Annotated in this window: 97 protein-coding genes and 1 riboswitch (1 of these 98 cut by a window edge); of the genes, 47 read left to right on the forward strand and 50 right to left on the reverse strand. The window is 72.5% G+C overall.

The window, feature by feature from the left end:
• A protein-coding gene (locus ABZT74_RS03655; protein ID WP_355880192.1) for an STAS domain-containing protein crosses the window boundary here: on the reverse strand, positions 1 to 154 show its 5' portion. The gene continues 215 nt to the left of window position 1, outside the view; the window shows 154 of its 369 coding nt (coding positions 1-154); the start codon lies at positions 152 to 154; the stop codon falls past the left edge of the window.
• A 574-nt stretch (positions 155 to 728) separates the two neighbouring features.
• Here ABZT74_RS03655 and ABZT74_RS03660 point away from each other — a divergent pair.
• Both ABZT74_RS03660 and ABZT74_RS03665 read left to right on the forward strand, forming a co-directional pair.
• On the forward strand, positions 729 to 1,310 hold the full coding sequence (locus ABZT74_RS03660; RefSeq protein ID WP_356433297.1) for a sigma-70 family RNA polymerase sigma factor: 582 nt from the start codon (positions 729 to 731) through the stop codon (positions 1,308 to 1,310).
• Between the two features lie 134 nt (positions 1,311 to 1,444).
• On the forward strand, positions 1,445 to 2,665 hold the full coding sequence (locus tag ABZT74_RS03665; RefSeq protein WP_356433386.1) for an MDMPI N domain containing protein: 1,221 nt from the start codon (positions 1,445 to 1,447) through the stop codon (positions 2,663 to 2,665).
• Positions 2,666 to 2,695: 30 nt separating this feature from the next.
• Here the strand turns inward: ABZT74_RS03665 and purU are convergent, their stop codons facing one another.
• On the reverse strand, positions 2,696 to 3,580 hold the full coding sequence (gene purU / locus ABZT74_RS03670) for a formyltetrahydrofolate deformylase (RefSeq protein WP_356167111.1): 885 nt from the start codon (positions 3,578 to 3,580) through the stop codon (positions 2,696 to 2,698).
• Positions 3,581 to 3,684: 104 nt separating this feature from the next.
• Positions 3,685 to 4,185, reverse strand: coding sequence for a hypothetical protein (locus ABZT74_RS03675; protein ID WP_355880060.1), 501 nt, complete (start codon positions 4,183 to 4,185; stop codon positions 3,685 to 3,687).
• A 117-nt stretch (positions 4,186 to 4,302) separates the two neighbouring features.
• On the opposite strand from ABZT74_RS03675, the gene ABZT74_RS03680 reads away from it, so the two are divergent.
• On the forward strand, positions 4,303 to 5,604 hold the full coding sequence (locus ABZT74_RS03680; RefSeq protein WP_355880057.1) for an ABC transporter substrate-binding protein: 1,302 nt from the start codon (positions 4,303 to 4,305) through the stop codon (positions 5,602 to 5,604).
• A gap of 91 nt (positions 5,605 to 5,695) precedes the next feature.
• On the opposite strand, the gene ABZT74_RS03685 is transcribed toward ABZT74_RS03680, so the two are convergent.
• Positions 5,696 to 7,402, reverse strand: a complete 1,707-nt coding sequence (locus tag ABZT74_RS03685) for a hypothetical protein (protein WP_356433298.1) — start codon at positions 7,400 to 7,402, stop codon at positions 5,696 to 5,698.
• 368 nt (positions 7,403 to 7,770) lie between these two features.
• Positions 7,771 to 9,156 (reverse strand): transcriptional regulator, encoded by a 1,386-nt coding sequence (locus tag ABZT74_RS03690; RefSeq protein ID WP_356433299.1) that lies wholly within the window; start codon positions 9,154 to 9,156, stop codon positions 7,771 to 7,773.
• Between the two features lie 304 nt (positions 9,157 to 9,460).
• On the opposite strand from ABZT74_RS03690, the gene ABZT74_RS03695 reads away from it, so the two are divergent.
• Genes ABZT74_RS03695 through ABZT74_RS03705 form a run of 3 tightly spaced genes read left to right on the forward strand, consistent with a single transcriptional unit; the run spans position 9,461 to position 12,577 of the window.
• Positions 9,461 to 10,114, forward strand: coding sequence for a bifunctional DNA primase/polymerase (locus ABZT74_RS03695; protein ID WP_355880048.1), 654 nt, complete (start codon positions 9,461 to 9,463; stop codon positions 10,112 to 10,114).
• Positions 10,115 to 10,169: 55 nt separating this feature from the next.
• The gene (locus tag ABZT74_RS03700; RefSeq protein ID WP_355880045.1) at positions 10,170 to 10,967 is read left to right on the forward strand and encodes an ABC transporter ATP-binding protein; all 798 of its coding nucleotides are present in this window, start codon (positions 10,170 to 10,172) and stop codon (positions 10,965 to 10,967) included.
• Positions 10,964 to 12,577, forward strand: coding sequence for a transporter (locus ABZT74_RS03705; protein ID WP_356433300.1), 1,614 nt, complete (start codon positions 10,964 to 10,966; stop codon positions 12,575 to 12,577). The genes ABZT74_RS03700 and ABZT74_RS03705 overlap by 4 nt, the downstream gene beginning before the upstream one ends.
• A gap of 45 nt (positions 12,578 to 12,622) precedes the next feature.
• Here the strand turns inward: ABZT74_RS03705 and ABZT74_RS03710 are convergent, their stop codons facing one another.
• On the reverse strand, positions 12,623 to 13,489 hold the full coding sequence (locus ABZT74_RS03710; RefSeq protein WP_355873859.1) for an alpha/beta hydrolase: 867 nt from the start codon (positions 13,487 to 13,489) through the stop codon (positions 12,623 to 12,625).
• Between the two features lie 767 nt (positions 13,490 to 14,256).
• Positions 14,257 to 14,949 carry a metal-dependent transcriptional regulator gene (locus tag ABZT74_RS03715; protein ID WP_356167123.1) on the reverse strand — a complete coding sequence of 231 codons (693 nt, stop codon included), beginning with the start codon at positions 14,947 to 14,949 and terminating at the stop codon, positions 14,257 to 14,259.
• A gap of 333 nt (positions 14,950 to 15,282) precedes the next feature.
• On the opposite strand from ABZT74_RS03715, the gene ABZT74_RS03720 reads away from it, so the two are divergent.
• Positions 15,283 to 16,038, forward strand: a complete 756-nt coding sequence (locus ABZT74_RS03720; protein ID WP_356433301.1) for an SIS domain-containing protein — start codon at positions 15,283 to 15,285, stop codon at positions 16,036 to 16,038.
• A gap of 27 nt (positions 16,039 to 16,065) precedes the next feature.
• On the opposite strand, the gene ABZT74_RS03725 is transcribed toward ABZT74_RS03720, so the two are convergent.
• A complete protein-coding gene (locus ABZT74_RS03725) occupies positions 16,066 to 17,448 on the reverse strand; it encodes a PAS domain-containing protein (RefSeq protein ID WP_356433302.1) in 1,383 nt (460 codons plus the stop codon).
• Between the two features lie 103 nt (positions 17,449 to 17,551).
• Here ABZT74_RS03725 and ABZT74_RS03730 point away from each other — a divergent pair, with 103 nt between their 5' ends.
• Together ABZT74_RS03730 and ABZT74_RS03735 are read left to right on the forward strand one after the other, a co-directional pair.
• Complete coding sequence (locus ABZT74_RS03730) at positions 17,552 to 17,935, forward strand: nucleotidyltransferase family protein (protein WP_356433303.1); 384 nt, start codon at positions 17,552 to 17,554, stop codon at positions 17,933 to 17,935.
• A gap of 543 nt (positions 17,936 to 18,478) precedes the next feature.
• On the forward strand, positions 18,479 to 19,543 hold the full coding sequence (locus ABZT74_RS03735) for a 2-oxoglutarate and iron-dependent oxygenase domain-containing protein (RefSeq protein ID WP_356433304.1): 1,065 nt from the start codon (positions 18,479 to 18,481) through the stop codon (positions 19,541 to 19,543).
• A 31-nt stretch (positions 19,544 to 19,574) separates the two neighbouring features.
• On the opposite strand, the gene ABZT74_RS03740 is transcribed toward ABZT74_RS03735, so the two are convergent.
• Entirely contained in the window at positions 19,575 to 20,675 is a 1,101-nt protein-coding gene (locus ABZT74_RS03740) for a citrate synthase 2 (protein ID WP_356167137.1), read from the reverse strand.
• 435 nt (positions 20,676 to 21,110) lie between these two features.
• Here ABZT74_RS03740 and pdxH point away from each other — a divergent pair, with 435 nt between their 5' ends.
• Complete coding sequence (gene pdxH / locus ABZT74_RS03745; RefSeq protein ID WP_356433387.1) at positions 21,111 to 21,749, forward strand: pyridoxamine 5'-phosphate oxidase; 639 nt, start codon at positions 21,111 to 21,113, stop codon at positions 21,747 to 21,749.
• A 92-nt stretch (positions 21,750 to 21,841) separates the two neighbouring features.
• On the opposite strand, the gene ABZT74_RS03750 is transcribed toward pdxH, so the two are convergent.
• From ABZT74_RS03750 to ABZT74_RS03800, 11 genes are all read right to left on the reverse strand, one after another.
• Positions 21,842 to 22,459 carry a TetR/AcrR family transcriptional regulator gene (locus tag ABZT74_RS03750; RefSeq protein WP_355873840.1) on the reverse strand — a complete coding sequence of 206 codons (618 nt, stop codon included), beginning with the start codon at positions 22,457 to 22,459 and terminating at the stop codon, positions 21,842 to 21,844.
• Positions 22,447 to 23,181 carry an enoyl-CoA hydratase family protein gene (locus tag ABZT74_RS03755; RefSeq protein ID WP_356433305.1) on the reverse strand — a complete coding sequence of 245 codons (735 nt, stop codon included), beginning with the start codon at positions 23,179 to 23,181 and terminating at the stop codon, positions 22,447 to 22,449. The genes ABZT74_RS03750 and ABZT74_RS03755 overlap by 13 nt, the downstream gene beginning before the upstream one ends.
• Positions 23,178 to 24,743 (reverse strand): 4-coumarate--CoA ligase family protein, encoded by a 1,566-nt coding sequence (locus tag ABZT74_RS03760; protein WP_355873834.1) that lies wholly within the window; start codon positions 24,741 to 24,743, stop codon positions 23,178 to 23,180. Before ABZT74_RS03760 ends, ABZT74_RS03755 begins: the two co-directional genes overlap by 4 nt.
• 17 nt (positions 24,744 to 24,760) lie before the next feature.
• On the reverse strand, positions 24,761 to 25,921 hold the full coding sequence (locus ABZT74_RS03765) for an acyl-CoA dehydrogenase (RefSeq protein ID WP_356433306.1): 1,161 nt from the start codon (positions 25,919 to 25,921) through the stop codon (positions 24,761 to 24,763).
• A gap of 84 nt (positions 25,922 to 26,005) precedes the next feature.
• Positions 26,006 to 27,883 (reverse strand): biotin carboxylase N-terminal domain-containing protein, encoded by a 1,878-nt coding sequence (locus ABZT74_RS03770; RefSeq protein WP_356167540.1) that lies wholly within the window; start codon positions 27,881 to 27,883, stop codon positions 26,006 to 26,008.
• 8 nt (positions 27,884 to 27,891) lie between these two features.
• On the reverse strand, positions 27,892 to 29,490 hold the full coding sequence (locus ABZT74_RS03775; protein ID WP_356433307.1) for a carboxyl transferase domain-containing protein: 1,599 nt from the start codon (positions 29,488 to 29,490) through the stop codon (positions 27,892 to 27,894).
• A complete protein-coding gene (locus tag ABZT74_RS03780) occupies positions 29,487 to 31,196 on the reverse strand; it encodes an acyclic terpene utilization AtuA family protein (protein ID WP_356433308.1) in 1,710 nt (569 codons plus the stop codon). The genes ABZT74_RS03775 and ABZT74_RS03780 overlap by 4 nt, the downstream gene beginning before the upstream one ends.
• Positions 31,193 to 31,996 carry a TIGR03084 family metal-binding protein gene (locus ABZT74_RS03785; RefSeq protein WP_356167151.1) on the reverse strand — a complete coding sequence of 268 codons (804 nt, stop codon included), beginning with the start codon at positions 31,994 to 31,996 and terminating at the stop codon, positions 31,193 to 31,195. Before ABZT74_RS03785 ends, ABZT74_RS03780 begins: the two co-directional genes overlap by 4 nt.
• A 336-nt stretch (positions 31,997 to 32,332) precedes the next feature.
• Complete coding sequence (locus ABZT74_RS03790; RefSeq protein ID WP_356433309.1) at positions 32,333 to 33,298, reverse strand: EamA family transporter; 966 nt, start codon at positions 33,296 to 33,298, stop codon at positions 32,333 to 32,335.
• Positions 33,299 to 33,483: 185 nt separating this feature from the next.
• On the reverse strand, positions 33,484 to 34,608 hold the full coding sequence (locus ABZT74_RS03795; RefSeq protein WP_356167156.1) for a peptidoglycan bridge formation glycyltransferase FemA/FemB family protein: 1,125 nt from the start codon (positions 34,606 to 34,608) through the stop codon (positions 33,484 to 33,486).
• Positions 34,609 to 34,671: 63 nt separating this feature from the next.
• On the reverse strand, positions 34,672 to 37,581 hold the full coding sequence (locus ABZT74_RS03800) for an FAD-binding and (Fe-S)-binding domain-containing protein (RefSeq protein ID WP_356167543.1): 2,910 nt from the start codon (positions 37,579 to 37,581) through the stop codon (positions 34,672 to 34,674).
• Between the two features lie 445 nt (positions 37,582 to 38,026).
• Here ABZT74_RS03800 and ABZT74_RS03805 point away from each other — a divergent pair, with 445 nt between their 5' ends.
• From ABZT74_RS03805 to ABZT74_RS03830, 6 genes are all read left to right on the forward strand, one after another.
• On the forward strand, positions 38,027 to 39,961 hold the full coding sequence (locus tag ABZT74_RS03805; protein WP_356433310.1) for an ATP-binding protein: 1,935 nt from the start codon (positions 38,027 to 38,029) through the stop codon (positions 39,959 to 39,961).
• Positions 39,958 to 40,365, forward strand: a complete 408-nt coding sequence (locus tag ABZT74_RS03810) for a roadblock/LC7 domain-containing protein (RefSeq protein ID WP_081217889.1) — start codon at positions 39,958 to 39,960, stop codon at positions 40,363 to 40,365. The genes ABZT74_RS03805 and ABZT74_RS03810 overlap by 4 nt, the downstream gene beginning before the upstream one ends.
• A complete protein-coding gene (locus ABZT74_RS03815; protein WP_356167162.1) occupies positions 40,362 to 40,718 on the forward strand; it encodes a DUF742 domain-containing protein in 357 nt (118 codons plus the stop codon). The genes ABZT74_RS03810 and ABZT74_RS03815 overlap by 4 nt, the downstream gene beginning before the upstream one ends.
• The gene (locus ABZT74_RS03820; protein WP_355873809.1) at positions 40,699 to 41,337 is read left to right on the forward strand and encodes an ATP/GTP-binding protein; all 639 of its coding nucleotides are present in this window, start codon (positions 40,699 to 40,701) and stop codon (positions 41,335 to 41,337) included. Before ABZT74_RS03815 ends, ABZT74_RS03820 begins: the two co-directional genes overlap by 20 nt.
• Positions 41,334 to 42,548: a cytochrome P450 gene (locus ABZT74_RS03825; RefSeq protein WP_356167165.1), complete on the forward strand. Its 1,215-nt coding sequence runs from the start codon at positions 41,334 to 41,336 to the stop codon at positions 42,546 to 42,548. The genes ABZT74_RS03820 and ABZT74_RS03825 overlap by 4 nt, the downstream gene beginning before the upstream one ends.
• 97 nt (positions 42,549 to 42,645) lie before the next feature.
• A complete protein-coding gene (locus ABZT74_RS03830) occupies positions 42,646 to 43,866 on the forward strand; it encodes a cytochrome P450 (protein ID WP_356433311.1) in 1,221 nt (406 codons plus the stop codon).
• 235 nt (positions 43,867 to 44,101) lie between these two features.
• Here the strand turns inward: ABZT74_RS03830 and ABZT74_RS03835 are convergent, their stop codons facing one another.
• Positions 44,102 to 45,469, reverse strand: coding sequence for an FG-GAP and VCBS repeat-containing protein (locus tag ABZT74_RS03835; protein WP_356433312.1), 1,368 nt, complete (start codon positions 45,467 to 45,469; stop codon positions 44,102 to 44,104).
• Between the two features lie 388 nt (positions 45,470 to 45,857).
• On the opposite strand from ABZT74_RS03835, the gene serC reads away from it, so the two are divergent.
• On the forward strand, positions 45,858 to 46,976 hold the full coding sequence (gene serC, locus ABZT74_RS03840; protein ID WP_356167171.1) for a phosphoserine transaminase: 1,119 nt from the start codon (positions 45,858 to 45,860) through the stop codon (positions 46,974 to 46,976).
• A gap of 129 nt (positions 46,977 to 47,105) precedes the next feature.
• On the opposite strand, the gene ABZT74_RS03845 is transcribed toward serC, so the two are convergent.
• Positions 47,106 to 48,116 (reverse strand): WD40 repeat domain-containing protein, encoded by a 1,011-nt coding sequence (locus ABZT74_RS03845; RefSeq protein ID WP_356433313.1) that lies wholly within the window; start codon positions 48,114 to 48,116, stop codon positions 47,106 to 47,108.
• Positions 48,117 to 48,345: 229 nt separating this feature from the next.
• Here ABZT74_RS03845 and ABZT74_RS03850 point away from each other — a divergent pair, with 229 nt between their 5' ends.
• On the forward strand, positions 48,346 to 49,029 hold the full coding sequence (locus ABZT74_RS03850) for an SGNH/GDSL hydrolase family protein (protein ID WP_356167177.1): 684 nt from the start codon (positions 48,346 to 48,348) through the stop codon (positions 49,027 to 49,029).
• Positions 49,030 to 49,221: 192 nt separating this feature from the next.
• Entirely contained in the window at positions 49,222 to 50,214 is a 993-nt protein-coding gene (locus ABZT74_RS03855; RefSeq protein ID WP_355873772.1) for an aldo/keto reductase, read from the forward strand.
• 139 nt (positions 50,215 to 50,353) lie between these two features.
• Here ABZT74_RS03855 and thpR read toward each other — a convergent pair whose 3' ends face one another.
• From thpR to ABZT74_RS03870, 3 genes are all read right to left on the reverse strand, one after another.
• On the reverse strand, positions 50,354 to 50,944 hold the full coding sequence (gene thpR / locus ABZT74_RS03860) for an RNA 2',3'-cyclic phosphodiesterase (protein ID WP_356167182.1): 591 nt from the start codon (positions 50,942 to 50,944) through the stop codon (positions 50,354 to 50,356).
• Between the two features lie 136 nt (positions 50,945 to 51,080).
• A complete protein-coding gene (locus ABZT74_RS03865; protein WP_356433314.1) occupies positions 51,081 to 52,793 on the reverse strand; it encodes an MFS transporter in 1,713 nt (570 codons plus the stop codon).
• Positions 52,794 to 52,900: 107 nt separating this feature from the next.
• Positions 52,901 to 53,338, reverse strand: a complete 438-nt coding sequence (locus ABZT74_RS03870) for a MarR family transcriptional regulator (protein WP_355873763.1) — start codon at positions 53,336 to 53,338, stop codon at positions 52,901 to 52,903.
• 144 nt (positions 53,339 to 53,482) lie between these two features.
• Here ABZT74_RS03870 and ABZT74_RS03875 point away from each other — a divergent pair, with 144 nt between their 5' ends.
• Positions 53,483 to 53,665: a ribbon-helix-helix protein, CopG family gene (locus tag ABZT74_RS03875; protein WP_355873760.1), complete on the forward strand. Its 183-nt coding sequence runs from the start codon at positions 53,483 to 53,485 to the stop codon at positions 53,663 to 53,665.
• 33 nt (positions 53,666 to 53,698) lie between these two features.
• Here ABZT74_RS03875 and ABZT74_RS03880 read toward each other — a convergent pair whose 3' ends face one another.
• Entirely contained in the window at positions 53,699 to 55,150 is a 1,452-nt protein-coding gene (locus ABZT74_RS03880) for an NCS2 family permease (protein WP_355873758.1), read from the reverse strand.
• A gap of 240 nt (positions 55,151 to 55,390) precedes the next feature.
• Here ABZT74_RS03880 and ABZT74_RS03885 point away from each other — a divergent pair, with 240 nt between their 5' ends.
• Entirely contained in the window at positions 55,391 to 55,663 is a 273-nt protein-coding gene (locus ABZT74_RS03885) for a DUF2530 domain-containing protein (protein ID WP_355873756.1), read from the forward strand.
• Positions 55,664 to 55,786: 123 nt separating this feature from the next.
• Complete coding sequence (locus ABZT74_RS03890; protein WP_355873753.1) at positions 55,787 to 58,186, forward strand: cation-translocating P-type ATPase; 2,400 nt, start codon at positions 55,787 to 55,789, stop codon at positions 58,184 to 58,186.
• 13 nt (positions 58,187 to 58,199) lie between these two features.
• Here the strand turns inward: ABZT74_RS03890 and ABZT74_RS03895 are convergent, their stop codons facing one another.
• From ABZT74_RS03895 to ABZT74_RS03905, 3 genes are all read right to left on the reverse strand, one after another.
• On the reverse strand, positions 58,200 to 59,129 hold the full coding sequence (locus tag ABZT74_RS03895) for a hypothetical protein (RefSeq protein ID WP_356433315.1): 930 nt from the start codon (positions 59,127 to 59,129) through the stop codon (positions 58,200 to 58,202).
• Between the two features lie 222 nt (positions 59,130 to 59,351).
• Complete coding sequence (locus ABZT74_RS03900) at positions 59,352 to 62,597, reverse strand: molecular chaperone Hsp90 (protein ID WP_356167191.1); 3,246 nt, start codon at positions 62,595 to 62,597, stop codon at positions 59,352 to 59,354.
• A gap of 448 nt (positions 62,598 to 63,045) precedes the next feature.
• Positions 63,046 to 63,972, reverse strand: a complete 927-nt coding sequence (locus ABZT74_RS03905) for a DUF3027 domain-containing protein (RefSeq protein WP_355873744.1) — start codon at positions 63,970 to 63,972, stop codon at positions 63,046 to 63,048.
• A gap of 415 nt (positions 63,973 to 64,387) precedes the next feature.
• Between ABZT74_RS03905 and ABZT74_RS03910 the strand changes: the two genes are divergently transcribed.
• The 4 genes from ABZT74_RS03910 (at position 64,388) to ABZT74_RS03925 (ending at position 67,977) form a co-directional block, all read left to right on the forward strand.
• A complete protein-coding gene (locus tag ABZT74_RS03910) occupies positions 64,388 to 65,812 on the forward strand; it encodes an MFS transporter (RefSeq protein ID WP_356433316.1) in 1,425 nt (474 codons plus the stop codon).
• Positions 65,813 to 65,907: 95 nt separating this feature from the next.
• Positions 65,908 to 66,405: a DUF2771 domain-containing protein gene (locus tag ABZT74_RS03915; RefSeq protein WP_355873738.1), complete on the forward strand. Its 498-nt coding sequence runs from the start codon at positions 65,908 to 65,910 to the stop codon at positions 66,403 to 66,405.
• Positions 66,406 to 66,431: 26 nt separating this feature from the next.
• Positions 66,432 to 67,130, forward strand: coding sequence for a futalosine hydrolase (locus ABZT74_RS03920; RefSeq protein WP_356167197.1), 699 nt, complete (start codon positions 66,432 to 66,434; stop codon positions 67,128 to 67,130).
• On the forward strand, positions 67,114 to 67,977 hold the full coding sequence (locus ABZT74_RS03925; protein WP_356433317.1) for a 1,4-dihydroxy-6-naphthoate synthase: 864 nt from the start codon (positions 67,114 to 67,116) through the stop codon (positions 67,975 to 67,977). Before ABZT74_RS03920 ends, ABZT74_RS03925 begins: the two co-directional genes overlap by 17 nt.
• A gap of 26 nt (positions 67,978 to 68,003) precedes the next feature.
• On the opposite strand, the gene ABZT74_RS03930 is transcribed toward ABZT74_RS03925, so the two are convergent.
• Positions 68,004 to 68,387: a cold-shock protein gene (locus ABZT74_RS03930; RefSeq protein WP_355873730.1), complete on the reverse strand. Its 384-nt coding sequence runs from the start codon at positions 68,385 to 68,387 to the stop codon at positions 68,004 to 68,006.
• Positions 68,388 to 68,584: 197 nt separating this feature from the next.
• On the opposite strand from ABZT74_RS03930, the gene ABZT74_RS03935 reads away from it, so the two are divergent.
• On the forward strand, positions 68,585 to 68,836 hold the full coding sequence (locus ABZT74_RS03935) for a hypothetical protein (RefSeq protein ID WP_356433318.1): 252 nt from the start codon (positions 68,585 to 68,587) through the stop codon (positions 68,834 to 68,836).
• Between the two features lie 45 nt (positions 68,837 to 68,881).
• Here ABZT74_RS03935 and ABZT74_RS03940 read toward each other — a convergent pair whose 3' ends face one another.
• A complete protein-coding gene (locus ABZT74_RS03940) occupies positions 68,882 to 69,502 on the reverse strand; it encodes a haloacid dehalogenase-like hydrolase (protein ID WP_355873724.1) in 621 nt (206 codons plus the stop codon).
• Positions 69,503 to 69,588: 86 nt separating this feature from the next.
• Positions 69,589 to 70,710, reverse strand: coding sequence for a hypothetical protein (locus ABZT74_RS03945; protein WP_356433319.1), 1,122 nt, complete (start codon positions 70,708 to 70,710; stop codon positions 69,589 to 69,591).
• Positions 70,711 to 70,874: 164 nt separating this feature from the next.
• Here ABZT74_RS03945 and ABZT74_RS03950 point away from each other — a divergent pair, with 164 nt between their 5' ends.
• Together ABZT74_RS03950 and ABZT74_RS03955 are read left to right on the forward strand one after the other, a co-directional pair.
• Positions 70,875 to 73,430: a helicase C-terminal domain-containing protein gene (locus tag ABZT74_RS03950; RefSeq protein WP_356433320.1), complete on the forward strand. Its 2,556-nt coding sequence runs from the start codon at positions 70,875 to 70,877 to the stop codon at positions 73,428 to 73,430.
• Positions 73,431 to 73,555: 125 nt separating this feature from the next.
• Positions 73,556 to 75,205 (forward strand): DNA repair helicase XPB, encoded by a 1,650-nt coding sequence (locus ABZT74_RS03955; RefSeq protein WP_355873716.1) that lies wholly within the window; start codon positions 73,556 to 73,558, stop codon positions 75,203 to 75,205.
• An 84-nt stretch (positions 75,206 to 75,289) separates the two neighbouring features.
• Here ABZT74_RS03955 and ABZT74_RS03960 read toward each other — a convergent pair whose 3' ends face one another.
• Positions 75,290 to 75,484, reverse strand: a complete 195-nt coding sequence (locus tag ABZT74_RS03960) for a hypothetical protein (RefSeq protein ID WP_355873713.1) — start codon at positions 75,482 to 75,484, stop codon at positions 75,290 to 75,292.
• A 502-nt stretch (positions 75,485 to 75,986) separates the two neighbouring features.
• On the opposite strand from ABZT74_RS03960, the gene ABZT74_RS03965 reads away from it, so the two are divergent.
• Complete coding sequence (locus tag ABZT74_RS03965) at positions 75,987 to 77,984, forward strand: AAA family ATPase (protein ID WP_356433388.1); 1,998 nt, start codon at positions 75,987 to 75,989, stop codon at positions 77,982 to 77,984.
• A gap of 36 nt (positions 77,985 to 78,020) precedes the next feature.
• Here ABZT74_RS03965 and ABZT74_RS03970 read toward each other — a convergent pair whose 3' ends face one another.
• Positions 78,021 to 78,743 carry a copper homeostasis protein CutC gene (locus ABZT74_RS03970; RefSeq protein ID WP_356433321.1) on the reverse strand — a complete coding sequence of 241 codons (723 nt, stop codon included), beginning with the start codon at positions 78,741 to 78,743 and terminating at the stop codon, positions 78,021 to 78,023.
• 156 nt (positions 78,744 to 78,899) lie between these two features.
• Positions 78,900 to 79,577, reverse strand: coding sequence for a maleylpyruvate isomerase family mycothiol-dependent enzyme (locus ABZT74_RS03975; protein ID WP_356167211.1), 678 nt, complete (start codon positions 79,575 to 79,577; stop codon positions 78,900 to 78,902).
• A 48-nt stretch (positions 79,578 to 79,625) separates the two neighbouring features.
• Here ABZT74_RS03975 and ABZT74_RS03980 point away from each other — a divergent pair, with 48 nt between their 5' ends.
• From ABZT74_RS03980 to ABZT74_RS03990, 3 genes are all read left to right on the forward strand, one after another.
• Positions 79,626 to 80,333 (forward strand): hypothetical protein, encoded by a 708-nt coding sequence (locus ABZT74_RS03980; protein WP_356433322.1) that lies wholly within the window; start codon positions 79,626 to 79,628, stop codon positions 80,331 to 80,333.
• Positions 80,334 to 80,578: 245 nt separating this feature from the next.
• Positions 80,579 to 81,787, forward strand: a complete 1,209-nt coding sequence (locus ABZT74_RS03985) for a Cmx/CmrA family chloramphenicol efflux MFS transporter (RefSeq protein ID WP_356167549.1) — start codon at positions 80,579 to 80,581, stop codon at positions 81,785 to 81,787.
• Positions 81,788 to 81,807: 20 nt separating this feature from the next.
• Positions 81,808 to 82,914 (forward strand): GNAT family N-acetyltransferase, encoded by a 1,107-nt coding sequence (locus tag ABZT74_RS03990; RefSeq protein WP_356433323.1) that lies wholly within the window; start codon positions 81,808 to 81,810, stop codon positions 82,912 to 82,914.
• Positions 82,915 to 82,983: 69 nt separating this feature from the next.
• On the opposite strand, the gene ABZT74_RS03995 is transcribed toward ABZT74_RS03990, so the two are convergent.
• Both ABZT74_RS03995 and ABZT74_RS04000 read right to left on the reverse strand, forming a co-directional pair.
• Positions 82,984 to 83,250, reverse strand: a complete 267-nt coding sequence (locus tag ABZT74_RS03995) for a DUF4031 domain-containing protein (protein ID WP_355873697.1) — start codon at positions 83,248 to 83,250, stop codon at positions 82,984 to 82,986.
• Positions 83,247 to 83,642, reverse strand: a complete 396-nt coding sequence (locus ABZT74_RS04000; RefSeq protein WP_355873694.1) for a hypothetical protein — start codon at positions 83,640 to 83,642, stop codon at positions 83,247 to 83,249. Before ABZT74_RS04000 ends, ABZT74_RS03995 begins: the two co-directional genes overlap by 4 nt.
• A gap of 57 nt (positions 83,643 to 83,699) precedes the next feature.
• Between ABZT74_RS04000 and ABZT74_RS04005 the strand changes: the two genes are divergently transcribed.
• The 4 genes from ABZT74_RS04005 to ABZT74_RS04020 all read left to right on the forward strand — a co-directional run bounded on the left by ABZT74_RS04005 (position 83,700) and on the right by ABZT74_RS04020 (position 87,753).
• Positions 83,700 to 84,620, forward strand: a complete 921-nt coding sequence (locus ABZT74_RS04005; RefSeq protein WP_356167219.1) for a MurR/RpiR family transcriptional regulator — start codon at positions 83,700 to 83,702, stop codon at positions 84,618 to 84,620.
• A 158-nt stretch (positions 84,621 to 84,778) separates the two neighbouring features.
• Positions 84,779 to 85,714 carry an N-acetylmuramic acid 6-phosphate etherase gene (gene murQ / locus ABZT74_RS04010; protein WP_356433324.1) on the forward strand — a complete coding sequence of 312 codons (936 nt, stop codon included), beginning with the start codon at positions 84,779 to 84,781 and terminating at the stop codon, positions 85,712 to 85,714.
• A gap of 16 nt (positions 85,715 to 85,730) precedes the next feature.
• Positions 85,731 to 87,131, forward strand: coding sequence for a PTS transporter subunit EIIC (locus ABZT74_RS04015; protein WP_356433325.1), 1,401 nt, complete (start codon positions 85,731 to 85,733; stop codon positions 87,129 to 87,131).
• Between the two features lie 34 nt (positions 87,132 to 87,165).
• Complete coding sequence (locus tag ABZT74_RS04020; RefSeq protein ID WP_355873684.1) at positions 87,166 to 87,753, forward strand: hypothetical protein; 588 nt, start codon at positions 87,166 to 87,168, stop codon at positions 87,751 to 87,753.
• 54 nt (positions 87,754 to 87,807) lie between these two features.
• Here ABZT74_RS04020 and ABZT74_RS04025 read toward each other — a convergent pair whose 3' ends face one another.
• Entirely contained in the window at positions 87,808 to 88,209 is a 402-nt protein-coding gene (locus ABZT74_RS04025) for a hypothetical protein (RefSeq protein WP_356433326.1), read from the reverse strand.
• Between the two features lie 114 nt (positions 88,210 to 88,323).
• Between ABZT74_RS04025 and ABZT74_RS04030 the strand changes: the two genes are divergently transcribed.
• Positions 88,324 to 89,163: a helix-turn-helix transcriptional regulator gene (locus ABZT74_RS04030; RefSeq protein ID WP_356433327.1), complete on the forward strand. Its 840-nt coding sequence runs from the start codon at positions 88,324 to 88,326 to the stop codon at positions 89,161 to 89,163.
• Entirely contained in the window at positions 89,147 to 89,353 is a 207-nt protein-coding gene (locus ABZT74_RS04035) for a DUF397 domain-containing protein (RefSeq protein WP_356433328.1), read from the forward strand. The genes ABZT74_RS04030 and ABZT74_RS04035 overlap by 17 nt, the downstream gene beginning before the upstream one ends.
• Positions 89,354 to 89,422: 69 nt before the next feature.
• Here the strand turns inward: ABZT74_RS04035 and ABZT74_RS04040 are convergent, their stop codons facing one another.
• A complete protein-coding gene (locus ABZT74_RS04040) occupies positions 89,423 to 90,544 on the reverse strand; it encodes an NADH:flavin oxidoreductase (RefSeq protein WP_356433329.1) in 1,122 nt (373 codons plus the stop codon).
• A 301-nt stretch (positions 90,545 to 90,845) separates the two neighbouring features.
• Here ABZT74_RS04040 and ABZT74_RS04045 point away from each other — a divergent pair, with 301 nt between their 5' ends.
• Positions 90,846 to 93,344, forward strand: coding sequence for a phospholipase D-like domain-containing protein (locus tag ABZT74_RS04045; RefSeq protein WP_356433330.1), 2,499 nt, complete (start codon positions 90,846 to 90,848; stop codon positions 93,342 to 93,344).
• 96 nt (positions 93,345 to 93,440) lie between these two features.
• Here the strand turns inward: ABZT74_RS04045 and groL are convergent, their stop codons facing one another.
• From groL to thrC, 4 genes are all read right to left on the reverse strand, one after another.
• Positions 93,441 to 95,066 (reverse strand): chaperonin GroEL, encoded by a 1,626-nt coding sequence (gene groL / locus ABZT74_RS04050; protein WP_266760010.1) that lies wholly within the window; start codon positions 95,064 to 95,066, stop codon positions 93,441 to 93,443.
• Between the two features lie 426 nt (positions 95,067 to 95,492).
• The gene (locus ABZT74_RS04055; protein WP_005315736.1) at positions 95,493 to 95,696 is read right to left on the reverse strand and encodes a cold-shock protein; all 204 of its coding nucleotides are present in this window, start codon (positions 95,694 to 95,696) and stop codon (positions 95,493 to 95,495) included.
• 443 nt (positions 95,697 to 96,139) lie between these two features.
• Positions 96,140 to 96,415, reverse strand: coding sequence for a MoaD/ThiS family protein (locus ABZT74_RS04060; protein WP_355873669.1), 276 nt, complete (start codon positions 96,413 to 96,415; stop codon positions 96,140 to 96,142).
• Positions 96,412 to 97,710, reverse strand: a complete 1,299-nt coding sequence (gene thrC, locus ABZT74_RS04065) for a threonine synthase (protein WP_356167235.1) — start codon at positions 97,708 to 97,710, stop codon at positions 96,412 to 96,414. The genes ABZT74_RS04060 and thrC overlap by 4 nt, the downstream gene beginning before the upstream one ends.
• A 17-nt stretch (positions 97,711 to 97,727) precedes the next feature.
• Positions 97,728 to 97,884, reverse strand: a riboswitch (SAM riboswitch).
• Positions 97,885 to 98,089: 205 nt separating this feature from the next.
• Between thrC and ABZT74_RS04070 the strand changes: the two genes are divergently transcribed.
• A complete protein-coding gene (locus ABZT74_RS04070; RefSeq protein ID WP_356433331.1) occupies positions 98,090 to 99,034 on the forward strand; it encodes a glucosyl-3-phosphoglycerate synthase in 945 nt (314 codons plus the stop codon).
• Positions 99,035 to 99,111: 77 nt separating this feature from the next.
• Positions 99,112 to 100,563 carry a trehalose-6-phosphate synthase gene (locus tag ABZT74_RS04075; RefSeq protein WP_356433332.1) on the forward strand — a complete coding sequence of 484 codons (1,452 nt, stop codon included), beginning with the start codon at positions 99,112 to 99,114 and terminating at the stop codon, positions 100,561 to 100,563.
• An 80-nt stretch (positions 100,564 to 100,643) separates the two neighbouring features.
• Here the strand turns inward: ABZT74_RS04075 and otsB are convergent, their stop codons facing one another.
• The 3 genes from otsB to ABZT74_RS04090 all read right to left on the reverse strand — a co-directional run bounded on the left by otsB (position 100,644) and on the right by ABZT74_RS04090 (position 103,121).
• On the reverse strand, positions 100,644 to 101,498 hold the full coding sequence (gene otsB / locus ABZT74_RS04080) for a trehalose-phosphatase (protein ID WP_356167240.1): 855 nt from the start codon (positions 101,496 to 101,498) through the stop codon (positions 100,644 to 100,646).
• Between the two features lie 89 nt (positions 101,499 to 101,587).
• On the reverse strand, positions 101,588 to 101,815 hold the full coding sequence (locus tag ABZT74_RS04085; protein WP_355873656.1) for a DUF3263 domain-containing protein: 228 nt from the start codon (positions 101,813 to 101,815) through the stop codon (positions 101,588 to 101,590).
• A 55-nt stretch (positions 101,816 to 101,870) separates the two neighbouring features.
• Positions 101,871 to 103,121, reverse strand: coding sequence for an extracellular solute-binding protein (locus ABZT74_RS04090; protein ID WP_356167552.1), 1,251 nt, complete (start codon positions 103,119 to 103,121; stop codon positions 101,871 to 101,873).
• A gap of 165 nt (positions 103,122 to 103,286) precedes the next feature.
• On the opposite strand from ABZT74_RS04090, the gene ABZT74_RS04095 reads away from it, so the two are divergent.
• The 3 genes from ABZT74_RS04095 (at position 103,287) to ABZT74_RS04105 (ending at position 106,509) form a co-directional block, all read left to right on the forward strand.
• Positions 103,287 to 104,282 carry an ROK family protein gene (locus ABZT74_RS04095; RefSeq protein ID WP_356433333.1) on the forward strand — a complete coding sequence of 332 codons (996 nt, stop codon included), beginning with the start codon at positions 103,287 to 103,289 and terminating at the stop codon, positions 104,280 to 104,282.
• Positions 104,283 to 104,289: 7 nt separating this feature from the next.
• A complete protein-coding gene (gene nagA, locus ABZT74_RS04100) occupies positions 104,290 to 105,435 on the forward strand; it encodes an N-acetylglucosamine-6-phosphate deacetylase (RefSeq protein WP_356167242.1) in 1,146 nt (381 codons plus the stop codon).
• A gap of 144 nt (positions 105,436 to 105,579) precedes the next feature.
• Positions 105,580 to 106,509, forward strand: a complete 930-nt coding sequence (locus ABZT74_RS04105) for a 1-phosphofructokinase family hexose kinase (RefSeq protein WP_356167245.1) — start codon at positions 105,580 to 105,582, stop codon at positions 106,507 to 106,509.
• A gap of 63 nt (positions 106,510 to 106,572) precedes the next feature.
• Here ABZT74_RS04105 and ABZT74_RS04110 read toward each other — a convergent pair whose 3' ends face one another.
• Both ABZT74_RS04110 and cdgB read right to left on the reverse strand, forming a co-directional pair.
• A complete protein-coding gene (locus ABZT74_RS04110) occupies positions 106,573 to 107,553 on the reverse strand; it encodes a carbohydrate-binding protein (RefSeq protein WP_356433334.1) in 981 nt (326 codons plus the stop codon).
• A gap of 115 nt (positions 107,554 to 107,668) precedes the next feature.
• Positions 107,669 to 109,366, reverse strand: a complete 1,698-nt coding sequence (cdgB, locus tag ABZT74_RS04115) for a diguanylate cyclase CdgB (protein WP_355873641.1) — start codon at positions 109,364 to 109,366, stop codon at positions 107,669 to 107,671.
• Positions 109,367 to 109,916: 550 nt separating this feature from the next.
• Here cdgB and ABZT74_RS04120 point away from each other — a divergent pair.
• Positions 109,917 to 110,399, forward strand: a complete 483-nt coding sequence (locus tag ABZT74_RS04120) for a flavin reductase family protein (RefSeq protein ID WP_356433389.1) — start codon at positions 109,917 to 109,919, stop codon at positions 110,397 to 110,399.
• A 32-nt stretch (positions 110,400 to 110,431) separates the two neighbouring features.
• On the opposite strand, the gene arfB is transcribed toward ABZT74_RS04120, so the two are convergent.
• Complete coding sequence (gene arfB, locus ABZT74_RS04125) at positions 110,432 to 110,860, reverse strand: alternative ribosome rescue aminoacyl-tRNA hydrolase ArfB (RefSeq protein WP_081217943.1); 429 nt, start codon at positions 110,858 to 110,860, stop codon at positions 110,432 to 110,434.
• A gap of 192 nt (positions 110,861 to 111,052) precedes the next feature.
• Between arfB and ABZT74_RS04130 the strand changes: the two genes are divergently transcribed.
• Positions 111,053 to 111,628, forward strand: coding sequence for a TerD family protein (locus ABZT74_RS04130; RefSeq protein ID WP_355873635.1), 576 nt, complete (start codon positions 111,053 to 111,055; stop codon positions 111,626 to 111,628).
• 66 nt (positions 111,629 to 111,694) lie between these two features.
• On the opposite strand, the gene ABZT74_RS04135 is transcribed toward ABZT74_RS04130, so the two are convergent.
• On the reverse strand, positions 111,695 to 113,071 hold the full coding sequence (locus ABZT74_RS04135) for a M1 family metallopeptidase (protein ID WP_356433390.1): 1,377 nt from the start codon (positions 113,069 to 113,071) through the stop codon (positions 111,695 to 111,697).
• Positions 113,072 to 113,341: the final 270 nt, after the last annotated feature.

Consider the following 113,341-nt stretch of genomic DNA (forward strand, 5'->3'; position numbering starts at 1 on the left):
ACAGAACCTCGGAGAGGTCCAGGACGACGCTGTGCCGCCCCTCCGCCACCACGTCGTGCACGCCCTGGCGCAGTACGGGCGCCGTCACGAGGTCGAGTTCGCCCGACACCCGCAGCACGGCCCACTCGCCCTCGTCGCGGCTCACCGCGTTCAGGCCGTCCGCGCGGCCCGTACCCGCTCTGCCGCCCGCGCCGCCCTCGCTGTCGGTCACGTCGGTCACCTCGGTCACCTTGAGCGTCACCGCCACGCCTCTCGCTCGCCTCGTCCCGCAGAACCGGAAGCCCTTCGTACGCTTCCTTCCAGCGCGGCTGCCCAGCCGTCATGACGCGAAACACCGATCCGCGGTTCCGTGATTCGGGCTTCCATGAAACACGGATCGGCCCCGGAAGAAACGCCGGTCTACGGTCGAAAATGCTCGATGAGGGGCCTGTTTCGGTCGTGTACGGACTCATGCGGTCACGTCCGGGGGTGGAAGCGGCGAGCTTCTACCATCCGTGGCTGGTTCGGGGGCGCACATTGACGCAAAGGGGCGTGCGCTGTCGGACGTGCCGACTACATTCAGGACAGCAGGAGCGCACAGGCTGGACAGCGAACCCGCATGCCTGCCCGGCGAATGGGGACACGTCGGTACACAGGCCGGACACGCGGACCGGACACACAGGCCGGACACAGGGACACACGGACAGGCGCCGGACACGGCAGCGCACGACGAGGGGTCGGGGGGACGCATGGCGCAGCAGGACGCACCGCCCCGCTGGGACCGCAAGATGCAGCAGCGGCTCGCACGCGGGGAGGCGGCGGCGCTCGGCGAGTTCTACGACCGGTTCGCCTCGCTCGTGCACGGGCTCGCCCACCGCGTGCTGGGGGACGAGCGGGCCGCCGACGGCATCACCCGCGAGGTCTTCACGCACGTCTGGGAGAACCCCGACGCGTACGACCCCAAGCAGGGGCCGCTGCGCTCCTGGGTGGCCGGTCTGACCCACCGCCTGGCCGTGCAGCGGCTGCGCGCCACCGAGACCGCCGCCCTCGCGCAGGGCGGCCACGGCACGGCCGAGGAGCTGGAGCGCAAGATCCGCAGCGCCTCCGTCGCGGCCCGCGCGGACTACATCGTCACGTCCATGCCGGCCCCGCTGCGGGCCGCGCTGGACCTCGCCTACTTCCAGCGCCGGGACTACCGCCAGGCGGCGGCCGACCTCGGCGTCACCGAGGACGAGGCCCGCCGCCGGCTCCGCCTCGGCCTCCAGCTCCTGTCCACGGCCCACGACGCGGGACCCACCGGCCCGCCGTCGCCGTACGGGGGTGCGCGGTGAGCGGAGAAGCGGACCGCTCCGGGCCGCCCGGCCCCGGCGACGATCCCCACGACGGCCACGACGGCCACGGACATCACCGGGAGCAGCGGGATCCGGAGAAACCGGAGGAGTACCCGGGGCACCCGGAGGCGGGGATACCTCTGCCGCGTTCCTCCGTGGAGGACACCGGACTGCCGCTGCCCGAACCCGCCGCGGCGTCCCCCGCCGTGCCGGCGCCGCTCGTCCTCGAACACCACGTCCTGAAGTCACTGCTCGGCGCGTGGGCGCTGGCCGCCTGCTCGGCGCACGAGACGGACGCCGTCGAGGAACACCTCGGGGAGTGCGGCGCGTGCGCGGACGAGGCGCTGCGGCTGCGCGGAGCGGTCGGCCTGCTGCACCCGGCGGAGAGCCTCGACCTGGACCCGACGCTGCGCACCCGGGTCCTGGCGGGCTGCCTCGACCGGCGGCCGCCGCGCATCCCGGTCCCCGGGTGGGCGGCTCCGTACGACGCGGAGAGCGCGCGGCTCGACGCGCTGCTGCAGGACATCGGCGGCGCCGAGTGGCATGCCCCGGTGCGGCTGCGCTGGTTCGACGGCGACGCTCCCACCAGCCGCCGTACGACGGTGGCGGGGGTGATCGCCCACCTGCTGAGCGTCGACGGCCTGGTGGCCGTCGCGCTGGGCCTGGACGATCCGCTCGGCGACGCGGGCTCGGCGGGACAGACCCCGCAGGGGCGCACCGAGACGTACTGGCGCGCCTCGCACTTCCCGCCCACCCGGTCCGTGCGCGGGCCCTGGCGCGCGCAGAGCCACGACATCGTGCGGACGGTGTCGTTCGTGGACGGCGCCGGCACCTCCCGCTCGGGCGGCGAGGGCTCCGGCGGTCTGACCGTTCCGTACGGCGGCTTCGAACTGCCGCTGAGCGACTCGCTGCTGGACCGGGCCTTCGAGTGCTGGGTGCACGCCTGGGACATCGCGGACGCGGTGGACTACCCGTACGAGCCGCCCGCCGGCCGGCATCTCCACAAGATGATCGACCTGGCCGCGCGGATGCTGCCGGGTTCACTGGCGGAGCGGCGCAGGGCGGGCCTCTCGGCCCCGCCGGTGCGGCACCTGGTCGCCGCGGGCGCCGGGGGACGCTCGCTGCGCCTGGAGATCGAGGGGGCCGGGGGCGGCGAGTGGCTGATCCCGCTGGACTCCCCGGGCGCCGTCGGGTCCGCGGAGCACGAGGTGGCCCATGTCGCGCTGGACGGCGTGGAGTTCTGCCGGCTCGCGGCCGGCCACGTCTCCCCGGAGGAGGCGGCGGCCGGGCAGGACGGCGACCGGGAGGCCATCCGGGACGTCCTCTTCGCGGCGGCGTCACTGAGCCGGATGTGACGGACGGCGCGGACCGGCCGCCCCGCCGCGCTACGCGAAGATGACCGTGCGGCGGCCGTTGAGCAGGATGCGGCGTTCCGCGTGCCACTTCACCGCGCGGGCCAGTGCCTGGCACTCGACGTCCCGGCCGATGGCGACGAGCTGGTCGGGGGTGACGTCGTGGCCGACGCGTTCGACCTCCTGCTCGATGATCGGGCCCTCGTCGAGGTCGGCGGTCACGTAGTGCGCGGTGGCGCCGATCAGCTTCACGCCCCGGGCGTGCGCCTGGTGGTACGGCTTCGCGCCCTTGAAGCTCGGCAGGAACGAGTGGTGGATGTTGATGATGCGGCCGCTGAGCTGCTTGCACAGGTCGTCCGAGAGGACCTGCATGTAGCGGGCGAGGACGACCAGTTCGACGCCCTTCTCGCGCACCAGCTCCAGCACCTGCGCCTCGGCCTCCGCCTTGGTGTCCTTCGTCACCGCGATGTGGTGGAAGGGGACGTCGTAGGAGCCGACCAGCTCGGCGAAGTCCGTGTGGTTGGACACGACGGCCGCGATGTCGACGGGCAGGGCGCCGATCCGGGCACGGAAGAGCAGGTCGTTCAGGCAGTGTCCGAACTTGCTGACCATGAGGACGATCCGCATCCGGTCCTCGGCCCGGTGGATCTGCCAGTCCATGTGGAACGCGTCGCCGATCGCCGCGAAACTCGCCCGCAGCTTCTCCACCGTCACCGGGGACTCCGCCGAGAAGTGCACGCGCATGAAGAACAGGCCGGTGTCGTGATCGCCGAACTGCTGGCTGTCCTCGATGTTGCAGCCGGTCATGAACAGATAGCTCGACACGGCGTGCACGATGCCCTGCTTGTCGGGGCAGGACAGGGTCAGGACGTACTGCTCGGCGGCGGGCGCGCTCCCGCGGACGGACGGCTCATTCATGCGGGACAGGTTCCCATACCGGGCCCCCGCGGGGGACTCCCGTCCCGCACCGCGGACGTCCCGCGGCGCGAGGGCACCGCCACCGGACCGGCCGGCCGGCCGCGCTAGGCGGAACGCGTCAGGATGCGCAGCACTTCCAGGGTCCGCGGCGGCACGTCGGGGTCCTCGGCGTCGCTGGTCGCGAGCCGGACGTGGGCGGCGCGCGCGGCGTGCACGGCGTCCGGCCACGCCTGGTGGTCGACGTAGGCGGAGACCGGGGCGTCGGGGCCGACCTGGTGCATGATCCGCAGGACGCGCAGGACGGCGGTGTCCACGAGGACCGCCTCCTCGGAGTCCCGGAAGATCGTGCCGACGTACTTCTCGGCGGACCAGTTGTCGAGCCAGGTGTCCTCGACCAGGCGGTACACGGCGTCGGTGACGTCCCCGTACCCGTCGACGCCGGCGAGCCAGACGTCGCGCTGGAAGGCGGGGTCGGAGAGCATGTGCAGCGCGGAACGCACATTGCTGCGCCAGCGCCACCACGGCATGTCGTTCAGTGGCATGCCGCCCATGGTGGATGAGTGACGGCCGCGACGGGAAGAGTTCTCCGAACCTTGCACGGTCACCGATCGTACGTTCCCTGTGAAAAACACATCACCGACCCCCTTCCTTCACCTCTGCGTCATCTCCCCTTGACCCCGAGTCACACAGCGGTTCGCGGTGTGAGGGAATCGTGCATGTGCATGACCGGTAGGCGACGTACGCGCACCACCTCCCCCGCTCCGCGCCGTCGGCCTCTCAAGGCCGCACTGCTGTCCGCCTGCGCGCTGGGGGTGTGCGCGTCGATCGCCGCCGGGTGCGGGGTCGTCCCCGGCGTCACGGGGGGCTCCGGGGACGGCTCGATCAAGGTGATGACCTGGGCGCCGGAGAAGACGGCCGCCACCAACCAGCCCGGCATGCCCGCGCTGGCCCGGGCCTACGCCCGCTGGGTCAACGCGCACGGCGGCATCAACGGCCACCGGCTGGACGTCATCACCTGCAACGACCACAACGACTCCATCGACGCCGCGCACTGCGCCGAGCGGGCCGTGGACGAGGGCGTCGTCGCGGTGGTCGGCTCCTACAGCCAGCACAGCACCTCCTTCTTCTCCCCGCTGGAGAGCGCGGGCATCCCGTACATCGGCGGCTACGGCGTCACCGACGACGAGTTCACCAGTCCGCTCTCCTATCCGGTCAACGGCGGCCAGCCCGCGCTGCTGGCCGGCCTCGGCGAGCAGCTCGCCAAGAACTGCGGTCCCGTGTCGCTGATCCGCCCCGACACCACGGCCGGTGACCAGCTCCCGGTGCTGCTCGACTCGGGCCTGAAGGCGCTGGGCCACCCGCGGGCCGCCGACCAGCGGGCCGCCGAGGACGCCACCGAGTACTCCCGTCCGACGCAGCAGGCGCTCCAGCACGCGACCTCCGACCAGGCCAGGCGCGGCTGCGTGGTGCCGGCCCTCGGCGACCGCACCGACACCTTCATGGACTCCTTCCGGCGTGACAGCACGAAGTACCCGAAGGTCCGCACCGGCACGGTCGTCGGCAGCGTCGACCAGTCGCGGATCGACGCCACCGGCGGCAAGTCGGGTCCCTACGAGGGGTCGTACGTCACCGGCTGGTACCCGGCCGCGGACGACGCGCGGTGGAACGAGATGCGCTCGGTGATCAAGGAGCAGGCGTTCGGCGACAACCGGATCGACCCGGCCGACGTCGGCGTGCAGACCACCTGGATCGCCTACACCGTGCTGAAGAAGGCCGTCGAGTCGCTCGGTTCGGGCGAGGTCACCCCGCTGGCCATCCGGCGGGCGCTCGACAACGGCCTCAAGGTCAGCACGGACGGGCTCACGCCGACGCTGCGCTGGCGCTTCGAGGACCTGATCGGCGCCATCGACTTCCCGCGTCTGATCAACGGGGACGTCACCTTCCAGGTCGTCCGCGACGGCCGGCTGACGCCCGCGCGCCGCGGGTTCGTGAACATGTCGAGGACGCTGGAGAACGCCGAGTAGGACCCACCGGTCCCGTCACGACGAACGCCGGCCCGGCCCCCTGTCGAGGGGGCCGGGCCGGCGTCTGGGTCGCGGTGCCGGGTGCGGGCCCTCAGAGCTGGGTGCGGGTCCGCTGGGTGAGTCCGTACTTCGAGGCGATGGAGTTCCAGAGCCGCGCGGCCTTCTCCTTCTGGGCGGAGGCCGTGCCGCTGGCCTGGTTGCCCGCGGCAGTCTGCCCGGTGGTGCGGGCGTGGCCCTTGTGACAGCCCTTGCCGCTCTTGGCCTGGTCGGCCCAGGCCGCGTAGTGGTTGTCGGCCGACGCGGAGGCCTTCCAGCCGCTGGTGAGCGCGGCGGTCAGCTCGGCGTTGTTCGGCAGCTGGTCGACCTTCAGGGCGGTGAGCCGGGTGACCAGCTCGCCGCGCTGCTTGGCGGCGTCGCGCAGACTGCCCGCCGCCTGGTCGAGGTTCTGGCACGCCTTCACGTCCCCGACGGCCTTGATCACGGCGTCGCGGCTGCTGGTGCTGTCGGCGAGGAGCTTGTCCAGCTCGACGGCCTGCGCCTTCACCGGGTCGGCGGCGGCGGCCGAGGAGCCCTCCGTCGCCGGCGCCGTCGCGGACACCGTCTTGCTGGTGTCGCCCTTCGCGTCGTCGTCCCCGCCGCCACTGAGCAGGGCGCCCGCGCCGATCCCGAGGACGACGATGCCGATGCCGATGCCGGCGATCAGCGGGACGCGCGAACGGCTCCTGCCGCCGGCGCCCTGGCCGTCGTGGTCGGAGGGGCCGCCGCGACGGGCGGCGGCACGGCCCGCGGGGGCGTACGCGCCGGGCGCGTCCGGCGCGGACCGGGTGCCGTACGGGTCGTGCGCGCCGTGCGGGGCCGGTGCGGCCGGGTCGAAGCGCGGCAGCTGCTGTGTCGAGGGGGGCGCGTCCGGTTCGCTGCGGAAGAGGTTGTCGAACTCCGCGGGGGGCTGCCGCTCCTCCGGTGCGCCGGGGCGCAGCCCGTAGGAGGCGTCGGGCTGGGCCGGCACGGGGGCCATGAACTGGGTGGGGTCGGCGTCGGAGCCGCCGGCGGGCAGCGATCCGGGCCCGCCCTGCGGGCCGTGCCCGAGGTAGTGCGTCGCGTCCGCGCCCTGGACCTCGGGCGGCAGCGCGCCCGGTCCGACGGGCGGTATGTACTGCGTGGCGCCCTCGTCCGGCGCCGCGGGGACGGGCGGGATGAACTGGGTCGCCCCCTCGTCACCACCGGGTGCGGCCGGTATGTACGGAATGTACTGGGTGGCGCCCTCGTCCGGCGTCACGGCGGACGGCAGGGGCGCGGGCTGCGCGTCGGACCGGCCGTGCCGGGCGTGCGAGCCCTGCTGCTGGTCCGAGGCCCCGTACCCGTCGTACGCGCCGTAGCCCCCGGCCGCCTGGGCGCCGTGCGCACCGTGGCCGTAGCCGCTCCGCTCGCCGTACGAGGACTGCGCGCCCTCGGGCGGCAGCGGGCCCGCGCCGGACGGCTGCTGCCAGCTCTGCGCCCCGTGGGCGTCGCCGGAGGTGGCGGTGCCCCACTCCTGGGCGGAGGGTGCGGGGCCGGACTGCTCGGGGGTGGCCCAGGTCCGGCCGTCGCCGCCCTGCGCTCCCCAGCCGTCGCCGGACTGCGGGGCCGGGCCGGCCGGCTGGTCGGGGCCCCACGGGCGGCCCCATGCCTGGCCGCCCGCCGGGACGGCACGGTCACCCGTGGTGCCCGGCAGCAGCGGTTCGCCACCGTCCGAGGGCAGCACGATGCCTTCGCGCGCGGGCCGCGCCGAGGGCTCCTCGCCCTGTCCACTCTGCGTCACCGGGACTCCTACGAATGGGGGACCTTCGGAATCGTCGGCTCACGCTACCGGGTCCCAACAGGCCGGTGCCACGCAGCACGGGGCACGACCGGGGCACCCTGTGACACGGGTAACGAAACCGCCCCCGAATGCGCTGTATCTCACGCCCTTCTCTTACGAGGCCCGCGTTCGCCCGCCGTTCACGCGCCCACGGCCCGAAAGTTCACCGTGGGGCCCGCGTACCCGACGGCGTGACCCACACCGCACCGGACCGGGGCGTCACCGGTGCGCCGCACCGGGGGCGCACACGCCGTGCGCCCCCACCGCATCGCGCGCGGCACCGGCCCTTCGGGGCGCGCTCCGCCAACCCACGCGCCCCACCCGTCCGTTCAGGCCGCCGACTGCAACTCCATGCGCGCCCCGAACTCCCGCACCACCGCCTCGTCCCGGAACGGCTCCAGGCGCTGCTGGAGGTCGTCCAGGTACTCGGCACCGCGGTTGGAGCGGAGGGTGCCGAGGAGTTCGACGGCGCGCAGTCCGGTGGCGCAGGCCTGCTCGATCTCACGCTGCTGGACCTGTGCCGTCGCCAGCAGGACGTAGCCGATGGCACGGCGGCGGGCGCGCGACTCGGGGTGCCCGGCGAGGGACTGCTCGGCGCACCGCGCGGCGGCCTCGGCCTGGCCGAGGTCGCGGTGGCAGTGGGCCAACTCGTCGGCCAGGTAGGCCTCGTCGAAGTGCGCGATCCACGTCGGGTCGTCCCCGGAGGCAGCGTCGGCGCCCTCCAGCGCGGTGACGGCCCGTCCGGACGCCGCCTGCGCTGCCCGCGCGTCGCCCATCAGCGCGTGCCCGCGCGCCTCGGCCGCGAGGAACATCGCCTCGGCGCGCGGCGTCACCCGCCCCCGCGCGCCCTCCTGGGCCGCGCGCGCCAACTGGGCGATCTCGCGCGGGTTCCCGAGCTGGGCGGCCAGGTGGCTCATGGACGCGGCCAGGACGTAACCGCCGTAACCGCGGTCACCGGCCGCCTGCGCGAGCCGCAGTGCCTGGATGTAGTACCGCTGGGCCAGACCGGGTTGGCCGGTGTCGACGGCCATGTAGCCGGCGAGCTCCGTCAGCCGGGAGACGGCGGCGAACAGTTCGCGGCCGACCGCCTCGCGGTAGGAGCCGGCCAGCAGACCGGAGACGACGCTGTTCAGGTAGTGCACGACGACCGGGCGCACGTGCCCGCTGCCGTACTGGTGGTCGAGTTCGACGAGGGCCTGGGTCATCGCGCGGACCGCTGCCACGTCGGAGTGCCCGACGCGCGGGCCCGCCGAGCGCGCGACCTGCGCGTCCGGTCCGGAGATCAGCCAGTCGCGGCTCGGCTCGACGAGCGCGGACGCGGCGACGGACGACCCGGACAGGAAGTCGCGCCGCCCGACGTCACTGCGCCACAGCTCGCAGACCTGCTCGATGGCGCCCAGCACGGTCGGCGAGAACTGGAGGCCGACACCGGACGCCAGGTTCTTGCCGTTGGCCATGCCGATCTCGTCGATGGTGACCGTCCGGCCGAGCTTGCGGCCGAGGGCCTCGGCGATGATCGCCGGCGCCCGCCCCCGCGGCTGCTGGCCGCGCAGCCAGCGCGCGACCGACGTCTTGTCGTACCGCAGGTCCAGCCCGTGTTCGGCACCGCACATGTTGACGCGGCGGGCCAGTCCGGCGTTCGAACAGCCCGCCTCCTGGATGAGCGCCTGGAGCCGTTCGTTCGGCTGCCTGGCGATGAGCGGCCTTGCGGCCATGGCGTACCCCCTGTGGCTGCGGTGCCTGCCCACGCACCGAGTTGACGTGTCCCGCCGGCCCACCCACCGAAAGAAGTCGGCCAGGAAGATCAATGCCCCGCAGACATACCGAAGATGCGTGACATGTGAGGATTGCCGGGGTAAGGGCGGTTGCCCGACCCCACCCCTGGTTACCCACTCCCGGCTGCCGTTCCTCCCGCGCGCCCCCGCACGTGCATCCATGCGCCCCGGCCGGGGAATCGATGCCCCGCCCCCGCGCGCGTGTCCCCCGTAACCCGAGGTGGGCCGGGGAGTTGAGTTCCACGTGGAAGAGACCATCGCAGGCACCGAGACCGCGCAGATCCCCCAGCAGCGTGGCGAGTCGCTGCAGGAAACCGCCGTGCGCTATGCCGAGGAGCGCCACTGGGACGTGTTCCCCGGCACTTGGCTGGAAGCAGTCGACGGGGTGCAGCGCTGCTCGTGCGGCGAGCCGGCCTGTGCCGTGCCCGGGGCGCACCCGGCACGCGAGGACTGGGCGACCCAGGCGACGGGCAGCGCGACCGTGGCGCGGCGGCTGTGGTCGAAGCAGCCGACGGCGTCGATCCTGCTGCCCACCGGGCGGACGTTCGACGCGATCGACGTGCCCGAGTCGGCCGGGTTCCTGGCGCTCGCCCGGATGGAGCGGATGGAACTCACCCTCGGACCCGTGACGTGCACCCCGGACCGGCGGATGCACTTCTTCGTCCTTCCCGGTGCCACGGCCAAGGTCCCCGACCTGGTCCGCCGGCTGGGCTGGCCGCCCGCCTCCCTGGACCTGGTCGCGCTCGGCGAGGGCGCGTACGTGGCGGCGCCGCCCACCCGGTTCGGCTCCCGGGGCGCCGTGCAGTGGGCGTGCCGCCCGACACCGGCGAACCGGTGGCTGCCGGACGCGGAGGAACTGATCTCCCCCCTCGCCTACGCCTGCGGCCGGGACCGCTAGGGCCGTCCCGGCGCCCGTAGCACCGGCTGGGGCGGATGGGCCCTAGGGTGCGTGTATGAGCGAGGCAGCGAAGGACGACGGGGTGCCCGCCGTGCGGGTGCGAGGGCTCTGGAAGCGGTTCGGGGAGCAGATCGCCGTCGCCGGCATCGATCTGGACCTGCCCGCCGGGCAGTTCATCGGGCTCGTCGGACCGAACGGGGCGGGCAAGACGACCACCCTGTCCATGGTGACCGGGCTGCTCAGGCCCGATCAGGGCGCCGTCGAGGTCGTCGGCCACGACGTGTGGCGCGACCCGGTCGCGGTGAAGGCGCGGATCGGTGTGCTGCCGGAGGGGCTGAGGCTCTTCGAGCGGCTCTCCGGAAGCGAACTCCTCGCGTACACGGGCCGGTTGAGGGGACTGCCGGGCGCCGAGGTCGACAAGCGCGCGGGCCAGCTCCTCGACGTCCTCGACCTGGCGGGCGCCCGGCACAAACTCGTCGTCGACTACTCGACCGGCATGCGCAAGAAGATCGGCCTCGCCTGCGCCCTCCTGCACAATCCCGAAGTCCTCTTCCTGGACGAACCGTTCGAGGGCGTGGACCCGGTCTCCGCGCAGACCATCCGGGGCGTCCTGGAGCGGTACACCGCCTCCGGAGCGACCGTCGTCTTCTCGTCCCACGTGATGGAACTCGTCGAGTCGCTGTGCGACTGGGTCGCCGTCATGGCCGCCGGACGCATCCGCGCGCACGGACCCCTCGCGCAGGTGCGCGGCGACGCGCCCTCGCTCCAGCAGGCGTTCCTGGAGCTGGTCGGCGCCCACGGCCGCGGCACGGTCGCCGACCTGGACTGGCTGGGCGGCGGGGCCGCGCGATGAGCACCGCCCCGGGCCCCTCCGCCGCGTCGATCACCCCGGTCGTCGTCCGTCTCAAGCTCTCCCTGCTGCGCAACGGACTGCGCCAGTCGGGCGGCCGGCGGGCCGCGTACATCGCCTCCGTCGTCGTCGCCCTGCTCTTCGGCGCGCTCCAGCTGATCGGCCTGATCGCGCTGCGCGGCAACACGCACGCGATCGCCGTCTGCCTGCTGCTGGTCGCGGTGCTGGCCCTCGGCTGGACGGTGATGCCGCTGTTCTTCCCCAGCGGCGACGAGACCCTCGACCCGACGCGCCTGGTGATGCTGCCGCTGCGCCCGCAGCCGCTGGTCCGCGCGCTGCTGGCCGCGTCCCTGGTCGGCGTCGGACCGCTCTTCACCCTGTGCCTGCTGGCCGGTTCGGTGATCTCGGTGGCGCACGGCGCCACGGCCTGGGTGACGGCGGTCGTCGCCGTCACCCTCGCGCTGCTGGTCTGCGTGGCCCTAGCGCGGGCGGTCGCCGCCGCCAACATCCGGCTGCTGTCGAGCCGCAAGGGCCGCGACCTGGCGGTGCTCAGCGGCCTGGTCGTCGCGGTCGGCGCGCAGCTGGTCAACTTCGGCGCGCAGCGCCTCGGTTCGTCGGGCGGCCTGTCGGCCCTCGATCCGGCGGCGGACGTGCTGCGCTGGGTGCCGCCCGCCTCGGCGATCGGCGCGGTGGACTCGGCGAGCGACGGTTCGTACGGGACCGCGGTCGTGCAGCTGGCGCTGTGCGGGGCCGCCCTGGCCGCGCTGGTGGCCCTGTGGTCCCGCCATCTGACACGGCTGATGACCTCGCCGGACGGGTCGACGCTCCAGGCCGCGGAGCCCGCCGCGGGGGAGCGGGGGGCGTCGCGGCTCGGGCGGCTGCTGCCGGCCGGCCGGACCGGCACGGTCATGGACCGCAGCCTCCGCTACGTGTGGCGCGACCCGAAGACCAAGGCGGCCTGGGTGACGTCGCTGGCCATCGGGCTGATCGTGCCCGTGTTCAACGCCCTTCAGGGCACCGGCTCCGCCTACTTCGCGTGCTTCGCGGCGGGCATGCTCGGCATCCAGATGTACAACCAGTTCGGCCAGGACACGTCCGCGTTCTGGATCGTCGCGATGACGATCTCCTCGACCCGGGACGCCTACGTCGAACTGCGCGGGCGGGCGCTGGCCCTGCTGGTGATCACCCTGCCGTACGCGACGCTGGTGGCCGTCCTGACGACCGCGCTGCTCGGCGCCTGGCGGCAGCTGCCGGAGGTGCTGGGCCTGTCCTTCGCGCTGCTCGGGGCGATGCTGGCGACGGGGGCCTGGTCCTCGGCCCGTTTCCCGTACTCCATCCCGCAGGAGGGCTACAAGAACGTGGCTCCCGGGCAGGCCGGTCTCGCCTGGATCGCCATCTTCGGCGGGATGGTCTCGGCCGCCCTGTTGTCCGCCCCCGTCATCGCCCTGACGATCTGGCTGAACGTGAGCGCCGACGGCGACCGGTGGAGCTGGCTGCTGCTGCCCCTGGGGGCCCTGTACGGCGCCCTGATCACCCTGCTGGGGCTGCGCCTTGCGGCGCCCCGGACGGCCCGCCGGCTGCCGGAGATCCTGGCGGCGGTCAGCAAGGGATAGCCCGCGGTCCGCACGGGCGGGCCCCGGCCGGTCCGGACGTGGGGGCTAGCGGGTGAGGACGCCGTCCAGGAACGGCTCGATCGCGGCGCGCCACGCCTCGGGCCGGTCGTAGTGCACGAGGTGGCCGGCGTCGGCGACCTCCGCGTACTGGCCGCGGGGCAGCACGCGGACCATCTCCTGGGCCTCGGCCCGGCCCAGCTCGCCGTCGAGGCCGCGCACGACCAGCGTGGGGCACTGGACCTGGGCGAGTTCCTCCCAGTGCGCGTCCAGCACCCAGGTCTGGCGGGACTTGAGCATCTGGCGGGGTTCGAAGACGGGGCGCCAGCCGTCCGGGGACTCCTGCATCACCTCGGCGTAGAACTCGCCGCGGGAGGGGGTGCGGCGCTCCACCCAGGGGTCGTCCTCGCCGAACCACTTCCGTACGTCGGCGAGGGTGGCGAAGGGGGCGGGCCAGGCTCTGAACCAGTCCTCCCACTCGCGCTGCGAGGCGGCACCCAGTGCCGAGGCCCGCATGTCGCAGATGATCAGGGCGCGGACGAGGTCGGGACGCTTGGCGGCGAGCTGCCAGCCGGTCAGGGCGCCCATCGCGTGGCCGATGACGACCGCCGGTCCCAGACCGAGCTGGTCGAGGGCCGCCTCGGCGTCCTCCACGTAGGCCTCGCGGGTGTACTCGGCCTCCGGGGCCTTGTCGCTCTGGCCGTGTCCGCGCTGGTCGAGCGCGACGGCGCGATGCCGCTCGGAGAGCCAGCGGGCGGTGGGTGCCCAGTGCGAGGCGCGGCCCATCAGGCCGTGCAGTAACAGCACGCCGGGCGCCTCGGAGGCCCTCGGCTGGTCGGTCTTGGGAGGATCGGCGAACTCCCAGGCAGCGAGGCGTACACCGCCCGCTCCCGTCACGTCGATGCGCCGCACCATCGGTAAGGGCACCCCCCTAGCTCGCTCGGACCCGCCCGCTCCCGCTCGGACCGGCCGGTCCACTCGTACGGCTTCCTGCCGCCGCTCCTGCTGGTGTGCTGCTCGGTGTGTCCCTGGGGTCTCTCCCGGTCCTCCCGCCACGACGCCACGTTATCGAATGGGGTTTCGAAACTGGCCTTTCCGGCCACAACACCCCTCGTTCGAGTGACCACCCCGGGGGATTGGCCGCCGCCCTCGCGGGGAGATCTTCAGCGGGGGGCGGACCGCTCGGGGAAACCGGTCCGAAGGGAATGACCCTGGGAGCTCGGGGCTCCGGGTCAGTACGGGGGAGGACAGGCCCCGGCGCCATGCGGCGCCGGGGCCCTCTCCACGTCTGCGGCACATCCTTGCGCCCCCTCCCCGACCGCACGCCGTCGCTCTCGGACACGGTCAAGAGCCCTCAGGTCATATGCCTCACGCGACAGCCTTGCACGCAAACGGTCCCGGCGCTGCGATTCCGCACACTGAATCTTGGTTTCGGCCAGCACACCCATACGCCACAACTGCCCCTACCGTCCCAGCAGTTGACATGTCGGGTGACGGTCCCGGAGGCGGCGTGCCCGGTGCCGCGGCGGGCACCCGGGTGCCGGCGTCGAGGCCGGCGCACGCCGGCCCGTCGGCCCGCACCCGGGACCTGCCCCTCGCGGGTCCGGAAGCCCGGGAGCGCCGAAGGAGCGGCGCGGCCGGGAGGTCGATGGGCCGGCCCGGGGGCCGGCGCCTGCCGGGTGTCAGCGCTTGGCGACGAACACGTGGGAGGCGACCTCGGCCTCCAGCTCCGCGGCCTCGCCGCCGCTGCCCACCAGCACACCGCCCGCCGACTCGGTCACGCTGACCACGGAACCGGGCTGCACGCCCGCCCGCCGCAGCGTGTACATCAGCTGCGCGTCCGTCTGGATCGGCTCACCGATCCGCCGGACCACGACGGTCTTGCCGTCCACACCCGGGTCCAGCTCGGCCAGGGAGACCATGCCGGCGTCCAGGAACGGGTCCGCGCCGTCCTTCTCGCCAAGCTCCTCCAGGCCCGGGATCGGGTTCCCGTACGGCGACTCGGTCGGGTGGCGCAGCAGCTCCAGGACGCGGCGCTCCACCGCCTCGCTCATCACGTGCTCCCAGCGGCAGGCCTCGGCGTGGACCTGCTCCCACTCCAGACCGATGACGTCGACCAGGAGGCACTCGGCGAGCCGGTGCTTGCGCATGACGCGTGTGGCCAGCCGCCGGCCCTCGTCGGTGAACTCCAGATGCCGGTCGCTGGCGACCGCGACCAGACCGTCGCGCTCCATGCGCGCCACCGTCTGGCTCACCGTCGGGCCGCTCTGGTCGAGCCGCTCGGCGATGCGGGCGCGCATGGGGACCACACCTTCCTCCTCCAGCTCGAGGATGGTGCGGAGATACATCTCCGTGGTGTCGATCAGTCCGGACATTCGTGCCCCTCGTTTAGCTCTGCCGGAGACTCGACATCCACCGGCGTGTGCGCTGGCCCTGAACTCAATTCTGACGCATAGCACTGACAAGCGTGCCTCGTCGTCGCAACCGCACGCCGCCGGGTGCCCCGCGACGGCCCGCGCGCAGCCCGGCCACAGCTCCCCGGGAGCCCCCGGGCCGTATTGACAGGGCACTGGTCCAGACCGCAACGTGATCCGCGACACGACGGGAGCACGGCCCGCACCGGCGCACCGGTTAGGCCGCGCGCCCGCCCGGTCCCGGCGGGACGTCCGGGACCTCCGGGCCGACGAGACTTCTAAGGGGCTTCGCCGATGAGCGACAGCAAGCTGGCCGGGCAGTTCTTCGACGCCGCGATCGGTCTGCTGCAGCGGGTGCGCGACGAGGGCGCCGCGGACATCGAGGCGGCCGGGACGCTCGTCGCCGACACCGTCACCGAAGGCGGCCGGCTCTTCGCGTTCGGCGCGGGCCACTCCTCGCTCGCCGCGCAGGACGTCGTCTACCGGGCCGGCGGACTCGCCCTGATGAACCTGCTGACCGTGCCGGGTGTCGTCGGCGTCGACGTCATGCCCGCGACGCTGGGCTCCGCCCTGGAGCGGGTCGACGGTCTGGCGAGCGCCGTCCTCGACTCCAGCCCGCTGCGCTCCGGCGACCTGCTGGTGATCATCTCGCTGTCCGGCCGCAACGCGCTGCCCGTGGAGATGGCCATGAACGCCCGCGCCCTCGGTGTGAAGGTCATCGGCGTCACCTCCGTCGCGTACGCCACCGAGACGAAGTCACGGCACGTCTCGGGCACCTACCTCAAGGACCACTGCGACATCGTCCTCGACTCGCGGATCCCCGTCGGTGACGCGGAGCTGACCCTCGACACCATCGAGGCGCCCTTCGCGCCCGCCTCCACCGTCGTCACCACCGCCCTCCTCCAGGCCGTCATGGCCACCGCCGCCGGCTCCCTCGCCGACCGCGGCGTCGAGCCGCCGCTGCTGCGCTCGGGCAACGTCGACGGCGGCCACGAGTGGAACGGCCGCGTCATGACCGAGTACGGCGACCGGATCTTCTACCGCCGCTGACCCGGCGGCCCCGACGCCACGCGGGGTTCAGGGCCGTTCGAGCCGGTCCGCCAGGTCCAGGGCGGCCGCGATCCGTACGGCCACGTCCTCCGCGTACCGCGCGTCGGCGCGCTCGAAGCGGCCGCGGCCCGCGCTGCGCAGGAACGTCACGACACCCAGCGTCCGCCCGCGGCTGCGCAGCACCGTGCACAGGGAGTGGACCGCGTCCGGCGGCCACTGCCGGGCGAGCGCCCAGCCGCGCGCCTGCTCGGCGTCGGCGGTGCCCGCGCTGGCCCGCACCGAGCCGGAGCGCTCCGCGCACTGCAGCGCCGGATGCCCGTCCGCGTACCGCACCGGCAGTCCGGCCTTGCCGGTCGGCAGGCTCGGCCCGGGCGCCCCGGCGGGGGTGGCGGCGGCGCGGACCAGCCGCACCGGCACGTCGTCGTCCCGGAGGAACCCGCCGGCCACCCGGTCGACCAGGGCGTGGTCGGCGAAGCCCGCGAGGGAGAAGTCGAGATGGACGGTGGCGGCCTCGGCGGGGTCCTCGCACTCGGCGGCGGCGCGCGCGGCGCGGTGCAGCTGGTTGGCGCGGAACCGCAGCAGCGCCGCCTCCTGCTCGGTCTGCTTGGCCTCCGTCACGTCCTGGAAGAGCCAGCCGACGCCGAGCGGCACGGGTTCCTCGGCCAGCGGCGAGGAGAGCCGCAGGAAGCCGCTGCGCCAGCAGCGCCGGGTGTCGCCCTCCGGGGTCCGCACGCTCACCCACATCTCCGCGGGGGCCGGGGGCGCGCCCTCGGCCAGGACGTGCGTGAGGGCGCTCTCCAGCTCCTCCACGCCCTGGGAGAGCAGCTCCCCGAGGGGGCGGCCGAGGACGGAGGTGCGTCCGGTGCCCAGGGCCTGCGCGGCGTGCGCGTTGACCACGGCGGGCCGCAGGTCGGCGTCGACGAGGACGACGCCCCAGCTGGCGTTCTCGAACAGGGCCTCGCTCAGGGCTATGGACCGTTCGAGGTCGATCTGCGCGTGGACCTCGCTGAAGGCGCAGTACACCCCGGCGGGCTTGCCGTCCGGGCCGCGCACGGCGGCGGACTGGGTGCGCACGAGGACCCGGCCGCCGTCCTTGGTGAGCAGCGCGAACTCGTGGACCTGCCGGCCCGGGGCCTCCATCGCGGACAGCAGCCGGGCCTCGACCTCCTCGGCGTCCGCGGTCCGCACGGCCCAGCCCGCGAACCCGTGCCGCCCCACCGCCTCGGCGGCGGTCCAGCCGAGGATGCGTTCGGCCTCGCGGTTCCAGTGCGTCAGGACCCCGTCGGCGTCGAACGCGCACAGTGCCGCGTCCATGCCGTCCAGCAGCGCGGCCAGGAGATCCGAACCGTCCCGCTCGGGCTCGTCGGGCCCCAGCTCGTCGGTGGTCCCACTACGCCGGGAAGCACTCACCTGGACCCCCTGCAGGCTGCGTCCGCGTGTACGGCTCGACAGTTCGCTCGCCGGCTCACATTCAACTCGAACGTGACCCAGCCCACATCGACTTCCCCGAAGATTGGACGAAATCGTTGCACCCCGGATTCCCGTCCCGTCCGCCCCAACAGCCCCCGGCCCACCCCTCCGGGCGACCCGTGGAAGCCCAGCTCACGACCCTGGACACGACGCTCCGCCACAACCCGGTCCTCCTGGGGTCCTCACCGGCACCGCGACCCTGCACCTTCCCGTCGGGTACCCGACCGCGGGCTGCCTCCTCCAGACCGTCTGGAACGTGACCACCGGCAGAGCCCCTACCCACGGCGCCGAGGACTACGACGTCTTCTCCTCGCGCCGCGTGAGGTCCACGAGGACCCGACCCGCCCCCTCCTCGGGCCCCGCCCGTCCCGCTCCGATAAATGGGTTGAGCCTCCCGCCGTGTGTTCCTAGAGTGGACGGCACGTAGGAGAGGAGGTGGTTCGGCTCATGACGGAAACCCGGACAGACGAGGTGGCTGCGGGCTAGCGGCCCGTTGTCGGACTCGGTTCGGCGCCGGACCCGCATGTGTGTCATGCATGCAGCCGGCCCAATCCAACGCAGTCACCCGACCCGCGAACTCGCCGGTATGTCCGGCCCGGCTCCCCCGCCGTCAGGCGCAGGGAACCAGAGTTCGCGGGTCGTTCGCGTTCACGGGATGCCGCCTTCCGCCGGCTGAGGCACACGCTGCGGCGCCCGCCCACCGGCGAAGTGACGCGGGCCACTGGTGGATCCGAAGGGGCGCAGTACGCTGTGCCCATGCTTCCGATGCTCGTCCGACGCCGCCACGTGGACTACGTGCGCGTCACGAGCACGGGCTGTCGGCCTTCCGCCTGACCCAGCCCCCGCATCTCCCGCGCCGCTCGCGAGTCGCGCGTCGCACGCACCGCCTCTTCCTCCACCTGGCACCCGTGGCCCCCGCCCCACCCCCGGCGGCCCGCCCGGGCACCCGTACACCCCGCGGACGCATCCCATGACGACGAACACGTCTCTGCACCATCCGGCACCCCGCCCCGGCCGGCCGGTGTCCCCCTCCTACCAGCAGCTCCCCATCATCGACCTGTCCGCTGCCGACCGCGGTCCGCAGGCCCGCGCCCTGCTGCACGCCCAACTCCACAGCGCCGCCCACGACGTGGGCTTCTTCCAGCTCACCGGGCACGGCGTCACCGACACCGAGACCCGTGCGCTGCTCGACGCCACGCACCGGTTCTTCGCCCTGCCCGAAGCCGACCGGCTCGCCCTGGACAACACCGGCTCCCCGCACTTCCGCGGCTACACCCGCACCGGCGACGAACGCACCGGCGGCAGCCGCGACTGGCGCGACCAGCTCGACATCGGCGCGGAGCGGCCCGCCCGCGCACCCCGCCCCGGCGAGCCCGCCTACTGGTGGCTGGAGGGCCCCAACCAGTGGCCCGCCGCCCTGCCCGCGCTGCGTACCGCGGCCCTCGCCTGGATCGACCGGCTCAGCGACGTCGCCGAGCGGCTGCTGCGCGAACTGCTCGCCGCGATCGGCGCCCCCGCCGGCTTCTACGATCCGGTCTTCGGCGACCACGCCCACCCGCACCTCAAACTCGTCCGCTACCCCGGCAGCGCCTCCGACGGCGCCGACCAGGGGGTGGGCGCCCACAAGGACTACGGATTCCTGACCCTGCTCCTCCAGGACCGGATCGGCGGCCTCCAGGTGCAGCGCGCGGACGGCCTCTTCCACGACGTGCCGCCCCTGCCGGGCGCCTTCGTCGTCAACCTCGGCGAACTCCTCGAAGTCGCCACCGACGGCTACCTGCTCGCCACCAACCACCGCGTGGTCAGCCCGCCCGGCGCCACCGAACGGTTCTCCGTGCCGTTCTTCTACAACCCGCGCCTCGACGCCCGCGTCGAACCGCTGCCCTTCCCGCACGCCTCCACCGCACCCGGCATCACCGACGACCCCGCGAACCCGCTCTTCGCCGAGTACGGCTTCAACGAACTCAAGGGCAAGCTGCGCGCGCACCCGCTGGCCGCCGCCCGCCATCACGCGGAGCTGCTCGCTCCCGCGTGACGGCAGGCGGACCGGCGCCCGTGACCGCGGGTCAGCGCGCGATGTCCCCGTACCCCTCGATCGCCTGGGGACCGCGCGTGCCCGGGCCCACATAGGTGGCCGAGGGCCGCACCAGGCGGCCGGTGCGCTTCTGCTCCAGGATGTGCGCCGACCAGCCCGCGGTACGGGCGCACGTGAACATCGACGTGAACATGTGCGCCGGAACCTCCGCGAAGTCCAGGACGATGGCCGCCCAGAACTCCACGTTCGTCGCCAGGACCCGGTCCGGACGGCGGGCGTGCAGCTCGGCCAGGGCCGCCTTCTCCAGCGCCTCGGCCACCTCGTAGCGGGGCGCGCCCAGCTCACGGGCCGTACGGCGCAGGACGCGGGCCCGCGGGTCCTCCGCCCGGTACACCCGGTGCCCGAAGCCCATCAGGCGCTCCCCCTTGTCGAGGGCGTGCCGGACATAGGCGTCGGCGTCACCGGTGCGCTCGATCTCCTCGATCATGCCGAGGACCCGGGAGGGCGCGCCGCCGTGCAGCGGACCCGACATGGCCCCCACCGCACCGGACAGCGCCGCCGCCACGTCCGCACCCGTCGAGGCGATCACCCGCGCGGTGAACGTCGACGCGTTCATGCCGTGCTCGGCGGCCGACGTCCAGTACGCGTCGACCGCGGCGACGTGCTTCGGGTCGGGCTCCCCGCGCCAGCGGATCATGAACCGCTCGACGACGGACTGCGCCTTGTCGATCTCGCTCTGCGGAACCATCGCGTGACCCTGCCCGCGGGCCGACTGGGCCACGTACGACAGCGCCATCACGGCGGCACGCGCGAGATCCTCGCGGGCCTGCCGCTCGTCGATGTCCAGGAGCGGTTTGAGGCCCCAGACGGGCGCGAGCATCGCCAGCGCGGACTGCACGTCGACACGGATGTCGCCGGAGTGGACGGGGATCGGGAACGGCTCGGCGGGCGGCAGGCCCGGGTTGAAGGCGCCGTCGACGAGGAGCCCCCACACGTTCCCGAAGGAGACGTGGCCGACCAGGTCCTCGATGTCGACGCCCCGGTACCGGAGTGCGCCGCCCTCCTTGTCCGGTTCGGCGATCTCCGTCTCGAACGCGACGACTCCTTCGAGTCCGGGTACGAAGTCGGACATCAGGCGGCTCCTCGTGACGTGTTCGGCAGATGGTGTTGTCGGGGCGCGCACGCCCCGGTCCCACCGGGTGGGTGCCGGTCGGCGGTCGTGCGGTCCGCGCAACGGATCCACGGTCGTCCCCGAAGACTCTCGAATGCTCTTCGAAGAGTCCTCACCGACTCGCGGTCCGAAGCGGACACCCCGGTCATGCCCCGTGCGGCCGGTCATCCAACCGGAACGGCCCCAGCACGATATCCCCGGGTACCGGCTTTGGGGAGAGCACACGGCACTCAGTGCCACCACGTGACGAAGCACACCCACCGCCGGGGGAGACACCGCATACGGCAGGATGGCCGCGTGAACGATCGTTTCCCGGACGAATCCGCAGCCGAACCCCTCACCCGCCACGCCGCCGAGACGGCCGAGGAGGACCTCGCCGCCCCCGACCCCGCCGCGATGCGCGCCCACTACCGCGCCGAGGGCCTCGACGAGAGCGACCTCGCCCCGCACCCCATGGAACAGTTCGCCCGCTGGTTCCGGCAGGCCGCCCAGGCCTCCCTGCACGGCTTCGTCCACGAACCCAACGCGATGATCGTCTCCACCGCCGACGCCGAGGGCCACCCCAGCTCCCGCACCGTCCTGCTCAAGCAGTACGACGAAAACGGCTTCGTCTTCTACACCAACTACGGCTCCCGCAAGGCCCGCGAGCTGGCCCAGAACCCCTACATCTCGCTGCTGTTCCCCTGGCACCCGCTCGCCCGGCAGGTCATCGTCACCGGCACCGCCCGCCGCACCGGACGCGACGAGACCGCCGCCTACTTCCGCACCCGCCCGCACGGCTCCCAGCTCGGCGCCTGGGCCAGCACCCAGTCCACCGTCATCACCTCACGCACCGAACTCGACGCCACCTACGAGGAGTTGAGCGCCCGCTACCCCGAGGGCGAACAGGTGCCGGTGCCCCCGCACTGGGGCGGATTCCGGATCGCCCCGCAGAGCGTCGAGTTCTGGCAGGGCCGCGAGAACCGCCTCCACGACCGGCTCCGCTACGTCGCCGAAACCGACGGCGGCTGGCGCCGCGAACGCCTCAGCCCCTGAACCCGTACGACCCGACGGACCGCACGACCCGACAAACCCCTACGGCCGGGCGACCGCCCGGGCCGGCCCCGGCCGCCCCGCCACCCCGGCGCTCAGCCCAGCGCCTCGTCCACGATCACACCCCACTGCGCCACCACCCGCTCCCGGCGCACCCCGTCGTCCGTCAACAGGTTCGCCAGACCCAGACCCCGCGCCATGTCCAACAGGCCCTGCACCGTCTCCCGCACCCCCGGCCGCGACTCGTCCGCACCCAGCAGATCCACCGCGATCCGGTGACTCTCCCGCCCGACCCGCGCCTCCAGCTCGGTCACCCGCGCCCGCAGCTGCTCCTCGTCGGACGCCGCCACCCACAGATGCAGCGCCGCCCGGAACAACGGCCCCGTGTACAGGCCGACCAACGCGGCGACCACCACCCGCCGATCGGCCGCACCCTCCGGGAACAGCGCACGCAACGCCGTCGACCGCTCCTCCGCCACGTACTCCACCGCCGCCGTGAACAGGTCCTCCCGCGTCGGGAAGTGATGCTGCGCCGCACCCCGCGACACACCGGCCCGCTCCGCGACGACGGACACCGTCGAACCCGCCCAGCCGAACTCGGCCAGACACGCCACCGCGGCGGCCAGCAACCGCTGCCGGGTGGCCCGGCTGCGGTCCTGCTTCGGCTCGTGCGGCACCCGCGCCGCGGACTCCGCCGCACTCACACCACCCATGCGGGATCCCGTCGTTCGAGGAAGGCAGACATTCCCTCGCGCGCCTCGCCCGAGGAGAACAGCCGGGCCGAGAGCGCGGTCAGATCCGCCGCGTCCCGGTCGAAGGCCTCCAGCACCTTAGCCGTGAGCAGCGCCTTCGTCGCGGCGAGACCCTGCGGCGACGACCGGCGCAACCCGTCCAGCAACGGCGCCAGCACCCCATCCACCTCGTCACCGGCCGCCGTCAGCAGCCCCGCACTGACCGCCTCGACCGCGTCGAACCGCTCACCCGTCAGGTAGTAGCGGGCCAGCACCCGCGGATCGCAGCGCGGCAGCAGCGGCAACGAGATGACCGCAGGAGCGAGCCCGATCCGCACCTCCGTGAACGCGAACGTCGCCGCCCCGCCCGCCACCGCCAGATCACACGCCCCGAGCAGCCCCAGACCACCCGCCCGCACATGACCCGCCACCCGCGCCACCACCGGCTTGCGCAACGCCACGATCTGCCGCAGCAGCCCCACCAGAGCGTCCGGATCCGGCGGGTCCCGCAGATCGGCGCCCGCACAGAACGTGTTCCCGGTGTGCGTCAGCACCACCGCACGCACCGCGTCGTCCTTCTCGCACCCCGCCAGCGCCCCCGCCAGCTCACCCACCAGCACCGCCGACAGCGCGTTCCGGTTCGCCGGCGCGTCCAGCGTCACCGTGGCCACCGCCCGCTCGTACCCCACCTCGACCACCGTCACGACCGCCCCCGCAGCTCACGACGCAGGATCTTCCCCGACGCCGCCCGCGGCACCCCGTCGACGAACGTCACCCGACGCACCCGCTTGTACGGCGCCACCTGCTCCGCGACGAACATCATCACCTCGCCCTCCGACAGCTCCGGCGCCGACGGCTGCCGCACCACGAACGCGTGCGGAACCTCGTTGTGATCCTCGTTGTACGCACCCACCACCGCCGCGTCCGCTATCCCCGGATGCGTCAGCAGCAGAGCCTCCAGCTCCGCCGGAGCCACCTGGAAACCCTTGTACTTGATCAGTTCCTTCACCCGGTCCACCACGAACAGCCAGCCGTCCGCGTCCACATGACCGACATCCCCCGTGTGCAGCCACCCGTCCGCGTCGATCATCGCCGCCGTCGCGTCCGGCCGCCCCAGATAACCCTTCATCACCTGCGGACCCCGGATGACGATCTCCCCCGGCTCACCGACCCCCAGATCCCTGCCCGGATCCTCCAGCGACACGATCCGCATCTCCGTACCCGCGATCAGCTTCCCCACCGTCCCCGCCGGAGGATCCACCGCCTCCAGCGGAACCACATGCGTACCCGGCGACAACTCCGTCATCCCGTACGCCTGACCCACCGGCGGCAGCCCCAGCCGCGCCGAACACGCCGCCGCCAGACCGGCGTCCAGCGGAGCCGCCGAACAGATGATGTACCGCAACGACGACAGGTCGTACTCCGCCACCGCCGGATGCTTCGCCAACGCCAGCACGATCGGCGGCGCCACGTACAACGCCGTGATCCGATGCTCCTGGATCGCCCGCAGGAACTGGTCCAGCTCGAAACGCGGCAGCACCACCACCGTCGCACCCTGCCGCAGCGGCGCGTTCATCAACGCCGTCAGACCATAGATGTGGAAGAACGGCAGCACCGCCAGCACCCGCTCCCCCGCCTCCATCGGGATCAACGGCGACAACTGCGCCAGATTCGTCCCGATCGAACGGTGCGTGAGCATCACCCCCTTCGGCACCCCCGTCGTCCCCGACGAGTACGGCAACGCCGCCACATCCACCGCCGTGTCGATCACCACCTCCGGCTCCGGCGCCGAACCACCCAGCAGCTCCGCCAGCGACCGCACCCCCGGCGCCTGATCACACACGAAGATCTCCCGCACACCGCCCGCCAGTTCCGCCGCCCGCCGCGCCACCTCCAGCAACGGCGACACCGTCACCACCCACCGCGCCGAACAGTCCCGCAACTGCTTCGCGAACTCCTCCGGCGTCGCCAGCGGATGCACCGTCGTCACCGACGCGCCCGCCCGCGTCGCACCGTAGAACACCGTCGGGAACGCGATCGTGTTCGGACTGTGCAGAGCCAGCACATCCCCCTTGCGCAGCCCCGCCTCCACCAACGCCGCCGCCAACCTGCGGTGGAACAGATCCAGTTGACCGTACGTGAGCGTGGTGCCGTCGACCCCGTCGACCAGAGCCGGCACCTCACCCCACTCACCGGCACGGCCCAGCACCGCCTCGTGGATCGGCTCCTCGACAGCCGGAACATCTGCGTACTCGCTGCGGAACACAGTTCCTCCTAAGACGCTCAGTACGACTTGGGCAGACCCAGGGTCTGATGGGAGACGTAGTTGAGAATCATCTCCCTGCTGACCGGCGCGATACGAGACACGCGCGCCGCCGTAATCAGCGACGCCAGACCGAACTCCCGCGTCAGACCGTTCCCGCCCAGCGTGTGCACCGCCTGATCCACCGCCCGCACACACGCCTCACCCGCCGCGTACTTCGCCATGTTCGCCGCCTCACCCGCCCCCACGTCGTCCCCCTCGTCGTACAGGAACGCCGCCTTCTGCATCATCAGCCGCGCCAGCTCCAGCTCGATGTGCGCCTGCGCCAACGGATGCGCGATCGCCTGATGCGCCCCGATCGGCGCCTTCCACACCGTCCGCTCCCGCGCGTACTCCACCGCCCGCGCCAACGCGTGACGCCCCATGCCGATCGCGAACGCCGCCGTCATCACCCGCTCCGGATTCAGCCCCGCGAACAACTGCAGCAAGCCCGCGTCCTCATGCCCCACCAACGCGTCCGCCGGCAACCGCACCTCGTCCAGCGTCAGCTCGAACTGCTTCTCCGCACCCTGCAGTTCCATGTCGATCCGCCGCCGCCCGAACCCCTCCGTGTCCCGCGGCACGATGAACAGACACGGCTTCAGACTCCCCGTCCGCGCATCCTCCGTACGGCCCACGATCAACGTCGCGTCCGCGATGTCCACCCCCGAGATGAACACCTTCCGCCCGCTCAGCACCCAGTCCGTACCGTCCCGGCGGGCCGTCGTCGTGATCCGGTGCGAGTTCGACCCCGCGTCCGGCTCCGTGATCCCGAACGCCATCGTCCGCGAACCGTCCGACAACCCCGGCAGCCACTCCCGCTTCTGCTCCTCCGTACCGAACCGCGCGATCACCGTCCCGCAGATCGCCGGCGACACCACCAGCATCAGCAGCGGACACCCCGCCGCACCCAGCTCCTCCAGGACGATCGACAGCTCCGCTATGCCACCACCCCCACCGCCGTACTCCTCCGGCAGGTTCACCCCCAGATAGCCCAGCTTCCCCGCCTCCGACCACAGCTCGTCGGGATGACCCCCCTCCGCGACGACCTTCGCCAGATACTCCCGGCCGTACCGCCTGCCCAGCGCGGCGACCGCCGAGCGCAACGCCTTGTGTTCATCGGTCTCGATGACAGCACTCATGAGAGCCCCTCAGTACGATCGGTACGGAAAACGCAGCCTGTACGTGCCTGAAAAAAGCCTGAACGTGCCTGCCCGGCCCCACACTTACGAGGACGGCCCCGACGAGCCGGCGTCACCCGCCTCCTCCTCCCGCACCACGGCCAGCAGGGCACCCACCTCCACCTGCTGCCCCACCACCACCCGCAACGCGGCCAGCGTCCCCGCGGCAGGCGCAGAGATCCGGTGCTCCATCTTCATCGCCTCCAGCCACAACAACGGCTGCCCCGCCCGCACTTCGGACCCCACCTCAAGACCCTCCGCCACCCGGACCACCGTCCCCGGCATCGGCGCCAGCAACGACCCCGGAACCCGATCCGCCGCCGCGTCCGGGAAACGCGGCACGACCGTCAGCACCACGTCGTTCACGAACACCCGGCCGTCCCCGTAGGCCGACACCGCGAACGCCCGCCGCACACCCCCCACTTCGAGCACCACCCGCCCCGCGTCCACGTGCAGCACCCGCACCCCCTCCGCCACCGGCCCCCCACGCGCATACCGGTACACGGCCTCGTGCTCCACACCCGCCATCAGATACCGCTTCACCAGCGGCTGCGACGACACGTTCCGCCACCCACCGAACCGCGACCGCCCGAACCCGTCCGCCAACGCGGCCGCGAGCGGCGCCCACGGATCCACCACCGGCTCCGTCAACACCCCCAGATGACGGTCGTAGAAACCCGTGTCCATCCGGGCCCCCACGAACTCCTCGTGCCGCAACGACCGCACCAGCAGATCCCGGTTCGTCACCGGCCCGTGCACCACCGCCCGCTCCAGCGCACCCGCCAGCTTCCGCACCGCCTCCGCCCGCGACCCCGCATGCGCCACCACCTTCGCCAGCATCGGGTCGTAGTGCACCCCCACCACGTCACCGTCCACGAACCCCGTGTCCAGCCGCACCCCCTCCGCAACCGCGAACCGGTGCAGCCGCCCCGTCTGCGGCGCCCAACCCGCCGCGGGATCCTCCGCGTACAACCGGGCCTCCACCGCATGACCCCGCGCCACCGGAGGATCACCCTCCAGCCGCTCCCCCTCCGCCACCCGCAACTGCAACGCCACCAGATCCACCCCGGACACCGCCTCCGTCACCGGATGCTCCACCTGAAGCCGCGTGTTCATCTCCAGAAAATGCGCACGCCCGTCCGCGACCAGGAACTCCACCGTCCCCGCACCCACGTAGTCCACCGCACGCGCCGCACGCACCGCCAAGCCGTACAACGACTCGGTCAGACCACCCAGACCCGGCGCCGGCGCCTCCTCGATCACCTTCTGATGCCGCCGCTGCAACGAACAGTCCCGCGTCCCCAACGGCCACACCGTCCCGTGCGCATCCGCCAGGATCTGCACCTCCACATGCCGGCCGCCCTCCACGAACGGCTCGACGAACACCTCACCGTCCCCGAAAGCGCTCAGCGCCTCCGCCCGCGCCGCCTCCAACGCCCCGTCCAGCTCCGCCAGATCACGGACGACCCGCATCCCCCGCCCGCCACCGCCCGACGCGGCCTTCACCAGCACCGGCAGATCCCCCGCCGTCACCCGCTCCAACGGCGCAAGACCCATCAGCTTCTTCGCCCGCGTCTTCGACGCCATCGCCTCGATCGCCTCCGGCGAAGGCCCCACCCACACCAGACCCGCGTCCAGCACCGCCCGCGCGAAGTCCGCGTTCTCCGACAGGAACCCGTACCCCGGATGCACCGCGTCCGCCCCGGACTCCACCGCCGCAGCCACGATCAGATCACCCCGCAGATACGTCTCCGCCGGCGAAGCACCCGGCAACCGCACCGCCACATCCGCCTCCCGCGCATGCAACGCACCCTCATCGGCATCCGAGAACACCCCGACCGTCCGCACCCCCAGCTCACGGCACGTACGGAACACCCGACAGGCGATCTCGCCCCGGTTCGCCACCAACAGACTCGAAATCACGGGAACCCTCACATCCGGAAGACGCCGAAACCACCCCGCGCACCCTCGAAGGGCGCCGTGTGGATCGCGGACAGACACAGACCCAGCACCGTGCGGGTATCCCGCGGATCGATCACCCCGTCGTCGTACAACCGCCCCGACAAGAACATCGGCAACGACTCCGACTCGATCTGCTGCTCCACCATCGCCCGCAACGCCGCATCCGCGTCGTCGTCGTACGGACGCCCCTTCGCCGCCGCCGACTGCCGCGCCACGATCGACAGCACACCCGCCAACTGCTGCGGCCCCATCACCGCCGACTTCGCACTCGGCCACGCGAACAGGAACCGCGGATCATAGGCACGCCCGCACATCCCGTAATGCCCCGCCCCGTACGACGCCCCCATCAGCACCGACAGATGCGGAACCCGCGAATTGCTCACCGCGTTGATCATCATCGCGCCGTGCTTGATGATCCCGCCCTGCTCGTACTCCCGGCCCACCATGTAGCCCGTCGTGTTGTGCAGGAACACCAGCGGAATGTCCCGCTGATTCGCCAACTGGATGAACTGCGCCGCCTTCTGCGACTCGGCGCTGAACAACACCCCCTGGGCGTTCGCCAGCACCCCCACCGGATACCCGTGCAACGACGCCCACCCGGTCACCAGACTCGTCCCGTACAGCGGCTTGAACTCGTCGAAGTCCGAACCGTCCACCACCCGCGCGATCACCTCCCGCGGATCGAACGGATGCCGCAGATCCCCCGGAACGATCCCCAGCAGCTCCTCCACGTCATACTTCGGAGACTCCACCGCACCCGGATCCGCGTACGCCTTACGGTGATTGAGCCGCGCCACCACCCGCCGCGCCTGCCGCAGCGCGTCCAACTCGTCGACGGCGAAATAGTCCGCCAGACCCGACACCCGGGCGTGCATCTCGGCACCGCCCAGCGACTCGTCGTCGCTCTCCTCACCCGTCGCCATCTTCACCAGCGGCGGCCCGCCCAGAAAGACCTTCGCCCGGTCCTTCACCATGATCACGTGGTCCGACATCCCGGGAACGTACGCACCCCCGGCCGTCGAATTCCCGAACACCACCGCCACCGTCGGGATCCCCGCCGCCGACAACCGCGTGATGTCACGGAAGATCGCACCCCCGGGAATGAAGATCTCCTTCTGCGACGGCAGATCCGCACCCCCCGACTCGACCAAACTGATGCAGGGAAGACGATTCGCGAGCGCGATGTCGTTCGCCCGCAACGCCTTCTTCAGACTCCACGGATTGCTCGCCCCGCCCCGCACCGTCGGATCGTTCGCGGTGATCAGGCACTCGACGCCCTCCACCACCCCGATACCGGTGACCAGCGAAGCCCCCACCGCGTACTCGCTGCCCCACGCCGCGAGCGGCGACAACTCCAGGAACGGGGTGTCATCATCGAGAAGCAGCTCGATCCGCTCACGGGCCGGCAACTTCCCCCGCCCCCGATGCCGCTCGACATACTTCTCACCACCCCCCGCCAACGCCTTCGCATGCTCGGCATCCAACTCCGCGAGCTTGCCGAGCATGCCCGCCCGGTACTCCGCGAACTCGGCACTCTTCGGATCGAGCGCGGAGGAAAGCACAGTCACAGCAGGGCCTCCGGAATATCCACATGACGGGAACGAAGCCACTCCCCGAGAGCCTTGGCCTGAGGATCGAAACGGGCCTGTGAGGCGACGCCCTCGCCGAGGATGCCCTCGATGACGAAGTTGAGGGCTCGGAGATTGGGCAGCACATGTCTGACAACTGACAAATGACGGCTTTCAGATATCAGATTCTGAAATCTGTCAGTTGTCAGTTCGTGGACCAGCCATCGCCAGGCGTCGTCCGTGCGAACCCAGACGCCGACGTTCGCGTTCCCGCCCTTGTCCCCGCTGCGTGCCCCCGCGATCCGCCCCAACGGCGCCCGCCGGGTCGGCCCTTCGGGCAGCGGCAAGGGGAGAGACGGTTCTTCCGGCGTCTCCGGTACGAGCGTCTCCCCGGGCGGGGTCACCGGGATGCGGCGTCCGTCGTCGAGGACGGCGACGTGGTCCACCGCGTCCTGCGGGATGTACGCGTCCTCGAAGACACCGTACGGCGAGCCCGGTCCCGGGGGTGCCAGGACGTGGAATCCCGGATAGCTGGCGAGCGCCAGTTCGATGGCGGCGCCGCTGAGGGTGCGGCCGACGGCTGCCTGGTCCGGGTCGCGGACGACGAGGCGGAGCAGGGCGCTGGCGGTTTCCTCGGTGGGGGCGTCGGGGTAGTCGGTGCGGGCGAGGTCCCAGCGGATGTCGGCCGGGCGGGTCTTGGCGGTGTCGAGGACGGTGTCCATCTGGGCGCGGACGAGGTCGGCCTTGCGTTCGATGTCGAGGCCGGTGAGGACGAAGGCGACCTCGTTGCGGAAGCCGCCGAGCTTGTTGAGGCCGACTTTGAGGGTGGGGGGCGGGGGTTCGCCGCGGGCGCCGGTGATGCGGACGCGGTCGGGGCCGTCCTGGGTGAGGGTGACGGTGTCGAGGCGGGCGGTGACGTCGGGTCCTGCGTAGCGGGCGCCCTGGGTCTCGTAGAGGAGTTGGGCGGTGACGGTGCCGAGGTCGATGATGCCGCCGGTGCCGTCGTGCTTGGTGATGACGCTGGTGCCGTCCTCGTGGAGTTCGGCGAGCGGGAAGCCGGGGCGGTGCAGGCGGGCGGGGTCGTGGTCGGTGAAGAAGGCGTAGTTGCCGCCGGTGGCCTGGGTGCCGCATTCGAGGACGTGTCCGGCGACGACGGCTCCGGCGAGGCGGTCGTGGTCGTGGGGTGTCCAGCCGAAGTGGGCGACGGCGGGGCCGGTGACGAGAGCGGCGTCGGTGACGCGTCCGGTGACGACGATGTCGGCGCCTTCGCGGAGGCAGGTGGCGATGCCCGCGCCGCCGAGGTAGGCGTGGGCGGCGAGGCTGCCGGGGTGGTGGTGGGTGCGGTCGTCGCCTTCGACGTGGGCGACGCGGGTGGGGATGCCGAGGCGGTCGGCGAGTTCGCGGACGGCGTCGGCGAGTGCGGCGGGGTTGAGGCCGCCGGCGTTGGTGACGATGCGTACGCCGTGGTCGTGGGCGAGGCCGAGGCATTCCTCGAGTTGGCGCAGGAAGGTCTTGGCGTAGCCGCGGCGGGGGTCTTTGAGGCGGTCGCGGCCGAGGATGAGCATGGTGAGTTCGGCGAGGTAGTCGCCGGTGAGGATGTCGAGGGGGCCGCCGGTGAGCATGTCGCGCAGGGCGTCGAAGCGGTCGCCGTAGAAGCCGGAGGCGTTGCCGATGCGCAGGGGGCTGGGGTGTGCGGTGGGGGTCACCGGTGGGTTTCCTCGGGTCGGCGTCCGGGTCCGGGTGGGCCTGCGAAGGCTTGGGCGATGTCGAGCCAGTGGTCGGCGTCGGGGCCTTGGGCGTGGACGGCGAGGTCGGTGCGGTGGGCTCGTTGGGTGACGAGGAGGCAGAAGTCGAGGGCGGGGCCGGTGACGCGTTGGGGGGCGTCGGTGGGTCCGTGGGTCCAGAGGTCGCCGGTGGGGCTCTGGAGTTCGATGCGGAATTCTTCGGTGGGTGCGGGCAGGCCGTGGACGGCGAAGGCGAAGTCGCGGGCGCGTACGCCGATGCGGACGACGTGGCGGAGCCGGTCGGTGGGCTGCCGTTGTACGCCGAGGGTGTCGGCGATGTCCTGTCCGTGGGCCCAGGTTTCCATGAGGCGGCCGGTGGCCGTGGAGGCGACGGACATGGGGGGTCCGTACCAGGGGAAGCGGCTGCCTGGCGGGGCCGCGCGGAGGGCGGTTTCGAGGGCGGTGCGTCCGGCGCGCCAGGTGGTGAGGAGGCGGGCGGGGGGTTGGGCGGCGCCTTCGTCGGCGCCGTGGTCGACGAAGGTGTCGGGGGCGGCGAGTGCTTTTTTGACCTCGTCGGCGAAGGCGTCGGGGTCGGTGACGGCGAGGAGGGCGGCCCGGTCGGTCCAGGTGAGGTGGGCGATCTGGTGGGCGATCGTCCAGCGGGGGGCGGGGGTGTCGCGGGCCCAGTGGGTGTCGTCGAGCTCGGCGACGAGCTGGTCGAGTTCTTCGCTCTCGTGGTGCAGGTCGTCGATCACTGCGGTCACGGGCGTCGGGTCGGACACGGTGCGCTCCCTCGGGACACGGCGGTGTGTGGCTGGGAGCATGGCAGCGTCCGAAGAAACAAGCAAGCATGCTTGCATTAATTCAGGGCGTTGCCGTGCCGCCGGTCCGTGGCCGGGGGTGTGCGGGGTACTTCGCGGGCGGGCCGGTGGGATGTGCGCGCCGCGCCGTTCGCAGGAGCCGGGCCGTACGTGGGAGCCGCGCCCCTCATCGGGTCCGTGCCGTACACAGGAGCCGTGCTCCCCGTCGGGTCCGTGCCGTGCGTCGTGTCCGTCCCGTCTCACGCGTCGGGCCTGTGCCGTGTTGCGCGTCGGGGGCGTCGGTCCGGGGTGGTGGGGTTACGCGTCCGGGGCGGGCTGGAGGGTCTTGGCTGTTCCTCGGCCGATCTGGGTGCGGACGGCGCCCATGCTCGCGGCGATGACGAGGGCGATGGCGAGGGATTCGATGAGGGAGAGGGCCTGGTCGAGGACGAGGAAGCCGGCGGTGGCGGCGACGGCGGGTTCGAGGCTCATGAGGATGGCGAAGGTGGAGGCGGGGAGGCGGCGCAGGGCGAGGAGTTCGAGGGTGTAGGGGAGGACGGAGGAGAGGACGGCGACGGCCGCGCCGAGGGCGACGGTGGTGGGGACGAGGAGGCGGCTGCCGGATTCGGCGATGCCGAGGGGGAGGAAGGCGACGGCGGCGACGACCATGGCGAGGGCGAGGCCGTCGGCCTGGGGGAAGCGGCGGCCGGTGCGGGCGCTGAAGACGATGTAGGCGGCCCACATGGCGCCGGCGCCGAGGGCGAAGGCGATGCCCGCGGGGTCGAGGCTGGTGAAGCCGCCGCCGCCGAGGAGGAAGACGCCGCCGAGGGCGAGGCCGGCCCAGAGGAGGTTGACGGCGCGGCGGGAGGTGATGACGGAGAGGGCGAGGGGGCCGAGCACTTCGAGGGTGACGGCGGGGCCGAGGGGGATGCGGGCGACGGCTTGGTAGAAGAGGCCGTTCATGGCGGCCATGGTGAGGCCGAAGACGATGACGGTGTTCCAGTCGGCGCGGGAGTGTCCGCGGACGGTGGGGCGGCAGATGGCGATCAGCACGATGGCGGCGACGAGCAGGCGCAGGGTGACGACGCCGAGGGCGCCGACGCGGGGCATGAGGCTGACGGCGAGGGCGCCGCCGAACTGGACGGAGATGCCGCCCGCGAGGACGAGGCCGACGGGTCCGAGGGCGCCGCGCCGGCCGGGTCCGGGGGTGGGTGCGCCGGCCGCGGGTGCGGTGGCCGGGGCGGCCGGGGCCGGGGTGGTGGGGGCGGCGCTGGGGGTGTTCACGGGGCCTTCCAGGGGTTCGACTCAGGTTCGTTCATCGTGCTGTACCTGTCGGTCCAGAGTAGTGGACCGGGTCAGGCGTGTGAACCCGTTATGCAACTGTCGCAGAAGTGTCCTGGGAGTGCTTCCCGGGGGCGGTGTCGCGCGGTGGGGGCGGGCGGTGTCCGCGCGGCACCGTCGGGGGCCGGTCAGCGGCGGGTCATGTAGAGGTCGAGGGCCTTGTGGAGGAGGCGGTTGAGGGGGAAGTCCCACTCGCCGAGGTATTCGGCGGCCTCGCCGCCCGCGCCTGCCTTGAAGCGGAGGAGGCCGACGAGGTGGTCGGTCTCGTCGAGGGTGTCGGTGATGCCGCGGAAGTCGTAGACGGTGGCGCCGAGTTCGTGGGCGTCGGTCATCATGCGCCACTGGATGGCGTTGTTGGGCTGGACCTCGCGGCGGCGGCTGGTGGAGGCGCCGTAGGAGTACCAGACGTGGGTGCCGACGGTGATCATGGTGGCGGCGGCGAGGATGTCGCCGTCGTGGTGGGCGAGGTAGAGGCGCATGCGGTCGGGGTCCTCGGTGGTGAGGGCGGTCCACATGCGCTGGAAGTAGGGCAGGGGGCGGGGGATGAAGCGGTCGCGTTCGGCGGTCTCGGCGTACAGCTCGTAGAAGGCGGGGAGGTCGTCGTAGCCGCCGCGGACGACTTTGACGCCGGCTTTGTCGGCCTTCTTGATGTTGCGCCGCCACTGCTGGTTGAGGCCCTTGTGGAGGTCGTCGAGGGTGCGGCCGGCGAAGGGGACCTGGAAGACGTAGCGGGGCTGGCCCGCGGCGAAGCCGTCCTCGCCGCCGGGTTCGGTCCGCTGCCAGCCCATGGCGCGGAGCCGGTCGGCGATGTCGGCGGCCGCGGGGTCCTCGGAGGTGGGGGGTACGTCGGCGAGGCGTCGTGCGGCGGGGTCGGCGATGGCGGTCTTGACGGTGTCGGCGCTCCAGCGGCGGGCGACGACGGGCGGTCCCATCTTGACGGTGAACGCGCCGCGTGACTTGAGGTGGGTGAGCAGGGGGCGGAGCCAGCGTTCGGCGAGGTCGGGGGCGTGCCAGTCGATGACGGGGCCCTCGGGGAGGTAGGCGAGGTAGCGCTTGAGCCGGGGCAGGGGGCGCAGGAGGACGAGTCCGGCGCCCTGGAGGTGTCCGTGTTCGTCGAACCAGCCGAGGCTCTCGGTCTGCCAGTCGGGTTTCACGTCGCCCCAGGACGGGACCTGCATGTGGCTGGCCGAGGGGCGGGAGCGGACGAACGTGAGGTGTTCGTCGCGGGTGATCGTCTGGAGGCGGAGGGTCATGCGGGGGTGCTCCTCGGGGTCCTCGGTCCGGTGGGGTGTCCGGTGCGGTCGTCAGCGTACTGATCAGGGGGTGCCGGAGCCGGTGTCCTGGGCGCGGGTCCGCAGTGCCTCGGCGAGGACCTCCGCCAGGTGGCGGCCGGTGCGGTCGCCGAGGTGGGCCAGTTGGGTGCGGCAGGAGTAGCCGTCGGTGAGGATCACGGCGTCGGGTGCCGCGGCGCGTACGGCGGGCAGGAGTTGTTCTTCGGCGCAGGCTCTCGACACGTCTTCGTGGCCTTTTTCGAAGCCGAAGTTTCCGGCGAGGCCGCAGCAGCCGCCGGAGAGGGTGCCGGTGAGGCCGGCGGCGGCGTGCAGGCGTCGTTCGGCGTCGTCGCCGAGGACGGCGTGCTGGTGGCAGTGGGTCTGGCCGGCGACGGGGCGGTCGAGGCGGGGTGGTGTCCAGTGGGGGGCGTGGCGTTCGAGGGCTTCGGCGAAGGTGACGACGGCGGTGGCGAGGCGGTGGGCGCGGGGGTCGTCGGGGAGGAGTTCGGGGAGGTCGGTGCGCAGGGTGGCGGCGCAGCTCGGTTCGAGGACGACGACGGGGAGGCCGTCGATGGCGAGGTAGGGCTCGATGAGGTCGAGGGTGTGGCGCAGGACGGTGCGGGCGTGGTCGAGCTGGCCGGTGCTGATGTAGGTGAGGCCGCAGCAGGTGCGTCGGGTGGGGTGGGGCAGGAGGTGGCGGGGGTGGAGGGGTCCTCGGGTGGTGCCGTCGGCGATGGGTCCGTGGCGTTGGGGGGTGCGTGGGGGGAGGAGGACGGTGAGGCCGGCGGCTTCCAGGACGTGGACGGCGGCGCGTCCGACGGAGGGGGTGAGGTGTTCGGTGAAGGTGTCGGGCCACAGGAGGACGGTGGGGCCGGCGGAGCCGGGGAAGAGGCCGTGGGAGGTGGGGCTGCCGGGTCCGGGCCGGGGGGTGGTGGTGCGGCGGTGTTCGTGGGCGCGGGCCCGGTCGCGGAAGCGTTGGGTCCACCACTGGCTGAAGGTCTGGGGTGCGAGGCGGGGGATGGTGCGGTCGGGGGCGATGCCGGCGAGGCGTTTGGCGAGGGTGGCGGCGGGGGGCAGGGAGGCGAGGGTGTTGATGATGCGGGTGGTGCGGGTGCGGGTGACGGCGGCGAGCCAGAGGGGGAGGCGTCCGAGGGTGTAGTGGGTGCGGGGGCGGCGGCGGCCGGCGTAGTGGTGGTGGAGGAATTCGGCTTTGTAGGTGGCCATGTCGACGCCGACGGGGCAGTCGGAGCGGCAGCCCTTGCAGGAGAGGCACAGGTCCAGTGCGTCGCGGACCTCGGTGGATTGCCAGCCGTCGGTGATGATCTCGCCGGCGAGCATTTCGTGGAGGAGGCGGGCGCGGCCTCGGGTGGAGTGGGTGTCGTCGCCGGTGGCGCGGTAGGAGGGGCACATGACGTCGTGGCCGGTCGGGGTGGTGGTGCGGCATTTGGCGATGCCGACGCAGCGGCGGACGGCGGCGGTGAAGTCTCCGTCGTCGTCGGGGTAGCCGAAGGTGACGTCGACGGGGTGGTGCGGGAGGGGGGTGAAGCGGAGGTTCTCGTCGAGGCGGTGGGGGCGGACGAGGATGCCGGGGTTGAGGAGGTTGTGGGGGTCCCAGAGGTCTTTGGCGCGTTCGAAGAGGTGGACGAGGTCGGGTCCGTACATGGCGGGGAGGAGTTCGGCGCGGGCCTGTCCGTCGCCGTGTTCGCCGGAGAGGGAGCCGCCGTGGGAGACGACGAGGTGGGCGGCGTCCTGGGAGAAGCTGCGGAAGCGGGCGATGCCGGGGGTGGTGATGAGGTCGAAGTCGATGCGGACGTGGATGCAGCCGTCGCCGAAGTGTCCGTAGGGGGTGCCGTGGAGGTGGTGGTCGGCGAGGAGGGTGCGGAAGTCGCGGAGGTAGGCGCCGAGGCGGGCGGGGGGTACGGCGCAGTCCTCCCAGCCGGGCCAGGCTTCGCCTGCGGGGCCGGTGGTGGCGGGGATGCGGGTGGCGGTGCCGGAGGCGTCCTCGCGTAGCCGCCACAGGGCGCGTTGGGCGGTGGGGTCGGTGACGACGAGGGCGTCGGTGACGTCGGCGGCGCGGATGATGGTGTCGGCGTGGGCGCGGGCTTCGGCGGGGGTGGTGCCGCCGGTCTCGACGAACAGCCAGGCTCCGCCGCGGGGCAGGGTGGTGTGGTCGGGGACGAGGTCGGCGGCCATGCCTTCGACGGTGAGGGGCCGGTGCGGGAGGAGGCCGGCGGCGGCGTCGGCGGCGGCGCTCTCGTCGGGGTAGGCGAGGACGGCGAGGGCGCGGGCGGGGGGTGTCTCGACGAGGCGGACCTCGGCTTCGGTGAGGATGGCCCAGGTGCCTTCGGTGCCGCAGTAGGCGCGGGCGACGTCGGTGCCGCGTTCGGGCAGGAGGGCGTCGAGGGCGTAGCCGGAGATGCGGCGTGGGAGGTCGGGGTATCCGGTGCGCAGCAGGGCGAGTTCGCCGGCGACGAGGTCGAGGAGGCCGTCGGGTGCGCCGGCTCCGTCGGGGCCGAGGCGGGCGGTGCGGCCGGTGGAGTCGATGACGGTGAGGGTGTCGACGTTGTCGGCGGTGGTGCCCCAGGCGACGGAGTGGGTGCCGCAGGAGTTGTTGCCGATCATGCCGCCGAGGGTGCAGCGGCTGTGGGTGGAGGGGTCGGGGCCGAAGCGCAGGCCGTGGGGGGCGGCGGCTTCCTGGAGGCGGTCGAGGACGGTGCCGGGCTGGATCCGGGCGGTGCGGGTGGTGGGGTCGAGGTCGAGGATGCGGTTCATGTGGCGGGTGAGGTCGAGGACGATGCCGGTGCCGGTGGCCTGTCCGGCGATGGAGGTGCCGCCGCCTCGGGGGACGACGGGGATGCCGTGCTCGCGGCAGACGGCGAGGGTGGCGGCGATGTCGTCGGCGTCGCGGGGGGAGACGACGCCGAGGGGGACGCGGCGGTAGTTGGAGGCGTCCATGGTGGTGAGGGCGCGGGCGGTGGTGTCGAAGGCGATGTCGCCGCGGACGGCGCGGGTGAGGGCGGCGTGCAGGTCGCGGGAGGTTTCGTGCGGCTGGGTCCGGGCGGGCGGGTTGGTGGGCGCGTCCGGGGAGGGGCCGGGCGTGGGGTGTGCCCGGGGTCGTCGTCCGGGTCGTCGTTCCGGCTGTCCGTCGGGCCGTCCACCGAGATCCGTCATGTCACCAGGATGCCGCCGGGGGTCCGTCGGGGCTGCCCGGCAGGCATCCGAAAGGCCCCGTTTTGCCGGGCCGATCATGAGACCGCTTTCCGAACCTTCCCAATCCGATCACGAACTCTCATATAGTGACGGCCAGTTGAGCACCAGGTGTCGCTTCTCGCCCAGGACCCGACCGAGGACACGACCGAGGACACGTTCTTCCCCCAGGAACACGACCGAGGACCGATTGATGACCCCGCCCCTGACCTCCGGCGAACGACCCACCCTGCGCGCCACCGCGCCCCCCGTGCTGACCGCCGCCGCACTGGCCGCGATCGCCGTGGCGGCCGCCGTCCTGCTCGCCCCCGCAGCCGCCCGCACCCCTCTCGCCTGGGGTCTCGGCAGCGCCGCCGTGCTGCTGTGCGCGGCCGTCGCGGTGACCGTCCGAGCCGTCGGGACGGCGAGGCTCCTGCGCCGCCGGCTCGACTCGGTGACCCAGGACGCGGGCCGGCTGCTGCACGAACGCGCCCGGCAGGCCGAGGAGTTCGCCGCCGAGCGGGCCCGGATGGCCGACGAGGCCGCCCGCGACCGCAGGCACGCCGCCGAGACGGCCGACCGCGAACGGGCCCGGCTGACCGAGGACGCCGCGCGTGAACGCGACCGGCTCACCGCGGAGTTCACCGCCGAACGCGAGCGGCTCACCGCGGAGTCCGACGCGGAACGCGACCGGTTCGCCGCCGACCGCGCCCGCCTCACCGCCCGCACCGCCGAACTCGACGCCCGCGCACGGCAGTCCGCGAGTGAGCGTGCCGCCGCGATCTCCGCGACCGCCAACGCGGCCGGACGCATGCAGGCGCTGTCCACCGGCATGCTCGCCGACCTGCGGGCCATGGAGGAGCGGCACTCCGACGAGGACGTCCTCGCCGACCTCCTCCACCTCGACCACCGCACCGCGCAGGCCGGCCGGCTCGCCGACTCCGTCGCCGTCCTGGCGGGCGCCCGCTCCGGACGCCGCTGGGCCCGCCCCATCGTCATGGAGTCGATCCTGCGCGGCGCCATGGGCCGCATCGGCGGCTACCAGCGGGTGCGCGTGCACTCCGCGAGCGAGGCCGCCGTCGCCGGACACGCCGCCGAGGGCGTCATGCACGCCCTCGCCGAACTCCTCGACAACGCTGCCACGTTCTCCCCGCCGACCGCCGAGGTCCACGTGTACGTGGAGGAGGTCCCCGCCGGCGTCATCGTCTCCGTCGAGGACAGCGGCCTGGTGATGGGCGACGTCCAGCTGCGCCGCGCCGAACGCGCCGTCTCCGGCGAGGCCGCGGACACCGGCGGCCTCGGCGGCCTCACCGGCACCCGCCTCGGCCTCGCGGTGGTCGGCCGGCTCGCCCGCAAGCACGGCCTGAAGGTGTCGTTCCGGCCCTCCGCGCGCGGCGGCACCGGCGTCCTCGTCCTCATCCCGCAGGACCTCCTCACCCCGCCGAGCACCGCGGCAGGCGCCACGCCCGGCACGGCCCCCGCGGCCACCGGAACCGGCACACCCGCGCCCGCCGCCGTCGACGGCCACACCTCCGCGCCCGGCACCCGCGACCACCGCGAACCCGAGGCGCGGCACGGCACCGACGGGCCGCGGGAGAAGGCCGGCCCGGCCGAGGACCACGACGCCCCGGCCTCCCGGCCCGCCCAGGACTCCCCCACCGCCACCGCCCCCGCGTCGTACGCGGCGGGCCGCGCGGCCGGGGACCTCGACCCCGACCCCGTACCGGCGCACGACTCGCCCCGGCACGAGCAGGGGCCCGCGGCCACCGGAGGCCTGCCCAAGCGGCGCCGCGGCCGCACGCTCGCCCACGCCGAGCGCAGCCGCTCCCACACGACGCCGCAGGCCGCTCCCGAGGCCCGTGGCGGGGAGGACCCGAGGACCCGGTCCGCGGCCCGCTTCGGCAGCTTCCGGCAGGCGGTGCGCGGCACCGCTCCGGACGCCTCCGACGCCGTACGGGCCGAGGAGCCGCAGGCCGAGGAGTCCGGGCGGGCCCGGTCCGAGGACCACGTCCCCGGACAGCGGACCGCGCCCGGCGCGGACCGCGCCACGGACGGCACCCGCGACGAGGCCGACGCACGGGGCGCCGCCCCCCTCATCACGTCCACCCCCACCCAGCACGCGCTCCCGGAAGGCGACACCACCTCATGACCGGCACCATCACCGCCGACGAGAAGCTCTCCTGGCTCATCGAGGGCCTCCTTGAGCGCACCCCGGGCGCCCGGCACGCGCTCGTGCTCTCCCGCGACGGCCTGAAGCTGTGCCGCACCCCCGAACTGTCCGTCGACCAGGCCGACCAGCTGGCCGCGATCGCGGCCGGTATCCAGTCGCTCTCCCACGGGGCGTCCGTCGAGTTCGGCGACGGCTCCGGAGGCGTGCGCTCGGCGATGGCCGAGTTCTACGGCGGAGTGCTGTTCATCGTGGAGGCGGGTGACGGCGCGCACCTCGCCGTCGTCACCGCCGAGGACGCGGACGCCGGACTCGTCGGGCACAACATGAGCGAACTCGTGGAACAGCTGGGCGAGTACCTGAGTGCGCCGCCGCGGACGTCATGAGCCGTCCCGGCAGGGACGACGCCCCCGACCGGCTGTACACCCTCACGGGAGGCCGCAGCCGGTCCGGGCCCGACACCCCCTTCGACCTGGTGACCCTGGTGGTCGCCGAGTGCGAGCCGGTGACGGGAATGCAGTCCGAGCACACCGCGATCCTGCGGATGTGCGAACGGCCCACCGCTGTCGTGGAGATCGCGGCGGAGCTCGGGCTGCCGGTGTCGATCACCCGCGTCCTGCTGTCCGACCTGCTCTCCGCGGGCCGGGTCAGTGCCCGCCATCCGCACACCACCGTTCCCTCCGGCCTTCCCGATCCCGACATCCTGGAGCAGGTGCTCGTTGGACTCCGTAACCTCTGACGCTCGTGCGCCCCTGTCGGCGTCGGCCGACAACGGCCTGAAGATCGTGGTCGTGGGCGGCTTCGGCGTCGGCAAGACGACCCTGGTCCGCTCGGTCAGCGAGATACGTCCCCTCAACACCGAGGAGACGATGACGCAGGCCGGCGAGGCCGTCGACGACATCAGCGAGGTGCGCGGCAAGTCCGCGACCACCGTCGCGTTCGACTTCGGCCGCATCACCCTCGACGCCCGCAACGTGCTGTACCTGTTCGGGGCGCCCGGCCAGGAACGGTTCTGGTTCCTGTGGGACCGGCTGTTCTCCGGCACGCTCGGCGCCGTCGTCCTCGTCGACACCCGCCGCATCGACGACTCCTGGTACGCCATCGACCGGCTGGAGCACCACGGCACCCCGTTCATCGTGGCGTGCAACGACTTCGGCGGACCCGCGCACACCCCCGCGCAGATCCGTGAGGCCCTCGACCTCGACCCGCACGTGCCGCTCCTCGACTGCGACGCCCGTTCCCGGGAGTCCAGCAAGCGCGTGCTGATCACGCTCGTGGAACACCTCCAGTCCCTGCACGCCCGCCACGGCGCCGCCACCGCGGAAGACGCCCTGACCGCACCGGAGCCCGCGCTGTGAGCCCCACCCCCGCCCCCGTCCCGCTCAGCGGCCCCCGGTTCCAGACCGAACCGGCCGAGCTGTACCGGGAGATGCGGCGCGACCACGGATCGGTCGTGCCCGTCGTCCTCGACGGCGACATCCCCGCCTTCCTCGTCGTCGGCTACCGCGAACTCCACCAGGTGACCGGCGACCCGCAGCTGTTCAGCCGCGACTCGGACCTGTGGAACCAGTGGGAGCGCATCCCCGACGACTGGCCGCTGCTGCCGATGATCGGCCGCAAGCAGCCCTCCATCCTCTACACCGTCGGCGAACGGCACCGCGAACGCGCCGCGATGATCAGCGACGCCCTCGAAGCCGTCGACCCCTTCGAACTGCGTTCGCACGCCGAGAAGTTCGCCGACGAACTGATCGACGCGGTGTGCGCCAAGGGCGAGACGGACATCATCGGCGACTACGCGGCCCTGCTCCCGGTCCGTGTCCTCGCCACGCTCTACGGCTTCTCCGACGAGGAGGGCCCCGGCCTGGTCACCGCGCTCAACGACATGATCAACGGGCGGGAGGGGGCGCTCGACGGACAGCGTCATCTCGCGTCCTCCATGGCGCGGTTGCTCGCCGACCGCAAGGAGACGCCGGCGAACGACGTCGTGTCCCGGATGCTCGCCGACCCCTCCGGGTTCACCGACGAGGAGATCGCCCAGGACCTGATGGTCATGATGGCCGCCGGGCACCAGCCCACCGCCGACTGGATCGGCAACTCGCTGCGCCTGATGCTCACCGACGACCGCTTCGCGGCCTCCCTGTTCGGCGGCCGGCACAGTGTCGCCGAGGCCATGAACGAGGTTCTGTGGGAGGACGCCCCCACCCAGAACGTCGCCGGACGGTGGGCGTCGCGCGACACCCAGCTCGGCGGACGCCGCATCCGCACCGGCGACCTCGTCCTCCTCGGCCTGCAGGGCGCCAACTCCGACCCGCAGGTCCGTACCGACAGCTCCGCCCTCACCGGCGGGAACAGCGCCCACTTCGCCTTCGGACACGGCGAGCACCGCTGCCCGTTCCCCGCGCAGGAGGTCGCCGAGGTGATCGCGCGAACCGGTATCGAGGTCGTCCTGGACCGGCTGCCCGACATCGACCTGGCCGTGCCCGCCGAGGCACTGGCCCGGCGCCCCTCCCCCTGGCTGCGGGGCCTGAGCGAACTGCCCGTCACGTTCACGCCCGTGCCCGTCCTCTGAGACCCCGACGCACCCGGCCGGCCACCCGCCGGCCGGGGTCCGGGGGCTGCCCCGGGAAGACGCCGTACTCCTACCCCGCCCCTGGAGGGACCCCCGCATGACCACCGGTACCGAAGAGACCCGCATCGCCCTGGACCCCTTCGTCACCGACCTGGACGGCGAGAGCGAGGCGCTGCGCGCCGCGGGTCCCCTCGCCGCCGTCGAACTGCCCGGCGGCGTCCCCGTCTGGGCGGTCACGCACCACGCCGAGGCGCGCGCCCTGCTCACCGATCCCCGCCTGGTCAAGGACATCAACGTGTGGGGTGCCTGGCAGCGCGGGGAGATCGCCCCCGACTGGCCGCTGATCGGGCTCGCCAACCCGGGCCGCTCCATGCTCACCGTGGACGGCGCCGACCACCGCAGGATGCGCACCCTGGTCGCGCAGGCCCTCACCCCGCGGCGGGTGGAGCAGATGCGGGAGCGGATAGCGAAGCTGACCGAGGGCCTGCTCGACGGCCTCGACGGCGACGTCGTCGACCTGAAGGCCGACTTCGCGTACCCGCTGCCCATGTACGTCGTCGCCGACCTCATGGGCATCGAGGAGGCGCGGCTGCCGCGCCTCAAGGAGCTGTTCGAGAAGTTCTTCTCCACGCAGACCCCGCCCGCCGAGGTCATCGCGACCCTGACCGAGCTGGCCGGGATCATGGCGGACACGGTCGCGGCGAAGCGGGCGGCGCCGGGCGACGACCTGACCAGCGCGCTCATTCTCGCCTCCGAGGACGGTGACCACCTCACCGACGAGGAGATCGTCTCCACCCTGCAGTTGATGGTCGCCGCCGGTCACGAGACGACGATCTCCCTGATCGTCAACGCGGTCGTCAACCTGTCCGCCCACCCCGAGCAGCGCGCCCGCGTCCTGTCCGGCGAGGCCGACTGGTCCGCGGTCGTCGAGGAGACCCTGCGCCACTCCACCCCGACCTCGCACGTCCTGATCCGCTTCGCGACCGAGGACGTCCCGGTCGGCGACAAGGTGATCCCGGCCGGCGACGCGCTGATCGTGTCGTACGGGGCGATCGGCCGGGACGAGAACGCGCACGGCCCGACGGCGGCCGACTTCGACATCAGCCGCTCGGACGGCCCCCGGCACATCTCCTTCGGGCACGGCCCGCACGTCTGCCCCGGCGCGGCGCTGTCCCGCCTGGAGGCGGGCGTCGCGCTGCCCGCCCTGTACGGGCGCTTCCCCGGCCTGGACCTCGCGGTCCCGGCGTCGGAGCTGCGCAACAAGCCGGTGGTGACACAGAACGACCTGTTCGAACTGCCGGTCCGGCTGACCGACTGACGAGGTGACGGGGCGCCCTCCTCGCGGGGGCGCCCTCTCCGGAGGGCGTCGACCGGGAGATGACCGCCCGCGAGGTCCCCATGCCCATCGGCGCTGGACTGACCACGCGAGCGGGGCCCGGGCACACCGGCCCGGGCCCCGCTCGCCCATCCGCCGGCAGGAGATCGCGGGTGGACCGAACCACCATGGAGGCGCACCCCGCCGCCCAGAACAGGCTCCTGTTCGGCTGCGGAAACTACTGCAGGAAGCCGTCGATCGGCATCGCGTCGTAGTCGGCCGCACCCGTCGTGGTGATGCCGCCGGCGGAGCCGAGCAGCCGCACGGATCCGGCGGCGCCGACCTGCAGGTCGGCCTTGCCGTCGCCGTTCGTGTCGCGCAGTCGGACCAGACCACCGAACTGGTCGTCCGCCGTCAACGCGCCGGGCACACCGGAGGTGTTGCGGGCGAACCACTGCGAGCCGGTACCGGACAGGCCGCTCGCCCGCCCCTTGAAGACGTGCACGCCGCCCGCGTACTCCTGGCCGTCGATCTCCTCGCCCCGCACGCCGACCGCGAGATCGGCGTAACCGTCGCCGTTGACGTCGCCCGCCGAGACGGTATCGCCGAACTCGTCGTAGTTCTCCGGGGTTCCGGCGACGCCACTGGTCGACTGGGTGATGCGGGTACTGCGGGACGGGCCGGTGGACGAGCCGTACCAGACGCTGACGCGGCCCTTGTACGTGGAGTAGAGGGCGGTGCCGACGGCGATGTCGCCGTAGCCGTCCTTGTCGAAGTCGGCGATGACACCGTCGCCGCCGCGCTCGGCGCTGCCGCCGTCGCCGGACTGGGACTCCAGGCGAAGGCTGTTGCCCGGGGTGAGCGAGCTGGTGCCACCCTTGATGAACCAGACGTCGGACGCGACGTAGTCAAGGGTGGCCACGTCACCGATGATCGCGAGGTCGGTCTTGCTGTCGCCGTTGACCTTGCCCGAGATCAGGGCCGTGGAGTAGAAGGACGACGTCTTGTCGAGCATGGTCACGGTGCCGGTGGTGCCGGAGCGTTTGAACGGGCCGCGGTAGACGTAGGTCTTGGATTCGTTGATGACGGCCAAGTCCTGCTTGCCGTCCCCGTTGAAGTCGCCGGTCGCCAGATCCTTGCCCATGGAGTTGTAGCGGCCCGGGTTCTTGTTCGGCAGGGTCGTGCCGGTGGACAGGCCGGAGGCGGAGCCCCAGAGAAGGGTCACGGCGCCCTGGTCGGTGCCGTGGGAGCCGTTTTCGCCGGTCGCCGCCACCGCGAGGTCGCCGTATCCGTCGCCGTCGAAGTCCGCGGCGGCACGTACCCCGCCGAACATGTCGTCGGCCTCGTCGGTACCGGGAACGCCGGCGCTCGACTGGGTGATGCGCTTCTGTGTGGTGCCGGGCCCGGTGGCGGTCCCGTAGACCACGCTGACGCCGCCGCCGTTCTTGGCGCTGAAGCTCGCGTACGCGTAGTCGCGGTAGCCGTCGCCGTTGAAGTCGTCACCGTACTTCGCAGGCGTGGCGCTCGCTGCCGCGGCAGGCAGGGACAGGGGAATGAGGCCCGCCACCAGAAATGTGGCGAGCGTGGCCATGGTGCGGTTGGGCATCGAGGTAGGGGTTCCTTGTGAGTCGCGAAGGGGGCCCCACATCGTTCACCGAGAGGTGTCCCAGGTGATGCGTGGGGTGTGCGGACAAGAGACCGATGACGGGGTCGAACGGTTGTACGTCGGGGGCGGGGAGATGTCCCAGGACCTTCGCCGCACCGGCCTGGCGCCCCTCCCCGGCAGCGCGCTCGGCTCAGTCGCCGGAAGTCCTCCGGCGTTGTCAGCCCACCGGACGTGGACCGGCACCCGGGTTGACGTGGAGCGGCTGACCAGGCAGCACTCGGAGGACCCACCCGTGCAAGGGGAAGGAATCCAAGGGGGCCCTCTTCCTCCCGTCTCAGCCGCCGGACGACGTTTCGACCAGGTTTCCCCGACCGGCTAGGCTCCCCGCGTGGCTGATATCCAGATCCCCGCTGACATCAAGCCCGCCGACGGACGATTCGGCGCTGGCCCCTCCAAGGTGCGGACGGAGGCGCTCGACGCGCTGGCCGCGACCGGCAGTTCCCTGCTCGGCACCTCTCACCGCCAGGCCCCGGTCAAGAACCTGGTCGGCACGGTCCGCGAGGGCGTGCGCGATCTGTTCTCGCTGCCCGACGGATACGAGGTGGTCCTCGGCAACGGCGGCTCCACCGCGTTCTGGGACGTCGCGACGCACGGACTGATCGACAACAAGTCGCAGCACCTCACGTTCGGCGAGTTCTCCTCGAAGTTCGCGAAGGCCGCCAAGCTCGCGCCGTGGCTCGCCGACCCTACCGTCGTCTCCTCCGACCCGGGCACCCACCCCGAGCCGGCCGCCGAGGCGGGCGTCGACGTGTACGCCTTCACCCACAACGAGACCTCCACCGGTGTCGCCGCCCCGATCAAGCGGGTCGCGGGCGCCGACGAGGGCTCCCTCGTCCTGGTGGACGCCACCTCCGGCGCCGGCGGCCTGCCCGTCGACATCGCCGAGACCGACGTCTACTACTTCGCCCCGCAGAAGTCCTTCGCCTCCGACGGCGGCCTGTGGATCGGCGTGTTCTCCCCGGCCGCCATCGAGCGCGCCGAGCGGATCCACGCCTCGGGCCGGCACGTCCCGGAGTTCTTCTCGCTGCCCACCGCGATCGACAACTCGCGCAAGAACCAGACGTACAACACCCCGGCCCTCGCGACCCTCTTCCTGCTCAACGAGCAGCTGGAGTGGATCAACGGCCAGGGCGGTCTCGCCTGGTCGACGGCCCGCACGAAGGACTCCTCCTCGCGCCTGTACCGCTGGGCCGAGGACAGCAAGTACGCGACCCCGTTCGTCACCGACGCCGCCAAGCGCTCGCAGGTCATCGGCACGATCGACTTCGCCGACGAGGTCGACGCGGCGGCCGTCGCCAAGGCCCTGCGCGCGAACGGCATCGTCGACACGGAGCCCTACCGCAAGCTCGGCCGCAACCAGCTGCGCGTCGCGATGTTCCCGGCGATCGACCCGGCGGACGTCGAGGCGCTCACGCAGTGCATCGACTATGTGATCGAGAAGCTGTAACCACCGCTTCCCCGCGGGGAGTTCGGGCGGTACGGGCGAGGGGCGCCGGGCACGGGAACGTGCCGGGCGCCCCTCGCGCCGTTGTCGGCGCCCTCGCTCGTACGGGTCCGGCGGGCCGCTCCGCCCGGGTCAGTTCCGGCGCAGCAGGCGCCGGAAGCCGAAGACCACGGCGAGCAGCGCGGCGACCGCGACGGCGCCGACCTTGAGGCTGCCGCTCATCGGGCCGCCGTCGTCGCCGGAGGCGGAACCGCCGCCCTGCGAGGGCGACTTGCCGTCGGAAGCGGACGCGCCGGGTGCGTCCTGCGGCTGCACGGGACTGTTCGCGCCCTCGCTGCCGTACATGAGTTTCGTTCCGTCGGTGGTGTACGTGACGGACTCGCCCTGTCCTTGGAGGGGCACGTTCAGGCGGCCCTCGCGTTTGATGCCGCCGCCGTTCCAGTCGTAGAGGATGCCGCCGAAGTAGCCGCGTACGGCGAGGTGCCGGCCGTCGGGCGAGAACGCGCCGTCGGTGACCCACAGGTCGATGGGGGCGACGGGCTTGAACGTGTTCGTGCCGGTCGCGGAGAGGTGGGCGGGGCCTTCGTAGAGGTGGCCGCCGTCCTCGTCCTTGTCGGCGATGTACACGCGGCCCGTCTTGGGGTGGACCATCAGCGCCTCGGCGTTGCGGGGGCCGTCGGAGTACTTCACGACGTACTGGGTGGCGCGGATCGTCTGGTCCTTGAGGACCTTCGGCTCGGGCAGCTTGTAGATCCACACGTGGTCCCACTTGCCGCCGAGGTTGTCGCCGATGTCGCCGACGTACAGGTCGCCGTCGGGGCCCAGCGAGATCGCCTCGACGTCCCGGGGCGCGCCGACGCCGCTCATGGTGACCGTCGCGACGGTGCGGCCGGTCCGGCTGTCGACGGCGTAGAGGTAGGCGCCGTCGTCGCTGTCGTTGTGGGTCCAGTACACGCCCGGGTGGATGCGGGAGGCGGCGAGGCCGCTGGACTCGGTGATGCGGGGGTCCTTGATGGTGAATCCGTCGTCCCCTCCGTCGGCGAGGGCCGGCGCCGCGAGGGCGAGGGAGGCGGCGGCTACGACAACGGCGCCGGCGAGGGCTCCGGCGGCGGTCCCGGGACGGAACGAGGGCGATCGGCGCATGGCCCAAGCCTGCCACCCCGCCCGAGCGTTCGCGTCGGCGGTGCCCGCCGAACAGCCCCCGGCCGACAGCGGACCGGCGGCGGACCGGCAGCGGACGGACAGCGGACCTGTCGCGGATGGACGGCGGACGCGCGGCGGACGCGCGGACGGGCGGTGGACCGGGCGGACAGTGGCGGGCCTCACACCGGGACGGCTCATCGCACCCCCGCCGATCGTCCATGATGAGCGGATGCTCAGGTTCATGCCCGTCGGGGACTCCATGACGATCGGTAGCGCGGGCGAACACACGTGGCGCTACCGGATGTGGCAGCACCTGCGGGCGACCTACGGGGGCCCGTTCAAGATCGTCGGTCCGCGCGAGACGCTCTACGACATGACGACGGGCGCCCCCGACTCCTACGAGTACGCCGACCCGGACTTCCCGCGCGGTCATCTGGCGGGCTGGGGCGAGGGCTGGCAGCACATGGCGCCGGTCATCCGCGAGACGGTCCGCGCCCAGCGCGCCGACGTCCTGCTGGTCTCGCTCGGCCTGATCGACCTCGGTTTCTACACCAACGCGGTGCAGACGGCCGACAACGCCCGCACGTTCGTGGCGGAGGCCCGGGCCGCGAACCCGCGGCTGCGGATGGTGCTGCTCCCGGTGATACCGAACGTGCGCGCCGAGACCGACGCCCCCTTCGCCACCGAGGTCGCCGCGTTCAACGAACTGCTCGCCAAGACGGTCGCCGACCTCGACGAGCCGCGCTCCCCGCTGCTCCTGGCGTCCCCGCCGCCCTCGTACGACATCACCTTCGACACCTACGACGGCACGCATCCGAACGCGGGCGGCGAGCACAAGATCGCGGAGGGGTTCGCCGAGGCGATGTACCAGGCGTGGGATCTGGGCGAGCCGTACGCCGCCGCGACGGCCTGAACGGCCCGCGACGGCCGCAGGCGCGAAGAGGGGGCCCTCCTGTCCGGGAGGGCCCCCTTTCGGCCCACCGGATCTGCGAGGGGCCAACCAGGGCTTCCTGGAGGGGTGTTGGACGGGCGGAGGGCCGGGCCCGGCCGGACACCGCGATCCGCTCTTGCCTAGAGCGCACTCCACCCCGTTGGCTGGTATGTCATGAAGTACACACAGCTCGGACGCACGGGGCTCAAGGTCAGCCGGATCGTCCTCGGCACCATGAACTTCGGACCGCAGACCGACGAAGGCGACAGCCACGCCATCATGGACGCGGCGCTGGACGCGGGTATCAACTATTTCGACACGGCGAACGTGTACGGCTGGGGCGAGAACAAGGGCCGTACCGAATCGATCATCGGGAACTGGTTCGCCCAGGGCGGCGACCGCCGGGAGCGGACGGTCCTCGCGACCAAGGTGTACGGGAACATGGGCGCCGAGGGCGAGCCCTGGCCCAACCAGGACAAGCTGTCCGCCCTGAACATCCGGCGGGCGGTCGACGCGAGCCTGAAGCGGCTGCAGACCGACCACATCGACATCTACCAGTTCCACCACGTGGACCGGTCGACGCCGTTCGACGAGATCTGGCAGGCCATCGACGTCCTGGTGCAGCAGGGCAAGATCCTCTACGTGGGGTCCAGTAACTTCCCCGGCTACAAGATCGCTCAGGCCAACGAGATCGCCGCGCGCCGCGGCGGCACCATCGGCCTGGTCAGCGAGCAGTGCCTGTACAACCTCGCCGAGCGGCGCGCCGAGATGGAGGTCATCCCGGCGGCGCAGGAGTACGGGCTCGGGGTCATCCCCTGGTCGCCGCTGAACGGCGGGCTGCTGGGCGGTGTGATCAAGAAGGAGGTCCAGGGCGGCCGCCGGGCGGGCGGCAGGTCCGCCGACGCCCTCGCGGACACGGCCGTACGCGGCCGGATCCAGGCGTACGAGGACCTGCTCGACAAGCACGGCCTGGAGCCCGGTGAGGCGGCCCTGGCATGGCTGCTGACCCGCCCCGGGGTGACCGGCCCGATCGTCGGCCCGCGCACCGCGGAGCAGCTGGAGTCGGCGCTGCGCGCCGTGGAGCTGGAGCTGTCGCGGGAGGTCCTGGACGGTCTCGACGAGATCTTCCCGGGTCCGGGTCCCTCGCCGGAGGCGTTCGCCTGGTAGGACGCGCCCGTGCGGGCGTCCGGTGTTTGGCGGTGGCGGTCGCTACCTGACCGCCGCCGCCATGGCCACGACGACGAACATCAGCACGAGCACACCGGCCATGATCCGGTTACGGGTCTTCGGGTTCACGCCATCGAGGTTAACGGGCCCGCTGCCCGGTCCCGTCGCCCGCCCCCAGCGGCCGGGCGGCCAGCGTCTCGTAGCGGGGCCGCTCACCGGGGATCCCGGAGGCCGGCAGGTTGCTGCGGACGAGACACAGCTCGCCCACGGTCCAGGTGGAGCCGGTGAAGCCGTCCAGGGCGGTGACGTACGGGGTGAAGTCGGCGGAGTCGCGGCTGCGGGCCAGGGTGAGGTGGGGCCGGTAGTGGCGGTGTTCCTCCATGGCGATGCCCGCCTTGCGGCCGGCGGCCTCCGCGCGGGCGGCCAGCAGCCGCAGGCTGTCGGTGTCCCCGGTGGCGCCCGCCCACAGGGCGCGGCCGCCGAAGTGGCCGCCGCCGCGCAGGGCCAGCGGGAAGGGCGCGGTGTGACGGGCGGCACGGGTCAGCCGTTCGGTGAGGTCCGGGACGGTGGCGTCGGCGACCTCGCCGTAGAAGGCGAGGGTGAAGTGCCAGCCGGGGCGGCCCGTCCAGCGCAGCGCGTCGGCGCCCGGCGTGCGCCGCAACAGGTCGGCCTCCGTGGCGAGTTCACGCACCGCGTCGGCGGGCGGCAGCACGGCCGCGAAGAGTCTCATGCGGCCACTTTCCCAGGTGGCGGCGCCCGCGCGGAGGGAATTGCCCGGTGGCCCGTTCTCCCCGTGCGCGACGGCCGGCCCCCTCGGGCGGAGGGGGCCGGCCGTCGCGTCGGTCCGGCTGTTCACCGGCGGGGTGTCACACGGCGGCCAGTTGCTCCTCGGTGCGGGCGCGCGGCACGAAGCGGACGCGGGGTGCGCCGCGGTGCCAGCCGAGGGAGACGCGCAGACCGCCCAGGCGCGCCAGGACCAGGCCGATCGTCGTCGCGGCGGCCATCGAGACGAGGCCGCCGAGCGCGAAGCCGATCCGGGGTCCGTAGGCGTCGGTGACCCAGCCGACCAGCGGGGCGCCCAGGGGGGAGCCGCCCATGAAGACCATCATGAACAGCGCCATGACCCGGCCGCGCATGGCCGGGTCGGTGGCCATCTGGACCGAGGTGTTCGCCGTGACGTTCACCGTCAGGCCGGCGATGCCGATCGGGACCATCAGCAGGGCGAACAGCCACAGCGAGGGGGCCACCGCGGCGACCACTTCGAGCGCGCCGAAGGCGACGGCCGCCGCGATCAGCACGCGCAGCCGTGCGGTGCCGCGGCGGGCCGCGAGCAGCGCGCCGGCCAGTGAGCCGAGGGCCATCAGGGTGTTGAAGAGGCTGTAGGCGCCGGCGCCCGCGTGGAAGGTGTCGTCCGCGTACGCCGACAGCCAGACGGGGAAGTTGAACCCGAAGGTGCCGATGAAGCCGACGAGGACGATCGGCCAGATCAGGTCGGGACGGCCGGCGACGTAGCGCAGGCCTTCGCGGAGCTGGCCCTTGCCGCGCGGTGTCCGCTGGACGACGTGGAGTTCGCGGGCGCGCATCAGGAGCAGGCCCGCGATGGGTGCCACGAACGACAGGCCGTTGAGGAGGAAGGCCCATCCGGTGCCGACGCCGGTGATGAGGAGTCCGGCGACGGCGGGGCCGACCAGGCGTGCGGACTGGAAGTTGGCCGAGTTCAGGCTGACCGCGTTCTGCAGCTGGCCGGGTCCGACCATCTCGGAGACGAAGGACTGGCGGGCCGGGTTGTCGACGACGGTGGCGAGACCGACGGCGAACGCGGCGACGTAGACGTGCCAGACCTGGACGTGTCCGGAGAGGGTGAGGAAGGCGAGCGCCAGGCCGGTGAGGGCCATCGCCGTCTGGGTGACGAGCAACGTGGGGCGCTTGGGGAGCCGGTCGACGAGGACGCCGCCGTACAGGCCGAAGAGCAGCATCGGCAGGAACTGCAGGGCGGTGGTGATGCCGACGGCGGCGGAGGAGCCGGTCAGGCTCAGCACCAGCCAGTCCTGGGCGATGCGCTGCATCCAGGTGCCGGTGTTGGAGACGACCTGGCCCATGAAGAACAGCCGGTAGTTGCGGACCTTCAGCGAGCTGAACATCGAGGTGGAGCGCGGGGTGCGAGGGGCGAGGCCGGAGGCGGCCGGGGAGGTACCGGAGGCGGCCGGGGAGGTCCCGGAGGCGGCCGGAGTGGTCCCGGAGGCGGCCGGAGTGGTCCCGGCGGTGGCCGGAGTGGTCCCGGCGGTTACCGGAGTGGTCCCGGCGGTTACCGGAGTGGTCCCGGCGGTTACCGGAGTGGTCCCGGCGGTGGCCGGCGACGTCTCGGCGGTGGCCGGGGAGGTGCCCGGGGTCTCCGGGGTGGCCGCGGGAGTCCCGGCGGTGGCCGGGGGAGTCGCGGGCGTGGCCTGCGCGGGGTCCGCGGCCTGTGCGGGGTCCGCGGTGGCCGGGGTGGTTCCGGTGGTGGCCGGGGAGTCGTGGGCGGCTGAGGAGTCGTGGGTGGCTGGTGCGGGGGCGGAGTGTGCTCCGGGTCCCGTACTCAAAAGGGCTCGCCTCCGGGGAGTCGTGGACGTCGGCGTCATGGGGGGCGTCGGCGCTTGCTGGGGGCGGCCCCCGCCGATCCGGGATCGGTGGGGGCCGGTGGAGCGGTTCAGATGTGGGCGAGCTTCTCCAGGACGGGGGCGGCCTCGCGGAGCTTGGCCCACTCGTCCTCGTCGAGGACCTCGACCAGGCCGGCCAGGAACGCGTTCCGCTTGCGGCGGCTCTCTTCGAGCATGGCCTCCGCCTTGTCGGTCTGCGTGACGACCTTCTGGCGCCGGTCCTCGGGGTGCGGCTCCAGCCTGACGAGACCCTTGGCCTCGAGGAGCGCGACGATGCGCGTCATGGACGGCGGCTGCACGTGCTCCTTGCGGGCCAGTTCGCCGGGCGTGGCGGTGCCGCAGCGGGCGAGGGTGCCGAGCACCGACATCTCGGTCGGGCTCAGCGACTCGTCGACCCGCTGGTGCTTGAGTCGGCGCGACAACCGCATCACTGCGGATCGCAAGGCGTTCACGGCGGCCTCGTCGTCGCCCTGGGTGAGGTCAGGCATGTTCTTTAGCGTAACTCATTACCCTCGCTAAAGACCAACGGGCTGCCCGTGAACCGCGCCACCGAACCCCGAGGTCACTCATATGAGTGAGCCGGATCCGGAAAGCGACCCGGCTGCGGCCCGCGTGCGGCGACCCTCGACTGCATGGGGACCAGCGTGCTCAGCCTGCGTATGGACGGGGAGCTGCTCGACCGGCTCCGGGAACATGCCGCAAAACGCGGAATGAGCGTCCAGGACTATGTGGTCCGGACGCTCATTCGCGACGACTTCGACGAGCGGTTCCAGACCGCCGTCGAGGAGACGGAGAAGTTCTACGGGGTCACGTGAGGCCGCGTACCCGTGTCGCCGTCCCCGGCCGGGTCAGGTCAGGCCGAGGGCCGGCATCAGGTAGTAGAAGGTGAAGACCGCCGACACCACGTACATCGCGACCGGGATGTCCCGCCCGCGGCCGGCCGCGAGGCGCAGCACGACGAAGGTGATGAAGCCCATGCCGATGCCGTTCGTGATCGAGTAGGTGAACGGCATCAGCATCATCGTCACGAAGGCCGGGATGGCGATGGTGTAGTCCGCCCAGTCGATCTCCTTGATCGAGTGGGACAGGATCAGGAAGCCGACCGCGATGAGCGCGGGGGTGGCGGCCTGGGACGGGACCATCGTGGCGATGGGGGTCAGGAAGAGGGCGACGGCGAAGAGCGCGCCGGTGACCACGTTCGCGAAGCCGGTACGGGCACCCTCGCCGACACCGGCCGTGGACTCCACGAAGCAGGTGGTGGCCGAGGAGGAGGAGGCGCCGCCCGCGGCGACGGCGATGCCGTCGACGAAGAGGACCTTGTTGATGCCGGGCATGTTGCCGTGGGCGTCGGTCAGCTTGGCCTCGTCGCTGATGCCCATGATCGTGCCCATCGCGTCGAAGAAGCACGACAGCAGCACGGTGAAGACGAAGAGGACGCCGGTCAGCACGCCGACCTTGTCGAAGCCGCCGAACAGGCTGACCTTGCCGACGAGACCGAAGTCCGGGGAGGCGACCGGGTTGCCGGGCCACTTCGGGGTGGTCAGGCCCCAGGACGGGATGGTGGCGACGGCGTTGATGATCACCGCGACGACGGTCATGGTGACGATCGAGATGAGGATCGCGCCCGGCACCTTGCGGACCATCAGGGCGAGCGTGAAGAGCGTGCCGAGGATGAAGACGAGGACCGGCCAGCCGGTGAGGTGTCCGTCGCCGCCGAGCTGGAGCGGGACGGTGGTCTGGGCGGCGTCCGGGATGCGGGAGACGAAGCCGGAGTCGACCAGGCCGATCAGCATGATGAACAGGCCGATGCCGATGGCGATGCCCTTGCGCAGGCCGAGCGGCACGGCGTTCATCACGCGCTCGCGCAGACCGGTGGCGACCAGCAGCATCACGACGAAGCCGGCGAGGACCACCATGCCCATGGCGTCCGGCCAGGACATCCGCGGAGCGAGCTGCAGGGCGACGACCGTGTTCACGCCGAGGCCCGCCGCGAGCGCGATCGGCACGTTGCCGATGACACCCATGAGGAGCGTGGTGAACGCGGCGGTCAGCACAGTGGCGGTGACGAGCTGCCCGCCGTCGAGGTGGTGCCCGTACATGTCCTTCGCGCTGCCCAGGATGATCGGGTTCAGCACGATGATGTACGCCATCGCGAAGAAGGTGGCGAAACCGCCGCGGATCTCGCGCGGGATGCTGGAGCCCCGCTCGGAGATCTTGAAGTAGCGGTCGAGGGCGCTCTGCGTGGGCCGGGACTCCGGCTCCTGCGGGGCGGGGGCCTGGGTGGCGGCCGAGGTGGACATGCGGGTCCTCAAACGAGCAGGGGAATGGGGAACATGATCAATCCTGGTCAGTGTCCGGTCACCAACGGGTTTCCCCCAGGTTTCCGTTGGTGTTTCGTACGAATACAACCGGCCAGGCTTGGACGGTTTCAGTATGAACATATGAGTCCGAAATCGCTATCTCCGCGCGTAGACCGTTGGTATACAAGGGGAACGAGGGTGCGGGCGTCGGCCGGATCCCGCTCCTCGTAAGCTGTGCACATGGCGAAGTGGACCCCCAAGCACGAGGCGCCGGAGCCCCTGGAGGGCCCCGTCGTCGCCACCATCACGGGCGGCACGATCCTCTGGTTCGTCCTCTTCCTGGTGCAGCTGCCGTTCTACGGCTGGTTCGACGACCACGGACACCTGTGGTGGCTGTGGACGTGCCTGGCCGGCGCGGGACTCGGCCTGATCGGCATCTGGTACGTCCGCGGACGCGACGCGGCCATCAAGCGCTCCCGGGCGGCGGACGCCCCCTCACCCGCGACGGAGTAACGGCCGACCCCGGGACCTCCCCTACGCCCACGGCAGCATTGCCCGCGACCCCCGTCCTCCCCAGGTCGGATCTTTCGGGCGCTCGGCGGGTGAAGCCGTATATCCGCACGTACCGTCGAATGCATGACCCACATCGACGCGGGCGCCGGACTCGATCCCGTTCACCCCGTGCCCATACCCGCGTCCCGGCGGGCGGAGGGGCTGAGCGCCGCCGAGGTGGCCGAGCGCGTCGCGCGCGGCGAGGTCAACGACGTCCCCGTACGCAGCAGCCGCTCCATCACGGAGATCGTCCGGGCCAACGTCTTCACCCGGTTCAACGCGATCATCGGTGTGCTCTGGCTGATCATGCTGGCCGTCGCGCCGTTCCAGGACAGCCTGTTCGGCTACGTGATCATCGCCAACACCGGCATCGGCATCGTCCAGGAGTGGCGGGCCAAGAAGACCCTCGACTCCCTCGCGGTGATCGGCGAGGTGAAACCGACGGTCCGCCGTGACGGAAAGGCCACCGAGGTCAGCACCTCGCAGATCGTGCTCGGCGACCTCATCGAGATCGGGCCGGGCGACAAGGTCGTCGTCGACGGCACCTGCGCGGAGGCCGACGGGCTGGAGATCGACGAGTCGCTGCTCACCGGTGAGGCCGACCCGGTGGTCAAGCATCCCGGGGACGCCGTGATGTCGGGCAGTTTCGTGGTCGCCGGCGGCGGCGCGTTCACCGCGACGAAGGTCGGCCGGGAGGCGTACGCGGCGCAGCTCGCGGAGGAGGCCTCCCGGTTCACGCTCGTCCAGTCCGAGCTGCGCACCGGTATCTCCACGATCCTCAAGTACGTGACGTGGATGATGATCCCGACCGCCATCGGCCTCGTCATCAGCCAGCTCGTCGTCAAGCAGCACGGCTTCAAGGACTCCATCGCGCGGACCGTCGGCGGGATCGTGCCGATGGTCCCCGAGGGGCTCGTCCTGCTCACCTCCGTGGCCTTCGCCATCGGGGTCGTCCGGCTCGGCCGGAAACAGTGCCTCGTGCAGGAGCTTCCCGCGATCGAGGGCCTCGCCCGCATCGACACCGTCTGCCTCGACAAGACCGGCACCCTCACCGAGGGCGGCATGGACGTCAGCGAGCTGCGGCCCCTGGACGGCGCCGACGAGGACTACGTACGTACGGTGCTCGGCGCGCTCGGCGCGTCCGACCCGCGGCCCAACGCCTCCCTCCAGGCGATCATCGCCGCCTACCCGGACAGCGAGGAGTGGCGATGCACCCAGGCCCTGCCCTTCTCCTCCGCCCGCAAGTACAGCGGCGCCGGGTTCAGCGAGGGCAACGGCGAGTCCAGCACCTGGCTCCTCGGCGCCCCCGACGTGCTGCTGGCCGAGGACGACCCGGCGCTCGCCGAGACCGAGCGGCTGAACGAGGCGGGCCTGCGCGTGCTGCTGCTCGCCCGGACCACCAAGGACGTGGAGGACCCCGGCGCGAAGGACGCCGCGCGGCCCACCGCGCTGGTCGTCCTGGAGCAGCGGCTGCGCCCGGACGCGGCGGAGACCCTGCGCTACTTCGCCGAGCAGAACGTCAAGGCCAAGGTCATCTCCGGCGACAACGCGGTGTCGGTGGGCGCCGTCGCCGACAAGCTCGGCCTCACCGGCGAGGTCGTGGACGCGCGCCGGCTGCCCTCCGAGCGGGACGAGATGGCGAAGTCCCTGGAGAAGGGCACGGTGTTCGGCCGGGTCACCCCGCAGCAGAAGCGGGACATGGTCGGCGCCCTGCAGTCACGCGGCCACACCGTCGCGATGACCGGCGACGGGGTGAACGACGTGCTGGCCCTCAAGGACGCCGACATCGGCGTGAGCATGGGCTCGGGCTCCGAGGCGACCCGTGCGGTGGCGCAGATCGTGCTGCTCAACAACAGCTTCTCGACGCTGCCCTCGGTGGTCGGGGAGGGCCGCCGGGTCATCGGGAACATCACCCGGGTGGCGACGCTGTTCCTGGTGAAGACGGTCTACTCGGTGCTGCTGGCCGTCCTCGTGGTGTGCTGGCAGGTCGAGTACCCCTTCCTGCCCCGGCACCTGACCCTGCTGTCCACGCTGACGATCGGCATCCCGGCGTTCTTCCTCGCCCTCGCGCCCAACACGGAGCGCGCGAAGCCCCACTTCGTGCGGCGGGTGATGCGGTACTCGATCCCCGGTGGGGTCGTCGCGGGCGTCGCCACCTTCGTGACGTACCTGATCGCCCGGCACCACTACACCGGGGACGGCTCGCTGGACGCCGAGACGAGCGCGGCGACGCTGACGCTGTTCCTGATCTCGATGTGGGTGCTCGCGATCATCGCCCGGCCCTACACCTGGTGGCGGATCTGCCTCGTCGCCTCGATGGGCGGGGCGTTCCTGCTGGTGCTCGTCGTGCCGTGGCTCCAGCACTTCTTCGCGCTGAAGCTGGTCGGCACGACGATGCCGTGGATCGCGGTGCTGATCTCGGTGATCGCGGCGGCCGTCCTGGAATTCCTGTGGAGGCTGGTCGACCGCCGCGTCCCCGCGTGAGCGGTGCTACCGACTACTGGACGTCGACGTAGTCACCCGTGGCCTTGACGGCCGGGGTGGTCGAGGTGCCCGCGAAGTTGTAGCGGAAGTAGCCGTCGACGGTGGCCGTCGTGGTCGTCTTCAGGTTGCCCTTGGAGTCCGACTTCACCGTCTTGAGGGTCGACGTGTACGTGGAGCTGGACTTCGTACGGAACTGGAGCCCGACCGGCTGGACGGTGTAGCCCGCGTACTTGCCGGTGTCCCAGTTGGCGCGGGACAGCAGGCCGGTGACCGTGACGGTCTTGCCCTTCTTGACCGGCTCCGGGGCGGCGTTGACCGTCAGACGGGAGTAGCGCTGGAGCTTGGTGGTGGTCAGCGCGTCCTGCTCGGCGTATCCGACCTTGCTCAGGTCGGCGTTCGGGTCGTCCAGGTCGACGCCGTTCAGCGCGATCGCGTAGCCGTAGGCCTTCCAGGTGGTCGCGTCCACGTTGCGCAGCTCGTCGTGCGGGTCGATGTCGATGGTGCCGTTGCAGGTGGCGGCCGTCGACGAGGTCGCCGTGCAGGACGGCCAGTCGTTGCCGATCAGCTCGTTGTCGAACGCCTCGAAGGAGCCGCGGTAGATCTCGACGTCCATCAGGAAGTCGCCGGCGGTGATGTCCACCGACGCGGCGTGCTTGACGTTGTAGGTGACCGGGACGGAGACCGAGTTGGTCGTCCCGGCGACGATCGGCTTGCCGCCATTGACCTTCACGCTGGAGAAGGACAGGTCGAGCGCGTAGGGCTCGCCGTCGGAACCGGTGGACCCGGTGAACGGGGTCTTGCCCGAGGCGGCGTGGGCGGCCTCGCGCACCTTGGCGACGTCCGCGCGGTGGTCGGCGGAGCCGACGGCGTGGGCGCCCGGGACGGCGAGGGCGGAGAGGGCCAGGGCGCCGGAGACGGCGGCCACGGTGGCACGTATGCGCATGCGATCCCCAAGTGGAGAAAGGGGCCCGGCCGGTGGTCGTTCCTCGCGGTTCGTCGACACCGGGGGCCCAAGTGATCGTGGAGTCTGTTGACTCCGGTGATCAGATCAGCGGCGCAGACGAATAGTTGTACGGGTGATGAAGATTTTGTGTACGCGTTACCAAGATCGCAGCGGGGTGGGCGGACAACCCGCCCACCCCGTGCGCAAACGGTCCCGGACCGCTCAGTCGAACCAGCGGTCCCGGGCCAGTTCCTCGGTGCGGGACGGGTCCTCCAGCAGGGCCGCGACCTCGAAGCGGCGCGGCCACTGGCCCGCCGACCAGGCGAGCCCGGCGGCCACACCCTCCACGGTGGCGGCGTGCAGCACACCGTCGCGGGTGCGCCGCCAGTCCAACTCCGTTCCGTCCACGACGAGTTCCTCGTGCTCCAGGTACGAGGCGGGCGTCGCCGGCCCCAGCAGGAGCCGTACGGACTCCGGGACGTCGTGCTCGGTGCCCTCGGAGCTGACCTCGCCGGTGACGGACTCACTGAGCCGCCGCACCTGCAACAGCTCGGCGAGTTCCGCCGCGCGAGCCGGCCGCACCGGCAGCAGCGGCACCCCGTCGGTGAAGGCCAGCAGGTCGGGCGAGTCGACGACCACGGCGTCGGCCGCGTCCACCACCCGCACCTCGCCGTCCACGACGGCCCGCAGCTCGTCCGGCAGCGTCACCTGCTCGGGATCGAGGTCGGCCAGCGCGCCGTAGAGGGCGTGCAGTTGGGCGCCGGAGACCTCACGGTCCGGGTCGGCGAGCCGGTCGAGGAGTTCGGCGGCGCCGCCGGGCTCGTCGAGCAGGGCGGCCACCGACGTACGGACGCCGAGCGCCCGCAGCACCTGCTCGTCGTCGAAGCCGGTCGCGTCGGCCTCGTCGTACAGGCCGCGCAGCAGCGGATCGCCGCCGGCCGCGCGCAGACCGGCGGGGCGGCGCCCGTCGAGCACCGGATGTCCGCGCAGCCACCACGCCGTGTAGGGCCGCACCACCTCGTGCGTGCCGTCGGGCAGCAGGACGCGTACCTGCTGGGTGATCGCGTCCCGCAGCGGCGGTCGCGCGAGCAGCGCGAGTGCCTGCGGCCACCGGTCGTCGTCCACCAGGTCGAGGTCCCGTACGGCGACGATCTCGGTCGCGACGGGCGGTACCGGAGAGTCCGGCAGCCGGTCCAGGACGTCCTCGCACCACACGTCGACCGCGTCGAGCAGACCCGCGTCGTCGGGCTGGGCGAAGTCCCCCTCGCGGGGCTCCAGTTCGTCCGGGTCGAGGACGACATCGGTGGCCCGCACCAGGGCGAAACCGGCGAGCACCCCGCAGGCGGCGAGCGGCTGCCCGCCCCAGCGGTCCGCCAGCTCCGCGTCGACGAAGGCGAGTTCGTCCTCACGCATCACCTGGGCGAACGGGCTTGCAGGCAGGACGAGTTCACCGGCGGGCGCGAGCTCGCCCTCCTCGTCCGGCAGGGCCAGCGCGCCGAGCCAGGGCTCGTCGCCGGGTTCGAGCCCGGCGTCGCGCACCAGCGCGAGCACGGTGTCCGCCAGTTCCTCCGCGTCCGGGGTGTCCTCGTCCCAGGCCCCGCCCTCGTCGTCCAGCGAGGCCGCCACCGCGGCCCGCACCTGCGGGGTGGTGAGCACCGAGCGGGGTGTCGCGGGCAGCGCGCCCAGCTTCTCCAGAAGGGGATGCGCGGCGTCCGGGTGCGCGACCTTCAGACCGAGCCGGGCGAGGGTGTCCGGCGCGACCAAGGAACCGTCGGCGGTGGGCAGCAGCACCTGGCGCGGCCCGATCGTCGTGCGGCCGTCGGCCAGCGGCACGGGCAGTCCCGAGAGCCGGTCCGGGTCGACGCCGGCGAGGCTGTCGTAGAGGCGGTGCCACCAGCCCGGTTCCTTCTCCAGGCCGGCGAGCCGGTCCACGGCCTCCGTGAGCGGGACCCGGGCGACGCCCAGGGTCCGCAGTTCCACGCGCCGTTCCAGCCCGGCGGGCAGCAGGCTCGGCAGGACCTCGGCGAGGACCCGCACCGTGTCGGCGCCGGCGCCCTCCACCACCTCCGCGTCCCGCGGCCGCAGCGCGGTCGGCTGCTCCGCCGGGCTGCTGTCGGGCCAGTCGGCCGGGGTGTCGGCGGCCGGGGTCTCCTCCGGCGGGGCGGCGGGCGGCAGGAACGGGGTGCGCGGGAGCCGGTCCAGGACGGCCCGGCGCAGCGCGCCGTCCAGCTCGCCCTTGCCGAGCGGTCCCGGCACCAGGTCGATGATCCCGGTGTCCACCGGCCGCCACGCGGCGAGCAGCTCCGCGTACGCGTCCGCCGCGCGCTCCACCAGGAAGTCGGTCAGCGGGCCCGGGGCCGCGTGGCGCCGGGTGGTGTCCAGCGGGAGGGAGGCGATGAGCAGGGCGGGCACGCCGAGTGCCTCGTCGCTCGGGGTCGGCGCGTGCACGACGGGGCTGGTCCGGGGGCGGGCCGGGGCGCCGTCCGAGTCGACGGGGACGGCCCAGGTCACGGACCAGTGCGGGCGCAGCCGCTCCTCGACCGGGCGGTCGGCGAGCAGGGCCGGGTCGAGGGAGCCGTGGTGGGCGACGGTGCGGTAGCGGGTGGTGCCGTCGCGGGAGTCGTCGATGGTGACGAGGCCGTGGGTGGCGGCGGGGGCGTCGCCGGTGCCGTATCCGGTGGCGGCTGCTGCCGGGGCGGGGGCGGACCCGGCGTCGCCGTCGGCATCGGGCCGGGTGCGGCGGAGGGTGCGGACCTCCCCGTCGCCGGTCTCGACGACCACTTCCTCCAGGCCGGGAAGGGCGAGCAGGAGGGCGTCGTCGACGCCGCGCAGGAGGCGTTCGGCGAGGTCCTCGGCGGCGGAGTCGCGCAGCGGGAGGATCACGGCCGTGTCGTACGGGTCCGGGGCGGTGCCCTCGGCGGCGAACGGCAGCCGGAGCAGTGGCACATGGCCGTCGCGGCGGCGGATCTCGTCACCGAGGCCCGCGCTGTCCCCGGCGGTGCCGGCGGCGAGGTCGCGGGCTTCGGCGAGGTCCCAGCGGACGCCGCCGTGCCGGCCGACGACCGCGGGTTCGTCCGTGACCGCGAGGACCGAGGCGAAGCCGACGCCGAACCGGCCGACGGCCGTGTCGTGGGCGTCCCGCTTCGCGGAGGCACGCAGCGTCGACAGCGACTCGACTCCCGCCGCGTCGAGGGGAGCGCCGGTGTTGGCCGCGATCAGGACGCCGTCGCGCAGGGTCAGCCGCAGGCGGCCGGGGACGCCGGCACGAGCCGCGGCGTCGGCGGCGTTCTGGGCCAGTTCCACGACGAGGCGGTCGCGGTACCCGCCGAGGACGAGGTCCTCCTCCGCGTTGGCGTCCTCGCGGAACCGGGCGGGGCTGGCCGCCCAGGCGTCGAGTACGCCACGGCGCAGGCGCGCCGTGCCGAACGGGTCCGCGCCCTCGGCCGCGGGCCGCACGAACTTACTCACGGATTCACTCTCCCTCTCGGGTGGCGCGGCCGCACGGTCGGCGGGTCGCGGCTCGAAGGTACCGCGCGCTCTCCTGCTCCCCCGGCGGGGGCGTAGGGGCTGACGGATCCCTGCGGTACCTCCGCCGATCACCGCACCCCGGCCAGGGGCAGTGGGTGGACCGGCGCCGCACCGGATACCACCCACGGCCCTCACGGGCCCGCTTCCCGGCCCCCGGCGCCCGCGAAAATCCGGACCCCCGGGCGCTGGCAGAAACCCAGCCCCTCCGGCGCCCGCGAAAATTCAGCCCCTCCGGCGCCCGCAAAGATTCAGCCCCTCCGGCGTTTGAGGAGCGGGGTCTGGGGCGGAGCCCCAGGTACGGGAAGGGCAGGGGCGGAGGGGGCGAAAGAAAGCAGTTCGTGGACCCCGGGGAGGGACGGAGACCCCCCACCCCGGGGAAAGCGGGCCGCTACGAGTGGCCGAGCTCCGCCGTGGACTCGTCGGGTGCGGCGGAGACCGACCCGGAGTCGGGGGACGGCCGCAGCGGGAACGGGTCCACCCGGGTCTCGTCGATCACCGGCTGGGGCGGCCGCGGAGGCGCCGGCATGACGGCGGCCTCGGAATGCCCCCCGCACCCGTACGCGAGGGACACCACATGCCCGTCGGCGGGCGAGAACTCGTTCGCGCAGACCCCGAACGCCTGTCCGAGCGTCCCGCCGATCCGGTTGAGGAAGCCACAGCTGACGCACGTCGCTGGCGCGGCCTGCGCCATCGCGGTCTTGGGCCCGTACGCCTCTTCCCAGCGGTCGGCGGCGACGTGGAGGCCGTAGCGGGACAGGACCCGGGCCCGGCGCAGACCGAGTTCCTCGGCGACCGCGGCGATCGAGCCGCGGCGCGGGGCCATCGGGAGGTTCGCGGGGGTGCCCGCGGTCACCTCGATGTCCTCGGCCTCCACCAGCTCGGCCATGTCGTCCGAGATCGCGGAGTTCGGCGCGGGCTCGTCCTCGCCGGAGAAGCCGGGTTCGAGCCGCAGATCCTCGGCGTCCGTGGGCAGCAGGTCGCCGGGGCCCATGTCGCCGGGGCGGAGCCGCTCGCTCCACGGCACCCACTCGGGGGCCAGCAGCGCGTCGGTCCCCGGGAGGAGCACCGTCTCGTCGAGGGTGACGAGCTTCGCGCGGGACGCGCGGGCCACGGTGGACGCCCACCGCCAGCCGCGGTACCCCGGTTCCTTGCACTCGAAGTAGTGCGTGACAACGCGGTCCCCCTCGGAGACCATCCCGAGGTGCTCGCCGACGATGCCCGGATAGGCGACCTCCTCGGCGGCCGTCCGGGCGAGGTCGATCGCCTCGGCGCACAGGCGGTCAGGGGTGCGGCTTCGCGTTGTCGCTGCGCTCACAGGTATCGCTTCTCTCCTACGCCGTCTCACGGGTGCGCCATTCCTCCGGCGGGGGTGCGGACGGAGCGGACCGGTGGGCCGCGTCGACGTCCGCGCCCGATCGCACTCGGGCGCACCTACGCCATCCATTCTGCGGGATGGCCGAGAGGCGCGCGGCCGAGAACAATCGCCGCATGCGCGTTACGCACGCTACCTTCTCCTGGCGCCTGGGCCCACACCGGCGGGCGTCTTCGGCGCTCCGCGCCGGTATCCGGGCCGCTCCACGGCGTGCCGCCGGACCGCCGGACTCCGCCGCTCCGGCGCCCGTCGCGGCAGGTCCCGCGCTCCCCGGCGCGCCCCGCTCCCCCACAAGCCGCCGCCCCCCATCCGCGCGGTAACCGCACTACAAACACCGATCTCGGGGCACTATGACGGGGTGGCATCCGCAAGGTCGCCCCAGGGAGCCACCGGTGTCGGTGGCGCCAAGGGGAGCAACCAAGGTGACGGATCGGGCCGGGTGAGCGGTTCCGTCCGTGCGGTGGGGCGTGCCCTGAACTTCCCCGTGACGAAGACGGCGCGCGGCATCCGCCGGGCGACGCACGCGCACGGGGCGGGCGAGTCGGGCCTCGGAAAACTCATCGAACTGCACGCGGTGAACGGCGCGGGCGACGTCATGATCACCGTGGCGCTGGCGTCCACGGTGTTCTTCTCGGTGCCGACCGACGAGGCGCGCGGCCGGGTGGCTCTCTACCTGGGCATCACGATGGCGCCCTTCGCACTGCTCGCCCCGGTGATCGGCCCCCTCCTGGACCGGCTGCCGCACGGCCGGCGGGCCGCCATGGCGGGCTCGATGCTCGCCCGGGCGATGCTCGCGCTGATGCTGGCGGGCGCGGTGGTGAGCGGCACGTTCGAGCTGTATCCGGCCGCGCTCGGTGTGCTGGTGGCCTCGAGGGCGTACGGCGTGGTGCGCAGTGCCGTGGTGCCTCGGCTGCTGCCGCCCAACTTCTCTCTGGTCAAGGCCAACTCACGGGTCACGCTGGGCGGGCTCCTGGCCACCGGTGTGGCGGCGCCCATCGGGGCGCTGCTCCAGTCGCTGGGCGCCCGCTATCCGCTCTACGGCGCCTTCGTGATCTTCATCGCGGGTACGTTCCTGTCCTTCTCGCTGCCGCCGAAGGTCGACTCCGCCAAGGGCGAGGACAAGGCGCTGCTCGCCGCCGACGAGGGGCATCTGCACGGCCCGCACCTGAAGAAGCCGCCGCGCCCGGGGCTGCGGACGGTGGGGACGGCCGTCACGCACGCGCTCGCGGCCAACGCCTCGCTGCGCTGCCTGTCCGGCTTCCTGATCTTCTTCCTCGCCTTCCTGCTGCGCGAGCACCCGCTGAGCGGCAAGAGCGCGGCGGTCTCGCTGGGCCTGGTGGCCGTCTCCGCCGGGGTGGGCAACGCGCTCGGCACGGCGGTCGGTGCCTGGCTGAAGCAGCGCGCCCCGGAACTCATCGTGGTGACGGTGGTGGCGTTCGTGCTGGGCGCCGCGGTCACGGCGGCGGTCTTCTTCAGCACCGCGCTGGTGGCGTGTCTGGCGGCGGTCGCGGGGTTCGCGCAGGCCCTCGCGAAACTGTCCCTGGACGCGATGATCCAGCGCGACGTCCCCGAACTGGTCCGCAATTCCGCCTTCGCCCGCTCCGAGACGCTGCTCCAGATGGCCTGGGTCCTCGGCGGTGCCATCGGTATCGCGATGCCGCTGAACGGTTCGCTGGGTCTGTCGGTGGCCGCCGGAATCGTCGCCGTCGGGTGGCTGACGACCGTGCGGGGGCTGCTTTCCGTGGCCCGGCGCGGGGGTTCGGGGCGCGGGCGGGTGACCTGAGCCGCGCGGGACGGTGTCCGGGCCGCGCGGGTCCGCGCACGGCACGCCGTACCCCACGTGGGGGGACTGGTGGGCGCGCCCGATAGCCTTCGGCCATGACCTCCCTGCCCCGCGGCAGAGCCGCTAATGGACGACGCGCCGCCCGCACCCGCCGCGCCGTCGCCACCGTCGGCGCCGTTTCCGCCGGACTCCTCGCCCTGTCCGCCTGCGACAAGCCGACGCCGCTGGCCACCGTCACGGTCGGCGACAACTCGGTGAGTTCCGAGACCGACTGCTACAACGACGGCGACGCGGTGAAGACCGCCGACCTGGCGAAGTGCCTGCAGTCCAAGGACATCAAGTCCATCAAGGTCGATCCCGACGCGACCGTGCGCTTCGGTGTGGACCCGAAGATCGCGGACAAGGGCTGGACGATCCTGATGAACGGTCAGCCGCTGACCGACTCCAGCACGAAGACGTACCGCACCATCCCGGGCAGCGTGTTCTTCAACGAGCAGTACGGCGCCAAGGGCAACTCGACGGTCGTCTCCATCAAGGAGGGCGAGAAGGACGTGTCGGGTCTGTGGTCCTTCAAGTTCAAGAAGGACGCCTGATCACTGCCGCTGGGCGCAGGGTGCTCGTGGCCACCGCCGTCCCCGCCGAACGGGACGCGGTGGCCGGGGTGTCCCCCGCCCCGGGCCGTGAGACACGGCTGCCCGGGGCGACCCTGCTCCGGGCCGGCGGCCTCGATCTGCTGGCCGCCGGTGTGGGGCCGGCCCTCGCCGCCTCCTCCGTCTCCGCCGCGCTCACCGCGGCCGCCCTCGCGGGCACGCCGTACGGGCTCGTCGTCTGCGCCGGAGTCGCGGGCGGTTTCCAGCCCGGCGCGCCGGTCGGATCGCTGGTGGTCGCCGACGACATCGTCGCGGCCGACCTGGGCGCCGAGTCCCCCGAGGGTTTCCTCCCGGTCACCGAGCTGGGCTTCGGGACCGTCAGCCACCGGCCGCCGGATTCACTCGCACGAGAGGTCGCGGCCGTCACGGGCGGGCTGGTCGGAACGGTACTCACCGTGTCGACCGTGACCGGCAGCGCGGCCCGCGCCGCCGAACTGCGCGCCCGGCATCCACGGGCCCTCGCCGAGGCGATGGAGGGCTTCGGCGTCGCCGAGGCGGCCGGCGCGCACGGGGTGCCGGTGCTGGAGATCCGCGCGGTGTCCAATCCCGTCGGACCGCGTGACCGCGCCGCGTGGCGCATCGGCGACGCGCTCGCCGCACTCGCCGGGGCGTTCGGGAAGCTGACGCCCCTCCTGGAGAGTTGGAACGGACATGACCGTACGCACTGAACCTTCCGAAGACCTGCGGATCGCCTACTCGCCCTGCCCGAACGACACCTTCGTCTTCGACGCCTGGGCGCACGGCCGGATCCCGGGCGCGCCCCCGCTCGACGTCACGTTCGCGGACATCGACATCACCAACGGCATGGCCGAGCGCGGCGAGTTGGACATGCTGAAGGTGTCGTACGCGGTCCTGCCGTACGTCCTCGACGACTACGCGCTGCTGCCCTGCGGCGGCGCGCTGGGCCGGGGCTGCGGGCCGCTGGTGCTGACGCGGGAGGCAGGCGCCGACCTGACGGGCCGCACGGTCGCGGTGCCCAGCGAGAGGTCGACGGCGTACCTGCTGTTCCGGCTGTGGGCCGCGGACACGGTGCCCGGCGGGGTCGGCGAGATCGTCGTCATGCCGTTCCACGAGATCATGCCGGCGGTGCGCGACGGGAAGGTCGACGCGGGTCTCGTCATCCACGAGGCGCGTTTCACGTACCAGAACTACGGGCTGCACAAGCTGGCCGACATGGGCGAGCACTGGGAGCGGACGACCGGCCTGCCGATCCCGCTGGGCGCGATCATCGCGCGGCGCTCGCTGGGCGCGGAGCGGCTGCGGGCACTCGCCGACGCCACCCGTGCCTCGGTCCGCGCCGCCTGGGACGACCCGGAGGCGTCGCGCGGCTACGTGCTGGAGCACTCCCAGGAGATGGACCCGAAGGTCGCGGACCAGCACATCGGCCTGTACGTGAACGAGTTCACGGCCGATCTCGGCGAGGACGGGTACGCGGCGGTCCGCGGACTGCTCACGCGTGCGGCGGCCGAGGGGCTGGTACCGCCCCTCGGACCGGACGCACTGGAATTCCCCTGATCCGAAGGGATCAGGGTCCCTTCGGATCAGACGTCGAGCTGGTCGGCGACCGCGCGCAGCAGGCCCGCGATCTTGGAGCCGGAGGCCTTGTCGGGGTAGCGGCCCTTCTCGAGCATCGGCGTGATGTTCTCCAGGAGGGTCGTCAGGTCCTGGACGATGGACGCCAGTTCGTCGGGCTTGCGGCGCTGGGCCGCCGCGACCGAGGGGGTCGGGTCGAGGAGCGTCACCGAGAGCGCCTGGTCACCGCGCTGACCTGCGACGACTCCGAACTCCACCCGCTGGCCGGGCTTGAGAGCTTCGACTCCGGCGGGCAGGACCGAGGAATGGACGAAGACGTCGCCGCCGTCGTCGCGGGAGAGAAAGCCGAAGCCCTTCTCGCTGTTGAACCACTTGACCTTGCCGGTGGGCACCGTCTGTCCTCGTCCTCGTACTCGTCGGGAACTGCTCGGGAAACTGCTCGGGTCGTTGCGGGGGCAACTGCCCGTGAACGGCTCTGGATAGCACTGCAGCGGGTCGCCCGACCCGCCGCTGTCAAGGCTAGTGGTCCGGCGGCCGGTGACAAGACGTCGCCGGACTGTTCCTTCGCGCAGGGAACTACCCTGGTCGGGTGCGTGACAAAACCCAAGCGAATTCCCGCGAAGCCGGTGACCGGCTGATCCGTGCCGGTGCCATCGTGTTCTTCATCGGAGCCGTGGCCACACTGGTCACCGTGGCCCCGCTGTTCCTGGGCACGGATCCTTTTCCGACCTACATGTTCGGCCTGAGCATGCTCATGGGGGTCGGCTTCCTGCTGGCGGCCGGGGGCGTGCTGCAGTCCGCCGCGGAGGGCCGCCGCAGGGCGCGTGCCGCGAGCTCCTGAGCGGCGGCGCGCTTCCGGGACCTCTCCCTGCCCGCCCGGGCCGGCCTAGCGGTGGTTCTTCAGCCAGGCCGGGAACTCGGTGAGGTCGGCGAGGACGACGTCGGCGCCGGCCTCGCGCAGTTCCCGGGCGTCGCACGGGCCGGTCGCCACGCCCACCGCGTACGCCTGTGCCGTGTGCGCGCCGCGTACGTCGCCGGTGTGGTCGCCGACGTACACGCTCGCGCCGTGCTCGCGCAGTGCCACCGCCTTCTGCTCGGCCCACAGGTTGCCGACGAGTTCGTCGGCCGCGATGTCCAGGTGGTCCAGGTGCAGGCGGGCGTTGGGCTCCCACTTCGCGGTGACGACGACCGTGCGCCCGCCCGCCGCCCGGACCGCCTCGACGGCCTCGCGGGCGCCGGGCATCGCGAGCGTCCCGGTGATGGCATGGGCCGGGTACATCTCGCGGTAGAGGTCGGCGATCGTCGCGACGTCCGCGGCGGGGAACCAGTTGGCCAGCTCGTCCTCCAGCGGCGGCCCGAGCCGGGTCACGACGAGGTCGGCGTCGATGTACGTCCCCGTCCGGGCCGCGATCGCGGTGTAGCAGGCGTGGATCCCGGGGCGGGAGTCGATCAGGGTCATGTCGAGGTCGAAACCGACGGTCAGCGCGGGGGCAGTCATATGCGCCATTGTGCCCAGACCGCCGACGGGCCCCTCCGGGCCCCCCTGGCGGGGCGGAGCGGGGTCTGCCGGACGTCCGGTGCGGGCCGCCGGGCTCAGCGGCGGCGCTGGGAGCGCCAGACCAGGTACAGGGCGGAGGCCACGGCTGCCGCGCGGACGACCCAGGGCCAGGTCTCGGCCATCGCGTCGCTCATGTGGCCCTCGGCGACGGGGTCGCCCCAGCGGCCGTTCTGGCGGCCCCAGAGCCAGCCGAGTCCTCCCGTGACCGCGAGGCCGGGCAGGACGAGGACCGCCCACTTCGACTCCGCGGGGGTGAGCCGGCGGGAGCCGTAGGCGATCAGCCAGCCGAGGCCGAGGGCGAACCAGTTGCCGAGGACGGCGCCGGCGACCAGGAGGGCGGCGGCGAGCAGCAGGAGGGGGTTGGTGGAGCCGGCGAGGAGCGATCGGCGACGTACGACGACGGGGGCGACGACCGTCGCGTCCACGGCGCCCGCCTTCGCCCGGCGCTTCGCGCCGAACCGGGCCCAGCGCCCGCGCCTGCCCTTGCCCTTGTCCGTCCCGTCGGCCCGGGCGGCCTTCTCCGCAGCCGCCTTCTCCGCCGCCTTGGCCGCCTCCTCCGCCGCCGGGTCCTTCGCGGCGGGCGGCGGCTTGAGCAGTTCGGGGATCTCCACGCCGCCGGTGAACCCGGGCACGCTGTCGCCCAGGCCGAAGGGGCTGCCGGTGACCCGCCACCAGTCCGGCCGGGTCGCGCTGTCGCCCAGTTCGTACGCGCTCGCCAGATGGGGCGGGGAGGGGACGTCGGCCCCCGCTTCCCCGGGGGGCACGGTCTCGGGGGGCGCGGTCCCGGCGGGGCGCGGGCGGGGCACGACGCGGCGCAGTCCCTTGGGGCGCTCCCGCGGGGTGTCGGAGCGCTGGGCGGGTACGGCGGCCCAGGTGTCCGTGGACGCCGCGGGGGCGGTGCCCGAGGGGGAGGCGGAGCCCGGTGTGCGGCCCGCTCCGGCCGCGGAGACGACGGCGTCGGGGGTGCCGAGCCGTTCGAGGAGGCGGCGGACGGCGGCGGGGCTGTCCGCGGTGTCGTCGGCCCTGCTGCGGTCGATCTCGCCGCGCAGCTCGGTGACCAGGCGCATCCGGGTCGCCGACGGCAACTGCCGCTGCTGGGCCAGGTCGCCGACCCGGCTCAGGTAGTCGAAGACCAGCTGGTCGCTCTCGATCCCCACGAAGTCCCCTCCGGGGCGGGTGCGTTGGATTCCCCGTGGGGACGAAGGTACCGGTTTTCCGCGCCGGGGAGGGGGCCGCCCCGTCCGCGGAACGCGCCCACCGGGTACGCGTACAGGCCGTGCGGCGGGGCCTCGGGGACGGGTCACCCGCTACCGTTGACAGGATGAGCCCCGAGACGACCGCCCCGCGGTCCCTGGCGGAAGCACTCCGGGCGCGGGACGACGCCTCGCTGACCGCCTTGCTGCGTTCCCGTCCCGACCTGATCACGCCCGTCCCCACGGATCTCACCCAGCTCGCCACCCGGGCGGGCACCCGGGCGTCGGTGGTCCGCGCCCTGGAGCGGCTGGACCGGTTCGCGCTCCAGACGGCCGAGGCTCTGGCCGTGGCCCCCGAACCGGCCACGTACGAGGAACTGCTCGGGCTGCTGGCGGGGGACGACGCCGACCCGGCGGTGACGGCGGCCTTCCCGCACGCCCTCGGGACGCTCCGCGAGCAGGCTCTGGTCTGGGGGCCCGACGACCGGCTGCGGCTCGTGCGGACGGCCCGCGAGCTGCTCGCGCCGTCGCCGCAGCATCCGTCCCCCACCGGGCTCGGGCCGACGGTCGCCGAGGCCACGACGGGCATGTCGCCGGGCCGTATCCAGGAGATCGTGGCCGCGGCGGGGCTCGCGACGACCCATGACGCGGTGTCGGCGGTGGCGTCCCTGAGCGGCCTGTTCGGCGACCGGCGCCGGATGTCCGCGCTGCTCGACGAGGCGCCCGCCGACGCGGTGGAGGTGCTGTCGCGGCTGGTGTGGGGGCCGCCGTACGGGCAGGTCACGGCGGACCCGGCGGCGCATCTGCGGTGGCTGATCGGCCGGGGGATGCTGCTGCCGACGGCGCCCGGCACGGTCGTCCTGCCGCGGGAGGTGGCCCTGCATCTGCGGGCGGGCCGCGCGCACCGGGTGACGGAGCCGGTGGCGCCCGCGGTCGAGGCCGCGACGACGCACCGTCCACAGGTTGTGGACGCCGCCGCGGCCGGCCAGGCGTACACGACGCTGGCGACGGTCGAGGAGCTGTTGAAGGACTGGCACGAGGGCGGTCCCGCCGTGCTGCGTGCCGGCGGGCTGAGTGTGCGGGACCTGAAGCGGACGGCGGTGGCGCTCGACGTCTCCGAGCCCGTCGCCGCGTTCTGGGTGGAACTCGCCCATGCGGCGGGCCTGGTGGCGTCCGACGGTGAGGCCGACGAGCGGTACGCGGCGACACCGGCCTACGACGAGTGGCTGGAGCTGCCGGCGGCCGAGCGCTGGGCGCGGCTCGCCTCGGCGTGGCTGGCGGCGACCCGCACGGCGGGGCTGGTCGGCGGGCGGGACGCGAAGGACCGGACGCTCTCGGCGCTGGGCCCGAACCTCGACCGTTCGGCGGCGCCCGAGGTCCGCCATCGTGTCCTCGCGCTCCTCGGCACCCTGCCCGAGGGTTCCTCGCCCGCCCCGGACTCCCTGCTCGCCCGGCTGTACTGGGAGCGTCCGCCGCGCGGCGCCCGGAACCCCACGGACGACCTGCGGACCCGGCTGGCCCGGTGGACCCTGTCCGAGGCGGAGCTGCTCGGGGTGACCGGCCGGGGCGCGCTGTCCGCGCAGGGGCGGGCCCTGCTGGGCCTGCCGTCCTCGCCCGCCGTGCCGAAGGCGGAGGCGTCGGGGCCGGGCGCCAAGCTGCCCGCGCACAAGCGGCACCACCCGGCGGACCGTGCCGTGGCCGGTGCCGTGCCCCGCTCCCCCGCGGAGCAGGCCGCGGCGGCGGAGCGGGCGGCCCGGCTGGTCGCGCCGCTGCTGCCCGAACCGCTCGACCACGTGCTGCTCCAGGCGGACCTGACGGCGGTCGCGCCCGGCCCGCTGCAGCGTCCGCTGGCCGACACGCTCGGGGTGCTCGCGGACGTGGAGTCCAAGGGCGGCGCGACGGTCTACCGCTTCACGCCGGGCTCCGTACGCCGGGCCCTGGACGCCGGGCGTTCGGCCTCCGACCTGCACGCCTTCCTCGCCGCCCACTCCCGTACGCCGGTCCCGCAGCCGCTCGCCTACCTGATCGACGACGTGGCGCGCCGGCACGGGCACCTGCGGATCGGGGCGGCGTCGGCCTACGTCCGCTGCGACGACGACGCCATGCTCAGCGAAATCCTCGCCGACAAGCGGTCGCAGGGGTTCCGGCTGCGCCGGCTCGCGCCGACGGTGCTGGCCGCGCAGGCCGACCCGGCGGCTCTGCTGGAGGGCCTGCGGTCGATGGGCTTCGCGCCGGCCGCCGAGTCCGCCGAGGGTGACGTCCTGATCACCCGGGCGCACGCCCACCGCACGCCGCCGCGCACCGCCCCCGAGCCCGTCCCGGACGGCCCGCCGGTACCCGACGCGACGCTCCTCGGCGCGGCGGTCCGTGCCATCCGGGCCGGGGACCTCGCCTCGACGGCCCCGCGCAAGGAGGACCCGGCCGCCGACGGCCCGGTCACCGGCGAGCTGCCCCGCACCAGCTCCGCCGAGACCCTCGCCACCATGCAGGCGGCCGTGCTCACCGGTGAGGCCCTGTGGATCGGCTACGTCAACGCCGAGGGCTCCGCCAGCCAGCGCGTCATCGCCCCCATCCGTGTCGAGGGCGGCTTCGTCACCGCGTACGACCACACGGCGGACGAGGTCCGCACCTACCCGCTGCACCGGGTGACGGGAGTGGCGGAACTGGCGGACGACCAGCCGTGACGCCGCCCGCCGCGGGGCGGGCGGAGGAGCGGGCCGACGACCAGCCGTGATCACCCCCCGGTAAGGCACACTGGACGTTTGGCCGAGCATCCGCGCCGGGTGCCGCCGCGCAGAAAGGGACGGGTGTGAACGGACCCCTCATCGTCCAGTCCGACAAGACGCTCCTGCTCGAAGTCGATCACGAGCTGGCCGACGCCTGCCGTCGGGTGATCGCGCCCTTCGCCGAGCTGGAGCGGGCTCCCGAGCACATCCACACCTATCGCGTCACCCCTCTCGGGCTGTGGAACGCGCGGGCCGCCGGGCACGACGCCGAGCAGGTCGTGGACGCGCTCGTCGAGTTCAGCCGGTATCCGGTCCCGCACGCCCTGCTCGTGGACATCGCCGAGACGATGGACCGCTACGGCCGGCTCACGCTCAGCAAGCACCCCGCGCACGGTCTCGTCCTGACCACCACCGACCGGCCCGTCCTCGAAGAGGTGCTGCGCTCCAAGCGCGTCGCGCCGCTCGTCGGCAGGCGGATCGACGCCGACACGGTCGCCGTCCACCCCTCCGAGCGCGGCCAGATCAAGCAGACGCTGCTGAAGCTCGGCTGGCCGGCCGAGGACCTCGCCGGGTACGTCGACGGCGAGGCCCACGCCATCGACCTCGCGGAGGACGGCTGGGCGCTGCGGCCCTACCAGAAGCAGGCCGTGGAGAACTTCTGGCACGGCGGCTCCGGTGTCGTCGTGCTGCCCTGCGGCGCGGGCAAGACGCTGGTCGGGGCCGGTGCCATGGCGCAGGCCAAGGCCACCACGCTCATCCTCGTCACCAACACCGTCTCCGCCCGGCAGTGGAAGCACGAGCTGATCAAGCGGACCTCGCTGACCGAGGAGGAGATCGGCGAGTACAGCGGTACGCGCAAGGAGATCCGCCCGGTCACCATCGCCACGTACCAGGTGCTGACGACCCGGCGGAAGGGCGTCTACCCGCACCTCGAACTCTTCGACTCCCGCGACTGGGGACTCATCCTCTACGACGAGGTCCACCTGCTGCCCGCGCCGGTCTTCAAGTTCACCGCCGACCTCCAGGCCCGGCGCCGGCTGGGGCTGACCGCGACCCTCGTCCGGGAGGACGGGCGCGAGTCGGACGTCTTCTCCCTCATCGGCCCCAAGCGGTTCGACGCGCCGTGGAAGGAGATCGAGGCGCAGGGCTACATCGCGCCCGCGGACTGTGTCGAGGTGCGGGTGAACCTCACGGACAGCGAGCGGATCGCGTACGCGACGGCCGAGACGGAGGAGAAGTACCGCTTCTGCGCCACCACCGCGACCAAGCGGAAGGTGACGGAGGCGCTGGTACGGAAGTTCGCGGGCCAGCAGACCCTGGTGATCGGCCAGTACATCGACCAGCTCGACGAGCTGGGTGAGCACCTGAACGCGCCCGTCATCAAGGGCGAGACCAGCAACGCGCAGCGGGAGAAGCTGTTCGACGCGTTCCGTCAGGGCGAGATCAGCGTGCTCGTCGTGTCCAAGGTCGCGAACTTCTCCATCGACCTGCCGGAGGCCACGGTCGCCATCCAGGTCTCGGGCACCTTCGGGTCCCGCCAGGAGGAGGCACAGCGGCTGGGCCGGGTCCTGCGTCCGAAGGCCGACGGCCACAAGGCCCACTTCTACTCGGTCGTCGCCCGGGACACCATCGACCAGGACTTCGCCGCGCACCGCCAGCGCTTCCTGGCGGAGCAGGGGTACGCGTACCGGATCATGGACGCCGACGACCTGCTGACCGACAGCGGGAGCTGACGGGAGGCGCCCGCGAGCCGGGCGGTCACCGGTTCGGGCACGGGTTCGGGCACGGCGGGACACGGCCGGGCCGGGTACGGCGGGTCAGCGGCGGCGGACGCCGGCTTCCTCGCCGTACTCGCCGAGCAGGACGACGTCGATCGCGGCGCCCGCGAAGACCTTCACGGCCCGCAGGGCGTCGCCGAAGCGGTGGCGGTGGTGGGCGGAGGTGACGGCCGTCGCCCCGCGGGCGGCGGCGCCGGGACGGGCAGGGCCTGGGGTGAAAGTGGCTGCACTCATATCTCCATGGTGCGATCCCCGGACCCGAACGGCGTCGGTCTTCCGACCGAACCTGGGCCTGCCCCGGGTCCACCCCCGGTGCCGCCCGCCGTACACCTCACGACGGACACCGCCCCCTAGGGGCCCGGGGGCCGAACCCTGACGCGAGCCGGGCCGTCCGCCCGTCCGTCGCCCCGGCGGGACGCCCGGGGCCGGAAAACCCATTGGCACCGGCCTGCGCCCCTCACCTAGAATCTCCGCTCCTGCCCGCCTCCCTTCGCGGAGTGCCGCCGTCCGGACGGAAACCGGACGGCATCCGGAATCGCGCACGGATTCCCCACAGATCCAGGGCCCGACCGGCCTGGACCGTCCGAGTCCCCCGCATCACTCCCGCAGCAGGTCCCCGGAGGCAATTCCCGTGTCCACCCTGTCCGACGGTCCGTCCGCCGCACCGTCCGAAGCCGGCGATCCCCTCTCCCGCGAACGCTCCCACCTCGGCCTGTCCCGCTCCGCGCTCCGCGCGATGCGCGAGGACGCCGAGAACCTCGACATCCGCGACGTCACCGCGAACTGGGTGAACGCCGAGGTGCTCCACCGGCAGATCGGCGAGCGCATCAAGGCCCTCGCCGACCTCAGCCACACCCCGCTCTTCTTCGGGCGCCTCGACTACCTGCACGCGCCGGGCGCCGACCGGGCCGAGGGCGCGGAGGGCGAGCGGTTCTACATCGGGCGCCGGCACGTGCACGACGCCGACGGCGACCCGATGGTCATCGACTGGCGCGCGCCGGTCTCGCAGCCGTTCTACCGGGCCTCGAAGAAGGACCCGATGGACGTCGGGCTGCGCCGACGCTTCGGCTACACCGGCGGCGACCTCACCGCCTACGAGGACGAGCACCTCTCCGACCCCGCCGAGGCGGCGGCCACCAGCAAGCTGCTCCAGCAGGAGATCGAGCGCCCGCGCGTCGGCCCGATGCGCGACATCGTGGCGACCATCCAGCCCGAGCAGGACGAGATCGTACGGTCGGGGCTGTCCGGCTCGGTCTGCGTGCAGGGCGGCCCCGGCACCGGCAAGACCGCTGTCGGCCTGCACCGCGTCGCGTACCTGCTGTACGCGCACCGGGACCGGCTGGCCCGCACCGGCACCCTGGTGATCGGCCCGAACAAGTCCTTCCTGCACTACATCGAGCAGGTGCTGCCCGCCCTCGGCGAGCTGGAGGTCCGGCAGGCGACCGTCGACGACCTCGTGGCGCATGTCGAGGTGCGCGGCAGCGACGACGCCCCGGCCGCGGTGATCAAGGGCGACGCGCGGATGGCGGAGGTGCTGCGCCGGGCCGTCCGCTCGCACGTGACGCTGCCGACGGAACCGGTGATGGTGGTCCGGGGCTCCCGCCGCTGGCGGGTCGCGGCGTACGAACTGGAGGAGATCGTGAGCGAGTTGCTCGCCCGGGACATCCGGTACGGCGCCGCGCACGAGGCCCTTCCGCAGCGCATCGCGCACGCCGTGCTGGTCCAGATGGAGCGCTCCGGGGAAGCACCGGACGACCGGGTGCAGGACGCCGTCGCCCGGAACGCGGCGGTGAAGGCGGCCGTGAAGGCGATCTGGCCGCAGGTCGACCCGGCGAAACTGGTGCTGCGGCTGCTGAGCGACGCGGACTTCCTCGCCGCGCACGCGCAGGGACTGCTCGACGAGGCCGAGCAGAAGGAGATCCTCTGGGCCAAGCCGGTGCGCGGCGTGAAGTCCGCGAAGTGGTCGGCGGCCGACGCCGTGCTGATCGACGAGGCCACCGATCTGGTGCGGCGCACGCACTCGCTCGGGCACGTGGTGCTCGACGAGGCGCAGGACCTCTCCCCGATGCAGTACCGCGCGGTGGGCCGGCGCTGCACCACGGGCTCGGCGACCGTGCTCGGTGACCTGGCGCAGGGGACCACTCCGTGGGCGACCCGGAGCTGGGCGGAGGCGCTCGGGCATCTGGGAAAGGGGGACGCCGTCGTGGAGGAGCTGACGGCGGGTTTCCGTGTCCCCACGGATGTCATCACGTACGCGTCGCGGCTGCTGCCGCACATCGCGCCCGGTCTCGCGCCGGTCGCGTCGGTGCGGGAGAACCCCGGTCTCTTCGAGGTGCGGGCGGCCGGCGGGGACGGTGAAGTGCTCGACGCGGTCGAGGAGTTGATGGGCCGGGAGGGCTCGATCGGGCTGATCGCGGCGGACGCCCGGATCCCGGTGCTCGCGCGGGCGCTGGCGTCGGCCGGGCGGACGTATCTCGGCCCCGGCGAGGAGACGACGGCCGAGACCCGGCTGACCCTGGTGCCGGCCTCGCTCGCCAAGGGCCTGGAGTACGACTACGTGGTGCTCGACGAGCCGCAAGCCGTCGTCGACGGCGAGCCGGACGAACGCACCGGCCTGCGCCGCCTGTACGTCTCCCTCACCCGGGCGGTCTCGGGCCTGATCGTCACGCACGCGACCCCGCTGCCGGCGGAACTGACCGACACCAGCGGGGAATCCACTCCCTCCGGCGTGTGAGGGGCGGGGGTCCGGCGGGAGCGCCCCGCCCCCGGGCTACGCGTGCAGCGGCGCCCGGGCGTCGACGGCGGCCCGCCACTCCCGGACCGCGACGGCGGAGACGGGCCCGGTCCAGCCGAGGGGCCGGGCGGCGCCGCCGATGTGGAAGGCGTCGACCCCGGCCGCGCGCAGTCGGGGCACATGGTCGAGGCGCAGGCCGCCCCCGACCATGATCCGCTGCTCGTACCCCGGTTCGCCGCAGCGCTCCGCCTCGGCGACCAGGACGGGAAGGCCGTCGTCGACGCCCGTCGCGGACCCGGCGGTGAGATAGCCGTCGAGACCGGGCAGGCCGGCGAGCCGCTTGCGCAGCGCGTCGCGGTCACCGGCGCGGTCGATCGCCCGGTGGAACGTCCAACGGCAGCCGTCGAGTTCGGCGACGATCCGCTCGACGGCGGCCAGGTCGGGGCCGCCGTGCTGGTCCAGGAAGCCGAGGACGAACTCGTCGGCGCCCGCCGCCCGCAGCTCGCCCGCGGCGCGCACCAGGGCCTCGACGCCCTGCGCGCCTCCCGAGGCGAAGCCGTCCGACAGGCGCAGCATCACGCGCAGCGAGATGTCGACGGAGGCACGGATCCCGGCGAAGGTCTCCACCGAGGGCGTCAGCCCGTCGGCGGCCATGTCGGTGACCAGCTCCAGCCGGTCGGCTCCGCCGTCCTGAGCGGCGACCGCGTCCTCCACGCCGAGGGCGATCACCTCCAGGAGTGCGCTCTTCCGCTCGCTCATCGGACCTCTTCCTTGGGCGGCTACAGGTCTAGTCCAATCCAAGAGTACGCGCGCGGGCGCGGGGGCGCGAGAAGCCCCGGCCGGGCCGAGGGTTTTCCCCCTCCGCCCGGCCCGGCCCGCCGTCGCCCCGCTCCGTACCCGCTTGTCCCCAGCCCCTCACCCGAACAGGTTCAGCTCCGTTTCCTCCGCCCCGACCAGCTCGTACGCGGCCGCCTGCGGAACCGGGCGTCCCGCGTACAGCCGTACGAGCGTCGCGGCGTCGCCGATGTAGCGGGCCGGGGGCCGGTCGCCGGGGACGCCGCCCAGGCGCAGCGGGTCGTCGAGGTGGTCGAGGTCGGCGTGCAGCGGCAGGTGGTCCCGTTCCCTGCTGAACCGGGCGAGGAGGGTGAGGGCGTGTGGAAGTCCCGCGCCGTCGTACGCGCCCGGTTCGCCGAGGGCCTCCCGTACGTCTCCGGCGTGCACCCACTCCCCGAGCGCGACCGCGTCGAGGGTTCCGTCGGACCGGGCGATCGCCGCGCCGGCCTCGGTCATCCCGCGCTCCAGCTCGTCGAGGACCCGGGCCGTGGGCCAGTCGCCGCGCTCGGCGATGTCGCGGTCGTTGGCCTCGGGACCGAACACCCCCCGTTCGAAACGGCTCTCGACGACCCGGGTGAGCACGGCCGAGCAGTGCGCCAGCACGTCCCGCACCGACCAGGCCGGGCACCCCGAGGTCGGCAGCGCGAAGTCCCCCTCGGGCCTGCCCCGCAACAGGGGGATCAGCGCGTCGCGCTCGGTGTGCAGAAGCAGGCCGGGCAGTTCCGGGTCCCGTACGTCGTGTGCGTCTCCAGGAATCATGGGTCCACGGTAGGAAGGGACGCGGTCCGGGGCGAGGAGAATGGCCGGATGACGGCAGAGAGCAACCCCAGCACCGGTCGGAAGAGTCCCCGGCATCCGGCCCGCGCGGATCTGGCGGAGCGCTGGGCCGGGACCGTACGGGCCGCCCGTGACGGCGCGGACGGTCCGGGACCCTCGCCGGAGCCCTACGCGGAGAACCTCCTGGACCGCTGGGCCGAGCCGCAGCGGCGCTACCACACCATCGACCACCTCCTCGCGGTGCTCGACCGCGTCGACGTGCTGGAGGCGCACGGGGAGCGGCCCGCGGACCCGGCCGCGGTGCGCCTCGCGGCCTGGTTCCACGACGCCGTGTATCTGCCGGACCGCTCGGAGAACGAGGAGCGGTCGGCGCGGCTGGCCGAGCGTGCCCTGGCGGAGCTGGGGGTCGGCGCGCAGCGCACCGCCGAGGTCGTCCGGCTGGTCCGGCTGACCGTCTCGCACGATCCCGCCGACGGCGACAGCGACGGCGCGGTCCTGTGCGACGCCGACCTGGCGATCCTGGCCTCGCCGCCGGCCGCGTACGCCGCCTACGCCGCGGCCGTCCGCGAGGAGTACGGCTTCGTCCCCGACGACGCCTTCCGGGCGGGCCGGGCGGCCGTGCTGCGTCAACTCCTCGATCTGCCAAGGCTGTTCAGGACGTCGTACGGAGAGCGGGAGTGGTCCGGTCCGGCCCGCCGGAACCTCATGGCCGAGCTGGCGGCGCTGACGGAGGGGTGAGGGCGCCGGGCCACCGGCGCGGAAGGTCCGTCGGCTGCGGGGCGCTCCGGCCGCGCCTTCGGCACCGCTTCCCCCACCGCTTCGCCTCCCTCCGCACCACCGCCCTCCCCCGTCCGTCATCCGGGACGGCGGGGAAACCGTTCGACGGCACGCTCCGGACGCCGTACGAAGGAGGCATGCCTCCGAGCCGCGGTCCCCTGAAGCCGGACATACCCGCCACCGGTCCCGCCGGTGGCCGCCCCCGTATGCCGCTGTCCGTCTACATCCTCGCCCTGTCCGTCTTCGCCCTCGGCACCAGCGAGTTCATGCTGTCCGGGCTGCTGCCGCCCGTCGCCGAGGACCTGGGCGTGACCATCCCGCAGGCCGGTCTGCTGATCTCGGCGTTCGCGATCGGCATGGTCGTCGGGGCGCCGCTGCTCGCCGTCGCGACCCTGCGCCTGCCCCGGCGGGCCACCCTCGTCGCGCTGATCGCCGTGTTCGGGCTCGGCCAGGTCGCCGGCGCCCTCGCGCCCACGTACGCCGTGCTGTTCGCCTCACGGGTGGTCAGCGCGCTGGCCTGCGCCGGGTTCTGGGCGGTCGGAGCGGCCGTCGCCGTCGCGATGGTGCCGGCGACGTCGCGGGCCCGGGCGCTCGCCGTGATGATCGGCGGCCTGTCGGTCGCGAACGTCCTGGGCGTGCCCGCCGGGGCGTTCCTCGGCGAGGGGCTGGGCTGGCGCTCCGCGTTCTGGGCGGTCGGCGCCGCGTCCGCGATCGCGCTCGTGGGCATCGTGACCCTGGTGCCGCCCCTGCCCCGCCCGGCCGAACGGCCCCGGATGACACGGGAGATGCGCATCTACCGCGACCGGCAGGTCTGGCTCTCCATCGGCACGATCGCCCTCGCCGCGGCCGGCGTCTTCTGCGCGTTCAGCTACCTCGCCCCGCTGCTCACCGATGTCGCCGGCCTCGACGACGGCTGGGTGCCGACGGTGCTGGCGCTGTTCGGGGTGGGCGCGCTCATCGGGACGGCGATCGGCGGGCGGTTCGCCGACGCGCACCTGTTCGGGGTGCTGATCATGGGGATGGCGGCCGACACGGTCGTGCTCGTCGCGTTCGCTCTCCTCGGGCGGTACGCCGTCGCGGCGGTGCTGCTCTCCTTCCTCCTCGGTATCGCCTGCTTCTGCACCGCCCCCGCCCTGAACGCGCGGATGTTCAACGTCGCCGCCGCCGCTCCCACCCTGGCCGCGGCCACCACCACCGCGGCCTTCAACCTGGGCAACACCGCGGGGCCCTGGCTCGGCGGGGCGGTCATCGACGCGGGGCTCGGCTACGGGGCCACCGCCTGGGCGGGCGCGGCCCTGACGACGGCGGCCATCGCCCTGGCCGTCGTCTCGCTGCGCCTGCAACGCCGCACGCCGGGATCACGGATCGTCGGAACGGGCAACGCGGCGACCGATCCCGTGTGTTCCGAGGCGTGATCCGTCCTATCCTCGGCCGCATGGGAGACACGGGTGGGGACCAGGTGGAGGCAGCCGTCCGGGACTGTGCCGCGCTGCTGCGGCCGGCGGCCGGGCTGGACTGGGACGGAACCACGGCGGGAGGGCTGGAGTGGAGCTGCCGGCGGACCGCCGAGCACATCGCGAGTGATCTCGTCGCGTACGCGGGGCAGTTGGCGGGCCGGGCCGGCACGGCCTATGTGCCGTTCGACATCACGCTGGAGGACGGCACCGACAACGCGGGGGCCGTCGAGGTGATCGAGGCGACCGGCGGACTGCTCGCCGCGGCCGTGCGGACGACACCGCGCGAGGTGCGGGCCTTCCACCCGTACCCGTTCCGCAGCGCGAACCGCGAGGGCTTCGCCGCGATGGGTGTCGCGGAGATCCTGCTGCACACCCACGACATCGCCGAGGGGCTCGGCCTCGCGTACCGGCCGCCGGCCGAGCTGTGCACCTGGGTCCTGGCCCGGATCTTCCCGCACGTCCGGCCCGAACCGGGCGCCCCCTGGAACACCCTCCTGTGGGCCACCGGACGGGCCGAGCTGCCCGGCCGCGCCCCGGTCACCGAGTGGCGCTGGCGCAACAACCTGGTGATCGACGCCGAGCGGCTCACGCTCCAGGGCGTCACCCCGGCCGCCGCCGCCGATCTCCGCGCGGGCGGCACCGGGGGCTTCGCGTGGATCGAGGGCGGCCCGTTCGAGGGCACGCGGGACGCCGCGGGCATGGTCGTGAAGGCGTACGAGGCGGGGACGCACCGGCCCGAGTGGGGCATGTTCGTGCTCGTGCGGCGCGAGGACGGGCAGGCCGTCGGGGGGATCGGCTTCCACGGGGTGCCCGACGAGGAGGGGCGGGCCGAGGTGGGCTACGACCTCGCGGAGACCGCGCGCGGCCGGGGTTACGCGACCGAGGCGCTGTGCGCCCTCGCGGAGCACGCCCTGGCCCGCGACGACGTGAAGCTCCTGTTCGCGGCCATCGAGCAGGACAACGCCCCCTCCCAGCGCGTGATCGCCCGGGCCGGGTTCACCCGGGTGAGCGAGGACGAGGAGCGGGCGGCGTACGAACTGCACGACCTGGAGCCGTCATTGCGGCTGTACGCCCGCGAGAGTTGAGCGGGCCGCTCACCTCGCGGGAGCGGGACGCGGCGGGTGGCGCACCCCGCGGGAGCGGGCCGGGACCGGTCAGCCGGTCGTGCGCTTGCGCCGCCGCAGTCCCGCCCCGTGCAGCAGCCGCACCACCTCGCGGCTGCCGACCTCGACGGCGCCCGCCGCCACGGCGGCGTCGTAGCGGTGCGAGGGGATGTCGTAGTGGTCGCGCTCGAAGGCGCGGCGGGGGGCGCCCAGCGTCGCGGCGAAGGCGTGGAGTTCCTCGTAGGAGACGTCGCTGATCAGGTGGGACCAGACCCGGCCGTGGCCCGGCCAGGTGGGCGGATCGATGTAGACGGTCACGCGGGCGGGGCCGTGCCGGTCGCCGAACCGAGGGAGCCCACCGGGGAGACCTTCACGCCGGCCTGGTGGCACACCCAGTGCGGGTCGGGTCCCAGCTCGGGCTCGACCTCCAGGGCGTGCGGGTCGCCGCTGCCGCAGACGGGGCAGAGCGGCCACCGCCCGTGCCGCTCCAGGAGCGCGTCCTGGACGTCCTGGGCGACGAGCCCGGCGACGAATCCGGCGCCCTCCGGCCACTGCTCGACCCACCAGCGGCGCTGCACCACCGAATCCTCGACGAGGGAGACGACGTCCGCCTCGGCGACCCGGCCCGCGACCAGGTCGGCGAGCACATGGGCACGAGCAGCGTGGAGCGCCTGTTCCAGGGGGCTGAGGGGGTTGTCGCTGGGGTCCATGCCCCCCATTGTGCGCACCCTTGACCGTATGCCCCAAAGGAAAATATCTTTCATCATGTGACCCAGAACGTGAAGGAAATTTTCGCGGGCGAGGCTCCTCCCGCCCCTGCCGCCCTCGCGGCCAAGGTGCGGACCCTCGCTCCCTCGATGACGCGCTCCATGCAGCGGGTCGCCGAGGCCGTCGCCGGTGACCCGGCCGGCTGCGCGGCCCTCACGGTCACGGGGCTCGCCGAACTCACCGGCACCAGCGAGGCGACCGTCGTGCGCACGGCCCGCCTCCTCGGGTATCCGGGCTACCGGGACCTGCGCCTCGCGCTCGCCGGGCTCGCCGCCCAGCAGCAGTCGGGCCGGGCCCCCGCCGTCACCGCCGACATCGCGGTCGACGACCCCATCGCCGACGTCGTCGCGAAGCTCGCCTACGACGAGCAGCAGACCCTCGCCGACACCGCCGCCTCGCTCGACACGGTGCAGCTCGGCGCGGCCGTCGCCGCCATCGCGGCCGCCCGCCGCATCGACATCTACGGCGTCGGCGCCTCGGGCCTGGTCGCGCAGGACCTCTTCCAGAAGCTCATGCGGATCGGTCTGATAGCCAACGCGCACAGCGACCCGCACCTCGCGGTGACCAACGCGGTGCAGCTGCGCGCGAAGGACGTCGCGATAGCCATCACCCACTCCGGCTCGACCGGCGACGTCATCGAACCGCTCCGGGTCGCCTTCGAGCACGGGGCGACGACGATCGCGATCACCGGGCGTCCCGGCGGTCCGGTCACGCAGTACGCCGACCACATCCTCACCACGTCCACCGCCCGCGAGAGCGAGCTGCGGCCGGCGGCCATGTCGTCGCGCACCAGCCAGCTCCTCGTGGTGGACTGCCTGTTCGTGGGGGTCGCCCAGCGCACCTACGAGACGGCGGCGCCCGCGCTGGCCGCCTCCTACGAGGCACTGGCGCATCGCCATACTCCGCGCGGCGGCCGATAGCCGCCTCGCGGGACACCAACCGGGGGACTTGATTCAGCAGGGAGACTGCGGTCCGTGGGCGGCCTGACGCCACCCGCGTGACGGTGCCGTACGTCGTCCCGGCCGCGCCCCTCTCCCGGGCGCGGTACGACACCTCACCGGAAAGAGCCGCTCCCGTCATGACCTCCATGCCCAACTACGGCGATCTTCGAGCAGAGTTGGAGACGCTGACCACCGAGGCGTTCCGCCCCGAACTGTCCGAGATCGACCGGCTGCCCACGCTGGAGATCGCCCGGCTGATGAACGGGGAGGACGCGACGGTGCCGACGGCCGTCGCCGCGCAGCTCCCGCTCATCGCCGCCGCGATCGACGGCATCGCGGAGCGGATGGCCCGCGGCGGGCGCCTCGTCTACGCCGGCGCCGGCACCGCGGGCCGCCTCGGCGTGCTCGACGCCTCCGAGTGCCCGCCCACCTTCAACACCGACCCCGCCCGGGTCGTCGGCGTGATCGCGGGCGGTCCCACCGCTCTGTCCACCTCGATCGAGGGCGCCGAGGACTCCAGGGAACTGGCCGCCGCCGACCTCGACGCGCTCGCGCTGACCGCCGACGACACGGTGGTCGGCGTCTCCGCCTCCGGCCGCACCCCCTACGCGGTGGGCGCGGTCGAGCACGCCCGCTCGCTCGGAGCGCTGACGGTCGGCCTGTCGTGCAACGCGCACAGTCCGCTCGCGGCCGCCGCCGACCACGGCATCGAGGTCGTGGTGGGCCCCGAACTGCTCACCGGCTCCACCCGGCTGAAGTCCGGCACCGCCCAGAAGCTCGTGCTGAACATGCTGTCGACGATCACGATGATCCGGCTCGGCAAGACGTACGGGAACCTGATGGTCGACGTGCGGGCCTCGAACGAGAAGCTGCGCGCCCGCTCCCGGCGGATCGTCTCGCTCGCGACCGGCGCCTCGGACGAGGAGATCGAGCAGGCGCTCGCCGCCACCGGCGGCGAGGTGAAGAACGCGATCCTGACGATCCTCGGCGGGGTGGACGGGCCCGAGGCCGCCCGCCTTCTGGAGGAGAGCCAGGGCCATCTGCGTGCCGCGCTGGCGAAGGCGTCCGGCTGACGAGCACGCTCGGGGAGTGCGTACACCGGACTCCACCACAGCCGCCGCGATCCTCCCCCTGGTGGGCGGCCCCGCGAACGTCCTCACCGTCGCCCACTGCATGACCCGGCTCCGGCTGGGTCTGCGGGACCGGAGCCTGGTCGACGAGGACGCCCTGCGGGCGCTGCCCGCCGTCCTCGGCGTCGTCGCGGACGACGACAGCTACCAGATCGTGCTCGGCCCCGGCACGGTCGCCCGGGTGACCCCCGAGTTCGAGGCACTGCTGACACCCACGGCCGAGCGTCTCGCGCTGCGCGGCGCCGAGCTGAAGGCCGACCGGACCCGGCGCAACGCGACACCCCTCAAGCTGCTGCTGCGCCGGGTCGCGGACATCTTCGTGCCGCTGATCCCGGCACTGATCGGCTGCGGGGTGATCGCCGGCCTGAACGGCCTGCTGGTCAACCTCGGTGTGCTGACGGGCGTCACGCCCGCGCTCGCCGCGATCGCCGGCGGCTTCATGGCGCTGATCGCCGTCTTCGTCGGCTACAACACGGCCAAGGAGTTCGGCGGCACCCCGATCCTGGGCGGCGCGGTGGCGGCGGTCGTCGTCTACGCCGGGGTCGCCAAGGTGACGGTGTTCGGCATGACGCTCGCGCCCGGCCAGGGCGGCGTCCTCGGGGCACTGGCCGCCGCCCTCCTCGGCACCTGCGTCGAGAAGTGGTGCCGCCGCTGGGTCCCGAGATCCCTGGACGTCCTCGTCACCCCGACCCTGACCGTGCTGCTGACCGGCCTGGTGACGCTGTACGCCCTCATGTACGCGGCCGGTGAGCTGTCCTCCGCCATCGGGACGGCCGCGAACTGGCTCCTCTCCACCACCGGCGCGTTCGCCGGCCTCGTCCTCGGCGCCCTCTTCCTGCCGCTGGTGATGCTCGGCCTGCACCAGGCCCTCATCCCCATCCACACCACGCTCATCGAGCAGCAGGGGTACACCGTCCTGCTGCCCGTCCTCGCCATGGCGGGCGCGGGCCAGGTCGGCGCCGCCCTCGCCGTGTACGTACGCCTGCGCCACGACACCTCGCTGCGCACGACGATCCGCTCGGCGCTGCCCGCCGGCCTCCTCGGCGTCGGCGAACCCCTCATCTACGGCGTCTCGCTCCCCCTGGGCCGCCCCTTCCTCACCGCGTGCGCGGGCGGAGCGGCGGGCGGCGCCTTCATCGGCTTCTTCTCGATGCTGGGCGACCGGGTCGGCTCGACCGCCATCGGCCCCTCGGGCTGGGCCCTGTTCCCGCTGCTGTCCGGCAACCGGGGCCTCGGCCTCACCGCGGCGATCTACGCGGGCGGCCTGCTGACCGGGTACGCCGTCGGCTTCACCGCGACCTACTTCTTCGGCCTGGACCGCCGGACACGCGTCCGGCCCCCGGAACCGGCCGCCGCGTGACCGCGCTGTCGGCGGCGCGTGCGACGCTGGGACCATGAACCACGCACAGCTGACCGCCCTCGGGCGCGCCCTGCGGGTGCTCGGGGAGCACGGCGACGCCCTGAACGCCGACACCTCCGACGCCAAGCTGCACGAGGTCAAGGCGGACCTGAAGCGGGCCCTGGACCTGCTGGAGGAGACGGTGACGACGGCCGCGCCGACCACCCGCTGCTCCGAGCATCCGAACGGCCCGGTGGACGAGAGCGCCCCCGACCGCTGCCTGCTCTGCGAGACCCGCCGCCGCGCCGCCCGCCGCACCGAGGTCAACGACGCGTACACGCACGGCCGGACACCCGCGCCGGACGAGATGCCCGACCGCGCCATGTCCCGGTACGGGGTCCGGGGCGACCGCCCCCAGCCTCAGCAGCGCTGGCTCCCCGAGGTGTGGACCGGCCAGGAGTGGCACCTGTGCGGCACCCCGCGCCGCGACCGGCACGAGGCCGAGCGCTATCTCGCCGCCGAGCGCCGCACCCCCCGCCCCGGCATGGCCTACCGCCTCGTCCACGAGTTCACCGACTACGAGGTGCTCCGCATCTGGGGCACCCCGGTCAAGGTCGACATCGAGCCCATGGGCAACCTGTAGCGGTCGGGGCCGAGCAGGGAGGTCCCCTCACCGGTGACCTCCCGGGCCCCTCCCTCACGGCAGCCGCGGCTCCGCGTTGATCCGCCGCACCCGTGCCCGCAGCACGTCCCCCGGTGCCGCCTCCCCGAGGGACTCCGGCGGGCAGTCCCACTCGCGTCCGCCGCCCGGCGGCCGCAGCTGGACGAGCCCGCCCTCGCGCCCCATCACCTGGCCGAGCCGGCCGTCCCGCACGTCGACCGCGTACTCCACGCAGGCACGCAGCACGGCGGTCAGCTTCTGCGCCGTGCCGACGTTGCAGCGGCCGAGCGCGACCAGGGCGAACGGCTCGTCGCTCGCGCCGGTGACCGGATCGACCCGCAGCGACGGCAGCACCACGCCGACGCCGGTCAGCGCCGCCCGCAGCTCCGCCACGATCTCCTCCGTCGGCCGTACCCGCTTGCCCTGCGTCATCTCCATCGCCCGTTCCCTCCACGCTGAGTGTTCGCTTTCACCACCCAGCGTGGCCGTCACCCCTCTAACCTGGCCAGAGTCGGCGTCTCAACAACCCCAGCTGTGTGACAGGGAGTTGCCATGCCCGGACCGAAGGACCTCGACCCCGCCTCCTCACCCCGCGCGATGATCGGGGCGGAGTTGCGGTACGCCCGCGAGAACGCGGGGCTCTCCCAGGCGGAGCTGGGCGAACCCCTCTTCGTGAGCGGCTCGTTCATCGGCCAGCTGGAGGCGGGGACCCGGCGGCTGCACCTCGAATACGCGGTCCAGATAGACGAGATCCTGAACACGAAGGGCTTCTTCGAGCGCAACTGCAGGGCCTTGGCCAGGTCCAAGTACCCGGACCACTTCGCGGAGGCGGCGGAGGCGGAGGCGATCGCATCGGCGATCAGGGAGTACGCGCCTCTGCTGATCCCAGGGCTGCTGCAGACGGCAAGTTATGCGCGGGCCGTGTTCCGTGGAGGCCGCCCGACCGCCACAGCAGACGTGATCGATGATCTGGTCGCAGCGAGAGTGGAACGGGCCCAGATTCTGGAAGATCCAACAACCCCGCTGTTGTGGGCAGTTCTGGACGAAGCCGTCCTACGCCGACAGGTTGGTGGCGCGAACGTCATGGCTGAGGCCCTACGGCACATCGCGGCGCTCGCGAGGCGACACCGGATCATCATCCAGGTACTGCCGTTCGAGGCAGGCGCCCACATGGCGATGGGTGGCTCTCTCAAGCTGATGGCGTTTGAGGACGCACCCCCACTCGCCTATTTGGAGGGCTTGGGCACAGGGCGACTGGAGGACTACCCAGGAACGGTCACCAGCTACGAGCTGACCTTCGACCTACTCGGGGCCAGCGCGCTCTCACCGGCGGAATCCCTAGCCCTGATCGAAGCAGTGGCAGAGGATTACTCACATGAGGAACAACCCTGAGTACCCCCTGAGCGACACCACTTGGCACAGGTCCAGCTACAGCGATGCCACCGGCGGAAACTGCCTCGAAGTGGCCGATGGTCACGCCACCCTCGTCCCCGTGCGGGACTCCAAGAACCTCGGCCCCGTGATCGCCTTCGGCGCCGCCGCCTGGGCCGTGTTCGTCGGGCACGTCGGCGCCGACGGCTGACCGGCGCGGGAAACGGCAGGAGGCGGCGCCCGCGTCACAGCGGGCGCCGCCTCTTCAGGCAGGCTCGGACTAGCTGAGCGTCTTCAGCGCGGCGGCGTCGTACGGCTTCAGGTCGTCGAAGCGGCCGGCGAGGACCTTGGCGGCCCACTCCGGGTCCTGGAGCAGCGCGCGGCCGATGGCGACCATGTCGAACTCGTCGCGCTCCAGGCGGTCGAGGAGGTCGTCGATGCCGCGCACCGAGGAACCCTCGCCCTGGAATGCCTTGAGGAACTCGCCGTCCAGGCCCACGGAGCCGACGGAGATGGCCGGCTTGCCGGTGATCTTCTTCGACCAGCCGGCGAGGTTGAGGTCGGAACCGTCGAACTCGGGCACCCAGTAGCGGCGGGTGGAGGCGTGGAAGGCGTCGACTCCGGCGGCGGCGAGCGGGGCGAGGATCGCCTCCAGCTCCTCCGGGGTCTCGGCGAGACGGGCGTCGTACGCCTGCTGCTTCCACTGCGAGTAGCGGAAGATGACGGGGAACTCGGGCGAGACGGCGGCGCGGACCGCGGCGACGATCTCGGCGGAGAACGTGGTGCGGGCGACCGGGTCGCCGCCGTAGGCGTCGGTGCGGCGGTTGGTGCCGGCCCAGTGGAACTGGTCGAGCAGGTAGCCGTGGGCGCCGTGCAGCTCGACGCCGTCGAAGCCGATGCGCTCGGCCTCGGCGGCGGCCTTCGCGAACGCCTCGATGACGTCGTCGAGGTCCTGCTGGGTCATGGCCTTGCCGGTGACGTCCGCGCCCTCGGTGGCGAGGCCGGAGGGGCCGACGGCCGGGGCGTCCGCGAAGGGCGGCTCGCCGGCCTGGCGGACCATGCCGATGTGCCACAGCTGCGGGACGATCGTGCCGCCGGCCGCGTGCACGGCGTCGGCGACGTTCTTCCATCCGGCCAGCTGGTCCTCGCCGTGGAAGCGCGGAACGCGGTCGCTCTGACCGGCGGAGTCGTGGCCGACGTACGTGCCCTCGGTCACGATGAGGCCGACGCCCGCCGCGGCGCGCCGCGCGTAGTAGCCGACGACGTCCTCGCCCGGTACGCCGCCCGGCGAGAACATCCGGGTCATCGGGGCCATCGCGATCCGGTTCGGGACGGTCAGACCGTTCAGGGACACGGGACGGGCAAGGATGTCGGCGGCGCGGGACGCGGCGTCAGCGGTCATGTGGGGGCTCCTCGGAGAGGTCGGCGGTAGCACGTCGGACGGTCTGCGGAGCAGAGGATTCCACGCGGTATGTGCGCATGCATCGACTGCCCGTCAGCGTCAACCACCACATCCGGCACCACATTCCGGCACCCCCGCACGCCTCCCTGTGATCCGGGCCACGCCCGCGCCGCCTCGGCCCGCCCCGACCGCGGACCGGCCGACGGGGAAGATCACGCGCGTCCGGCAGCACGCGAGGAGCGGCCCACGCCTGTCTATAGGGTGTGATCGGCTCGAACAGGCCCCGAACAAAAGGAAACTGATGGGCAGACACATAAGACGGGTGGCCGCGCTCGCCGCGCCTCTGGCTCTCGGCGCGACCCTGCTGGCCCCGGCCGCCGCCCAGGCGGAGACCGTGGTCTCCGGGAACTACACATCGGTCTTCAACTACCCCAAGCCCACGACCTACGACTCCTCGATCAACGTCTCGGTAGGCGACCTGATCGACCTCGCGGCTCCCGGCTCGACCCTGTACATGGGCATGTACTGGTTCAACAGCGCGGACCTGCGGGCCAAGCTCACCGCCGCCCAGAGCCGCGGCGTCACGCTGCGCATCATCTCGGAGTCGGCGAACCGGCCCAGCAGCGACCTGGACAGCCTCGCGCTGACCGGCGGCTCCACCCTCACCTGGTGCTCCCGCGGGTGCCTCGGCAACGGTTCGGGCGACACGAACGCGATCGACCACGACAAGTACCTCGTGCTCGACTCGCTCACCGACGGACGCAAGAACGTTGTCTGGCAGGCCTCTCAGAACCTCGCGGGCGGCCAGGACGGCGAGATCAACAACGCCGTCGTCGTGTCCGGCAACGCGACCCTCGCCTCCCGGTACCGCGCGCACTTCAACGACCAGGTCAAGCACGCCGGCGACAGCCTGCACACGACGTACGACCACACCACCGGCGACCCCGCGTCCCCGGTCGAGGCGTACTTCTCCCCGCGCGACACCGCCTCGGACGCCGCCCACTACGGCAACGCCGACATCCTCGCCTCGTTCATCGACCAGGTCGACTGCTCGATGGACGGGAAGATCCGTATCTCGGCCGCCGAACTCGACCAGCGGACCACCCGTCCCGCCGTCTACGACGCCCTGGCGACGAAACGGTCCGAGGGATGCGGTGTCGACGCGAACGCCCGCGACCTCAGTGACGGCGGCGGCAACAAGGGCATCAACGACCTGACCGCCCTCGACATCGCGGCCTACGGCAACCGTCCCGGCGGCTGCCGCTACAAGACCTCGGCGGGCGCCTCCTGCAACCACGGCACCACCCACTCCAAGTACCTGCTGACGGAGTGGAAGAAGAGCGACGGCACCCAGGTCCAGCACGTGTACACGGGCTCCCACAACTGGACCGCGGGCTCGCTGAAGACGAACGACGAGACGATCCTGCGCATCGACGACGCGGGCACCTACCAGGCGTACGTCGCCAACTTCAACAAGGTGCGCGCGAGCGCGGTCGACCTCGACGCCGCGAAGTACGGCTCGACGGCCCAGCACTACTCCCGGGTCAACGTGGGCACGAACGGCGACCAGCACTACAGCGCCGTCGCCTCCGGCGGCACCTCCTCGGTCTACACCGCTGTGGCCTACGAGCAGGGCGACCGGCACGACTCCTCGGACATCGAGCTGGGCACCGACGTGTACCTGCGCCTGTACAAGGACGGGGCGCCGCTGTGGGACGAGAAGCTGCTGAGCAACGGCAACACCGGCACCGGCACGACCTGGTCGCACCAGAAGCCCGACGTCGGCGTGGACGACCAGGGCAACGCGATCGTCGTGTGGGCCAAGGACGACGACGGCAACAAGTACGCCGACATCGCGGTCCGCAAGGTGACCCCGGGCGGCACGGTCACCACCCTGCCGCGCCCGCACGCCTCCGGTGACGGCGACCAGCTGCGGCCGACGGTCGCGGTGGCGGGCGACGGCTCCTACAGCGTCGCCTGGGAGAACACGGCCGACGGCTCGACCCTCAACCAGGTGTACGCGAGCAGCTGGTCCGCGACCGGCGCGCTGCGCTACCAGGACGTTCAGGTCAGCACGATCAACTCCGGTGCCGCGGGCTCCAACCGACGGCCCGACGCGGCGATCGACGACGCCGGGAACACCGTGATCGCCTGGGAGGAGGACGCGGACGGCAACGGCGGCCTCAACATCGGTGTCGCCAAGCTGAACACCTCCGGGGGCTTCTCCGTGGCCCGCAAGGTGGGCAACTCCCTCACCGACGGGCAGCAGAGCAAGCCCGCGGTGGCCTCCACGGGCGACGGCCGGTTCGTCGTGGCCTGGACCGACGAGTACACGACCGGCGCCGGCACCCTGGTGCGGCCGCAGCGGATCAACCAGCGCTTCTTCTCGGCGACCGGCACTCCCGCGGCGGCGGACCGGCGGACCGCCGAGGACGGCACGGACACCGGCCCCTACGTCGACGGCAAGCGGCCGGTCTCCGACCAGGCGGACGCCGATGTCACGGTCGCCGACGACGGCACCTTCGTCGTCGCGTGGAAGGAGGCCTTCGACGTGCTCGTCGGCAACCCGGCCACCCTCTTCGCGGGCCAGGACGACGTGTGGGCCCGCGGCTTCAACGCCGACGGCACGACGACCGGAAGGTTCCCCGCCACCCGCATGAACGTGGTGACCGGCGGCGGCCAGGGCGGCCCGGCCGTGGCCACGGCCGCGAACGGCCGGCTCGCGCTGACGTACTCGGACGACTACGACGCCAACGGCTTCAACGAGATGCGGCTGCGCGACGCGTTCAGCAACTCCTGATCACCCCGGGAGAGCGTGAACGCCCGAGGGCGGCACCCCCAGTGGGGGTGCCGCCCTCGGTCTCGTACTGCGACGAACCGCTGATCCGCGAGGGGATCAGAAGTCCATGTCACCGCCCGGCATGCCGCCCGGAGCGCCGCCTGCGGCGGCCTTCTCCGGCTTGTCGGCGATGACGGCCTCGGTGGTCAGGAACAGCGCGGCGATGGAGGCGGCGTTCTGCAGGGCAGAGCGCGTGACCTTCGCCGGGTCGATGATGCCTTCGGCGATCATGTCGACGTACTCACCGGTCGCGGCGTTCAGGCCGTGGCCGACGGGAAGGTTGCGCACCTTCTCGACGATGACGCCACCCTCGAGACCACCGTTGACGGCGATCTGCTTGAGCGGGGCTTCCAGCGCGAGCTTCACGGCGTTGGCGCCGGTCGCCTCGTCACCGGTGAGCTCGAGCTTCTCGAAGACCGAGGAAGCCTGGAGCAGGGCCACGCCACCACCGGCGACGATGCCCTCCTCGACGGCCGCCTTCGCGTTGCGAACGGCGTCCTCGATGCGGTGCTTGCGCTCCTTGAGCTCGACCTCGGTGGCGGCACCGGCCTTGATGACGGCCACGCCGCCGGCCAGCTTCGCCAGACGCTCCTGGAGCTTCTCGCGGTCGTAGTCCGAGTCCGAGTTCTCGATCTCGGCACGGATCTGGTTGACCCGGCCGGCGACCTGGTCGGCAGAGCCGGAGCCGTCGACGATCGTGGTCTCGTCCTTGGTGATGACGACCTTGCGGGCACGGCCCAGCAGGTCCAGACCCGCGTTCTCCAGCTTGAGGCCGACCTCCTCGGAGATGACCTCGCCGCCCGTGAGGATGGCGATGTCGCCGAGCATGGCCTTGCGGCGGTCACCGAAGCCCGGAGCCTTGACGGCGACGGACTTGAAGGTGCCACGGATCTTGTTGACGACCAGGGTCGACAGCGCCTCGCCCTCGACGTCCTCGGCGATGATCAGCAGCGGCTTGCCGCCCTGCATGACCTTCTCGAGGAGCGGGAGCAGGTCCTTGACGTTCGCGATCTTGGAGTTCGCGATCAGGATGTACGGGTCGTCGAGGACGGCCTCCATACGCTCCATGTCGGTGGCGAAGTACGCCGAGATGTAGCCCTTGTCGAAGCGCATACCCTCGGTGAGTTCCAGCTCCAGACCGAAGGTCTGGGACTCCTCGACGGTGATGACGCCTTCCTTGCCGACCTTGTCCATCGCCTCGGCGATGAGCTCGCCGATCTGGGTGTCGGCGGCGGAGATGGAGGCCGTGGAAGCGATCTGCTCCTTGGTCTCGACATCCTTGGCCTGCTCCAGCAGGGCACCGGAGACGGCCTCGACGGCCTTCTCGATACCGCGCTTGAGGGCCATCGGGTTGGCGCCGGCGGCGACGTTGCGCAGACCCTCGCGCACGAGCGCCTGGGCCAGCACGGTCGCCGTGGTCGTACCGTCGCCGGCGACGTCGTCCGTCTTCTTGGCGACTTCCTTGACCAGCTCGGCGCCGATCTTCTCGTACGGGTCCTCGAGCTCGATCTCCTTGGCGATGGAAACACCATCGTTGGTGATCGTGGGCGCGCCCCACTTCTTCTCGAGGACGACGTTACGGCCCTTGGGGCCGAGGGTGACCTTGACGGCGTCGGCGAGCTGGTTCATCCCGCGCTCGAGACCGCGCCGTGCCTCCTCGTCGAACGCGATGATCTTGGCCATGTGAAGTGGTCCTCCCGGACGGGGTGGATTGCTCCGGATCGCGCCCGCGCCCGCGACGGACGGCCTGCATGCCCTGTGGTTCCTTGCCCCACCGGCCTGCGGACCTCGCTGGCCCGATCCAAGTTCTGTCACTCTCACTGGGAGAGTGCTAACGCCAATGATTAGCACTCGACCCCGCCGAGTGCAAGGTGCGCTCGCGAAGCGAGGCTCGTCGAGGGGTGGCGGTCGGGCGACGGGAGGGCGCAAGCGCCTCCCGGGAAACACGACCTCGCCAGGAGCCGGCACGGCGGCCCTCGGAGCGGCGCGCGCGGCGCCCCCACGGCCTACGCGCCCGCGCGCGCGTAGGGAAGACGCACGAGGGGCCCGCATCCCTGGTGGGATGCGAGCCCCTCGGCGTGAGTTGCGTCGGTGGTCGTTCGCGCCCGATCAGACGGCGAGTTTGACCATGTCCGCCTGCGGACCCTTCTGGCCCTGCGAGATCTCGAACTCCACTCGCTGACCCTCTTCAAGGGTGCGGTAGCCGTCCATCTGAATCGCGCTGTAGTGCACGAAGACGTCCGCACCACCGTCGACCGCGATGAAGCCGTACCCCTTCTCCGCGTTGAACCACTTGACGGTGCCCTGAGCCATGCCTAACTCCCCTATTACTGGCCCTTGCACAGACCCGCACTTCGCGGATCCGGGTCAGACCTCCACCCCCCAACGGGTTGGGGGTGTGCGCCGGAACGCGTCGACCGCGGCTGAATGTATCTGTCCAACTGCCGTCTGCAACAGGTCAATCGGACGAGAATTCTGGGCGCGACTGATCGCCGGTATAGGGAGAATTCGAGGAGATCCCGGGCAAGTCGGGCCCCGTATATGCCATAAACGGCTCAAATGGGCCGGGCACTTTGGCTACTTCTTGTCGGCTGCCGGGAGAGGACTCATATGCGTCCGGCATGAAACCAACATCAAGAACGGGGCGACTTCCCCAACCCTACCCCGTTCAACCCTACAGAATTGCCCCCTCCGCTTCTCTCACGGAGGGGGCAATTCGATGAACTCTTCGTGTTCGGCATTACCGAGGGTAACGATCAGCCTCCGGCGACGGCCGGAATGATCGAGACGCCCACACCGTCCGGGGTCGCCGTCTCCAGGCCCTGCTCGAAGCGCACGTCGTCGTCGTTCACGTACACGTTGACGAAGCGGCGCAGCTTGCCCTGGTCGTCCAGGACGCGTGCGCTGATGCCCGTGTGGTTCTTCTCCAGGTCGCTGATGACCTCGGCGAGGGTCGTGCCCTCGGCCGTCACCTCCGCGGCGCCCCCGGTGTAGGTGCGCAGGATGGTGGGGATGCGGACGTTGACGCTCATGATGCGAGGCCTGCCTCTCGGAAGGAGTCGAGGTTCGGGCGGATGGTCGCGGTCAGCCCGGTGTCGGAGGCCACCGCGTCCAGGGTCTTGAGGCCGTCGCCGGTGTTCAGCACGACCGTGGTGAGGGTCGGGTCGAGGAGACCGTTCTCGATCAGCTTGCGGGTGACGCCCACGGTCACACCGCCGGCCGTCTCCGCGAAGATGCCCTCGGTGCGCGCGAGCAGCTTGATCGCGTCGACGATCTGCTCGTCGTTCACGTCCTCCACGGCACCACCGGTGCGCCGCGCGATGTCGAGCACGTACGGCCCGTCCGCCGGGTTGCCGATGGCGAGCGACTTGGCGATGGTGTCCGGCTTCTGCGGCCGGACGACGTCGTGGCCGGCCTTGTAGGCCACGGAGACCGGCGAGCAGCCCTCGGCCTGGGCGCCGAAGATCTTGTAGGGCCGGTCCTCGACGAGTCCGAGCTTGATCAGCTCCTGGAGGCCCTTGTCGATCTTCGTGAGCTGGGAGCCGGAGGCGATCGGCACGACGAGCTGGTCCGGCAGCCGCCACCCGAGCTGCTCGCAGATCTCGTACGCCAGCGTCTTGGAGCCCTCGGCGTAGTACGGGCGGAGGTTGACGTTGACGAAGCCCCAGCCCTCGCCGGCCGGGTCGCCGATCAGCTCGGAGCAGAAGCGGTTCACGGCGTCGTAGTTGCCCTCGATGCCGACGAGCTCGCCGCCGTAGACCGCGGCCATGACGACCTTGCCCTGCTCCAGGTCGTGCGGGATGAACACGCAGGAGCGGAAGCCGGCGCGGGCCGCCGCGGCGCCGACGGCGCCGGCGAGGTTGCCCGTGGAGGAGCAGGAGAGGGTGGTGAAGCCGAAGACGCGGGCCGCTTCGATGGCCTGGGCGACGACGCGGTCCTTGAAGGAGTGCGTCGGGTTGCCGGAGTCGTCCTTGACGAAGAGCTTGCCGGCGTCGACGCCGAGCTCGCGGGCCAGGTTGTCGGCCTGCACGAGCTTGGTCCAGCCCGGGTTGATGTTCGGCTTGTCCGCCACGTCCGCGGGGACGGGCAGCAGCGGCGCGTAGCGCCAGATGTTCGCGGGTCCCGCTTCGATGCGCTTGCGGAGTTCTTCGGTTTCGTAGGCCGAGAAGTCGTACGCGATCTCCAGCGGGCCGAAACACTCCTCGCAGGCGAAGACCGGGCCGAGGGGGACGCGATGTCCGCACTCCCGGCAGGAAAGCGCCGCGGCCGGGCCGAGATCGACCGCTTCTGCGGAGTTCGTGGTGCTTGCAACTGTCTGCGCAGCCATGGAGGCGAGGCCCTTTCTCCTCATCTTCCTCACGACGCACTTCGCCGTGAGACGGATTTGGCACCTTCCCTAGCCGGGAGCCTCGCGACACGATCGACTTCGATCGGTACGAGACCGGCTGGAGGGTTGCCGGGGCTTCATCGGGCCGTATCCCTCTGCCCCTCTGGATGAGCGGTATTAAATTGTTGAACTGTTGAACACAGTTGGCGCCGATGATCCAGGACATGCGATGGTCATCCGCGTTGTTCAAGACTGTAACCGAAGGCCAGGACAGTTGAAGCAGTCGTCCGAACCGCGAGACGACGGCAAGCGATCAGCCGCTGGCCGCAGCGGGCACGCTGATGAGAGCGTGTGATCAGACAGTGAGGAGCCGCAGACCGTGCTGAATGACGTCGAACGCTGGCTGAGCACACGCTCCTGGTCCCTGACCGACCGCCCGCTCCACAGGATCATGGCCGCGAAACGCACCTCCGGATCGACGGTCAGCGTCGTGCTGCCCGCGCTCAACGAGGAGGAGACGGTCGGCGAGATCGTCTCGATCATCCGCCACGACCTGATGCAGCAGGTGCCCCTCGTCGACGAGATCGTCGTCGTCGACTCGGGCTCCACGGACCGCACCTCCGCGGTCGCCGCCGCCGCGGGCGCGCGGGTCGTGCACCGCGACGACATCCTTCCCCGGCTGCCGGCCGTGCCCGGCAAGGGCGAGGTCCTGTGGCGGTCGCTGCTCGTGACGAGCGGGGACATCGTGTGTTTCATCGACGCGGACCTCAGGGAGTTCTCGTCCGACTTCGTCTCCGGGATCGTGGGCCCCCTGCTCACCGACCCCGGCGTCGACCTGGTGAAGGCCATGTACGACCGTCCGCTGGGCGGCGCCGCCGGACAGGGCGGCCGGGTCACCGAGCTGATGGCCCGCCCCCTGCTGAACATGCACTGGCCGCAGCTCGCGGGCTTCGTGCAGCCGCTCGGCGGGGAGTACGCCGCCCGGCGCTCCCTGCTCGAACAGCTGCCGTTCCCCGTCGGGTACGGCGTCGAGCTGGGCATGCTCGTCGACGCCCTGCACCTGGTGGGCCTGGACGCCCTCGCCCAGGTGGACGTCGGGGTGCGCAAACACCGCCACCAGGACGGCCAGGCCCTCGGCCGCATGGCCGCCGCGATCTACCGCACCGCCCAGTTGCGGCTGGCCCGCGGCCACCTGATCCGCCCCGCCCTCACCCAGTTCGAACGCACGCGGGACGGTTTCCGGCCGCGCACGTACTCGGTGGACACGGAGGAAAGGCCCCCCATGTCCGAAATCGCCGAGTACCAGCAGCGCACAGCGGCTTGAGCGGGCCCGTCGGCCGGCGATCGCATACGGCCGACGGGAACGTTTGAGCGTTTCGAGACGGGGCTAGGTTTCGAGGCATGGCTTCCACGCACGGTGCCCACGGCATCCTCGTCGCGTCCAACCGCGGCCCGATCACCTATCAGACCCAGGACGACGGCTCACTGCAGGCCAAGCGCGGCGGTGGCGGGCTCGTCTCCGGGCTCTCGGCGATCGGGCCGGACGCGGACGCCCTGTGGGTGTGCGCGGCTCTCGGTGACGGCGACCGGGAGGCCGTGCGGCGCGGGGTCGGCGAGGACGGCGTGCGGATGCTGGACATCGACGCCGAGGTGCACGCCGACGCGTACAACGGCATCGCCAACTCCGTGCTGTGGTTCGTCCACCACATGCTGTACCAGACCCCGCTGGAGCCGGTCTTCGACGCCGGGTTCCGGCGCCAGTGGGACGCGTACCGCGCCTACAACCAGGCCTTCGCCGAGGCGCTGGCCGAGGAGGCCGCCGAGGGCGCCTCGGTACTGGTCCAGGACTACCACCTGTGCCTGGTGCCGGGGATGCTCCGCACGCTCCGCCCCGACCTGCGCATCGGCCACTTCTCGCACACGCCGTGGGCGCCCGTGGACTACTTCCGGATGCTGCCCGACGACATCCGGGCGGAGCTGCTGGACGGCATGCTCGGCGCGGACCGGCTGGCGTTCCTGACCTGGCGCTGGGCGACGGCCTTCCTGGACTGCGCGGCGGAGATCGACCCCGGGCGCTACCGGGTGACGCCCGCCTCGGAGGCGTCCCCGGCGGTCGAGCACCTGGACGGCGCCCCGCCGCGGCGGACCCTCGTCGGCGTGCACGGCCTCGGCGCGGACGCCGAGTTCCTGCGCGCCCGCTCGCACGAGGACGACGTCGAGGAGCGGATCGTCGCGCTGCGCGAGGAGATCGGCGAGGGCCGCAGGACGATCGTCCGCGTCGACCGGACCGAGCTGTCCAAGAACATCGTGCGCGGCATGCTGGCCTACCGGCAGCTGCTCGACGACCACCCGGAGTGGCGCGAGCGGGTCGTGCACGTGGCGTTCGCCTACCCCTCGCGGCAGGACCTCGCGATCTACCGGGACTACACGGCCGAGGTGCAGCGCGTCGCCGACGAGATCAACTCCGTTTACGGGACGCCCGGTTGGACTCCGGTCGTGCTGCACGTCAAGGACGACTTCGCGCGCTCGCTCGCCGCGTACCGGCTGGCGGACGTCGCTCTGGTGAACCCCATCAGGGACGGCATGAACCTCGTCGCCAAGGAGGTCCCGGTCGTCTCGGACGAGGGCTGCGTCCTGGTCCTGTCCCGCGAGGCGGGGGCCTACGAGGAGCTGGGCGAGGACGCCGTCTCCGTGAACCCGTACGACATCATCGGCACCGCGCGGGCGCTGCACGAGGCGCTGACCATGCAGCCGGGCGAGCGGGCCGAGCGGACCAAGCGGCTGGCCGCCGCGGCCACCGCGCTGCCGCCGGCCCAGTGGTTCCTGGACCAGCTGCACGCGCTGGAGGCCTGACCGGCTGCCGGCCGTCCACCGTCCGACGAGGCCGTCGCCGCCGCCGGGTTGTCACGGCCGGCGGACAACGGCCCGCGTTCTCAGGGGAGTCGGGCGGCGAGTGCGGCGAGCAGCTCGACGACCCCGGCCGGGCCGTCGACCACCAGGTCGGCGCGCTCGGCGAGTTCACCGACCTCGGGGGTGCCGCTGCACACCAGGAGCCCGGGGACGCCGTCGGAGCGGAGCTTGTCGACGGCGGCGAACGCGGGCAGGTCGCCCAGGTCGTCACCGGCGTACAGGACGGCCTCGGCGCCGGTCTCCCGGATGTAGTCGAGCAGCGCGACGCCCTTGTCCATGCCCGGCGGGCGCAGCTCCAGGACCATCCGGCCGGGTTCGACGATCAGTCCGTGCCGGGTGGCGAGGTCGGTGAGCGGCTCGCGGAGCGCCTCGAAGGCGGCCTGCGGGTCCTCGGCGCGGCGCGTGTGCACGGCGAGCGCGCGGCCCTTCTCCTCGATCCAGGTGCCCTGCCAGGCGCCGATCTTGTCCAGGAAGCCCGGCAGTTCGGCGCGGACGGCGGCGACGCCGGGGTGCGGAGCGGGGGCGGTGACGTCGCCGCTGACGGCGTCCCAGCGTTCGGCGCCGTAGTGGCCGAGGACGACGAGGTGCTCCAGGCCGGGGACGCCCGCGAAGCCTCCGTGCCGGACGGCGACGCCGGGCGGGCGGCCGGTGATGACGGCGACGGAGGCGACCTTCGGGGCCAGTGCCGCGATGGCGGGGACCGCGTCGGGGTGCGCGCGGGCCCGGTCGGGGTCGGCGACGATGGGGGCGAGAGTCCCGTCGAAGTCGAGTGCGACGACCGTCCGGGTGGGGCGGGAGAGGATCGCTTCCAGACCGTCGCGCCCGGCGGGGGTCACCGGGGTCGGCAAGGGGTCCTTGGATTCGGGGTGGCTGCCCATGGGGCGACCCTATCCGGGTACGGGCGGGAGCACCCGTGGCTCACGGCCGCGCGGGGGCCGCGCGGCCGGAACGCGCCGCGGCCGGCCGGTCAGCGCTCCGAGCGGCGGGCCTCCCGCACCCTGCGCAGCCGGTTCACCGTCACCGGGTCGTGCGCGAGGGCCCTCGGATCGTCCAGCAGGGCGTTGAGCAGCTGGTAGTAGCGGACCGGGGCCAGGCCCAGCTGTTCCCGTATCGCGCGCTCCTTGGCGCCGGGGCCGGCGAAGCCACGGCGCTCCAGGGCGAGGATGCGCTGTTCCCGCGCCGGCAGCTCTTCCACGGACAGCACGGTATCCCCCGGCACCGACAGCGGCCCCCGCCCGGTGTCCGGACGGTCAGCCGGCGTTGCTGTCCGCCATGGTGGCGCTGGTCTGGAGCGACCCGAGGACCTCGGCCGGGTCGCCGCCCGGGCTCACGGCCTTGGCGATGCCGCTCTTCACGTCGGCGCTGACACCGGCCCAGGAGGTCTTGTCGACCGGGTAGAGCTGCGAGGTGGGGAGCTGGGCGAGGAAGGGCTCCAGGTCCTTGTCGCTCTTGTCGACGGCCATGGCGTCGGACGCGGACGCGGTGACGGGCAGCAGGTCGTACTTGTGGGAGAAGGCCATGACGTTCTTGTCCTGGTAGACGAAGTCGAGGAAGTCGCCGACCTGCTCGGCGTTGCCGTTCTTCTTGAAGGCCATCATCCAGTCGGCGACGCCCATGGTCGCCTTCGCCTCGCCGTCGACGCCGGGCATCGGCACCATGCCGAACTTCACGCCCTTGCTCGCGGCCTGCTTCATCAGGGTGGGGTGTCCGACGAGCATGCCGACGTCACCGCGGGTGAACGCGGAGAAGGCGGCGGCGCGGTTCAGCTTGGCAGGTGCGACGGGTCCGGTGAGGCCCTTGGCGACCAGTTCGTCCTTGATCCAGGTGAACGTGTGGACGTTCTGCGGGGAATCTATGGAGTACGAGCCGACGTCGTCCGTGTAGCCGGTGCCGCCGCCGCTCAGCAGCCACTGCATCGTCTCCGCCTGGGCCTCCTCGGGACCGAGCGGCAGCGCGTAGGGGAACTTCACACCCTTCGCCTTGAGCGCCTTGGCGTCGGCCGCGAGCTCGCTCCAGGTCGTGGGCGGGGTGATGCCGGCCTCGGAGAACAGCGTCTTGTTGAAGAAGAGCAGCCGCGTGGACGAGGCGAACGGCAGCCCGTACTGCGTCTGGTCGATCTGTCCGGCGTCGGCGAGCTGGGAGACGAAGTTGGCCTGCACGGGTATGGAGAGCAGGTCGTCGGCCCTGTAGAGCTGGCCTTTCGCCGCGTAGTCGGCGTACGCGCCGATCTGCGCCATGTCGGGGGCGTGGCCCGCCGCGACCATCTCCTTGACCTTGCGGTCGACGTCGGTCCAGGGGTAGACGCTGACCTCGACCCTGGTCCCCGGGTGGGCGGACTCGTAGGTCTTGACGACGCCGTCCCAGTACGTCCGCGAGCTGCTGGCCTTCCCGTCGCCGTAGTCCGCGGCCACGAGTCTGAGCGTCACGTCCGAGGAATCCTCAGAGCCGCCGCAACCCGCGAGGGTCGCCGTCATGCCCAGGGCCGAGACCGCCGCCATCATTCCCGTGATACGCCGCTGCACCGCTTGCTCTCCCCAACCCCTGAGCCGTATCGGCTGCTTGATTTGCTTCCGCGTCCGTTGCATCCGTCTCGGAATGCGGATCCAAGGTCTACACCACGTGAGTGGACTAGACCTCTCCTGGGGTAAGGGGCGACACTGTCCCCCGTGAGACATGTCATCGCCCTCGATGTGGGCGGCACCGGGATGAAGGCGGCCCTCGTCGGGGTCGACCCCGAACCCGCCGCCGGCCGCCCCGGCGCGCCGCCGCCGCAGGCCCCCGAGCACCCCGTGCTGCTGCACCAGGCCCGCCGGGCCACCGGCCGCGAGCGCGGGCCCGAGGCCGTCGTCGACGACATCCTCGACTTCGCCGCCGAACTGCGCGCCCACGGCGAGAAGCACTTCGGGCAGAGCGCCCTGGCCGCCGGCGTCGCCGTGCCCGGCATCGTCGACGCCGAACACGGCATCGCCGTCTACGCCGCCAACCTCGGCTGGCGGGACGTCCCGCTGCGGCGGCTGCTCGGCGAACGGCTCGGCGGTGTGCCCGTCGCCCTCGGGCACGACGTGCGCACCGGCGGTCTCGCCGAGGGCCGGATCGGCGCCGGGCGGGGAGCGGACCGTTTCCTGTTCGTGCCGCTGGGCACCGGCATAGCGGGCGCCATCGGCATCAACGGCAGCGTCGAGGAGGGCGCGCACGGCTTCGCCGGGGAGATCGGCCACATCGTCGTACGGCCCGGCGGCACCGCGTGCCCCTGCGGGCAGTACGGCTGTCTGGAACGGTTCGCCTCGGCGGCGGCCGTCAGCCAGGCCTGGGCCGAGGCATCCGGCGACCCGGACGCGGACGCCGCCGACTGCGCCGCGGCCGTCGAGTCGGGCGACCCGCGCGCGCGGGCCGTGTGGCAGGACGCCGTCGACGCGCTCGCCGACGGACTGGTCACCGCGCTCACCCTCCTGGACCCGCGCACGCTGATCATCGGTGGCGGGCTGGCGGAGGCCGGGGAAACCTTGTTCACACCACTGCGGGCCGCGGTCGAACGCCGCGTCACCTTCCAGAAGCTGCCGTCGATCGTCCCCGCCGCCCTCGGGGACACCGCCGGATGCCTCGGTGCCGGGCTCCTCGCCCGGGACCTCCTGAACACCACGTCAACGACTTCCCGGAGGTAACCACCTGATGGCTCCTAGCAAGGTTCTCGCCGGTGCCCGGGTGGTCCTGCCCACCGGGACCGTGCCCGAAGGCCGCGTCATCGTCGACGGTGCGCGCATCAGCGGGAGCGCTCCCGCGGACGCCGACGTCGTCGACCTGTCCGGCCACTGGCTGGTCCCCGGCTTCGTCGACATCCACAACCACGGCGGTGGCGGCGCGTCCTTCACCTCGGGCACGGTCGAGGACGTCCTGAAGGGCATCCACACCCACCGTCTGCACGGCACCACCACCGTCGTCGCGTCGACCGTGACCGGAGACATGCACGGCCTCGCCCAGCGCGCCGGACTGCTCTCCGAGCTGGCCGAGCAGGGCGACCTCGCGGGCATCCACTTCGAGGGTCCGTTCATCTCGCCGTGCCGCAAGGGCGCGCACTCCGAGGAACTGCTGCGCGACCCCGATCCCGCCGACGTCCGCAAGCTGATCGACGCGGCCCGCGGCCACGCCAAGATGGTCACCCTCGCCACCGAACTGCCGGGCGGCCTCGACTCCGTACGGCTGCTCGCGGAGCACGGCGTGATCGCGGCGATCGGCCACACCGACGCGACGTACGAGCAGACGCAGGCGGCCATCGACGCGGGCGCGACCGTGGCGACCCACCTGTTCAACGCGATGCCGCCGCTCGGACACCGCGCGCCGGGCCCGATCGCCGCCCTCCTGGAGGACGAGCGGGTCACCGTCGAGCTGATCAACGACGGCACCCACCTGCACCACGCCTCGCTGGAGCTGGCGTTCCATCACGCGGGCGCGAACCGGGTCGCGTTCATCACCGACGCGATGGACGCGGCGGGCTTCGGCGACGGCCGCTACATGCTCGGCCCCCTGGAGGTCGAGGTCGCGGACGGCGTCGCCCGCCTGGTGGAGGGCGGATCCATCGCGGGCTCCACGCTCACCCTCGACCGCGCCTTCCAGCGCGCGGTCACCGTCGACCGGCTGCCGGTCGACGACGTCGTGGAGGCCATCTCGGCCAACCCGGCCCGCCTGCTGGGCCTGTACGACCGCAAGGGGTCCCTGGAGCCCGGCAAGGACGCGGACCTCGTGGTTCTCGACGCGGACTTCGCGCTGAAGGGCGTGATGCGCGCGGGCGAGTGGGTGGTCGATCCCCAACTGGGGTGATACGCCCCTTTGTTGCGGCACGGCGGTCGGCCCGGGGACTGGGCCGACCGCCGTTGTCTTTGGCATGATCGTGCCTCCGGAACCACCGGCGGGCGTCCAGCCGGCACGCCCACGTCACACAACCCTCGGGGGAGGTCGTCGCAGGTGATCCTCACGGTCACGCTGAACACCGCTCTCGACATCACCTACCGCGTACGGTCCCTGCGCCCGCACGCCTCGCACCGGGTGAGCGAGGTGACCGAACGCCCGGGCGGCAAGGGCCTGAACGTCGGCCGGGTGCTCGCCGCGCTCGGCCACGAGGTGACGGTCACCGGGTTCACGGGCGGCGCGACCGGCCGTCAGGTGGGCGAGCTGCTCGCCGGGACACCCCGTGTCGAGGACGCGCTCGTGCCGGTCGCCGGACCTACGCGCCGCACCGTAGCCGTGGTCGACGCGACGACCGGTGACACGACTCAGCTCAACGAACCGGGACCGGAGATAACCCCCGCCGAGTGGGCGGCCCTCCAGGAGACGTACGAGCGGCTGCTGCGCTCCGCCTCCGCGGTGGCCCTGTGCGGCAGCCTGCCGCCCGGGGTCCCGGTCGGCGCCTACGCCCAACTCGTGCGCGCCGCACGCGCCCTGGCCGTTCCGGTGCTCCTCGACACCAGCGGCGAGCCGCTGCGCCGGGGGGTCGCCGCGCGGCCCGACATCGTCAAGCCGAACGCCGACGAACTCGCCGAACTCACCGGCTCCCACGAGCCGTTGCAGGCCGCCCGCAACGCCCGTCGGCGCGGCGCGCACGCCGTGGTCGCCTCCCTCGGCCCGGAGGGGCTGCTGGCCCACACACCGGACGGCCACTGGCGCGCCAGGCCGCCCGTGCGCGCCCACGGCAACCCGACCGGCGCGGGCGACTCGGCGGTCGCGGGCCTGCTGTCGGGTCTGGTCGAGGACCTGCCCTGGCCGGACCGGCTGGCCCGCGCGGTCGCCCTGTCGGCGGCGACGGTCGCGGCACCGACGGCGGGCGAGTTCGACCGCCCGCTGTACGAGAGCCTGCTCGACAAGGTCACGGTGACGACGGAGGCCGCGGCGGCGTAGCCGCGCGGCCTCTCCTGCGGCCCTCGGAGCCGGCGTTCCGGCCCGGGTGACCCGGGCCGGAACCTACTTCGTGACCTTGCCGTTCTTCAGCGAGAGCTGGTCGAGCAGCACGTTGCAGCTGTCGCCGTCCCCGCAGGAGACGGTGATCGTGTTGGTGCCCTTGTTGAGGCTCGGGTAGGCGTAGGTCGTCGTCCAGCCCTTGGCGAAGTCGCCGTCTGCGGCCTTGGCGTAGTTCTTCATGCTCAGCTTGGTGGCGAAGGGCTTGCCGTTGACCGTGAGCGTCATCGACTGGTCGGCGCCGGGCACGCTGTAGCGCGCGAAGAGGGTGTAGACGCCGTCGCTGGGGACGTCGTCGACCGTCCAGGTGACCGAGGAGCCCGGGTTGTTCAGGCCGGCCACGTAGACCCCGCCGTCGGACTGGGCACCCTTGACGTCGGACGCGGTGCTCGCACCGGTGCCGAGGTTCAGCGCCTTCGCGTCGATCTCCTTCGGCTTCATGGTGCCGTCCGGTGCCTTGGACGCCGACTGGCTCGGGGAGGCGCTCTGCGAGGCCGTGGGGGTCGAGCCCGCGGCGTCGTCCTTCTTGTCGTCGTCGCCGCCGCTGCCGATCATGGCGACGCCGATGCCGATCACGACGGCGGCGACCACCGCGATCGCGCCGATGAGGAGACCCTTGGTGTTCGGGCCGCCCCCGCGCCCGCCGCCGTCACCGTGACCGGGCATGGGCGAGCGCGTCGTGACGGGCCCGCCCGGAACGGTCTCGGGGGCCGCGTAGTGCGCGTTCGGCTGGTTGTAGCCCTGCTGCTGCGGCACCTGGCCGTACGGGGCGGTGGGTGCGTTCTGCTGGCCGTAGGCGCCTGGGGCGGTCTGCTGCTGGCCGTACTGGCGCTCGCCGACGGCCCGCACCCGGTTGACCGAACCGGGGTAGCCGTAGCCACCGCCTCCGGACGGCGGGGTGGCTCCGTTGGCCTGACCGTCGGCGTACAGATAGCCGAACGGGTCGTCGTCCTCGGGCGTGCTCGCGCCGTTGTTGCCGGGCGTCATCCCTTGGTCTCCTCAGCGGTGCGGTTCAGATGCGGTACGTGAATGAATGGCGAGCCTACCCGCTCCCACTGGGCCAAACGGGGGGCCTTCACCACACCGACTCACTGACCTGGGGTTATCCCGCACGCCTGTGTTGTTTCGGACGTGATCGTTTCTCGACGTACATCCGCTCGTCAGCGGATTTCAACACCTCGTCCGCCGTCATGCCGCAGTGTGCCCACCCGATGCCGAAGCTGGCGCCGACCCGCACGGCCCGTCCGTCGACCCTGATGGGCGGGATGATCGCGTTCCGCAGCCGGACGGCGAGGTCCTGGGCGTCCGCCCGGCCGAGGCCGTCGGCGAGCACCACGAACTCGTCGCCGCCGAGCCGGGCCACCGTGTCGCCGTCGCGGACGCCGTGGGTCAGCCGGCGGGCGACCTCGATGAGCACCTCGTCGCCCGCGTTGTGACCGAACCGGTCGTTGATCGACTTGAAGCCGTCGAGGTCGCAGAAGAGCACCGCGAGGCCCTTGGTGCCGTCGTCCGTCTCGCCCTCGGGGGCGATGGTGTGCACGTGGTGGTCGAAGGCGTCGAAGGCCTCGGAGGCGGACCGGAAGTCGAAGCCGTGCCCGTTCCCGTCGAAGGCGGGGTGTCCGTCGTGGGCGGCGCCCGGCAGCTCCGCGAAGTCCCCGTGACCGTAGGCCGCGTCCAGCGAGGCGACCGCGCCGGGCGGCAGGGACTGCGGGCGGGCGCAGAGGCGGGCGCTGAGCCGGGAGCGCAGTTCGGCGGAGTTGGGCAGGCCGGTCAGCGCGTCGTGCGAGGCGCGGTGCGCGAGCTGGAGCTCCCGGCGCTTGCGTTCCTCTATGTCCTCGACGTGGGTGAGCAGGAAGCGCGGGCCGTCGGCGGCGTCCGCGACCACGGAGTTGCGCAGGTGGACCCAGACGTAGGTGCCGTCGCGGCGCCCGAGCCGCAGCTCGGCCCGGCCGCCCTCGGCGGAGGTGCGCAGCAGGGTGCCGATGTCCTCGGGGTGCACGAGGTCGGAGAAGGAGTAGCGGCGCATCGCGGAGGCGGGCCGGCCGAGCAGCCGGCACAGGGCGTCGTTGGTGCGCAGGATGCGGCCGTGCTGGTCGCCGCCCATCTCGGCGATCGCCATGCCGGAGGGCGCGTACTCGAAGGCCTGCCGGAAGGACTCCTCGCTGGCGCGCAGGGCCTGCTGCTCGCGCTCCAGGCGGACCAGGGCGCGCTGCATGTTGGCGCGCAGCCGTGCGTTGCTGATCGCGATGGCGGCCTGGAAGGCGTACATCTGGAGCGCCTCGCGGCCCCAGGCGCCCGGCCGCCGGCCGTTGCGCGGCCGGTCCACGGACAGGACGCCGATCAGCTCGCCGTGGCCGCCGGAGGCGCTCGGGGTGTACATCGGCGCGAAGAGGCGGTCGGAGGGGTGCCACTCGTCCTCGAAGCGGGGGGCGGGACCGTCCGTGTACCACTGCGGTACGTCGTCCTCGTCGAGGACCCAGCCCTCGGTGTGCGGTATGAACCGCAGGTCGCCCCAGCCCTCGCCCATGGTGAGCCGGCGCTCCCAGGAGGTGCGGGAGCCGACGCGGCCGGTGATGAGGGCCTCGGCCGCGGAGTTGCCCGCCAGGGCGGCGACGACGAGGTCGCCGTCGGGGCGTACGAGGTTGACGCAGGCCAGCTCGTAGCCGAGCCCGGTGACCACGCCGTCGGCGACGGTCTGCAGCGTGTCGGCCAGGCTGCGGGCGGTGTTCATGTCCGCCATCACCTGGTGCAGCTGCCGCAGGGTCGCAAGACGGACGTAGGGCTCCGACTCGGTCTCCATTCGCCCTCCCCTCGAGACCTCGCAGCAACTCCAGGGTTCTCTCGGCGTACCCAGGTGCTCTTCGGTGCTCTGCTGACTACGGCCTTGGCGACCGGGCGGTACCCGCCGTGAAGACCCTCACGGCGTACTGCTTGGTAGCTTCCTGCATGGCGTCCCCGCCACTGAATCACAGCGCGCTCTCCACTCGGTACACAGGGTCAACAAAATATGGCTCCTGTGACTCAAGTCACAGCGGAAGATGAGCAATTGAGTGGAGTTTCTGCATTTCAGCGCCCGTTTATCGACCGCATTGTCGGTCTGGTGTGCAGACCCTGTGCACGCTTGTGCCCGCTGGATGAACAGGCCTGAGCGTACGGCTTCCGGGGCCCCTCTCCTTCCGCGTGCCCCCTCCCCTCCGCCCCCGGACCTAGGTCCGGGTTCGGGCCGAGGTCCGATGTGCGGTCCCGGGTGCGGAGACTAGCGTTTCGGCGTGCTCACGACTCCCCCTGCCGCTCCGCCCACCCCGCCCGTGCATGCTGAGGGGGTGAGCAACGACGAGTTCCGCGCCGCCATGTCCCGGCTGGCCGCGGGCGTGGTCCTGGTGACCGCCTACGAGCCCGCGCTGGCCGACGACGGGCCGCGCGGCGAGGACGTCGGCATGACCGCGACGGCCTTCATGTCCGTGTCCCTTGACCCGCCGCTCGTCATGGTCAGCCTGCGCGAGGGCTCCCGGATGGACGACCTGCTCGACGAACAGCCCCTGTGGGGGGTGTCGGTCCTCTCGGAGAGCCAGCGTCACATCGCGGGCCGTTTCGCGATGAAGGGCCGTATCAGCGACCGGCTCCTGTTCGAGGACATCCCGTACGTGCGCGGTGAGGCGGCCGGGGCTCTCCTGGTCGGCGGCTCGCTGGCGACCCTGGAGTGCCGCACCGAGCAGCGGGTGCCCGCGGGCGACCACGTCCTCGTCATCGGCCGCGTCCTGACCGCCCGGGTGCCGAGCGAGGACGGCGGCCCGCTGATGTACTTCAAGGGCCGCTACCGGCACCTGGGCTGACGCGCCGGGGAGCGTCCGCGCGGCGTGCGGGTCTACCCCCAGTCGCGGCCGGTGCGCCCGCGCTTGGTGTCGGAACGCTGCTTCTTCTCGCGCAGCCGCCGTTCGTTGATACCGCGCGGAATGCGGGTGGCGCGCCGCGGCTTGGGCGGCGGGGCGGTGGCCTCGGCGAGCAGCGAGGCGAGGCGCACGGCGGCGGTCTCGCGGTTGCGCCACTGCGAGCGGTGCTCGGAGGACCGGACGCTGACGACCCCGTCGACGAGGCGCCCCTCCAGCCTGGCGAGCGCGCGGTCCTTCCACACGGGCGGCAGGGCCTCGGTGTTCGCGAGGTCGAAGCGCAGCTCGACCTGCGAGTCGCTGGTGTTGACGTGCTGCCCGCCCGGGCCGCCGGAGCGCGAGAAACGCCACATGAGCTCGGCCTCGGGCAGGGAGACGGAGCCGCGGATGACATAGGGACCGGACATGTGTCCATGGTCCCGTGTCCGGCCGGTCCGCGTCACCCCGTTTTCAGCGGCCGTTCGAGTGCCCCGGGACGCTTTGGCAAAGAAAGTAAAGACAGGCGGAACCTATGGGACCCCCCTTGGCGTTCATAGAGGTGACGGTAGCTTCGTCCTCAGTACGAAGCCCGTACGCAACGAGGGAAGGGACTCCCAACAATGGCTGTAAGCCTGTCCAAGGGTGGCAACGTCTCGCTCACCAAGGAGGCTCCGGGCCTGACCGCCGTCACCGTGGGCCTCGGCTGGGATGTCCGCACCACCACGGGCACCGACTTCGACCTCGACGCCTCGGCCATCGCGGTCAACCCCGAGGGCAAGGTCTACTCGGAGGGCCACTTCATCTTCTTCAACAACAAGGCGACCCCGGACCAGACCATCGTCCACACCGGTGACAACCGGACGGGCGAGGGCGCGGGCGACGACGAGGCGATCAACGTCAACCTGGCGGGCCTGCCCGCCGACGTCGAGAAGATCGTCTTCCCGGTCTCCATCTACGACGCGGAGACCCGCTCGCAGAACTTCGGCCAGGTCCGCAACGCGTACATCCGCATCGTGAACCAGGCCGGCGGCGCCGAGATCGCCCGCTACGACCTCTCCGAGGACGCGGCGACCGAGACCGCCATGGTCTTCGGCGAGCTCTACCGCAACGGCGCGGAGTGGAAGTTCCGCGCGGTCGGCCAGGGCTACGCCTCGGGCCTCGTCGGCATCGCGCAGGACTTCGGCGTCAACGTCTGATCCCGACGCACGACGGGAGGAGCCCCCGGCCGCAGGCCGGGGGCTCCTCCCGTGTCCGACGCACGCTCACTTGTGGTCCGGCCGGCCCTCGCCGTGCAGCCAGTGGTCCCAGATCGCGCCGAAGTCCTTGTCCGGCGCGGCCTTCTCGACGTACGCGGTGAAGTCGGCGGTGTCGGCGTTCTGGTGACGGCGCGTGGCGGCCCAGCCCCGGACGATGTCGTGGAAGGTGTCGTCGCCGACCAGTTCGCGGATCTTGTGCAGGACCATCGCGCCCCGGTAGTAGACGGGCGGGTCGGAGATGTGCGCGGCGTCCGGCGGGTCGGCGGGCGGGAAGGCCCAGATCTCGCTGTTGTCGGCCGGTTCGTAGTACTCGCCCTTGTAGAGCGCGTCGAAGATCTCGTCGGCCGTGTCGCCGCCGTGGTCCTCCTCCCACAGCCACTCCGCGTAGGTGGCGAAGCCCTCGTTGAGCCACATGTCCCGCCAGGACTTCGGGGTGACCGAGTCGCCGAACCACTGGTGGGCCAGTTCGTGGACGAGGGTCGCGGTGTCGGGGGCGCCGGGGAAGACGGGCCGGTTCTGGGTCTCCAGGGCGTAGCCGGCGTCGTCGGCGCGGTCCACGATCGCCCCGGTGGAGGAGAAGGGGTACGGGCCGAAGTTGTCCGCCTCCCAGTCGATGATCCCGGGGAGCCCCGCGAGCACCTTCCGGCTCGCCTTCGCCTGGGTGGGGTCGACCGCCACGTAGACCGGCAGCCCCTTCTTCGTCGTGGAGCGGGTGATGTCGTAGTGGCCGATCGCGAGGGTGGCGACATAGCTCGCCATCGGTTCGGCCGTGTGCCAGACGTAGGTGGTACGGCCCTTCGTGGTCGTCTCGCTCCTCAACTCCCCGTTGGAGACGGCCTGGAGGCCCTCGGGGACGCTGATCCGGACGTCGTAGGACGCCTTGTCGGAGGGGTGGTGGTCGCCGGGGAACCAGGCCATCGAGCCGGTCGGCTCGCCGAGGCCGAGGGCGCCGTCGGCGGTGCGCAGCCAGCCCTCCTTGGAGCCGTCCGGGTCGGTGATCGTCCGGGGGCTGCCGGAGTAGCGGACGCTCGCGCGGAAGGTCCGTCCCTTGTCGAGGTCGTCGGGCGGGCGCACGGTCAGTTCCTGGCCCGCGCGGCTCCAGCGGGCGCGCCGTCCCTCGACGGTGACGTCCGTGACGTTCATCCCCAGCAGGTCGAGATGGAAGGCGCTGAGGTCCTGAAGGGCCCGCGCGGTGATGTCGGCCGTCCCCGTGAGCCGTTTGCCGCGGGGGTCGTAGGACAGGGTCAGGCCGTAGTGCGTGACGTCGTAGCCGCCGTTGCCCGACTTCGGGAAGTACGGGTCGTGGACGCCGGCCGCGCCGGGCTTGCCGTGCACATCGTCTCCGCCGCAGGCGGTGAGGCCCAGGGCGAGGGGGAGGCCCAGGGCGAGGGCCAGGGCCGAGGGGGCGATGCCGGGGGGTCGGGGCACGTTGGTGATCCTAGGGGGAGGGGGGTTGGGGGGCTGTGCGTCGACGGGGGCCGGGGTGGCCGGAATCCGTCGGCCGGGTGCTCCCGTCCGACGCGGTCCCGTCGCTTCTCCGGCGTCCCCCGGGCTGCGCCCGCACCCCTGCGCGCCGCCGTGTGTCGGCCGCCCGCCGGTGGGGGCTCTTCGCACAGTTCCCCGCGCCCCTGAACACCGCCCGGCATCCCCCGG

Source organism: Streptomyces sp. NPDC005302 (assembly GCF_040607345.1).
GTDB lineage: Bacteria > Actinomycetota > Actinomycetes > Streptomycetales > Streptomycetaceae > Streptomyces.

Coding starts and splice junctions, on each gene's coding strand:
- ABZT74_RS03660 (WP_356433297.1), top strand. CDS start 729: ATGGCGCAGCAGGACGCACCGCCCCGCTGGGACCGCAAGATGCAGCAG.
- purU (WP_356167111.1), bottom strand. CDS start 3,580: ATGAATGAGCCGTCCGTCCGCGGGAGCGCGCCCGCCGCCGAGCAGTAC.
- ABZT74_RS03680 (WP_355880057.1), top strand. CDS start 4,303: ATGACCGGTAGGCGACGTACGCGCACCACCTCCCCCGCTCCGCGCCGT.
- ABZT74_RS03690 (WP_356433299.1), bottom strand. CDS start 9,156: ATGGCCGCAAGGCCGCTCATCGCCAGGCAGCCGAACGAACGGCTCCAG.
- ABZT74_RS03700 (WP_355880045.1), top strand. CDS start 10,170: ATGAGCGAGGCAGCGAAGGACGACGGGGTGCCCGCCGTGCGGGTGCGA.
- ABZT74_RS03705 (WP_356433300.1), top strand. CDS start 10,964: ATGAGCACCGCCCCGGGCCCCTCCGCCGCGTCGATCACCCCGGTCGTC.
- ABZT74_RS03710 (WP_355873859.1), bottom strand. CDS start 13,489: ATGGTGCGGCGCATCGACGTGACGGGAGCGGGCGGTGTACGCCTCGCT.
- ABZT74_RS03715 (WP_356167123.1), bottom strand. CDS start 14,949: ATGTCCGGACTGATCGACACCACGGAGATGTATCTCCGCACCATCCTC.
- ABZT74_RS03720 (WP_356433301.1), top strand. CDS start 15,283: ATGAGCGACAGCAAGCTGGCCGGGCAGTTCTTCGACGCCGCGATCGGT.
- ABZT74_RS03735 (WP_356433304.1), top strand. CDS start 18,479: ATGACGACGAACACGTCTCTGCACCATCCGGCACCCCGCCCCGGCCGG.
- ABZT74_RS03740 (WP_356167137.1), bottom strand. CDS start 20,675: ATGTCCGACTTCGTACCCGGACTCGAAGGAGTCGTCGCGTTCGAGACG.
- pdxH (WP_356433387.1), top strand. CDS start 21,111: ATGCGCGCCCACTACCGCGCCGAGGGCCTCGACGAGAGCGACCTCGCC.
- ABZT74_RS03750 (WP_355873840.1), bottom strand. CDS start 22,459: ATGGGTGGTGTGAGTGCGGCGGAGTCCGCGGCGCGGGTGCCGCACGAG.
- ABZT74_RS03765 (WP_356433306.1), bottom strand. CDS start 25,921: ATGAGTGCTGTCATCGAGACCGATGAACACAAGGCGTTGCGCTCGGCG.
- ABZT74_RS03795 (WP_356167156.1), bottom strand. CDS start 34,608: ATGACCCTCCGCCTCCAGACGATCACCCGCGACGAACACCTCACGTTC.
- ABZT74_RS03800 (WP_356167543.1), bottom strand. CDS start 37,581: ATGGACGCCTCCAACTACCGCCGCGTCCCCCTCGGCGTCGTCTCCCCC.
- ABZT74_RS03805 (WP_356433310.1), top strand. CDS start 38,027: ATGACCCCGCCCCTGACCTCCGGCGAACGACCCACCCTGCGCGCCACC.
- ABZT74_RS03810 (WP_081217889.1), top strand. CDS start 39,958: ATGACCGGCACCATCACCGCCGACGAGAAGCTCTCCTGGCTCATCGAG.
- ABZT74_RS03815 (WP_356167162.1), top strand. CDS start 40,362: ATGAGCCGTCCCGGCAGGGACGACGCCCCCGACCGGCTGTACACCCTC.
- ABZT74_RS03830 (WP_356433311.1), top strand. CDS start 42,646: ATGACCACCGGTACCGAAGAGACCCGCATCGCCCTGGACCCCTTCGTC.
- ABZT74_RS03835 (WP_356433312.1), bottom strand. CDS start 45,469: ATGCCCAACCGCACCATGGCCACGCTCGCCACATTTCTGGTGGCGGGC.
- ABZT74_RS03845 (WP_356433313.1), bottom strand. CDS start 48,116: ATGCGCCGATCGCCCTCGTTCCGTCCCGGGACCGCCGCCGGAGCCCTC.
- ABZT74_RS03850 (WP_356167177.1), top strand. CDS start 48,346: ATGCTCAGGTTCATGCCCGTCGGGGACTCCATGACGATCGGTAGCGCG.
- ABZT74_RS03855 (WP_355873772.1), top strand. CDS start 49,222: ATGAAGTACACACAGCTCGGACGCACGGGGCTCAAGGTCAGCCGGATC.
- thpR (WP_356167182.1), bottom strand. CDS start 50,944: ATGAGACTCTTCGCGGCCGTGCTGCCGCCCGCCGACGCGGTGCGTGAA.
- ABZT74_RS03870 (WP_355873763.1), bottom strand. CDS start 53,338: ATGCCTGACCTCACCCAGGGCGACGACGAGGCCGCCGTGAACGCCTTG.
- ABZT74_RS03875 (WP_355873760.1), top strand. CDS start 53,483: ATGGGGACCAGCGTGCTCAGCCTGCGTATGGACGGGGAGCTGCTCGAC.
- ABZT74_RS03880 (WP_355873758.1), bottom strand. CDS start 55,150: ATGTCCACCTCGGCCGCCACCCAGGCCCCCGCCCCGCAGGAGCCGGAG.
- ABZT74_RS03885 (WP_355873756.1), top strand. CDS start 55,391: ATGGCGAAGTGGACCCCCAAGCACGAGGCGCCGGAGCCCCTGGAGGGC.
- ABZT74_RS03890 (WP_355873753.1), top strand. CDS start 55,787: ATGACCCACATCGACGCGGGCGCCGGACTCGATCCCGTTCACCCCGTG.
- ABZT74_RS03895 (WP_356433315.1), bottom strand. CDS start 59,129: ATGCGCATACGTGCCACCGTGGCCGCCGTCTCCGGCGCCCTGGCCCTC.
- ABZT74_RS03915 (WP_355873738.1), top strand. CDS start 65,908: ATGACCTCCCTGCCCCGCGGCAGAGCCGCTAATGGACGACGCGCCGCC.
- ABZT74_RS03925 (WP_356433317.1), top strand. CDS start 67,114: ATGACCGTACGCACTGAACCTTCCGAAGACCTGCGGATCGCCTACTCG.
- ABZT74_RS03940 (WP_355873724.1), bottom strand. CDS start 69,502: ATGGCGCATATGACTGCCCCCGCGCTGACCGTCGGTTTCGACCTCGAC.
- ABZT74_RS03950 (WP_356433320.1), top strand. CDS start 70,875: ATGAGCCCCGAGACGACCGCCCCGCGGTCCCTGGCGGAAGCACTCCGG.
- ABZT74_RS03960 (WP_355873713.1), bottom strand. CDS start 75,484: ATGAGTGCAGCCACTTTCACCCCAGGCCCTGCCCGTCCCGGCGCCGCC.
- ABZT74_RS03965 (WP_356433388.1), top strand. CDS start 75,987: ATGCGCGAGGACGCCGAGAACCTCGACATCCGCGACGTCACCGCGAAC.
- ABZT74_RS03970 (WP_356433321.1), bottom strand. CDS start 78,743: ATGAGCGAGCGGAAGAGCGCACTCCTGGAGGTGATCGCCCTCGGCGTG.
- ABZT74_RS03975 (WP_356167211.1), bottom strand. CDS start 79,577: ATGATTCCTGGAGACGCACACGACGTACGGGACCCGGAACTGCCCGGC.
- ABZT74_RS03980 (WP_356433322.1), top strand. CDS start 79,626: ATGACGGCAGAGAGCAACCCCAGCACCGGTCGGAAGAGTCCCCGGCAT.
- ABZT74_RS03985 (WP_356167549.1), top strand. CDS start 80,579: ATGCCGCTGTCCGTCTACATCCTCGCCCTGTCCGTCTTCGCCCTCGGC.
- ABZT74_RS03990 (WP_356433323.1), top strand. CDS start 81,808: ATGGGAGACACGGGTGGGGACCAGGTGGAGGCAGCCGTCCGGGACTGT.
- ABZT74_RS04000 (WP_355873694.1), bottom strand. CDS start 83,642: ATGGACCCCAGCGACAACCCCCTCAGCCCCCTGGAACAGGCGCTCCAC.
- murQ (WP_356433324.1), top strand. CDS start 84,779: ATGACCTCCATGCCCAACTACGGCGATCTTCGAGCAGAGTTGGAGACG.
- ABZT74_RS04020 (WP_355873684.1), top strand. CDS start 87,166: ATGAACCACGCACAGCTGACCGCCCTCGGGCGCGCCCTGCGGGTGCTC.
- ABZT74_RS04025 (WP_356433326.1), bottom strand. CDS start 88,209: ATGGAGATGACGCAGGGCAAGCGGGTACGGCCGACGGAGGAGATCGTG.
- ABZT74_RS04030 (WP_356433327.1), top strand. CDS start 88,324: ATGCCCGGACCGAAGGACCTCGACCCCGCCTCCTCACCCCGCGCGATG.
- ABZT74_RS04035 (WP_356433328.1), top strand. CDS start 89,147: ATGAGGAACAACCCTGAGTACCCCCTGAGCGACACCACTTGGCACAGG.
- ABZT74_RS04040 (WP_356433329.1), bottom strand. CDS start 90,544: ATGACCGCTGACGCCGCGTCCCGCGCCGCCGACATCCTTGCCCGTCCC.
- ABZT74_RS04045 (WP_356433330.1), top strand. CDS start 90,846: ATGGGCAGACACATAAGACGGGTGGCCGCGCTCGCCGCGCCTCTGGCT.
- groL (WP_266760010.1), bottom strand. CDS start 95,066: ATGGCCAAGATCATCGCGTTCGACGAGGAGGCACGGCGCGGTCTCGAG.
- ABZT74_RS04055 (WP_005315736.1), bottom strand. CDS start 95,696: ATGGCTCAGGGCACCGTCAAGTGGTTCAACGCGGAGAAGGGGTACGGC.
- ABZT74_RS04060 (WP_355873669.1), bottom strand. CDS start 96,415: ATGAGCGTCAACGTCCGCATCCCCACCATCCTGCGCACCTACACCGGG.
- thrC (WP_356167235.1), bottom strand. CDS start 97,710: ATGGCTGCGCAGACAGTTGCAAGCACCACGAACTCCGCAGAAGCGGTC.
- ABZT74_RS04075 (WP_356433332.1), top strand. CDS start 99,112: ATGGCTTCCACGCACGGTGCCCACGGCATCCTCGTCGCGTCCAACCGC.
- otsB (WP_356167240.1), bottom strand. CDS start 101,498: ATGGGCAGCCACCCCGAATCCAAGGACCCCTTGCCGACCCCGGTGACC.
- ABZT74_RS04090 (WP_356167552.1), bottom strand. CDS start 103,121: ATGATGGCGGCGGTCTCGGCCCTGGGCATGACGGCGACCCTCGCGGGT.
- nagA (WP_356167242.1), top strand. CDS start 104,290: ATGGCTCCTAGCAAGGTTCTCGCCGGTGCCCGGGTGGTCCTGCCCACC.
- ABZT74_RS04110 (WP_356433334.1), bottom strand. CDS start 107,553: ATGACGCCCGGCAACAACGGCGCGAGCACGCCCGAGGACGACGACCCG.
- cdgB (WP_355873641.1), bottom strand. CDS start 109,366: ATGGAGACCGAGTCGGAGCCCTACGTCCGTCTTGCGACCCTGCGGCAG.
- ABZT74_RS04120 (WP_356433389.1), top strand. CDS start 109,917: ATGTCCCGGCTGGCCGCGGGCGTGGTCCTGGTGACCGCCTACGAGCCC.
- arfB (WP_081217943.1), bottom strand. CDS start 110,860: ATGTCCGGTCCCTATGTCATCCGCGGCTCCGTCTCCCTGCCCGAGGCC.
- ABZT74_RS04130 (WP_355873635.1), top strand. CDS start 111,053: ATGGCTGTAAGCCTGTCCAAGGGTGGCAACGTCTCGCTCACCAAGGAG.